This window comes from Uliginosibacterium sp. 31-16 (assembly GCF_030730865.1).
GTDB lineage: Bacteria > Pseudomonadota > Gammaproteobacteria > Burkholderiales > Rhodocyclaceae > Uliginosibacterium.
The window spans coordinates 339945-452887 of record NZ_JAVALZ010000002.1 but is presented as its reverse complement, the minus strand read 5'-3'; the positions used below and the strand labels follow the sequence as shown (position 1 = coordinate 452887).

The following is a 112943-nucleotide window of genomic DNA, read 5'->3' as shown; positions in this document are numbered from 1 at the left end:
CACGCGCATCGCGCCAGCCGGCATAGAACGGCGGCACGTTTGCGCTATCAACCCAATCTAACCCAATCCGAATAGAGAGAGAAAACATGCCAACCGGAACTGTTCAGCTTCACCGCGTGCTGCGTTGCAGCCCGGAGAAGATCTATCGCGCCTTTGTGCACGCAGAGGCCCTCGCCAAGTGGATTCCACCCTACGGCTTTGTCTGCAAGGTGGCCCACATGGATGCGCGTGTCGGCGGTGGTTTCAGGATGTCCTTCGAGAACTTCACGACCGGGCAGACACATTCTTTTGGCGGCGAATATCTGGAGCTGCGGCCCGGTGAGTTGCTGCGCTACACCGACAGATTTGACGATCCGAACCTGCCCGGCGCGATGCTGGTGACGGTGACCCTGAAGCAGGTGGCCTGCGGCACCGAGCTGCAGATCGTGCAGGAGGGGATTCCCGAGGCGATCCCGGTCGAGATGTGTTACCTGGGCTGGCAGGAATCGCTGGCGCAGCTGGCGAATCTTGTAGAGCCCGATATCCAGGGCTGAAACCAGGCAACAGGAGTGCGACATGAAATACACAGGGAGCTGTCACTGCGGGGCAGTGAAATTCGAGGTGGAAGGCGAGCTGACCGGGGCGATGGCCTGCAATTGCTCGATCTGCACGCGCAAGGCGGCGCTGATGTGGTTCGTGCCGCGCGCGAACCTGCACGTGCTGACGCCGGAAGATGCGTTGAGTACTTACACCTTCAACAAGCACGTCATCAAGCACCGCTTCTGCAAGACCTGCGGCATTCATCCGTTTGGCGAAGGCGTGGCGCCCGGTGGCGCAGCGATGGCTGCCATCAACATCCGTTGCCTGGAAGGGGTCGATACCGATGCTTTGCCCGTCAATCATTTCGATGGTCGCTCAAAGTAAGCGCCCACTGCCTTCAACACCCATACAGAGAGAAAAGATCATGACCAAGCTGAATACCTATCTGAACTTTCCCGGCAATGCCGAGGAAGCCTTCAATTTCTACAAGTCCGTTTTCGGTGGCGAATTCTTCATGCTGCAGCGCTACAAGGATGGCCCCGGTTGCCCCGATAGCGGGCCGCTGCCGCCGGAGATGGGCGACAAGATCCTGCACATTTCCCTGCCCATCGGCGCGAACATGCTGATGGCGAGCGATGCCATTCCACCCATGTGCCCGGCCGTAACCATGGGAACCAATGTGTCGCTGTCCCTGCACCCGGACAGCGAGGCCGAGGCGCGTCGCCTGTTCGCCGCGCTGTCTGCCGGCGGGCAGGTGCAGATGCCGTTCCAGCCGATGTTCTGGGGCGCGCTGTTCGGCATGTGCGCGGACAAGTTCGGCATCCTGTGGATGGTGAACTACGAACTGTCGAAGGCCTGACGATGAACATGCCTTTGCCACAGGCGTCGGCAGACAGTCTTTGCGATGCCGTCATCACGCGCGTGCTGGATGCTCCGCGCGAACTGGTGTTCCGCTGCTGGACCGAGCCTGCGCACGTGGCCCGCTGGTGGCTGCCGCCGGGCTTCATCTCGACCGGCTGCGAGATCGACTTGCGCGTGGGCGGGCGCTTCTTTCTCTCCATGCAGAGCCCGCAGGGCGAGGACTTCCCGTGTCAGGGCATCTACGAAGAAATCGTGGTGCCCGAGAGGCTTGTGTTCCAGGGGCTGGGTGAAGAGTGCCACGCTTGCGGCAGCGGCTTGCCGCCGCGTGGCCGGGTGAGCGTGCATTTTGCCGGGCAGGGCGCGCAGACGCGACTGACGATTCACGCCCGCTTCAGCTCGGCTCAGGCACGCGAGGCGGCGATGGTGATGGGCTTTGATACGAGCTGGCAAGGCGCGCTGGAGGGCTTTGCCGCGTATCTGAGCTCGCTATGTTGAAGATCCCGCCCGGCAACAGGCTGAAGAGCCGCTTCTGGCGGGCCTCTTCAGCTGGTATGCCTGAAGAGCATTGATTGGCCGACGTTTTCAACGGTGATGCCTGAAGAAGTCTGCTGGATGCGGCTTTTCAGGCATCAGGGGATTTATCGGGTTTTCCGCGCAGAGCCGTGTACCATCCGCCTTCGCCCAATTCGTAGAAGCCATCCCTGAATGCAAGAAGAAGTGAAAGACAAGCCGCTGCGCGCAGTCGTCGCGGCCGTGCAGTTGCCCACCGTGAGTGATGTGGAGTTCGAGGCTTCGCTGATGGAGCTGCGCGAACTTGCCAAGACCCTGGGCTACGTGGTGGTGAATACCTTCGTGCAGAAGCGCACGGGCTTTGATCGAACAGGCTATCTGGGGATTGGCAAGCGTCAGGAGATCGCTGAATACATCAACGGCCAGGCCGGTTTCGACGAGCTGGATGGCTCGCCGGTGTATGCCGAACCCGAGTTTGGCGAGATCGACGCGGTGCTGGTCGATCACGAGATTTCGCCCTCACAGGCGCGCAATCTGGAGCTCGAAGTGGGTGCGCCGGTGATGGACCGCACCATGGTCATCCTCGAAATTTTCCATCGCAACGCGCGTTCGCGCGCCGCCAAGGCGCAGGTCGAGATCGCACGCCTCGGCTACATGGCGCCGCGCCTGCGCGAGGCGGCCAAACTGGCCGGCCCGCAGGGGCGTCAGCGCAGCGGCGTGGGCGGGCGTGGCGCCGGTGAATCGCATACCGAGCTGGATCGCCGCAAGATCCGCGACCGCATCGCCGAGCTGCAATTGGAAATCGTCGCGATGGAAGCCGAGCGCAAGACGCAACGCGCGCGTCGCCAGGAACGTCAGGGGCTCGCCGGCGTGGCGCTGGTTGGCTACACCAATGCCGGCAAGTCGACGCTGATGCGCGCGCTGACCGGCAGCGAAGTGCTGGTCGCCAACAAGCTTTTCGCGACCCTGGATACGACGGTGCGCACGCTCTATCCGGAGAGCGTGCCGCGTGTACTGGTCAGCGACACGGTGGGCTTCATCAAGAACCTGCCGCACGGGCTGGTGGCTTCGTTCAAATCGACGCTGGACGAGGCACTGGACGCCGAGCTGCTGCTGCATGTGATCGACGCCAGCGATCCGGGCTGGCTGCGTCAGCTGGAAGTCACGGACCACGTGCTGGCTGAGATCGAGGCCGACAACGTGCCGCGCATCCGTGTCTTCAACAAGATCGACTTTGTGGGCGACGAGACGGCGCAGGCCGAGTGCACCGCCATGCTGCGCGCGCAGTACCCGGATTGCGTTGTGATGAGCGCGCGCAACCCGGCGGACGTGGCGCGTTTGCACAAGATCATCGTTGGCTTCTTCCAGCGCGATCTGGTCGAGGCCGAGCTGTTCCTCGGCTGGAGTGCCCAGCAGTTCCGCAGCGAGATCTTCGAGCACTGCGAAGTGCTGGCGGAGAGCGCCAGCGAGGACGGCGCGACCTTCCGCGTGCGCGGCGAGGCGGAGATGATCGAACGCCTGCGCGAGCGCTTTGCGCTGCAGGGCTGACGCGGGTCTTCGGGGCCGGACAATCCAAGGGTGCTGAAGGGATAATGACGCCCATGCCGAACGCCCCGACTATTTCTCCCTCAGCGCCGCGCATCATCCTGTGCACGCTCAACGCCAAATACATCCATGCTTCGCTGGGCCTGCGCTATCTGCTGGCGAACATGGCGCGGCATGGTGGCGAGGATCTGCGCGCACAGACCGTGCTGCGCGAATTCACCATCGCCCGCCCGCCGCAGGAAGTCGCCGACGCGTTGCTGGCGGAGCTGGGGGAGGGCGAAGGGCCGCAGGTCATCGGCTTTGGCGTTTACATCTGGAATATCGCGCAGACCACCGAACTGGTGCGCCTGCTCAAGGTGGCGCGGCCCGGGCTGAAAATCGTGCTGGGCGGGCCGGAAGTGAGCCACGAATGGGAAGGCCGGCCCATCGTGCAGCTGGCCGATCACCTGATCACCGGCTGGGGCGATGTGAGTTTTCCGCGTTTGTGTCGCGCGATCATCCATGGCCCGCGGCCGCTGATGAAGGTCATCACCGGCGAACAGCCGCCGCTCGATGACATCGTGATGCCCTACGCGGAGTACAGCGACGCTGATCTGGCGCATCGCCTGCTGTATGTGGAGGCTTCGCGCGGCTGCCCCTTCAAGTGCGAATTCTGCCTCAGCTCGCTCGACAAGACCGCCTGGGCCTTCGATCTGGATGCCTTCCTTGCCGCGATGGATGGGCTGTACCGGCGCGGCGCGCGCAATTTCAAGTTCGTCGATCGCACCTTCAACCTGAAGATCGATGCCTCGCTGCGCGTGCTGCAGTTCTTCCTCGAGCGCCTGACGGGTGAGGCTAGTGAGGCGCTGTTCCTGCACTTTGAAGTGGTGCCGGACCATCTGCCTGATCGCTTGAAAGAAATGATCGCGCGCTTTCCGCCCGGCGTGCTGCAGTTCGAGGTCGGCATCCAGAGCTTCAATCCGGTCGTGCAGCAAACCATCTCACGGCGTCAGGACAACGCCAGGTCCGAGGCCAATCTGCACTGGCTGGCGAATGAGAGCCACGCTCACCTGCACACTGACCTGATCTTCGGCCTGCCCGGCGAGACGCTGGAGAGCTTTGCCGAGGGCTTTGACCGTCTGTACGCGCTCGGCCCGCACGAAATCCAGCTGGGCATTCTCAAGCGCCTGCCGGGCACGCCGATAGCCCGCCACAGCGCGGCCTTCGGCATGGTGTATGAGGCGGCGGCGCCTTACATCGTGACGCAGACCGATGCGGTGGATGCGGCGACGATGCTGCGCTTCAAGCGTCTGGCGCGTTACTGGGACATGCTCGCCAACTCCGGCCGCTTCCAGCAGGCAATGCAGTGGCTGATGCAGGGCGAATCGGCCTTTGCCGCGTTCTGGGCTTTCTCCGACTGGCTGTGGCAGCGCAGTGGCAAAACCACCGGCCTGACGCCGGAGATGCTGCTCGATGCGCTGTTCGACTATTTTACGGTCGAGTGTGGGCACGAGGCTGATGCCACGCGTCAGCTATTGCTCGCTGATTATCTAGCCAGTGGCGCGCGCTCCAACCCGGCATGTCTGCAAGGCTTGCTCGCGGAGCGGGGGGCACCAGCGCGTCGTGGTGCGTCAGCACTGGCGCAGCGGCAGGCGCGGCATGGTGGATAGCCGCCGGGAATGGACTGAAGGCCCTTGAAAGCCCCTGCTGCACGACGGGGCTGCAGGTCTGGCCTGAAGCAAATTATTTGAAATTGTCGTTTCATCAATTCTTTTGGCATTGCAGGGTGTTTCAGGTTTGAAAAGGGATGGCTGCTGCCATCCCTTTTTTGTATGTGCTGAGCGGGGAAAATCACAAAGCTCATGAAGGGTGGTTGCGGTAACATCGTGCGGTTTCGCAATGTCGGTGTTCTGCCGGCACTGATCGATCACCTGTTCCGGCCTGCCGGATCCAATCGAGGGAGAGAATATGAGCGTGATGCGCAAGAGCATGCTTGCCGCCATTCTGGCGGCAGGCGGTGTGCTCGCCGCCTGTGGCGGCAACAAGGCGACAGCCCCGGAAGCGGCGGCACCGCAGGCGGCCATGCCGCCTGCTGCCAGCTGTGCGCCGGGGATCTGGTTCTGCGAGAACTTCGAGAGCGGCTCGCTGGCACGCTGGGATCTGCTGCCCGCCGGTGGCGCTGCAACCATCGGCGTGGCGGATGGCGTGGCCGGGATCAAGAAAGAGGGGGCGAACAGCTACCTGCAGTACGACGCCGGCAAGAGCAAAGGTGTGGTGGCTGCGCTCAAGGATGAAGCTTTCGCCAGCGTGAAGACGGCGGATTACTTTGTTGAAGCGCGCATCAAGCCGATCAACAACAACACTTCGAACAAGTTCGTCTGTCTGCTTGGTCGTTACCAGAGCGTGAATGACTGGCTCGGGGCCTGTCTCAACGTGCAGAACGGCGCCAGTTCCAAGGTCGAGTTCCACAAGGCCAATGGTGGCAAGTGGCTGCGCGCGCGCCAGTTTGCTACGCGCACCATCGTCAACGAGCAGTGGTACAAGCTGCGTCTGGAAATGCAGGGCGACACCCTGAACTTTTATATTGATGATGACTTCGCCGGTTCCTTCAAGGATGCCAGCATTGCGGCGCGTGGCAAGCTCGGCCTGTGGCTCGACAACCGCTCGTTCGCCATCGACGACATCGTCGTCGGCGACGCCAAGGTCAAGCCCGTGCTGATGGCGCTTGATCAGACTGGCGACTGGAATTCGGAAGTCGGTGGCGCGGATCGCGAGATCACGGTTGCGGCGACCAAGGCCGACACCACGCCGGACAGCTTCAGCGTCGCCTCCAGCGACCCGAAGGTGGTGAGCGTGGCGCAGAAGGGCGACAAGGTTGTGCTGCACGCCGTTGGCGCCGGCTCCGCGACGATCACCTTCACCAGTGGCGCCAATCCGGCGTTGAAGAAGACGGTCAAGGCCAACATCGAGCCGGCGTTCGTGCTCGCGACGGCGAACTACGGCGCGCTTGCCAAGCGCACCCGTCCGGCCGCCGGCATCAAGGGTGCCTACGTCGATGGTGAGCTGGCGCTGAGCTTCGATGCGGCGCCGGTGCTGACCGGCATCGGCTCGCTGCGCATCTTCGAGGCGAAGACCGACAAGCTGGTCGACGTGATCAAGCCCAAGGGCGAGAGCAATATTTATGGCCCGAGCCCGGATGGTTTCTATCGCGGCGTGAACCAGCAGTTGATGCGCGTGGTCGGCAAGCAGCTCATCGTGCGCCCGCACACCGGCAAACTCGAATATGGCAAGGCCTATTACGTGGCGCTCTCCGACAATCTGCTCAAGGACGCGAAGCTGGCTGGCAAGCCCTTTGCCGGTCTGGGCAAGAAGGCAGGCTGGGGCTTCACGACCCGCAAAGCACCGAAGGCGAGCCTGAGCAGCGTCGTTGTCGATGACGACGGCAGCAAGGCCGACTTCCGCAGCGTGCAGGGCGCACTCGATCACGCCATGAAGCTGCCGAAGGAAGCGCCGGTGAAGATCAGCGTGAAGAAGGGCGTCTATGAAGAGATTCTCTTCCTGCGCGGTAAGGACAACGTGACCATTCAGGGCGAGAGCCGTGAGGGCACGGTGATCCAGGGCGAGAACTACGAGTCGCTGAACACCGGCCTCTCGATTGGTGCGAACAAGCCGCTCGCTTCCGGCGGTGGCCGTACCGTGTTCGCCGTGGGTAACGCCGACATGCTGGTGCTCGACCGTCTGACCCTGAAGAACACTCACCTGAAGAAAGTCGGTGTGAACGGTCAGGCCGAGACGATCTACTTCGCAGGTGAAAAAGAGCGTCTGATCGCCAAGAACGCCAACTTCATCAGCCGTCAGGACACGCTGCAGCTCAATGCCTACAGCTGGTTCTACAACACCCTGATCGCAGGTGACGTGGACTTCATCTGGGGCAGCTCCAAGGCCGCGCTGTTCGAGAATAGCGAGATCCGTACCGTGGTTGACTCCACTGATGCGACCAAGGGTGGCTACCTTGTGCAGGCCCGCGTGACCGCTGCGGCTGACAAGGGCTATGTCTTCCTCAACAGTCGTATTACCCGCGAAGAGGGCGTGCCGGATGGCGCCACTGTGCTCGCACGCAGCGCTGGCAGCCCGGCTTATTTTGACAACGTGGTGTACGTGAACAGCAAGATCGACAAGCACGTGTCTGCCGAAGGCTGGTGGACCAGTCCGGTCTCCAATCCGGCCAAGGCCACGGCACTGGCAGGTTGGCGCGAGTTTGGCAGTACTCGCCCTGATGGAACGCCGCTGAGTCTGGCCGGGCGCGTGCCGGCGGCACGCACCATGACGGCAGAGGAAGCCGCGCCTTATCTGTCACGTGAGCAGGTGTTTGCAACGATCGGCTGGAAACCCCAGCCCTGAGCGATCCGGATCGTGGCCCGGGCAGTGCTGTCCGGGCCACGATTTCGCTGTAACAGACCCAGCAGGAAATACGCGTAAAAACAGCAGGCACCCGCTTGCACAGATGCTGGAAAAAGGTATTATGTTTCCGGTAACATGTTTCGATTCTCTGCTTCGGGATTTCTCCCTGAGCGTGAGTCAAACTGTGTTGTTTCCTGGCTGTTCCTGTTCAAGCCCGGCTTCGCGCCGGGCTTTTTTTATCCGGTATCGGTACGTGCCAATGCCTGAAGACCCGCATGTGTTGGGCTTCTTCAGGATGTTAGCGTGCAGATTAAAGCCTGACGCCGGTTTTCGGCCTGCCTGTCTGGAAAGCTAATGTGGATGCGGCTCTTCGAGCATATGTACTTCCTGCTCAATCGTGAAAGCGCGTGAAGTCAGCCGACGGAATCCGTGGCAGTACCAAGGCGTTCTCCGGTGCATCCGGATCGGCGTAGCCCAGCGACATGCCACAGACCACCATCTGCGTGTCCGGAATGTCCAGTTGAGCTTTCACGATCGGATGGTATTCGCAGAAGGCGGCCTGCACGCAGGTGTCCAGACCCTGCGCACGGGCTGCCAGCATCAGGGTCTGCAGAAAGCCGCCATAGTCGATCAGGCTGCCTTGGCCAAGCACCTTGTCGATGCTGAAGATCAACCCGACCGGTGCATCGAAGAAGGTGTAATTGCGCGCCCACTGCTCGCGCATGCGGGTGGTGTCCTTCTTGTCGATACCCAGCAGGGAATACAGGGCCATTCCGGTGTGGCGGCGGCGTGCCAGATAGGGCTCGCCCCAAGCCTCCGGATAGTAGGCGTATTCGCCCTTGTGTTCGAAGCTGGGCGTCGCGCTGGCGTATTCGGCGAGGATGGCGGCGCTGAGTTTTTCCTTGCTGGCGCCACTCAGTACATGTACATGCCAGGGCTGGGTATTCACGCCGCTGGGTGCGCGGGCGGCGAGGTCGAGAATGGCAAGAACGGTTTCGCGCGCTACGGGTGTGGGCAGGAAACGGCGAATTGAGCGGCGGCCGTGGGCGATGTCGCTGAAGGTGGTGAACGCTTGATTCATGAGGCAGGTCCGGCAAGGAGAAACGAAGCCCGGAAGCCTAGCAGTTTTGAACCGGCTCGCGCTTGATCAAGCTGCGCTGTCGAGTTTGATGTGCGCGCGGCTGGCCGTGCGCGAGATCATGCCTTGAGCCATTTCCTCGGCAACGACAGGGTTTTTCATGCGGATCATGTCGAACAGATCGCTGTGTTCCTTGATCGTCAGCGCCATGTGATCCGGCTCGGCGAGATAGGTATGGTCAAAGATCGCGCGCTGCAGGGCGCTGATCGCATCGGCCAGTTGCTGGATCACGAAGTTGTGGGTGGCGGCGACAATCGCACGGTGGAAGGCAATGTCGGCTTCCATGAAGGCCTCGCGCCGGGTGGTGTTGGCCTTCATGCCATTCAGCGCTTCCTCGATGGCGACAAGATCCAGCGCGGTGGCCCGCTCGGCGGCCCAGCGCGAAATGGCCGGCTCGATCAGGCTGCGGACCTCGATCAATGAGGCGATCAGGATCGGGTCGTCGGCGTTCTCCAGTGCCCACTCTAGTACATCCGCATCAAGATAGTTCCATTGCGTGCGCGGCATCACGAACAGACCGCGATAGCGCTGCGCATCAATCAGGCGTTTGGTGGCGAGTACCTTGATGACTTCGCGCATCACATTGCGCGAGGTGTCGTACTTCTGGCACAGGTCTGCTTCGGAGGGCAGGGCACTGCCGGGCGCATGTGCTCCCTGCACGATATCGCGCCCGAAGGCGTGGATCAGGCGCTCTGTCTTCGTCAGTTTTGTGCTCACTGCGGTTTTCCCGGTTTTTTGCGGCAGCCGGTATCCTAGCAGGGAACCGGAGTGCCATCGGGCCGCATGGCGCGGTCCGATGGCAGATCTGGCTTACTTGCGCAGTTTGGCGAGCTCGGCCTGCAGATCCTTCACCACTTCGGCGTGGCCAGGCTGAGCGGCGAACTTGTCGACGGCTGTCGTGGTCGTGGCGCGCATGCGGGTCAGCTCTGCATCACTCAGCGTGGTGATCTGCATGCCCTTTTGCTTGAGCACTTCCATGGCCTTGGTGGAAGCGGCACGGCTGTCCTTGCGTTCAAAATCACGCGAGGCGACGGCTGCCTGCTGCAGGGCCTTCTTTTCGTCGGCGGAGAGGCCGTCGTACCATTTCTTGGAGACGGTCACGATCCAGGGACTGTAGACGTGACGGGTCATGGCGAGGTACTTCTGTACTTCGTAGAACTTGGAAGACTCGATGGTTGTGACCGGGTTTTCCTGACCATCCACGGTACCGGTTTCCAGCGCGGTGAACAGCTCCGAGAAGGCCAGCGGCACGGCGTTTGCCCCGAAGCCCTTGAACATGTCGATGTAGACCGGATTCTGCATCACGCGCAGCTTGATGCCGGCCATGTCTTCCATCTTGTTGATCGGGCGCTTGGAGTTGGTCAGGTTGCGGAAACCATTTTCCCAATACACCAGACCGACCATGCCCTTGGTCTGCAACTTGTCCATCAGCTTCTGGCCGAAGGGGCCGTCAAGCACCGCGTCAGCCTCCTTTTCGTTGGCAAACACGAAGGGCAGGTCATACACGCCAAAGTCGCTGACGATGCCGACCAGCGTTGCGGTGGAGCCGACCATGACTTCCTGGGCGCCGCCGATGAGTGCGTTCTGCATCTGCGGATCGCTGCCCAGACTGGCTGCGCCGAAGCCCTTGACCTTCCATTTTCCGCCGGAGAGCCTGGTCATTTCGTCGGCAAAGTATTTCACGGCCCGGCCCTGATTGCTGTCTTCTGCCAGACCGTAGCCGAAGCGGACGATGCGGGGTTTGAAGTCGGCAGCATGGGCCGAGGCGAGGCTGCCGGCGACAGCCAGACTGATGACAATGGATTTGAAAAGACGTTTCATGATTCCTCCAGCGGATGCAGCGTTGATGGCAAAGCCGGGATGCGGCTTCTTGAAGCGCCCCTCTTCCCGGCGGGAAGAGGAGTGAAGGGAAATGGATGGGTGACGCATTCGAGGCTAATCAGCGGAACCAAGTCACTGGCGCGGTGATGATGCCGGGGAAGGCAACGAACAGCGCGATCAGCACGAGGTAGGCGAGCAGGAACGGCCAGATGCCCTTGGTCGCACTCTCAAGCGAGATCTTCGAGATGCCGCAGACCACGTTCAGTACGGTGCAGACCGGCGGATGGATCAGGCCGAGGGTGCCAACGAGGACGAACATCACGCCGAAGTAGGTCGGATCAATGCCGGCCTTCACGGCGATGGGCATCAGCACCGGAGCCATGACCAGAATGGTCGGGGTCAGATCCATCACCGTGCCTACCGCCAGCAGAAGGAGCATGATCGCCGCCATCAGAAGGCGTGGGTCATGCATCAGCGGGCCGAGGAACTCGGTGACCTGCTGTGGCAGATCGGCCAGGGTCACCATATAGGAGGACACCAGTGCGCCGGCACACAGGAACATCACGGTGCTGGTGGTGCGGGCCGCGTCGACCAGCAGTTTGACCAGCTGGGTGAATTTGACCTCGCGGTAGATGAATATCGCCACGAACATCGAGTAGGCTGCCGCGACCACGGCCGCTTCGGTCGGGGTGAAGAACCCCCCGCGCAGGCCACCGAGAATGATTACCGGCAATATCAGTGCCCAGATGCCCTTGACCACAGCCTGACCACGTTCCTTCCAGCTGCATTTGGGCTGGGGGGTCACGTCCATTTTCTTTGCCAGGCGGGTCCACACGAAGATCAGCGCGAGGCCCATCAGCAGGCCAGGCACGATGCCGGCGAGGAACAGGTTGGTGATCGAGGTGTTGGTGGTGACGCCGAAAATGATGAAGGGCATGGATGGCGGAATGATCGGGGCGATGATGCCGCCGGCGGCGATCAGCCCGGCCGAGCGTGGCACCGAATAGCCGTGGTCACGCATCATCGGGATCAGCAGGGTGGCAAGCGCAGCGGTGTCGGCAATCGCGGAACCGGAAAGGCTCGCGAGCAGTACTGAAGCCGCGATGGTCACGTAGCCGAGCCCACCCTTGATGTGGCCGACCAGTGTGACGGCCAGATCAATGATCCGCCGAGAGATGCCTCCGGCATTCATGAGTTCGCCGGCAAGAATGAAGAAGGGCACTGCCATCAGCGGAAAGCTGTCGGCGCCTGATAGCAGATTCTGGGCGACCAACTGGGCATCGAAGAAGTCCAGATGGAACATCAGTGCCACGCCGGTGAGCACCAGCACGAAAGCTATCGGCATGCCCAGCAGCATCAGGCCGAGCAGGGAGCCGAGAAATACAACGAGCGTCATGATCGGCGTCCTTTATTGGCTGACTTCGGGTTCGGAAACGGGAGCTTGCTTGTGCGCCTGTGGCTCGCCAGGGATGCGGGCGGCCGGGTGGCGGGTCACGATGTGCCACAGGTTGAGGCCGACCATGGGCAGCATTGCCAGCGCGCAGATCAGGCCGCTGCCGGCCATCAGCGCAGTCGGGAAACCCAGTACGGTGGAGTAGGTGTCCAGGCCGATCACGGTCTGCGCCCAACTGCCTTCAAGGAAGAGCCACAGTGCATAGAGCATCAGCAGGTGGCTGACAATTGCGCAGCTGCGCCGCAGGCCGGCGGGCAGATGGGCCTGGAGGATTTCCATACCCAGATGCGAGCCCCGGCGCAGAGCCAGGATCGCGCCAAGGAAGATCATCCACACGAACATCAGGCGGGCGACTTCTTCGGCGGCAGGGATTCCCGTGTTGAAGACATAACGCAGCACCACATTGCTGCCGATGGCCAGAACCATTACGGCCAGTGCCAGTGCCATCAACCACTCAACGGCGGTTTCAAGGCGCGGTATCAATAGTTTCAAGTCAGCTCTCCTCGTGATCATGCCGACACGACAGCGAAAAAACGTTGCGCCCGGGTTCGGCTTGGACTGAAATGTAGGACAAAAAACACTTATGCACCCATAGGTGTTTTCCATGATACGTCAATTGTAGATTTGTTGTACTACAATTACCTCGAACGCAGCATTCCTGAGCACGTTCGCTCTTGCTGCACCGCTGGATGGAAGCACCATGGACAACATTGCTGTCGTGAATCCCGAGTTTGCCGATCTGTATATGGAAGAGGCGTACAACCCCTATCGCAGTTGTATTCAAGGGTTGGCCAACGAGCCGATCACGGTGCGCGGGCTGTTGCGCCGGGCTGATGATTTCCTCTGCAACGAGGCGGGTTTTGCAGGGTTGGGGGATTATTCGCTGGATGCAATCGTGGCGCGTCTGGCCGCCAATCGCCCCCGCGTGGTGATCATTCAGGGCTCGCCGGATCACCCGGCACACATGTTCGATCACGAGCACACCCTGAGAGCCGCTGCGCGTATCTGGCAGAACGGCGGCGTGCCTTTTACCTTCGGTATTCCGGTGATCTGTGACGGCACTGCGCAGAGCAATATCGGTCAGAGCTATTCGCTGGCCTCGCGTAACCATACGGCGATGGCTGTGAACATCAATTTCGAAGGACACAGCTATCACGCGGCCTATGTGTTGTCGGGCTGCGACAAGACTCCGACCGGAATCCTTTCCGGGCTTGCCTCGGCTGACCGGGCCCGGCGCCAGCCCGCGCGGGGCACCGCTCCTGTGTGGGCGATCTTCGTGCCGGCGCATGTGCTGAAGGGTGGTGCGATCCCGAAGCGTACGCGCCAGAAACTGCAGGCTATCCAGGATGCAGCGGTAGCGGCAGGCGACTCCCAGCTCGCCGACGACATCGAGGAAAACTGTCACTACATCCTGCAATGTTCGTCGGACGAGGCTTTCCTTGGCCTTCTCATGCGTGCCGAAGAATATGGCTTGATCAGTCATCCGGAAGCCGAACAGATCCTCAACGAACTGGCCGCCGCCACTTGCGACGACAAGGGCGGTATCTGCGCCTTCAACGGCACCGGCAATTCCTCGCGTACGCTCGTCGCAGCACTGGGATTCGTGCCTGCCGAAGCTGAACTGCTGACCGACGAGGCCAGTACCGATGTGGTACAGCACAACGTCGACCTGCTCTTCCGCATGTTCAACAAGCCCGAATACGCGGTGTGCAACCTGCTCGAGAAAAACTATGCCAACGCGATCCGCATTCACGGGGCGACCGGCAGCTCGTCCAACCTGATGTTGCACATGCCTTGCGTGATGCGTCATGCCGGTTTCGACGTCTCGCTCTTTGATTACGCCCGCGTCCGCGATGCACATGCCGTGCCGGACGTGTTTGCCCACAGCCTTACTGAGGGGCGTGATACGTTTGTGTTGGCCCAGCAGGCGCAACAGGGTCTGCATCACGGCATGACCAGCCTGTTCAAGGTGCTCTCCGATCTGGGCGTACCGATGGATCTGGACGCACCGACCGTGGCCGGCCTGACGTGGCGCCAGCGTGTGGCGGCCATCCCGGCTGCCGTTTCACCACAGCTGCCGCAGGAAAAATCGGTGATTCGCATCCAGCCGATTCGTGCCATTTCCGGCACCGACGTGATGCGCGGCAACTTCTTCTCTTCCTGCACGCTGAAGGTGGCGGGCATGTCGACCGAGTCGTACAACCGCTTCAACGGCCGCGTCTTCCTCGTGCGCTATTACGAGAACGAAATCGACTGCAACGAGGAAATGCGCGCCACTAATTTCATCGAGCGTCTGGCTGCGTTGCCTGCGCTCACGCCGGAACTTCTCGCCGCACTGCGCCGTTTCAATGGCGCACCGGAGGATCAGAGTGTGCACGCGATGATTGAGCAAGGTAGCCTGTCCTTCGCCTTCGTGATTGCCGGTCAGGGGCCCAAGGCATTCGGCATGCCCGAGATGTTCGCCCCGAGCCAGAACCTGCGCCACCACGGCGTGGTCGAGAAGACCTCGATCATGATTACCGACGGCCGCTATTCCGGCGTCACCAAAGGGGCCTGCGTGGGGCACATGGTCCCGGAAGCCTATGAAGGTGGCGGCATTGGTGCGCTGGTAGATGGTGATCTGTTGTGGGTACAGCTCTCGGAGCGCCGCATCGACCTGCTTGACGCCCGGGTTTTCGTGGCAGGTGGTCTGGAGGTGCTGTCCGAGGCTCCGCTCGTGGCTCGCGCCAGTCTGGTCGCACAGCGTCGCGATCGTATCGAACAGCGTCAGCTCCAGGTCGCTGCCTGCAGCATGATGGATAACGTGACCGACGCGGAATACGGTGTCGTGCCACTGGCTGTTCACAAGCGGGCCCGATTGCCCTGGCCAGTACCCGCCAGTGTTTGAGTGACAACCGGATTGAGTGGCAGACCTCAAGAGCATTGAGGTCGCCTCTCCGGAAAGCTGGAAAACAATGTGGCAATTTCATCGCGTCAGGCCAAGGGCTATCGCATTGCCAGATTGTTTTTTTCTTTCGGGAGCAAGCATGATGGCCATCACGAACAGTACGGAGCTCAATGAGTTAGTCAGCAGAGTCAAAACCGCCCAACAGATCTTTGGCCGTTTTACACAGGCGCAGGTCGATCACATCTTTCGCTGTGCGGCCTTGGCCGCCGCCGATGCTCGTATCCCTTTGGCTCGCATGGCCGTTATCGAGACCGGCATGGGCGTGTTCGAGGACAAGGTGGTCAAGAATCACTTCGCCTCTGAATACATCTACAACAAGTACAAGGATGAACGCACCTGCGGCATCCTTTCCGAAGACGACAACTCCGGCACGATCACGATTGCTGAGCCGGTTGGAATCTTGTGTGGCATCGTGCCCACGACCAATCCGACATCGACGGCCATCTTCAAATCCCTGATTGCATTGAAGACCCGCAACGGCATCATCTTCAGTCCACATCCACGCGCCAGGCAGTCGACCTGCGCTGCCGCCAGGCTGGTGCTCGAAGCCGCCGTAGCCGCCGGCGCTCCTGCCGACATCATTGGCTGGATCGATGAACCCAGCGTCGAGTTGTCCAACCTCCTCATGTGCCACCCCGACATCAACCTGATCCTCGCCACCGGTGGGCCTGCCATGGTGCGCGCAGCCTACTCATCAGGGAAACCGGCAATCGGTGTGGGCGCTGGCAATACTCCAGTGGTGATCGACGAGACGGCGGATATCAAGCGGGCAGTGGCCTCCATCCTGATGTCCAAGACATTCGATAACGGGGTGGTCTGCGCCTCCGAGCAATCGGTGATTGTCGTCGACGCAGTCTATGAAGCAGTCAAGGAGCGGTTTGCCAAGACTGGTGGCCATCTTCTTGGCAAGAAGGAGGTGGAGGCTGTTCGCAAGGTGATTCTCGTCGAAGGTCATCTGAATGCCGATATCGTGGGTCAGTCCGCCAGCCGAATTGCTGACATGGCCGGTATCAAGATTGTATCCAGTGCCAAGGTGCTGATCGGCGAAGTCAGCTCCGTGGGGAAGGAGGAAGCTTTTGCTCACGAGAAGCTTTCACCCACATTGGCAATGTATCGCGCCCGCGACTTCCTGGATGCCGTGAGCAAGGCGGAAGCCCTGGTGGCGCTGGGCGGCATTGGTCATACATCGGTGCTCTATACCGACCAGGATCAGCAGGTCGAGCGCATCCGCCATTTCGGAGACCGCATGAAGACGGCCCGCATCCTGATCAATACTCCTTCTTCTCAGGGAGGGATAGGCGATCTCTACAATTTCCAGCTCGCGCCCTCGCTGACGCTGGGTTGTGGGTCGTGGGGCGGCAATTCGATCTCCGAGAACGTTGGCCCGAAGCACCTGATCAACAAGAAGACCGTTGCCAAGAGAGCCGAGAACATGCTGTGGCACAAGCTTCCCAGGTCCATCTATTTTCGTCGTGGTTCGCTTTCTTTTGCTCTGGAGGACCTGGCTGGACGGAAGCGCGCGGTGATCGTCACCGACACCTATCTGTTCAACACCGGCTGCTGCGATGAAGCGATCCGCATTCTCAAGCAGCTGGGCATGACCGTGGAAGTATTTTATGAAGTGCAGGCCGATCCCACCCTGGAGGTTGTGCGTCGAGGCGTGCATATTCTGGAGGCCTTCAAGCCCGATGTGATCATCGCGATCGGTGGAGGCTCCCCCATGGATGCGGCCAAGATCATGTGGGTGATGTATGAGCACCCTGACGTGCATTTCGAGGATCTGGCCTTGCGTTTCATGGACATCCGCAAGCGGATCTACAAGTTCCCGCGCATGGGTGACAAGGCTGTGCTGGTCGCGGTGCCGACTACCTCGGGCACAGGTTCGGAGGTAACGCCGTTTGCTGTGGTCACCGACGAGAAGACCGGCATCAAATACCCTATTGCGGATTATGAGCTGACACCGCACATGGCCATCATTGATGCCAATCTGGTCATGAACCTGCCCAAGAGCCTGACGGCCTTTGGTGGCATCGATGCGGTTACGCATGCACTGGAGGCCTATGTGTCGGTGATGGCCAATGAGTTCTCGGATGCCCAGGCCCTGCAGGCTTTACATCTGCTCAAGGAGTATCTGCCGGCTGCCTACGGTGAAGGTGCGCGCAACCAGAAGGCTCGCGAGCAGGTGCATAACGCTGCCACGCTGGCCGGCATGGCCTTCGCCAATGCCTTTTTGGGTGTTTGTCATTCGATGGCACACAAGTTGGGAGCCCGGTTTCATCTGGCCCATGGGTTGGCCAACGCTTTGCTGATCAGCAATGTGGTGCGCTACAACGCCGTGGATATCCCGACCAAGCAGACCGCTTTCAGTCAGTACGACCGGCCGCAGGCCAAGTGTCGCTACGCCCACATTGCCAATCATCTGGAGTTGGGGGGGCATAGCGATGATGAACGGGTGACACGTTTGATTGCCTGGCTGGATGAGTTCAAGGCGGCACTGGATATTCCGCTCTCCATTCAGGCCGCAGGCGTTCCGGAAACGGATTTCCTGGCTGCTGTTGATCATCTGGCCGAGCAGGCCTTTGATGATCAGTGTACCGGGGCCAATCCACGTTTCCCCCTGGTTGCCGAACTACGCCAGCTCCTCCTCGACAGTTATTACGGTCGCGCTTATCAGGCGCTTTGAGTGGCATGACGGCCAGATCCGCAGGGCATTGATGCGACAGGCAGGCCAATGACAAAGCCACGCCCCGGACTCCGGTGCGTGGCTTGCGCGTGAAACTGTCCGGGCCAGAGATCGCTGCGCATTTTGCGCAGGATCCTGTGTCTCATTGCAGAGTAGATTTTTTGATCTGCTGAACCACTGCGACGACCTTGCTTGCGTCATCGTGGATTTTCTTGATTGTGTCGCCCGCTTCGGAAACCATCTTTACTCCGCTTTCAACTCCTTTGAGGCTCGTATCCATGTTGCCGATAACGAGCATGGTTTCGTCCTGGATTTCCGCGATCATTCTCGAAATATCTGCTGTCGACAGGGTTGTCCGTTCGGCCAGCTTGCGAACTTCGTCCGCCACGACGGCGAATCCACGGCCGGACTCTCCAGCACGCGCGGCTTCGATAGCCGCATTCAGGGCCAGCAGATTCGTCTGGTCTGCGATTTCCTTGATGGTGTTGACGATGGAGGTGATCTGACTGGTCTTTTGCCCCAGCCCGGAAACCTGCAGGGAAGAGGCTCCCATTTGAGAAGACAGTTGATCCATCTGGCTGATCGTGTCGCGGATGATGATCTCCCCCTGAGCAGAGAGAGCTTCTGCTGCCTGTGAAACTTCACTGGCGGTTTCGGCACTCTTGCGCTCAGCCTGGGCACGAAGCACACGAGCGGTCACGTCACTGGCCATCTTCACCACCCGGCAGGGTTTGCCCTGTGCGTCAAAAATCGGGTTGTAGCTTGCTTCGAGCCAGAGCGGTGCATGTTGCTTGGTGACCCGCTCAATCAGTCCGGACACGAATTGACCGTCATTGAGCTTGCGCCAGAGGTCCGTGTAACCGGTGCTTGCGGCGAAAGCCGGAGGGCACAGGATCCGGTGGTGCTGTCCGACCAGCTCTTCGCTGCGATAGCCGGTCGCGCCGAGGAATATCGTATTCGCCTCGATGATCGTGCCATCCATGTCGAACTCGATGACCGCAGTGGAACGGTTGATGGCCTCGATCAGGCCGCGGCTACGATCTGCTTCCTCGATGCGCTTGGTGATGTCGTTGGCAATCTTGATCACATGGCTGATGCGGCCTTGGGCATCGCGCACCGGAAAGTAGGTGGCCTCCAGCCAGGCAAGCTGACCGTTCTTGCGCCGGCGCCGGAACTTGCCGCTGAATGTTTCGCCCTGGCCCAGACGGCGCCAGAAATCCTGATATTCCGCGCTGCTCGCGAACGCCGGATCGCAGAACATGCGGTGGCGCTGGCCGACGACCTCCTGTTCGGCATAGCCCATGGTACGGCAGAAGATCGGATTGGCGCGCAAGATGCAGCCTTCCAGATCGAACTCGATTTCGGCCACGGCCTGATCCAGCGCCTGCGTAACGCTTTGCAGACGCTGCAACTCTGCACGCGTGGAAGCGAGCTCAAGCTCGCATTGCCGTTTGCCAAAAAACATCTGCGTTCCCCTTTTTGCCTGAATCATGCCGGAGCTTCGATCTGGCGTTCGGCCTGACCGTTCTGCCGCTGAGGTTATCTACGGCATCTGACAGTTAGGCTCTGAGCGCTTTTTACAGATGCTTGCACACCCATAAAGGCGGGCGGGCCCGGGGAGGCCGGCCCGTCGCTCGCGGCCGGTTCAGCTTCCGCTCGCCAGGGCATGCCTGAGCGATTCGACCAACGGCGTGGTGGGGCGGCCGATCAGTTGCGACAAGCTGCGGCTGGTGTCGAACAGGCCGCCTTTCGAGGCGCCCACGTCCGAGCTGGCCAGCAGCCCTGCCAGCCAGTCGGGCAGGCCTGCGGCGATCAAGGCGCCGGTGTAGTCGGCTTCTGGCAGATCGGTGTAAACCACCGATTTGCCCGCCTGACGGCCGATTTCGGCGGCTAGCTCGGCCAGCGTGTAGCTGCCGTCGCCCGCCAGTTCATACACCTTGCCGGCCTGATCCGAGGTCAGCAATACGGCTGCTGCCGCTTCCGCATAGTCGGCACGGCTGGCCGAGGAGATGCGGCCTTCGCCGGCGCTGCCGAAGACTGCGCCATGCTGCAGGGCCACCGGCACGCTGGCGAGATAGTTTTCGGTGTACCAGCCGTTGCGCAGCAGCACGTGGGGCAGGCCGGATTCGGCCAGCAGCGCCTCGGTGGCCTTGTGCTCGGCGGCCAGCGGCAGCGGCGAAGTGTCGGCATGCAGGATGCTGGTGTAGGCCACCAGCCCCACGCCGGCGGCTTTGGCGGCTTCGATCACGGCGCGGTGCTGGGGCAGGCGGCGGCCCACTTCGCTGGCCGAGATCAGCAGCAGCTTGGCCGCACCCGCAAAGGCGCTGGCCAGCGTTTCGGGGCGATCGTAGTCGGCGATGCGCACCTGCACGCCGCGTGCGGCGAAATCGGCCACTGACTCTGGCTTGCGCACGGTGGCGACGATTTCGCTGGCGGGAATCTTCTTGAGCAAGGCTTCGATGACCAGACGGCCAAGCTGGCCGGAGGCGCCGGTGATGACGATCATGATGTTTTCCTTTGCTTGGGGATTTGAGGAAAACGCAGGATAATATTTATACTTACTAAAAGTAAGTACATACAAAAAGGTAAGTGTCGTGTCTCCTGATCAAACCGCGCCGCCTTCACTCGGCGAATTCCTGCGCAGCCCTTATCCCAAGGGCAATGTGTTCGCCGAGCAATGCCCTTCGCGCGAAGTGCTCAACCATGTCACCAGCCGCTGGGGCGTGTTGCTGTTGCTGGGGCTGCGCGGCGGCACTTTTCGCTTCAGCGAGTTGCGCCGCAAGGTGGGCGGCATCAGCGAGAAGATGCTGGCGCAAACCCTGCAGACGCTCGAATCGGACGGCTTCGTCGAGCGCATCGCCTATCCGGTGGTGCCGCCACATGTGGAATATCGCCTCAGCGCCAGCGGTGAGGAAGTGGCGCTGCGGGTCGAGGCGCTGACCGACTGGATCGAGCAGAATCTGGCGACGATCCTGGGCGCGCGCTCCGCCCGCGAAGCCGCCTGAGCGTTCTTGCCGATTCGTATCAGCGCTGGATGCCGCGCATGGCACGCGGGGTGAGTAGCGCCACCAGTACGGTGAAGAAGGCGACGACCAGCAAGCCGCTGGTGAGGCTGCTGTGCTCGGCGATAGCGCCGATCAGCGGCGGGCCGCACATGAAGCCCAGATAGCCGATGCCGGAAACGCCGGCGATGCCACTGGCCGGTGATACGCCGGGTACGCGCGCGGCGGCCGAGAACAGCACCGGGATCACGTTCGAAAGCCCTAGCCCAACCAATGCAAAGCCGCCAATGGCGGCCCAGCGCTCACCGATCAGCAGGGTCAGCAGCATCGCCGCGCCGGCCATCCAGGCCGAACATTGCAAGGTGAGGCTGGCGCCGAGGCGGCCGCGTAGCCAGTCGCCACCGAAGCGGCCGGCCGCCATCGCGCCGGAGAAGGCGGCGTAGCCCAGCGCAGCAATGCTGGCCGGGCTGGCCAGCTCCTGGCTCATGTAGAGCGTGCTCCAGTCGTACATCGCCCCTTCGCTGACCAGTGCCAGTGCGGCCAGCAGGCCCAGAAGCAGCAGCACGCCATGCGGCAGGCGGAAGCCTTGATGCTGTTCATCTGGCGAATGGGTGGCGTGGGTGGGCAACATGGCGCGCGCGGCAAACCACACCAGGGCGAAGCCGGCAGTGCAGGTGAGTACTACGTGCAGCACCGGGCGAGCTCCGGCCCCGGCCACGAGGCTACCGATCAGGGCGCCGGCGAGTCCGCCCAGGCTGAAGAAGCCGTGGAAGGACGACATGATCGGCTTGCCCATCTCGCGCTCCACGGCCACAGCCTCGGCATTCATGGCCACATCGAAGGCGCCGCTGCCCAGCCCGAAGGCGAACAGCAGGAGCATGAGCACCACATAGCCGGGCGCGAAGAGCAGGGCCGCGAGGCTGGCACTGACCACGCAGGCGCCACACAGCACCACCGGACGCGCACCGTGGCGCGCGACCCAGCCTCCGACGCGGGTAAGCGTGATCAGCGAGCCGATGCCGGCGGCCAGCATCAGCCAGGCCAGCTGGGCCTCACTGAGGCCGAACTGCGCCTTCACGGTGGGCACATGCACGCCCCAGGTGGCAAAGAGCAGACCACAGATGAAGAAGTGGGCCTTGGTGGCGATACGCGCGTGCAGCAACCGGCGCGCTGGCATGCGCGGGGGCTCTGTGGGCGTCACTGTCACAGAGCTTTGCGCAGCGCGTAAAGCGCTTCCATGGCTTCGCGTGGGGTCATGCTGTCCGGGTCCAGCTCGGCCAATGCCGACAGTGCCGGATGGCTGACCTGCGCTGGTTCCGGCTCGGGCAGGGAGGCGAAGAGATCATCCTGCGGGCCGCTCGCCACTTCGCGGTTTTCCAGCGCCCGCAAGCGGCGCTTGGCGTCGCGCACCACGGCCGGCGGAATGCCCGCCAGCGCAGCGACTTCGATACCGTAGCTCTGCGAGGCAGGGCCGTCCTGCACCGCATGCAGGAAGACGATGCTGTGGCCATGCTCCACCGCGCCCAGATGCACGTTGGCGCACTCCGGGTAGTCCTGGCCCAGGCGCGTGAGTTCGAAGTAGTGGGTCGAGAAGAGCGCGTAGCTCTGGTTCTTGTCGAGCAGGTGTTTGGCGATCGAGTAGGCCAGCGCCATGCCGTCGAAGGTCGAGGTGCCGCGGCCGATTTCGTCCATCAGCACCAAGCTCTTGTCGGTGGCGCCATTCAGGATCGCCGCCGCTTCGGTCATCTCGACCATGAAGGTCGAGCGGCCGGAGGCCAGATCGTCTGATGCGCCGATGCGGGTGAAGATCGCATCGACCGGGCCGATCCGACAGGCGCTGGCGGGCACGAAGCTACCGCAGTGGGCGAGCAGCACGATCAGCGCGACCTGCCGCATATAGGTCGATTTACCGCCCATGTTCGGGCCGGTCACGAGCAGCATGCGGCGCGTCGGCGCCAGGCGCGTGTCATTGCTGATGAAGGCGTCGACCTGCCGTTCGACTACCGGGTGGCGGCCGGCCGTGATCTCGATGCCGGGCTCGTCCGAGAGCTCGGGCGCGCGGTAGTCGAAGCGCGCGGCGGCCTGGGCGAAGGCGTTCAACCCGTCGAGCAGGGCGACGGCGTGGGCGATCTGCTGCAGGCGCGGCACCTGCGGCGCGAGCTGGGCCACCAGCGCCTCGTAGAGCATCTTCTCGCGCGCCAGCGAGCGGTCCTGCGCCGACAAGGCCTTGTCCTCGAAAGCCTTCAGCTCGGGCGTGATGTAGCGCTCGGCGTTCTTCATGGTCTGGCGCCGGCGGTAGTCCTCCGGCACCTTGTCGGTGTTGGCGTGGGTGACTTCGATGTAGAAGCCATGCACGCGGTTGAACTCGACCTTCAGCGTGGCGATGCCGGTGCGCTCGCGCTCGCGGGCTTCCAGCGCAATCAGGAATTCGCCGCAGTTGTTCTGGATGTCGCGCAGCTCGTCCAGCTCCGCGTCATAGCCGCGCGCGATCACACCGCCATCGCGCACCTGGGTGGCGGGCTCTTCGGCAATCGCGGTACGCAGAAGCATCAGCGTGTCGAGCGGCGTCTCCAGATCCAGGTGGATATCGCGCAGCAGGCTGGAATCGGCCTGCGGCAGTGGGGCGCGCACCGAATCGAGCGCGCCAAGGCTCTCGCGCAGGGCGGCGAGCTCGCGCGGACGCACGCTGGTCAGCGCAATGCGGGTGGCAATGCGCTCGATGTCGGCGATCGGGCGCAGGGCCGCAGCCACCGCATTCAGCGGGCCATCGCCGGCGTCGCCGAGCAGGGCGCCGACCACGGCATGGCGCTCGCGGCAGGCATTGCGCGAAGCGAGCGGGTGATGCAGGGCATGGCGCAGCCAGCGCGAGCCCATGCTGGTCTCGGTGAGGTCCAGCAAGGAGAGCAGGGTGGGTGCGGGTTCGCCACGCAGGGTCTCCGATATTTCGAGGTTGCGCCGGGTCTGCGCGTCCATGCGCAGGTAATCGCCCTCGCTCTCCACTTTCAGCGTGGTGATGTGGGCCAGGGTCTGGCGCTGGGTGCTGCGCGCGTAATCGAAGAGCGCGCCGGCTGCGGCCAACGCCACATTCAGGCCCTCGGCGCCGAAGCCGGCGAGATCGCGGGTGCCGAAATGGGTAGTCAGGAGTTCCTGCGCGGTCTTGGCATCGAACTGCCAGTCGGCCAGACGGCGAATCGCCGGCACGCGCGCTTCGAGCGCAGGCAGCTTGAGCGATTCGGGAATCAGCGCTTCGGCCGGGCGCAGGCGCTCCAGATGGCTGATCAGGTTCTCGGGTTCGGTCTCGACTAGGCGGAAGTCGCCATTGGCGAGGTTCAGCCACACCAGGCCGAGCACGCCGCGATTGAGCTGCACCGCGAGCAGCGGCGCTTCGGCACGCTCGTCGAGCAGGGCCGCGTCGGTGAGCGTGCCGGGGGTGACGATGCGGCTCACGGCACGCTCCATCGGCCCCTTGGTCGCGCCGGGTTCGCCTACCTGCTCGGCGATCACGGCGGATTCGCCCAGCTTCACGATCTTCGCCAGATAAGGCTCCAGCGCGTGATGCGGTACGCCCGCCATCTTGATCGGCATACCGCCCGAGGCGCCGCGCGTGGTGAGGGTGATGTCCAGAATTCGCGCGGCCTTCTCGGCGTCGTCGAAAAACAGCTCGTAGAAGTCGCCCATGCGGTAGAACAGCAGGGTGTCCGGATGCTCGACTTTGATGCGCAGGTACTGCTGCATCATGGGTGTGTGTTTTTCGATTTCGGCGGCAGTGAACATCGGGCTGTGAGGGGCTGGCTTTATGCGAAGGCGTATTGTCGCCGAGAGCGGGCATGCTGTGTGGCGTGCCGCAACAACACGGTGATTTCAATTTTCCGGGAGTGGTTTCTCGATGTTCCTGAGAGCCGCTTGCAGCCGGCGTCTTCAGCATGCATGCCTGAAAGATCGCATGAATAAACATTCTGCAGCATGTCTGCTTGAAGAAGCCCGATGCAAGCGGTTCTCCGGCAGGTCATGAAAAAGCCCGGTCACTTGCGTGACCGGGCTTTTTGCCGTGCCAGGAGTGCTTACTTCAGCTGCGCAGCCAGGGGCAGCTTGGCTTCCCTGATGCCGGCTGCGACCAGCCCGCCAATGGCTTCGGCGCCTTTTTCCTGCAGGTGGGTGTTGTCCGGCTTGGTGCGGCTGCCGGTGTTGGTGGCGTAGTACGGGTACTTGGCCGGATCCACCGCGAGGTAGTAATCCAGCGAGGCCTGTTCACCCATCTTGTTGAAGAACTCCATGCTCTTCACGTCCAGATCGACGAGTGCCACGTTGTTGGCCTTGGCTGTGTCGCGGATGGTCTGCGAGTAGTCGCCCGGCACCTTGCCCTTGCCCCAGGTATGGGTGGTCGCGCCGATCTTGCCGTCCTTGAAGGAGCGGCGGGTCAGCGGAGTGACCAGTACCGGTGTGGCACCGACGCTCTTGGCAATCGCGATGTACTTTTCCAGGGTCTTCTGGAAGGACATGTCTGCCGGTACGCCGGCTGCGGCACCCGGATAGGTGCACAGATTGGCGATGTCGATCACGTCGCGGGCCGGAGCCGGGCGGGCAGGCTCTTCGCCGCACTTTTCGTCGTTGTGGCCGAACTGGACCAGCAGGTAATCACCCTTGCGGATGTCGGCCTGGATCATGTCAAACCAGCCCTCGGTGATGAAGCTGCGCGAGGAGCGGCCAGACTGGGCGACGTTAACCACCTGTACCTGCTTGGCATCCTTGAACTGGCGGTCAAAGATCTGGCCCCAGCCCATGCGCGGAAGAACGTCTACGTCATAGTTGCTGGCGGTGGAGTCGCCGGCAACGAACACACGAGTGACCCCCGGCGCTGCGATTGCAGCAGCTTCAGTGCGGGCGTGGGCCAGCGAGAGCGGCGAAAGCTGGGTGATTTCGTGGTAATTGCTGTCGAACAGGCTGGTGGTGCCGAGCACGCCTTGTGAAGACAGGTAGCCGCGATTGTGGCGGATGTACTTGACCAGCTCGCCGGCATTGCCGCTGGCTGGATCAAAGCTGGCGGCGTCGATACCGGCATCCTTCAGGGCGCTGCCCAGCAAGGGTTGCAGGCCGGCTGCCTTGGCCTTGAGCGCGTCGGCGCTGACCGCTGGAGCCTTGCCGGACTGGACCATGCCGACCGGGCCCTGGAACTTGGCGTCCTTGGCAACGCCGGAGGCGACGAAATCGGTCAGGGCATTGATGTGAGCGGTGACCTTGCCGGCGGGGGCGGCCACGAGGCTGACGAACTGGATGCGCCCGGCTTCGGCGACCAGCATCAACGGGGCGACCAGACCATCGGCGGAGAGTGTGTAGGCGCCTTTGTCATCGGTGGCGACGGACTTGCGGTTGCCCTGGGCGTCATACACCGTCACGTTGGCCTTGAGGTTGGCCGCAACGATGCCACTCAGCGTGACTCCTGTCAGCGGTTTGACGGCGGAAGCCGCAGCGACCGGTGCAGCAGCGGGGGCGGAGCTCTTCGGCGCATTGCTGGCACAGCCGGCAACGGTGACACCAATTACGGCAAGAACGGACAAGCGCAAGGCAAAGGTTTTCATGCTGTCTCCTGATTGATGCGGTGGGAGTGGGTAAAAGCGAGTCGTGATTGCGCGCCGGAACCTGCGTGCAGCACACGGCCAACGGGTGATTTTGCCCGGTCAGGTGAGCGTGGGTCTTGATCGGAATTGCGGAATCGGGTGCTCATTCCCAGGTGGCGTACATTCAGCGGGTGACAGGAACGTACAGATCAAATTGCCGTTCGAAGCTCGCCGGCAGATAGCTGGAATTGTGGAAGCAGCGCAGCAGCGGCGCGTCGCGCCGCATCTGCCAGCCGGTTTCCGCAGCGATGCGTTGGGCGAGCGTGTCCTGCTCCGGTATTGAAAAGCCGCCGGCCACTCGCAACACGGCGTAATGTCCGTCGGGCAGGGCGCCTTGCTGCAGACCGGGAATGCACTGACCAAGCCTGTCAGACTGCAGGGCCGCCTGCAATTCGACTTCGCTGTCTGCATCACTCATGTCGCCCGCCAGTTGCACACACCAGCCCTTGCGCCGTTCGCGCGGGATGCCGGCCAGCAAGGCATGGGCGCGCAATTCGTCAAACGGGGTGATGCCGTTGCCGAGCTCGCCACGGAAGGGGATGTACTGGATTGCCTGACCCTGCAGCAACTCGATGCGCATCGGTCTGGATTCGCTTGCCTGCACATGCACACCGGATGGCGAAACGCCATGCGCCGTGCGGAAGGCGCGCGAGAAGGCTTCCGCCGAGCTGTAACCACTTTCAAGCGCCAGATCGAGGATCGAAGCAACTTCCCCGGCGGCAATGCGCCGGCGCGCCAGTTCCAGTCGCAGCCGGCGCACGCGGGCGACCGGTGTCTCGCCGGAATACTCGTTGAACACCCGCTCGAAGTGGAAACGCGAGAGGTGGGCAATGTCTGCCAGTTCATCGAGGCTTATGGGCTGGCCCAGATGTGCGTCGACATGGCTAGCCACCCGCCGCAGGCGAGTGAGTTTGCGCGTGTAGGTGTCGACTTTCATGGGCTGGCGACAGGCATCTCGGAAAATTTTTCGAGAGTGTGCCACCAATTGCCATGGCTTAGATAGAACTCTGTTTGCGGTAACAATGGTTTCGTCTGCACATCCCCGGTCAGGTTTGCGGTGTGTGCCTGATTCAAGCGCTGCGGACGAATAGCCTGGGGAATGTCGAGAGTTCCGGAACCCGAACCAGCTGTTGTGGTACTGCAACACTCCGGTTCTCCAGTCTCGTTCACAACTTGTTTTCCGGTTGCGCATTCACCCTGCGACCCGTCTGGGAAAAAGGGTTTCTCAGAATTGCAGCCGGTCCGCCGGGCCGGATGTTCCGGCCTGTTCGATCCTCTTCACGGTCGGGCGCAGATCAAGTCCGGTGCTGGCCTTGAGTTGCACGGCGCGCTCGCGCAATCCGGCGAGCGTCAGGCTGATTTCCTCGCCTCGCGTGGCCAGCGCCACGACATTGCCGCTCGCACATTGGGGCAGCGCGAAAGTGCGTCCCCCGAAGGCTTCGGACAGGCGCTTGAGCGGTGCGGCGTAGCTGCGTGAACGACCGAAGAGATTGGTGGCGAGCATTCCATTTTCATTCAGTCGCGCCCAGCAGGCCTGATAGAAAGGCAGGCTGTCGAGAAGCCCGACCTTGGCGTCTTCGTCGTAGCCGTCGATGAGGATGTAGTCGAATTTGGGGCCGGGGCGGGTCATGTAGTCCACGCCATCGTCAATCACGATGGACAGGCGCTGATCTTCGGCTGGCAGCTTGAAGTGGAAGCTGGCTGCTGCCCACACTGATTCGTCGATTTCCACCGTGGTGACGCGCGCCTGCGGCAGCTTCCAGTAGCAGAACTTGGTCAGCGAACCGGCCCCCAGGCCGACCAGCAGGATGCGCTTGGGCCACTTTGCCGTATCGGTGAAGCCGTCACGCAGGAGAAGCCCGGTCATCATCTCGCGGGTGTACTCGAGTTGCAGGTCAACCGGGCGACGGATGCGCATCGCACCTTGCACCCATTCCGATCCGAAATGCAGGTAGCGGATGCCGTCTTCTTCACTGATGTCGATGGAGCTGTGGTGCATGGCGTGGAACACTGGAAACTGGATTGTTGGCGAGCCTACCTGTGGACAAGCGCTTCGCCAAGTCTGTGGGAAGAAGCCTATCCACACAAAACGTGGAGAAGTCTGTGGATGAGTGCCGGATAAGCGGCCTAAGTGCCTGAGCGCAGGGCAAAAGATGCTGCCGTTCAAAAAGTGAGCATCGTGGAGATCGGCCATGGGCGCGGGTCTTCGCGGCATGCACGGGGCTCTCTGTCAAGACGGAGAACAAGGTTTATTTGGTCTTGCAGAGGGATGTCGTGAGCGCAATTCACAGAATGCGTGGAGAAGCCTGTGGATGAGTTTGGGGAAAGTGGGCTAAGTGGCTGATGCGTTGACGAAAGCCATCGCTGCGCAGAAATGAAGCAAAATGCTGATGGCGTGCGATTGTCTGGCGTTCGGCATTTCAGGGCAAAACTGTCAAGGAAACAAAGCGGTTTTACGCAGAAAATTTTCGGTGCTGGCGCGAAGCCTTGCGCGCTGTCCACAGAAAATGGGGAGAAGCCTGTGGATGAAACTCCGCAAACCTGCTCAAGTGATTGAGCTGAAAGCAGAATTCCGTGTTGCGCAAAAATTGCACGCGGATTGCAATTGAATGCCGCCTGCGTGACACAGTGCACACTGTTTACGTGCCGTACATGTGGGCCAAATTACGACTCCGGAGTGTGTCATGCGTCTGTTATGTGTACTGGGCCTGTTGCTGTGTTCGGTTTGCGCTCTGGCGCAAGAAAGCGTGCCGCGCTGGCAGCCGGCGGAGGACGATCTGGTGCGTTTGCGCACTGCGGTCGATGCGCGCTATCAGCGCTTGTTCGTCGCTGGGAAGTTGCGTGAGCGCATGAGTTCCATCGATGCGGCTGCTCTGGCACTGGATGCGGTGGCGGCGGATTACGACGCTACACGCATCGTGCAGATGCTGGCGGCCTTGCCGCCGCTGCTGGATGGCGACCCGGCCAGCAAGACCTTCAGCAATATCCACTGGTATCAGGGCGACACCAAGCTGGTGGATCGCAACGGTATCGAATTCGTGACCCGCAAGGCAGTGCTGATCTGGCTGCTGTATGCCGATCGGCTGACGCCGGCGCAGCGCGAGCCGCTGCTGACCTTGCTGACCCGGGCGAAAACCGGCGTCAGCCGGCATGCTGTGGCGATCAGCTATACCAACATCTGGCTGATGAAAACCTGGAACCTGATTGCGCTGGGTGAGAGCCTGCAGGATGAGGCCCTGGCCGCTTCCGGCTGCCGGATGCTGGCCGACTGGCTGAGCTACACACGGCGCACGGGGATCAACGAATATCTCAGCCCGAGCTACTACGACGTGGATCTGGAAAGCCTGGCCCTGATCCGCAATCTGAGTCGCGATCCCTCTGCGCGTCAGATGGCAGGCGAAGCGCTGGACATCTTCTGGCACGACATCGCACTCAACTGGTATGCCCCGGCCGAGCGTCTGGGCGGCACGCACAGCCGGGATTACAACCGCCTATTCAATGTTGGTGGCGTCAATCACTGGGTGGCGCGGGCCGGCTGGACAGGTGTCCCGGAGAGCCGCATGCAGCAAGGCTCTGCAGACAGGAGTCCCTACGAGGCCGTCGCATGGGCGTCTCCGCCAGTGCAGGCTGGAGAATGGCTTCAGGGGCCGTTTCCCAGATGGGTCTCGGCGCGCTGGGGCGAAGCGCCCGAGAAACGCCATACGCATTACATGGGTCGCAATTTCAGCATTGCGTCAGCAGAGTCCGGCTACTACGCCGGGCATGACAATTCGCCGCTGGTGATCAATCTTGGCGCCGGGCAGGATGTGCCGATCATCAATTTCTTCATGGATGGCCGGCGCGACCATTACGGTCAGAACAAGACCCTGGAGGCCGGCTCCGGGCACATGAAGGCACTGCATCTGCGGCCTTTCCTTGCCAGCGTCCAGCGCGACAATGAAGTGCTGTTTCTGGCCTCGGTGCGTGAAGACAAGCCTGAATACACGGCGCTGGAATCTGTTGTGACCCTGCCGGCCGACGCCGAATACTGGCTGGATGAAACGAAGCTTGAGCTGTTCACCGCGCACAGCCGCTGGAGTGCGGATTTCGCACCCAATGGCCAGAGCACTTTCATCGACATCACGGCGCGCAATGGCCGCGACGAGCTGGTGCTGACGGATCGTGATGACAAGCTCGGCGTTGGCGTGTCGCGCATCTTCCCGGTGCAGGCCGGCAGTACCTACCGGCTGGCGGCCAGCCTGCAGGGCGGCGAGGTTTTTCTGTACCTGAATTATCTGGATGCCTCCCGCCGCCTGATCGGCAGCGAACATGCCAGCAAGGTAGCCGGCGGGCAGGGCGGGTTTGCCGAGCGAGAGTCCAGTTTCACAGCCCCCGCTGGCGCGGTGTGGTGCAAGGCCTGGCTGTATTCCACCAGCACGCTTCGCACCGAATTACGGGTGGCGGATCTGCGCTTTGAAGAACTCACGGAAACCGGGCCCCGCTTGCTGGGAGGCTTCGATTTTCGTCCCTACGTTGCGCAGAAAATTGACGTTCCGGCCGGCGCCACGCTTTACGTGCGCCGGGGGGACGCGGTGGCCGCATTGCGCCTGCTGGGGGCATGGGATGTGCAGGGCGCGCCAACCGGATTCAGCCTGTACAACGACGGTCTGGCGCAGGGCGCCCTGCGCCTGACTGCCACCCATGCAGCCACGCACAGCGATCAGCGCGCCTCGCTGGCCATGTGGGCGGTGGCGACCGAGGGCATTGCCGATGACGCCGCGTTTGCCCGGCTGCGCCGGCAGCTGGGTGCCGTGAAAGGCGTCGCGACGCTGGACGGGGCCGTGCTTGATGCGGCGGTTCAGCGTACGCAGGGCGCGCTGCGTCTGCAGGCGGATGTAGTTGCTGGTCGGCGGCTCGTGCGTGCAGGCCAGAGTCCCGAGCCGGCGGATGCCGCCCTGTCGGTGAACGGGCAGGCATTCGACCCGCAAACTCCCAAGTTGCGGTCAGGGCAGTGATGCTCAGCCCTTGAGAATCCGTCTGAGCACCGCGGTATTCGCCGGACGTGCCTCGGCTTCACCGGCCAGCGCCCGGGCACGCAGCTGACCGCAACCGCCGTCGATATCCTGCCCGGCAGAGTTGCGCAGCTTGGTGAGCACGCCGCGCTGATGCAGCGTGCGGGCAATGCGGGTGGCGTGTTCCCAAGAGGGGCGCTGGAAGTCCAGCCCTTCGTTGGTGTTGTACGGAATCATGTTCATGATCGCGTACTTGCCCTTGAGCAGGCGCACGATGCCATCGAGTTCGGCTTCGCTGTCGTTGATGCCGGCGAGCAGGGTCCATTGATACTGGATGGGATAGCCGGTATCGCGGGCATAGTGTTCGCCGAGCTCCACCAGTTCGTCCGGCGACATGCGCGGCGCCCTGGGCAGCAGGCGGGCACGTAGGTCCGCATCGGTGGTGTGCAGCGAGAGTGCCAGCGCCGGTTTGACCGGACCTTGCGGCAGGCGCTCGAAGACCCGGTGATCACCGACGCTGGAGAAGACCAGATTCTTGTGACCGATGTTGCCGACCGTGCCCAGCAACTGGATCGCTTCCAGCACGTTGTCCATGTTGTGAGCCGGCTCGCCCATGCCCATGAACACGACTTTTTTCACCAGCCGGCGGGCGCGCCCGAGCACCACCTGGGCGACGATTTCGGCGCTACCGAGCTGGCGCAGGAGGCCGTCGCGCCCGGTCATGCAGAACACGCAGCCGACCGCGCAACCGACCTGGGTTGATACGCACAGGCCGTCGCGCGGCAGCAGCACGCTCTCCACGGTCTGACCATCGGCCAGGCGCACGAGCAGGCGCTCCGAGCCGTCTTCGCCCTGATGCGCCGCACTCAGGCTGGCCAGTGTTTGCAGGTCTGCACTCAGCGCCGGCAGATCATTGCGCACGGCCAGCGGCAGCACGTTTTCTGCAAGACGCCGGCCGCTTTCCAGCGGCTGCGCCAGCACCCAGGCACGCAGCACGCGCTGGATGTGGGCGGGCTTGGCGCCGTGACCGGCCAGACGCTGGCGGAGATCTTCAATCAGCATGGCTCAGCCTTCGCTGGCGAGGGGCTGCCCCGCTTTTGCCCTGGCTTCGCGGTGCATGCGCCAGATGGTGTGGCCGTTGACGGCAAGGATGACGATTTCCAGCGCGCTGCCACCGATCGAGCCGGCGATCAGGTTGTTGGCGATCCACAGCAGGGTGCCGAAGAGCATCACCACGCGCATGCGGATGCCATGAAGCAGGAACAGGGCAAGTGTGCCGATGCACGAGGCGATCAGCGGGAACCAGTTCCACCAGTGCTCGACCAGCCCGATGCCGAGCCCCAGATTGACCAGCACCACGGCGATGGCAATCCATACCGAGCGGGTGTACAGCGAAAGCACCGAGCGGGTGGTGGAGACCAGCGAGCTGGCCATGGCCGTCGGGTTGCCGAGCAGCCAGAAGTGGAGGACGTAGGCGATGCACTCGCCAGTCATGTAAAGCTTGAAGTGGCGATCGTTCTTCTGCAGGAAGGAGCCCACGCCGAGGACGAAGGCGACGTAGCCGAAAAGCTGGGCGGGGGAGAAAGCGTCGGAAAACATGGGTGCTGCGATGGCGGGCCGGGGGCGCCACTTTAGCGGGGATTGGGCAGGGCGTCGATGCCTGCGGAGCCGGTCCGGAAAGGGGCGTGCAGTGGACTTCTGCAGCATGCCTGCTTGCACAGCCATGCAGAACGGACGTTTCCCGGCCAGGTGGCTGCAGAGCAAGGCTGGGGGCGGCTCTTCAGAGGTCTGTAGCACAGCGCAAAACGGCTTTGGTGTGCTGAAAGCTGGTCTACTGGTTGACTGAAAGAGATGAGAGTTGCTGGATCGCTAAAGTTGATTTATGTGATCAGTTTTATTGATCAAGCGAGCCGTGCTGATGCCTGAGCTTCAGGAAAATCATCGCGGCCAGCAGCGCGTCATTGACCGGGTCGTGGCGTGGCAGCAGGGGCAGGGCGAGTTCGGTGAGGATGGTGTCCAGACGCAGATCGACTTCGGGCCGGTAGGCAGTGACCTTGCGATCGTAATAAAGCCCGGAAACCTCGATGGCCGGGTTGGGCAGATGGATGCCCAGCCAGGATTTGAGCTGACGGTTGATGACGGCAAGATCGAATTCCAGGTAGTAACCGATCAGGGGGCGTGCGCCGATGAACGTGAGCAGCTGGCTCAGCGCGTCTTCCACCGCCAGGCCGTTGGCCACATCCTGCTGGCGCAACTGGTGGATCGGGATGCTTTGTGCGGCAATCGCGTGGCGGGGCTTGAGGATCAGGCGCAAGGCCTGCGAAGTGAGGATGCGATCGCCGCGCACCGGCACGGCGGCAATACTGAGGATTTCGGCGGATTGCGGATCGAGGCTGCTGGTTTCGCAGTCGATGCTGATCCATTCTTCTGCGGGGGGCTGGTCGAACAGGAAACCGAAGCGTTCATCCTGCAGTGCACGACGCGCCTGCCAGCGCCGGAGGTTCTGCCACAGGCTCATGAGATGCGCGCGAGCTGGAAGTGATGCTCGATCAGCTGGCGGAAACGCTTGACCACGCCGAGCGCATCCTTGAGCAGATCGCGTTCCAGTGTGGACAGCGCCGCTGGGTCGATCAGGTTGTCGGGAACGCGGCCCTGCGCCAGCGTGTTCAGACCGTGCTGCAGGCGCAGGCCGTGCAGGAAGACCAAGGTTTCGCGCAGGTCCTGCGCCAGTTCGGCGGGCAGCAGTTGCCGGGCGAGCAGTTCGTCAACGCGCCGGTAGGTATTGCTGGTGCGGATGCCGGCTTTCACGGCCATGCTGCGGATGCCGTGTACCAGCGGAAAGATGCCGCCTTTCTTGATGTCCAGCCGGTCACGCTGGGCGCCCGCATCGAGCACCAGACGCGAGAACAGACTGAGCGGCACGTCGAACTGCATCACCGGCAAGGCGAAGCGCGACAGGAAGGCACCGTCCAGCTCCGGCAGGCTTTGCAGCTGCACCGATTCAAGCAGCGCCGCCTTGCCGGCGACGGGGCGTGCATCGGCCCAGATGGCCAGGCGCATCACGTTCTCGGCGTTGGCGCTGCGAACCCAGCCGAGCAGGCGGCTGCGCATGGCGCTGAGCTCGCAACACCAGTCCGGCTGATTGAGCATGATGCCGCCGGGGCAGGGCGGGTAGCCGAAGCTGAGCAGAGTCTGACTGAAGCGTTCGCAGATGGCCTGCAATTCTGGGTGCATATAGCCATCCTCGATCAGCAGGGCATTGTCCTGATCGGTCTTGAGGATCTGTTCGCCACGACCTTCCGAACCCAGCACCAGCAGACACACATGCTCGAGCATTTCGGCCGGAGCCAGCAGCGTGAAGGCTCGGCCCAGCAGGTGACGGCGCAGTTCGCAGAGCAGATCGGCAATCAGCGTGACCTTGACGCCATTGCCGTGCAGCAGCTTGATCAGTTCGTCCATGCTGCGGTTGGCCGCCATCAGCTCGACGATGCTCTCGGCGCGCTCGATCTGGGCCAACACGATATGCGACTGATTGCTCAGGAAGGACAGCAGTTCGACCTGTTCGAGAATGCCGATGACTTCTGCATCGCGCGTGACGACGACTCGCTGGATGGTGTGCTGCGCCATCAGCAACTGGGCGTGGTAGAGGTAGGCGTCCGCCGCGATCGTGATCAGCGGCGTGCGTGCCAGCGGGCCGACAGCCGTGCTGGCGGCGGAGGCTTCGCTGATGACGAAATCGCGCAGCTCGCTGCGCGTGAAGATGCCATCGCCGTTTTGTGTGTGCACCAGCACGCAGGTGGCATGATGCTTTTTCATCAGCCGGGCGGCATCCAGTACCGAATCTTCCGCATTCAGCCACAGGGCACGCGACAGATAGGCGGACTCCACCCGGCTCATCAGCATGGCCTGCAACTGGCCTTGCAGCGGGCGATTGGCGAGTACGGCGAAACGGGCAGCGACATCCTGATAGAAGAAGGCGCCGAAAACCGGATTGCGCTGGGTGAGATCCAGCACCAGTTCGCGCGGCAGGCAGAACACCAGCGTGTCCTCTACGGCGAGCAGACGGTGCTGGGCGCGGCCACCGAGCATGGCCCGCGAATCGAAACTGTCCTGCGGGCCGTAGTAAGCGAGGGTTTCGCCCTCGTTATGCTCGGACACCATGCCCTTGATCACCACGTACAACGTGTCGACCGGGCTGTTGGCCTCGTGCAGGCAGGCGTTTTTCGGGAAATAGGCTACATCCACACGCTCGGCCAGACGCTGGCGCTCGGCGGGATCAAGGCAATCAAACGGAGCGTGGCTGAAATCGAACGGGGTCACAAGCGGGACCTTGCGTAAAAAACCCCGGACCGTGGTCCGGGGCAATTGCTACGGGGGAAAATCAGTGTTTGCTGTTGACGCCTTCGGCTCCCACGCCGGTCATCGAGCGGATGAACTGGGGCAGGAAGGCCGCACGTTCCTTGTTGGCCGATTCGCTGTTGTCCATGATCGAGAACAGCCAGGTGAAGAAGAAGGCTGCGGTCATCGAGAACAGGGCCGGATTCTTGTAAGCGAAGATCGCTTCCTTGTTCTTGAGCACATCCACCCACACGGTCGGGCCCAGCACGATCAGGGTGACGGCCGTGATCAGGCCGATCAGCCCGCCGAGTACTGCGCCACGTGTCGTCAGTCCTTTCCAGAACATGGACAGGAACAGCACCGGGAAGTTGGCCGAAGCCGCAATCGAGAAGGCCAGACCGACCATGTAGGCGATGTTCTGCTTCTCGAAGGCGATGCCCAGCAGGATGGCGACGATGCCGAGGAATACCGTAGCTATCTTCGAGACCCTGATTTCATCCGCTTCGGTTGTGCGACCATGCCGCCAGACGCTGGCATACAGGTCATGCGATACGGCGGAGGCGCCCGAGAGCGTCAGGCCGGACACTACGGCGAGGATGGTGGCGAAGGCAACGGCCGAGATGAAGCCGAGGAACAGGTCACCGCCCACGGCATTGGCCAGATGGATGGCCGCCATGTTGGCTCCGCCGATCAGTCCCTTGGCGTCGGTGTATTGCGGCTGGTTGAGCACCAGCATGATGGCGCCGAAGCCGATGATGAAGGTCAGGATGTAGAAGTAGCCGATGAAGCCGGTGGCGAAGAACACCGATTTGCGGGCTTCCTTGGCGTCAGACACGGTAAAGAAGCGCATCAGGATGTGCGGCAGGCCGGCCGTGCCGAACATCAGGCCGATGCCCAGCGAGATGGCATCGATCGGGTTCGATACCAGCCCCCCCGGCGACATGATGGCAGCGCCCTTGGGGTGCAGTTCGATGGCTTTGCTGAACATGTTCTCCAGGCTGAAACCGGAGATTTTCAACACCATGAAGGCCATGAAGGTGGCGCCGGAGAGCAGCAGCACCGCCTTGATGATCTGTACCCAGGTGGTGGCCAGCATGCCGCCGAACATCACGTAGAGCACCATCAGGATGCCAACCATCACCACCGCCGAGCTGTAATCCATGCCGAAAAGCAGCTGGATCAGCTTGCCCGCACCCACCATCTGGGCGATCAGGTAGAGCGCCACGGTGACCAGCGTGCCGACTGCGGCGAAGGAGCGTACGGGGCCTTGCTGCAAGCGATAGGACGCCACATCGGCGAAGGTGTATTTGCCGAGGTTGCGCAGGCGCTCTGCGACGAGGAAGGTGATCAGCGGCCAGCCGACGAGAAAGCCGATGGAATAGATCAGCCCGTCGTAGCCGCTGCCGTACACCAGCGCGGAAATGCCGAGGAAGGAGGCGGCCGACATGTAGTCGCCCGCAATGGCCAGCCCGTTCTGGAAGCCGGTGATGCCACCGCCTGCGGCGTAAAAGTCCTTGGCCGAGCGGGTGCGCTTGGCGGCCCAGTAGGTGATGAACAGCGTCGCGGCGACGAAGATGAAGAACATCACGATGGCGTGCATGTTCAGACTGCGCTTGGCGACTTCACCGCCAATGGCATCGGCCGCCCATGCCGGCAAGCTGAGCAGCAGGCCGGTGAGGATGAGGGAAAGACGCTTCATTGCTGTGCCTCCTCGACCACTTCGCGGGTCAGTTGGTCAAACTCGGTGTTGGCCCGGCGCACATAGATGCCCGTGAGGACGAAGGCTGACAGGATGACTCCGACACCGACCGGAATCCCCCAGGTGATGACGGTATCCGGCCCGAGCGGCGTGCCGAACAGTTCCTTCTTGAAGCCGATGATCAGGATGAAGCCACAATAGATGGCGAGCATGATGATCGAGAGCGTCCATGAGAACACGCGCTTGGTTTCGATCAGCGCAGCAAATTTCGGATTATTTTGTATCCGTTCAATGGTGGGTGAAGTCATATCTCTCCTCCAGGGCAAGACCCGACTAGTTGTCGGGTTGCGGCGACTGTATTGGAACTGGCTGGCTTGAAGCCAATGACAATTCCTGATGGCCGGCATCAGGCCTGGTTATGCTGTATGCTCAGTCCTTGCACATCAAGGCCCGGCGGGCGATTGCGGCCATTCGGGCAATGCCGCGGAGTGGGTGTTTACCCTTAGTGAATCGTCATGGAAATCTATCAGCTGCGCACCTTTCTGGCTGTTGCCCAGCAGGGTCATCTGACCCAGGCGGCCGAACAGCTGCACTTGTCCCAACCGGCTGTCACCGCACAGATCAAGGCGCTGGAAGAAGAGCTGGGCGTCAGTCTGTTCGATCGCGTTTCCAGTGGTGTGCAGCTCACCGATGCGGGCAAGCGCCTTGTGCCGGATGCGGAAAAAGTGCTGGGGAGCGCGCGTGGCCTGATTGATCATGCCCGCAGCCTGCAAGGTGAATTGCGGGGCCGTATCCGCATCGGCACCCTGGTCGTCCCGGCGCGGCTGCGTCTGGGCCAGTGGCTGCGTGATGTGCAGCGGCGTCACCCCTTGCTGGAAGCGCAGACCCGGCTGGGCTTGTCCAGAGACATCCTCGCCGAGATCCGTCGCAACAATCTGGATTGCGGCTTCTTTCTCGGCCGCGACAGCTTTGCCAACGTGACGGCCATCACCCTGACTGAAATCGGCTTTTGCGTGGCGGTGCCGGCCGAACTGGCTGATGCCCTGAATCATGCAGACTGGCAGCAGATGAATGGCACACCCTGGCTGGGCGTGTCGCCGCGCTCGACGATTGCGACGATGACGCAGGAATTGTGGCGGACCCATAACATCGCGCCGCGCATCGTGGGCGAATTCGATGACGAAGCAACGCTGGCAGAGCTGATCAAGGCCGGATTGGGCATGGCCCTGCTGGCCGAACGAACCGCCAAACGCTTCGCTGCCGACGGCGCTTTCGTGCTGTGGCGGGGCGGCGAGGTGGTGATCCGCGCGCCGCTGCAATTCATCTATCCTGCCGAGCGCGAGGGCGATCCCCTGCTGATGGCCTTGCGTGAATCGCTCAAGACCATCTGGGATCTGCCGTGACGGACGCCGCACAGCCGACCGCCAAACCACGCCTGTGGGTGGATGCAGATGCCTGCCCGGTGGTGATCAAGGAAATCATCTTTCGCGCTGCCACGCGCAAGCAGATGGCGACCGTGCTGGTCGCCAACCAGATGCTGCGCGTGCCGCCGTCGCCCTTCATCCGTGCGGTGCAGGTGCCGTCCGGTTTCGATGTGGCCGACAATTACATCGCCGCCCAGGTGCAGAAGGGCGATCTGGTGGTCACCGCCGACATCCCGCTGGCGGCACAGGTGATCGAGCGCGGCGCGAGTGCCATCAACCCGCGTGGCGAGTTGTACACCGCCGCGAATATCCGCGAGAGTTTGTCGATGCGTGATTTCATGGAAAGCCTGCGCTCCAGCGGCGTGCAGACTGGCGGCCCGGCCGCGTTCAGCCAGGCAGACCGGCAGGCTTTTGCCAATCAGCTCGACCGCCTGCTGGCACGCCTGCCCGGATAGCCTCATGGGGCGGGTCTGTGCAGGCAAGCCTGCTGAAGAAGTCCAGCCGGCGCGGCTAATCAGGTATGCAGGCTGAAGAAGCCCGCCAGATGCGGCTTTTCAGGCATTCAACTTACAACGCACTCCAGATCAGCTTCGCGCCAGTGAGCAGCAGGAAGATGTAGCTCAGCCGGTAGAACAGTTTCTCGTCGATGCGCTTGTGCAGCCAGATGCCCAGATACACGCCGATGGGCGCCAGCGGCGCCAGCACCAGCGCCGTGCCGAGGTTGCGTGCATCCAGCAGGCCCAGCTCGGCGAAGGGCATGAGCTTCAGGTAATTCACCATCGCGAAGTACAGCGTCAGGTTCGCCACCAGCACCGTCTTGTCCAGCTGCTTGGGCAGCAGGTAGATCATCATCGGCGGCCCGCCCGCGTGTGCCAGCGTGCTCGTGAAACCGGAGAGGCTGGTCCACCAGCCCGCGCGCAGCCATTCCGGCAGGCGCGAGGTGTCGCGTAGCTGCAGGCCCGTCAAGCGCTGCAGCGCGAAGAGGATCGCAATGCTGCCGATGATCAGGTTCAGCGCCGTGGGTGAGATATGGCGGAACAGCAGCCAGCCCACGCCAATGCCCAGCAACGCGCCCGGCATCAGGCGGCGCAGCAGCTTGTAATCCCAGTGCGGGTGATACGACCAGCTCCCCACCAGATCCATCAGGCACAGGATCGGCAGCATCACGCTCGCCGCCTGAGGCGCCGGAATCGCCAGCGCCATCAGCGGCACCGCCAGCACGCCCAGCCCACCGGCGAAGCCACCCTTCGAGATGCCCGCGAGCAGCACCGCCGGCACGGCGGCGAGGTAGAAATACGGATTGGTGATGAATTCCATGGGGGCGAGCGGTGTGGCGGGCGGGGAGGGGATTATCCCGCGAATTGGTGAAAATGCAGGGTGCGCATTGCACACCAATATGCCTGATTGAGCGCGGCGTGCAATATCCGTGGCTTGCTTAAAAAAGTCTATTTCGACGGATCTGAGAAAGACGCAAACGCAGTTTCTTGCTCGCATCCATTGCCAAATCCGGCTCCTGCTTACCGAATAAGTCGTCTAGTTTGTCAGGATTGTCGACACACTGTTCAATGAATTTGGCCAGTCTGTGTCCGCTGACATTAAGCCAATACGTGTCTACGATAAAACTGCGGCCAAGCCAATGATTAACCAGAACGCCATTTATGTGGGAAGTATTTTGTAGTGATGCTGGAAGAGCGTCCGCATCATAAAGTGTGATCACTACCTCGCGTATATTAGCGTAGCGTGAATTGGAGATGCGATATTTAGCGTTGCTAATTAACTTCCAAGGAATTCTTCCGGTGCTCACTCTGAAGTCAATTATTCCGTCTCGATTTATATCGACCATGTTGGATCTGTCAAAAATTCGTGAAACAGAAATTTGAATGCAAATTAGTCCAAGCACTGTTCCAAAAATCCAAACCAAAAAAAGGAAAGATCCTCCATGTGTGGCCAGAAAGAAAACTTTGGCTATTGAAATTATGAGCACACCCCCAACTCCTAAAAGAAACAATCCTTGAGGTATTGAATTTCTGAAAATTATTGAATTTTGCATGAGGTTAAAGGCTCTGTCTGATATTCAACAATCACACACCCATGATAAGCCCATACCGTTGAGTGCGGTATGCCGCCATCTTGCGGTGCAGGTGGTGTGCAGGTGGTGTGCAGGAGCGGCATCTGGTGCCCGAAGAACAAGGTTGAGCCCGGCTCTTTGGATGGCTCTCATGCTCCCGCGCGGGAACCCGGTCTGAGACGCTCCGCGTCGACTTCTACTGTCATTCCAACCAAGGGACGCACCGCGTACGGCGCAATAAAGTAGGGCGCACTGAGCGCAGCGAACTGCGCCGAATGTATGGGCGCAAAATCCGGCGCAATTCCGCTTTGCTCCATTGTTCCTGCTGCGCCCTACGTTTCGGTGCTTCGCCGCAGCTAAATTGGTTGCCCGAAGAACAAGGCTGGACGAGGCTCTTCAGGCAGGTTGCAGCATCACGAGCTTGATGTGCTCCTGCTCGACCGGGCGCAGGGTGACCTGGCGGTAGTTGAGCGGGCCACGCTGCGGGTGGAGGAAGCCGCGCTCGCCGCCCTGGCGCTCCAGTACGTCGTGCTGCTTCCAGAAGGCGGCAAAGTCGGCGCTGCCGGTTTCGAGTTCGTCAACGAGGCGGAGCAGGGCGGGTTCGTCGAGGCGGGTGCGGCAGTCGGCGCGGAATTCGGCGCTGATGCGGCGCGCGCGTACTTCCCAGTCGACGAGAAAGCTTTTGGTTTCCGGGCGCAGGAAGACGAAGCGCAGCATGTTGGGCGGCGGGGCATTGGCGTCCTGCGGCTGATCGAGCCAGCCGGTGAAGAGCTCGGCGGCCGGGGCGTTCCAGCCGAGAATGTCCCAGTAGCGGCCCATCAGGTAGGCGGGCACGCGGATGTCTTCGAGCAGGGTGCTGAAGAGCGGCGCTGCGTCATCGTCTTCAGGCAGGCTGGCCTGCGGGTCGCGCCGGTCGGCCATCTCGAAGAGGTAGGCGCGCTCGCTGCGGGTGAGTTTGAGGCTGCGAGCCATGCGGTCCAGCACCTCGGCGGAGACATTCACCTCGCGTCCTTGCTCGATCCAGGTGTACCAGGTGGGGCTGATGCCGACAAGCTGGGCCATCTCTTCGCGGCGCAGGCCGGCGGTGCGGCGCCGGCTGCCGCTGGCAAAGCCGAAGTCGGCGGGCTGGCTGCGGGCGCGCAGCACCTGCATGAATTCACCTAGTTCCTTGCGGCGGGTGTCCATCGGCCTATCCTGAGTGATCGATCCTGTTAGTGTTGGTACTAGTATAAGTGCTTGCCTTGTGCGGGTATAGAACCCAGCCTAGTATCCGCGTCACAAACCGGGCTGTGCGCCCGGAACCCAGATCCGCGCTGAGTTTTCAGCGCCCAGGCAAGGAGTGATTTGAATGGCCAAGACTCTCTACGACAAGCTGTGGGATTCCCACGTTGTCCGTCAGGAAGAAGACGGTACCTGTCTTCTCTATATCGACCGTCACCTGATGCACGAAGTGACCAGCCCGCAAGCCTTCGAGGGCCTGCGTCTGGCCGGCCGCAAGGCCTGGCGTAACACCTCCATCGTGGCAGTGCCGGATCACAACACGCCGACCAATCACTGGGATCGCGACATCGAAGACCCGATCTCCAAGACCCAGGTGGATACGCTGGACGCGAACATCAAGGAATTCGGTTCGCTGATCTACTTCCCGTTCAAGCACAAGAACCAAGGCATCATCCACGTGATCGCCCCGGAAAACGGCGCGACCCTGCCGGGCATGACGGTGGTGTGCGGCGACAGCCACACCGCGACCCACGGCGCGTTTGGCGCGCTGGCTCACGGCATCGGCACCTCGGAAGTCGAGCACGTGCTGGCGACGCAAACCCTGGTGCAGAAAAAGAGCAAGTCCATGCTGGTCAAGGTCGAAGGCGCGCTTGGCGCTGGCGTGACCGCCAAGGACATCGCGCTCGCCATCATCGGCAAGATCGGCACCGCCGGCGGCACGGGCTACTGCATCGAGTTCGCCGGTTCGGCGATCCGTGGCCTGTCCATGGAAGGCCGCATGACCGTGTGCAACCTCGCCATCGAAGCCGGTGCGCGCGCCGGCATCATTGGCGTGGATGACACCACCATCAATTACCTCGAAGGCCGCGAGCATGCGCCCAAGGGTGAGCAGTGGAACAAGGCCGTCGAAGTCTGGAAGACCCTGCACACCGAAGACGGTGCGAAGTTCGACGCCGTGGTCGAGATGAATGCTGCCGACATCGAGCCGCAAGTGACCTGGGGCACTTCGCCCGAGCAGGTGCTGGCAGTGGGCGGCAATGTGCCGAACCCGGCCAACGAAGCCGATCCGGTGAAGCGTGCCGGCATCGAGCGCGCCCTGCAGTACATGGGCCTGCAAGCCGACATGCCGATCACCGACATCCAGATCGACAAGGTGTTCATCGGCTCCTGCACCAACAGCCGCATCGAAGACATGCGCGCTGCCGCTGCCGTGGCCAAGGGCAAGAAGGTCGCGGGCAATGTGAAGCTGGCGCTGGTGGTGCCGGGCTCCGGCATCGTCAAGCGCCAGGCTGAAGCCGAAGGGCTGGACAAGATCTTCATCGAAGCCGGTTTCGAATGGCGTGAGCCGGGTTGCTCGATGTGTCTGGCGATGAACGCTGACCGTCTGAGCCCGGGCGAGCGTTGCGCTTCGACCTCCAACCGCAACTTCGAAGGCCGTCAAGGCCCCGGTGGCCGTACCCACCTGGTGAGCCCGGCCATGGCCGCTGCTGCCGCGATCGCCGGTCACTTCGTCGATATCCGAGATTCACGCAACTGAGGCCTGAGGAGATAAACCATGAAAGCTTTTACCCGTCTCAATGGCCTCGTGTGCCCGATCGATCGCGCTAACGTCGATACCGACGCGATCATCCCGAAGCAGTTTCTGAAGTCCATTAAGCGCAGTGGCTTCGGCCCCTACCTGTTCGACGAATGGCGCTACGCCGATTTCGGCGAGCCGGGCATGGACTGCACGAACCGCCCGAAGCGTCCGGAATTCGCGCTGAACCAGGCCCGCTATCAGGGCGCGCAAGTGCTGCTGGCGCGTGACAACTTCGGCTGCGGCTCCTCGCGCGAACATGCGCCCTGGGCCATCGAGGATTACGGTTTCCGCGTGATGATCGCCCCGTCTTTCGCCGACATCTTCTTCAGCAACAGCTACAAGAACGCGATCCTGCCGATCGTGGCTTCCGCTGAAATCGTCGACCGCCTGTTCAAGGAATGCGAAGCGACTGAAGGCTACAAGCTGGATGTGGATCTGGAATCGCAGACCGTGACCACGCCGGGCGGCTTCTCCTTCAAGTTCGAGATCACCGAGCACCGCAAGCACTGCCTGCTCAATGGCCTCGACGACATCGGCCTGACCCTGCAGCACGCAGGCGAGATCAAGGCCTTTGAAGAGAAGCACAAAGCCGCGCAACCTTGGCTGTTCGGCGCTTAATTTTTCAAGCCGTCATCCCGGCGAAGGCCGGGATCCAGCCGCCGCAACGCTCTGGATTCCGGCCTTCGCCGGAATGACGCCAAACAAAGAGAATTGGATCAATCATGAAAATCTGTGTTCTGCCGGGTGACGGCATTGGTGTCGAAATCATTGCCGAAGCGGTGCGCGTGCTGGATGCGCTAAAGAGCGACGGCCTGAAGATGGAAATGGAATACGCTGAGCTGGGCGGCTGCGCTGTGGATTCCACCGGTTCGCCCTATCCGGAAGCCACCCAGAAGCTGGCACGCGCGGCTGACGCCGTGCTGCTCGGCGCCGTGGGCGGCCCGAAGTGGGACGTGTTGCCGCGTCCGCAGCGCCCCGAGCGTGGCTTGCTGGGCATCCGCAAGGATCTGAACCTGTTCGCCAACCTGCGTCCGGCCGTGCTGTATCCCGAACTGGCCAACGCTTCCTCGCTGAAGCCTGAAGTGGTGTCTGGCCTGGATATCCTGATCGTGCGCGAACTGACCGGTGACATCTACTTCGGCGAGCCGCGTGGTATTAGCGTGGAAGATGGCAAGCGCGTCGGCCGCAACACCATGATCTACAACGAAGACGAAATCCGCCGCATTGGCCATGTCGCGTTCAAATCTGCTCAGAAGCGCAACAAGAAGCTGTGCTCGGTCGACAAGATGAACGTGCTGGAAACCACCCAGCTGTGGCGCGATGTGATGATCGAGATCTCGTCCGAGTACCCGGATGTGGAGCTCTCCCACATGCTGGTCGACAATGCGGCCATGCAGCTGGTGCGCGCACCGAAACAGTTCGACGTGGTGGTTACCGGCAATATTTTTGGCGACATTCTGTCCGACGAAGCCTCGATGCTGACCGGTTCGATCGGCATGCTGCCGTCTGCCTCGCTGGATCAGAACAACAAGGGTATGTACGAGCCGTGTCACGGTTCTGCACCGGACATCGCCGGCAAGGGCGTGGCCAATCCGCTGGCAACGATCTTGTCCGCGGCCATGATGCTGCGTTACAGTGGCAATAACGAAGCGGCTGCTGTCCGCATCGAAGCTGCTGTGAAGAAGGTGCTGGCCGCTGGCCTGCGCACCGGCGACATCTGGGAAGAAGGCACCAAGCGCGTCGGTACGCGCGAAATGGGCGACGCGGTGATCGCAGCCCTGTAAGAACGGAAACGTGATGCAACGGACACAAAATACATTCGGGCTTGAAGCATTCTGCGTTGCAGAGGCTTCCGCTCGCGTGTCCGTTGCCGTCACGACCACCACTACGACCAAAAAAACCACCACGGTTTAGCCCTGTCACGCCGCTTGATGTCTCCGCGGTGGCGGAGACAGGCTAAAGTGAGCGGAGGCAGTTCAGGCAAAAGGTAATCACGATGAAGAAAGTTGGTATTGTCGGCTGGCGCGGCATGGTCGGCTCGGTGCTCATGCAACGCATGCGCGAGGAAAACGATTTCGCACTGATCGAGCCGGTGTTTTTCACCACCTCGAATGCGGGTGGTGCTGGTCCCGCCGAGAGTGGTGGTGCACCGCTCAAGGATGCCAAGTCCATCGCCGATCTGGCGAAGATGGACGTGATCATCACCTGTCAGGGCGGCGACTATACCAACGAAGTCTTCCCGCAACTGCGCGCTGCCGGCTGGAATGGTTACTGGATTGACGCGGCTTCAAGCCTGCGCATGAAGGGCGACGCGATCATCATCCTCGATCCGGTCAACAAGAACGTGATCCAGGACGGCCTCGCCAAGGGCGTCAAGAACTACATCGGTGGCAACTGTACCGTTAGCCTGATGCTGATGGGCTTGGGTGGTTTGTTCCAGAACGACATGATCGAGTGGGCGACCTCGATGACCTATCAGGCTGCGTCCGGTGCGGGGGCACAGAACATGCGCGAACTGATCGCGCAGATGGGCAAGATTCACGCGTCCGTGGCCGATCTGCTGGCTGATCCGGCTTCCGCGATTCTTGAAATCGATCGGAAGGTCGCCGAAACCATGCGTTCGAGCGATATGCCTGTGCAGAACTTCCGTGGCGTGCCGCTGGCTGGCAGCCTGATTCCCTGGATCGACGTGCCGTATGAGCACGGCCAGAGCAAGGAAGAGTGGAAGGGCGGCGCCGAGTGCAACAAGATTCTCGGCAAGCCGGCTTTCCGTACGGCGGGCTCGGTGCCCATCGATGGCCTGTGTGTGCGTATCGGTGCGATGCGCTGCCACAGTCAGGCGCTGACCATCAAGCTGCGTCAGGATGTGCCGCTCGATGAGATTTACGAGATTCTTGCAGGCGCCAATGACTGGGTGCGGGTAATCCCGAATGAGCGTGAGCGTAGCGAGCGCGAGTTGGCGCCGAATGCCGTGACAGGCCATTTGCATGTGCCCGTTGGTCGCCTGCACAAGATGGCGATGGGCGGCGAATACCTCGCCGCCTTTACCGTTGGCGACCAGTTGCTGTGGGGCGCAGCCGAGCCGCTGCGGCGTATGCTGCGTATCCTGCTTGAGGCTTGATAAGCATTTTATGCATGCGTGACAAACGTCCTTGCATGCTAAGAAATTGATCTGCAAGGGAAATGGTGTCGGCGGTGTTGCGTGAAGCAACCCGCCGAAGTTTTATCCGGGATTTGTGATGCATGCTTGGCGGGCTTGTAGTGAAATGCCCGTCCGTCCGGCTTGGCGCGGGTTTGCGCAGTGTTGTATTGCTGATACTCAGGTAATAGGTTAGCTTGCGGCGATAACTCATTGATGTTATTTTGAACTTACATCTCTAACCCTAAGAGACGGTGGCTTCCTTCATGCACCGCGCGTAACCGATATGAAAACTCCGATGCTTCGTACCACCCTCGTTGCAGCGATGATGTTGGCTTTTTGCGGAAGTGCCGGCGCCGCCGGTCTTGGCCGCATCAATGTGCTTAGCACGTTGGGCCAGCCATTGCGCGCCGAGGTCGAACTGACCGCCGCAACTGATGAACTGGATAATATGGTGGCGCGCATGGCTTCGCCTGAGGCCTATAAGCGCGCCAATATCGAATATCTTGGCGTCATGAGTGGCGTGAAGATGTCGATTGAACGGCGTGGCGGCGGTGCGGTGGTCAAAATCGTGTCTGACAAGCCGTTTGGCGAGCCCTTTGTTGATCTGCTGATCGATTTGAACTGGGCTGGCGGCCGTTTGCTGCGTGAATATACCTTCCTGCTCGATCCGGCTGAAGTTTCCGGTCCCCGCCCTGTTGCTGCCGCGACGCAGCCGGTGTCCCGTCCGATTGAGTCCCGGCTCGAATCCAAACCAGTAAGCCCGAGTGCTCCGGCGACAGCGAGCAAACCGGAGTCTGCTCCTGTTTCCGCTCCGGCTGAACGGGAGAGGCCGCAGCAAGCTGCTGCGGGTGATTACACCGTTCAGCGAGGGGACAACCTGTCCAAGATTGCCTCTGAGCTGAATTCTGGTGAGGTGACTCAGGAGCAGATGGTTGCTGCTTTGTATCGTGCCAATTCAGATGCCTTTGTCGGCGGGAATATCAATCGCTTGCGTGCAGGCCGGATTCTTAAGGTTCCAGAGGCTGGCGAAGTGGTTCAGATTCCGAAGTCCGAAGCGCGCCGGATTATTTTGAAAGCCTCGAATTTCGAGCAATACCGTCAGACCGTCGCTTCTGCAGCAGCAGAGGCTCCCGCCAAGGAAGCCAGTGCCGGGCAGACCGCTTCGGGCAAGATTGCTCCGAAGGTGGAAGACAAGATTGCTCCTGCGCAGCAGAGTCGCGACAAGGTGAAGGTCACTGCAGCCGAGACGGGCAAGTCCGGGGCTCCGGCGGCGACTGATGCTGCGAGCAAGGCTCGCATGCAGGCTTTGCAGGACGATATTGCGTCGCGTGAGAAGGCTCTGAAAGAAGCCAATTCCCGCGTTTCTGATCTCGAAAAGAACGTCAAGGAACTGCAGAAACTTATTGATCTGAAGAACAAGGGGCTTGCTGATGCCCAGGCTGCCGCAAAGGCTGCTGAGTCCCGTGCGGACAAGGCCGAGAAAGATAAGGCGGGAGCTGCGCTGAGCAAGGCTGAAAAAGCCAAGGCTGAAAAGGAACAGCTCGAAAAAGACCGGCTTGAAAAAGAGCGCCTGGAGCAGGAGCGTCTCGAGCAGGAAAAAGCCGCTGCAGCCGCAAAGGCTGCCGAGGCCGCAGCAGCTGCGGCCAGCTCGCCGGTTGAAACGCAGGTTCCGGTGACGGAGGCCTCGCCTGTGGCTGAGCAGTCGCCTGTAACGGCTCCGGTTGCTGAAGCGAGCGCGGTGATCGAGCCGCCAAAACCGGTTGTTGCTCCGCCTCCACCGCCTGTGGAAGAAGAGGGGTTGTTCAGTAATATCTGGGCCCTGCTGGGGCTTGGAGTTGTGGCTGCCGGGGTTGGATATGTCGTAGTCAAGCAGCGTCGCAAGCAGGCGGCTGCCGGGACAGGCAATACACAGATGACTGAGTCTTCGACAGTGAGCCCAAACTCGGTTTTTGGTAACGCCGGTGGCCAGACAGTGGACACCGGCGGAACCAGCTTGCTGCACACAGATTTCAGCCAGTCCGGCATGTCCGCGATCGATGCTGACGAAGGGGTTGATCCGGTAGCTGAAGCCGATGTCTACATGGCATACGGCCGCGATGCCCAGGCAGAAGAAATTCTGCTGGATGCTCTGAAAAACGATCCGTCGCGCACGGCCGTATATGTCAAGTTGCTGGAGATCTATTCGCAGCGCCGTGCCTTGAAACAGTTCGAAAATATTGCGACTGATCTGTATACCCAGACCGGTGGTGTTGGTGACGACTGGAGCAAGGCTGCTGCGCTGGGCATGAAGCTGGATCCGAACAATCCGCTCTACAAATCAGCCCGTGCTGGTGAAGAGAGTGCTCCGGTCATCGCCGTGCCTGTTGAAGCTCCTGCTGCAGTGCCGGAAATTCCGGTGGTACAGGAAGCGCCTGCCGTGAGTTTTGGCACCAACAACATCTCACAGGTTCGTTCTACCTGGACGGTGCCGGGTGAAATCAATCAATTTACGTCCGGTGAAGGTGCTGTCCCCGTTCTGGTTGAATCTGCTCCGGCGCCTGTTACGCCGGTGCCGGAAGCATTGAATCTGGATTTCAATCTGGATCTGGATACTCCGTCCATCGAGGATCAGCCGACCCAGATCGAATCGCGTGAAGAAGATGATCTGCTGGCGTCGATGGAAGAAGCGGTGGCAACCCAGCCTGGTGGTGATGGAGCTCCGCTGGAGTTTGATATCGGCCTTGATGACGATGTCGCCTCTGTGACCACGGCAGGTGTGGATACTCCTCAGCGCGTGCACTCCGCAGAGTCCGACTTTGATATCGGCATCGAGGCTGATGGTGGCCATGATGCCTTGTCGGAAGTGGATCTGGAGAAGACCAACTTCGAAGGCAGCCTGCTGGACTTTGACTTTGAGCTGGGTGATGAAGCAGAGAAGCCCGCGCTGGATCTGTCCAATGTGAATCTGCGCACCGTCGGATCTGTCGAGCCTGTTACTGCCGTCGTGCGTGCGCCGGTAGCTGCTGAGCCCATCCAGGACAATATCGACGTGAATGATGAAGTCAGCACCAAGCTCGAATTGGCCAAGGCCTATGAGGAAATGGGCGACATGGAAGGTGCACGCGAGTTGCTTGAAGAAGTGATCTCGGATGGTGCCGACTTCCAGAAGGAACAAGCCAAGACCATGCTCGGCCGGATCGGCTGAAAAACTTCCGGCAGCGTTTCGTTGCCTGAGGAAAGCAGATGCTGAAAGTGATCCACCCGGTCGTCCATGTGACGGCCGGTTTTTTTTTGATAATCCTGCTGCAAACAGCGGGATTCCATGTCTTGCTCGCCGGGGCAGTGGCGACCGTGTCGTGCGCTCTGTGCGCGGCGACCGGAGACTGGCTGCGCATTGTGCGGCGGTTACGCTATATCTTTCTGGTGCTGCTGATCCTGTTTGCTTGGCAGACGCCCGGAACCCTGATGTTGCCGCTAATCGGTGTCTTCAGTCCGACCTGGGATGGCCTGAGCGCGGTACGCGAGCCCGCCTTGCGATTGCTGGCTGTGGTTTCAGTGGTGGCTCTGATGCTCAAATATCTGTCGACAGACGACTGGGTGAGCAGCTTGTATGTGCTGGTATCTCCCTTGCGGGTGGCAGGGGTCAGGCCGGAACGGTTTGCCGTTCGTTTGCGCCTGGTTCTTGATTACGCCGGACAGCGCGATTTGAACTGGCGTCATTGCCTCGATGTTGCGGAACAGGATTGGTCCGATCCGCAAGATGAGGCGTGGCCGGTACGGGCTGTGCAAATTCATGATGTTCTGGCGTTGTTGGGCTTGATTGCGGTTGCAGGCGGGTACTGGCTGTGGTGAGAATCGCTTTGGGGGTCGAGTATTGCGGTGCCGGCTTTGAGGGGTGGCAGAGTCAGACGCATGGTCGTACGGTGCAGGATGTACTGGAAACAGCGATCGGCAGCATCGCGAACGAGAAAGTTGGCGTGGTGTGTGCCGGACGTACCGATACCGGAGTGCATGCCGCGGTGCAGGTGGCGCATTTTGACACCCGGGCTGAGCGCCCCGTGACGGCTTGGGTGCGCGGTGTCAACGCACACTTGCCGGATGGAATAGCGGTGACCTGGGCGCGTGAGACTGATGAGCGTTTTCATGCCCGCTTCTCGGCGCTGTCGCGACGCTATCGGTATGTGCTGCTGAATCGGCCTGTACGCAGCGCGTTGCTGAACGGCAGGGTCGGCTGGTTTCATGCTCCCCTGGATATCGCTGTGATGCAGCAGGCTGCACGCCTGCTGGTTGGCAGGCATGATTTCTCGGCGTTCCGCGCCGCACAGTGCCAGGCCAACTCACCGGTGCGTGATCTGCGTGTGGCTTCCGTGCTGCAGCATGGTGAGTGGTTTGTTTTTGATTTCGAGGCGAATGCTTTTCTTCACCACATGATCCGCAATCTGGTCGGAGCCCTGATCCATGTTGGCAAGGGGGCGCAGCCGCCTGGATGGATGGGAGAGCTGCTGGAGCAGCGGAATAGGCGCCTGTCACCCCCGACGTTCATGCCTGACGGGCTGTATCTGGCCGGTGTCGAGTATCCTGACGGCTTGGGATTGCCGGATGGAGGGCGCATTGCAGCCCCCTTGTTTCTGCCTGCGGGGATGTAGGGCGAGTGTCCATGGCTTGTAGAGCCGCTCCTGAAAAGGGTTTTCGGCATGCCGTGCTGGAGATCCGCGCGCGGTGGATATTTGCGGGCAGATGGTCTGGAGAGTAAGGCCGGGAGCGGGTCTCCGGACGTGCATTGGAGAGGGCGCTTAGGCTGATGCGCAGGGCAGGGCAGGGCAGGGAGAGTAACCCTTCCTGCTGAAGATGCGGACGTGCCTGTCTGCATCGTTCTTCTGCATGAAAAGGTTTTGATCATGAAACGTACCCGAATCAAGATGTGCGGTCTGACGCGGCCGCAGGATGTACTGGCCGCGGTGGCGGCCGGCGCCGATGCCATCGGTTTCGTGTTTTATCCGCCCAGCCCGCGCGCTGTGAGCATTGCACAGGCACGTGAGCTGTGTGCGCTGCTACCGCCCTTCGTTACCAGCGTGGGGCTGTTTGTAAACGAATCCGCCGAGCAGGTGCGTGAAGTGCTTGCGGCCGTACCTTTGGGGCTGTTGCAGTTTCATGGCGAGGAAGATGCAGCGTATTGCGCCAGCTTCGGGCGCCCCTGGATGAAGGCCGCGCGGGTCCGGGCGGGCTTCGATCTGGTAAACTACGCGGCCCGCTTTCCGGGAACGGCCGGTTTGCTGGTGGATGCTTGGGTTGAGGGCTATGGTGGGGGGGGCGAAGTCTTTGACTGGAGCCTGCTGCCAGAGCACTTTCCGGTGCCGCTGGTGTTGGCGGGCGGGCTGACTCCGGAAAATGTGGCCGGTGCCGTGCGTACGGTAAAGCCGTGGGCGGTGGATGTAAGCAGTGGTGTCGAAGCGGCCAAGGGAATCAAGGACCGCACCCTGATGGAAGCTTTTGTTGCTGGAGTACGTGAAGCAGATGGCTGAAAACATGTCGTACAACTTCCCTGATCAATCGGGCCACTACGGCCAGTTCGGCGGTATCTATGTAGCCGAAACCCTGATTCCTGCTCTGGACGAACTGCGTCTCGAGTACGAAAAAGCGATGCAGGATCCTGATTTTCTTGCCGAATTCCACCATGAATTGAAGCATTACGTCGGACGGCCGAGCCCTCTCTATCATGCCAGGCGCTGGTCGGAGCTTCTGGGCGGAGCGCAGATCTACCTGAAGCGTGAAGACCTCAATCACACCGGCGCGCACAAGGTTAACAACACTATCGGACAGGCCCTGCTGGCTCGCCGCATGGGCAAGAAACGCGTAATTGCCGAAACCGGAGCCGGCCAGCATGGCGTGGCCTCGGCAACCGTTGCCGCGCGTTACGGTCTGGAGTGCGTGGTGTACATGGGCTCCGAAGACGTTGCCCGTCAGGCGCCCAATGTTTTCCGCATGAAGCTGCTCGGCGCAACCGTGGTGCCGGTTTCCAGCGGCTCGAAGACCCTCAAGGACGCCATGAACGAAGCCATGCGCGACTGGGTCACGAATGTCGATTCCACCTATTACATCATCGGCACCTGTGCCGGGCCGCACCCTTACCCGCAGTTAGTACGCGACTTCCAGTCGGTAATCGGTGAAGAGTGCAAAGTTCAGTGTGCCGAGCAGCTTGGCCGTCAGCCGGATGCTGTCGTTGCCTGTGTGGGCGGCGGTTCTAACGCAATCGGCATTTTCTACCCGTACATCGACGTTCCTGGTGTGCGCCTGATCGGCGTGGAAGCGGGTGGTGATGGAGTGGAGACCGGCAGGCACGCTGCGCCCCTGACGACCCATGCCCGCCCTGGCGTGCTGCATGGCCAGCGCGTCAATCTGATGCAGGACGAAAACGGCCAGATCATCGATACCCACTCGATCTCTGCCGGGCTGGATTACCCCGGCGTCGGTCCCGAGCATTGCTACCTCAATGAAATCAAGCGCGCAGAGTATGTTGCCGCGAATGATGATGAGGCGCTTGCCGCATTCCATGATCTCTGTCGCTATGAAGGAATCATTCCTGCACTGGAGTCCAGTCATGCCCTGGCACATGCCTGCAAAATGGCTCCGACCATGAGCCGCGATCAGATCATCGTGGTCAATCTGTCCGGCCGTGGCGACAAGGACATTCCGACCATTGCTCGTCTCGACGGCATCGAGTTGTAACCTTATTTACCGACCGGATTCCGTCGCAATCATGTCTCGCATCCAGAACGCATTTTCCCGCCTCAAGGCCGAAGGCCGTCAGGCCCTGATTCCCTACATCACTGCTGGCGACCCGACGCCGGCAGCTACGGTTGGCCTGATGCACGCATTGGTGCAAGGCGGCGCTGACATCATCGAACTTGGCGTACCGTTTACCGATCCGTCGGCTGATGGCCCTGTCATTCAGCGCGCTGCCGAGCGCGCACTGGCGCATGGCACCAGTCTGCGCAAGGTAATCGCAATGGTGGCGGAATTCCGCCAGACCAATGTCGAAACCCCAGTGGTCCTGATGGGCTATGCCAATCCGGTCGAGGCGATGGGTTACGAAGCGTTTGCTGCTGCAGCACAGGCTGCAGGCATTGATGGTCTGCTGACTGTCGATTTGCCGCCCGAAGAAGCGTCGGAGCGCGTGGCCGTGCTCAAGCGTTTCGGCATTGCCCCGATTTTCCTGCTGGCGCCGACGACGCCGGCTTCGCGCGCTCAGGCCGTGGCAAAACTTGCGGATGGTTATGTGTATTACGTGTCGCTCAAGGGGGTCACGGGTGCAGCCAATCTGGATGTGGCGAATGTCGCGGCCAAGCTGACCGAGTTGCGTCAGCATATCCAGCTGCCGATCGGTGTCGGCTTCGGCATTCGCGATGCCGAATCGGCCCGGGCCGTTGCCGCTGTGGCTGACGCTGTGGTGATCGGTTCGCGCATCGTGCAGGAAGTTGAAAACGGCGAAACGGGGCTGGCCGAGCGCCTGACGAATTTCCTTTCCGGCGTACGCGCCGCCATGGACACGGCTCGCGCCTGACCGAATCTGAATACGAGGACTATCTCATGAGTTGGCTCACCAAACTTCTGCCGCCCAAGATCAAACGCGACCAGCCTGCACGCAAATCGATTCCCGAAGGTCTGTGGATCAAATGTGATGCTTGTGAGGCCGTGCTGTACCGTTCCGATCTCGAGGCCAGTGAGCATGTGTGCCCCAAGTGCGGGCATCATAAACGCGTCAGCTCGCGCCAGCGCCTGGACTTGCTGCTGGACCCGGAAGGGCGTTTCGAAATCGGTGCAGAAGTGCTGCCGGTGGATCCGCTCAAGTTCCGTGACAGCAAGAAGTATGTCGATCGTCTCGCAGCGGCCAACGAAGACACCGGGGAGTCCGATGCGCTGGTAGTCATGCAGGGCTCTATCAAGACCGTTCCTGCTGTCGTGGCTGTGTTCGAGTTTGAATTCCAGGGCGGCTCAATGGGCTCGGTGGTGGGCGAGCGCTTTGTGCGGGGCGTAAATGCTGCCGTGGAGCAGGGGCTTCCCTTCATCTGCTTCACTGCTACGGGCGGTGCCCGCATGCAGGAAGGCCTGTTCTCGCTGATGCAGATGGCCAAGACTACGGCGGCCATTACGCGCCTGTCGAGCAAGAAACTGCCCTTCATTACCGTGTTAACGGATCCGACCATGGGCGGCGTTTCTGCCAGCTTCGCCTTCATGGGCGATGTGGTGATGGCCGAACCTGGCGCCCTGATCGGGTTCGCCGGGCCGCGTGTGATCGAGCAAACCGTGCGCGAGAAGTTGCCGGAAGGTTTCCAGCGCTCCGAGTTCCTGCTGGAAAAGGGAGCCATCGACATGGTCGTTGATCGGCGTGAATTGCGTGATCGTCTGTCGCAAGTCATTACCCTGCTGTCCCGCCAGCCGGCGGTTGCCAACGCCTGACCCATGCGCGTCGAGTTTGCCTCGCTGGAGGCCTGGCTGACCCATATAGAGGGTCAGCACTCACGCCCGATCGATCTCGGGCTGACCCGGGTGCAGGACGTACTTGTCGCGCTGGCGGCACAGACCAGCGCGGTAGTCATTACGGTTGGCGGCACCAATGGCAAGGGTTCCACCTGCGCCATGCTGGAAGCGATTGTGCGTGCCGCCGGCTATTCGGTTGGCCTGTACACCTCGCCGCATCTGTTGCGCTACAACGAGCGGGTGCGCATCAATCTGGCGGAGGCCAGCGATGCGCAGCTTTGTGCCGCTTTTGCTGCAGTAGAGGCGGCACGGGGCGCAACATCCCTGACCTATTTCGAGTTCGGAACGCTGGCCGCCTGGTGGCTGTTCTGCCAGCAATCGCTGGACGTGATCATTCTGGAAGTGGGGCTGGGCGGGCGTCTGGATGCGGTCAACGTGATCGAGCCGGATTGTGCGATTGTCACGGGTGTAGCCATGGATCACATGGATTACCTGGGCGATACCCGTGAGAAGATCGGTTTCGAGAAAGCCGGCATTTATCGTGCCGGGAAACCCGCCATCTGCGGCGATCCGCAGCCTCCCCTTACGCTGATCGAGCATGCACGCGCGATTGGCGCCGACCTGCTCGTACAGGGCCGTGATTACGGCTTCTCCGGCGACAAGCAGCAATGGAAATTCGTCGGCCGCCGTACCAGTCGTAACAGTCTTGCGTATCCAGCCTTGCGTGGAGCTAATCAGTTGCTGAATGCTTCGAGCGTTCTGGCTGCGCTGGAAGCCCTCGAGGAACGCTTGCCGGTGCCGATGCAGGCCGTGCGTCAGGGACTTATGCAGGTTGAACTGCCGGGGCGTTTCCAGGTCTTGCCAGGGCGCCCGAGTGTCGTGCTGGATGTAGCCCATAACCCGCAGGCCGCTGCCGTGCTGGCTGACAATCTGGCCAACATGGGCTTCTTTCCGGATACCTGGGCGGTGTGCGGCATGCTGGCCGACAAGGATATCGAAGGCACGCTCAAAGCCATGCTGCCACGTGTCGATCACTGGCTGCTGTGTGATCTGCCGGGGCCGCGTGGCGCCCGTGCCGCCGAATTGAAAGCGACCCTGCAGACATTGGGAGCCAAGGGGCACATCGAGCTGTTTGCCGATCCGCACAGCGCCTTCGCATCGGCACGAAGCCGGGTTGGCGAGGGTGATAGAATCGTGACCTTCGGATCCTTCCTGACCGTGGCAGATGTGATGCAGGTCGTCACCAGAGCCACGTAATCCCGGTAAGCACTCATGGCCGACAACGACGTTCAGCTCGATCTCAAGAAACGCGCCCGCCGCCGTCTGGTGGGGGCTATTGCCCTGGCTTTGCTGGCCGCCATCATCCTGCCGATGATCATGGATAGCGAGCCCAGGCCTGGCAGCAATGAACTCCAGATCCGGATTCCCAGTCAGGAGGGCAGCAATTACGCGTCCCGGCTGATCACGGGAACGGCGCCGCCTCCTGCCAGCCCTGTCCTGCCTGTGCAATCGGCGCCTGTTATGCGCGCCCCCGCACAAAGCGCTCCGCTGCCGGTGGCGTCAGCCCCGGCTGGAGTCCAGTCAGCGCCGAGGTTGGCTGAGAAGCCGGTCGCTACGGCGCAAAGTGCGGCTCCTGCTGTACCTGAAGTTGCCGCATCAAAGCCTGTCATTGCACCCAAATCCGTCAGTGAAGCGCAGCGCGCGCGTGAAATCCTCGAAGGCAAGCCGGCTGCTGCGCGCGAGCCTGCGGGTCAGAAATTCTATGTCCAGCTTGGCGTCTTCCGTGACGAAGCGAATGCCCGCGAAGTGCTCAATCGGGCAGGCGCAGGCGGAGTGAAGGCCGGGACCCAGAAAGTTGAGGACAAGACACGTGTGCGTGCGGGGCCATTCAGTGATCGCGCGGCGGCGGATGTCGTGGTGGCCAAGCTCAAGAAGGCCGGTTTGAACGGGATCGTGACGAGCAAGTGAGCGGGTTTGACTATGTGTTTCTGGGTTTCCTCCTGCTGAGCGTACTGCTTGGTTTGTGGCGGGGGCTGATCAGTGAAATATTCGCTCTGCTGGGCTGGGTTGTGGCGATTGCCGTGGCCTGGCAGGCGGCAAAGCCACTGGCGCCGTTTCTTGACGGAATCATCCAGACTCCGTGGCTGCGCTGGCCGCTGGCGTTTCTGCTGGTTTTCATCGCCTTGCTGATCGTGCTGGCGGTATTGCGCTGGATTTTGCGCAGTTTGCTGGCGGCTTCGGGGCTGAGCCCGGTGGATCGTTTTCTTGGCGGCTGTTTCGGAGCTGTGCGTGCTCTGGTCGTGGCCGTGCTGCTTGTTGCCGCGGCGGGCATGAGCAGCCTGCCCAAGGAATCCTGGTGGCGCGAAGCGGTTTTCGCGCCGCCGCTGGAAACGGCAGTAATCGCTGCCAAACCCTGGCTTCCCAAGGAGCTGGGGCAACGTATCAAGTATCGAGACAGGTGAGAAGGTATGTGTGGAATTATCGGTGTAGTGGCAAAAACCCCTGTCAATCAACTGCTGTATGACGGTCTGCAGGTTCTGCAGCACCGTGGTCAGGATGCGGCAGGGATTGCTACGGCAGAAGGTGGGCGCTTCCACATGCACAAGGGCTCCGGCCTGGCGAGCGAGGTGTTCCGCACCCGCAACATGCGCAATCTGGCCGGCAACTGGGGCATCGGCCACTGCCGCTACCCGACTGCAGGCTCGGCTTTCAATGCCGCCGAAGCACAGCCTTTCTACGTGAATTCGCCCTTCGGCCTGATGCTGGCGCACAACGGCAACCTGACCAATTCGGACGAACTCAAGCGCGAGATGTATCTGGGCGACCTGCGCCACATGAACACCAATTCCGATTCGGAAGTGTTGCTCAACGTGCTGGCGCACGAACTGCAGGTGGCTTCAAACGGGGCTTTCCGTCTTGATGAGGAAACCATCTTTGCGGCGGTTGCGGGCACCCACAAACGTGCCAAGGGCGCCTACGCTGCCGTGGTGATGATTGCCGGCTACGGCCTGCTGGCCTTCCGCGATCCGCATGGCATCCGTCCGTTGATCCTTGGCAAGCATGAAACGCCGGAAGGCACCGAGTACATGGTGGCGTCCGAATCTGTGGCGATCGACGTGCTTGGCTTCAAACCGGTGCGTGACATTGCTCCTGGCGAAGCCGTGCTGATCGATACGCAAGGCAATCTGGCGGTGCGTCAGTGTGCCGCTGCACGTCCCTACGCGCCATGCATGTTCGAGTACGTCTATCTGGCGCGCCCGGATTCGATCATCGACGGCATCTCCGTTTATGAGAGCCGCGTCAAGATGGGTGTCTATCTGGCCGAGAAGATCAAGCGCGAGTACTCACACCTGAAGATCGACGTGGTGATCCCGATTCCGGATTCGAGCCGTTCCGCAGCGATGGAGTTGGCCAGCCATCTGGGCGTGGCCTATCGCGAGGGCTTCGTGAAGAACCGCTATATCGGCCGTACCTTCATCATGCCGGGGCAGGCAGTGCGGCGTAAGTCGGTGCGCCAGAAACTCAATGCGATGCACCAGGAATTTGCCGGCAAGAACGTGCTGCTGGTGGATGATTCCATCGTGCGTGGCACGACCAGTCGCGAGATCATCAACATGGCCCGCGAAGCCGGCGCCACCCAGGTGTTCATGGCCTCGGCCGCGCCGCCTGTGCGCCACGCCAACGTGTACGGTATCGACATGCCCAGCCGCACCGAGCTGATCGCGGCCTTCCGTGACGCCGATCAGGTGGGGGCCGAGATTGGGGCTGATGCGATGATCTATCAGGATCTGGAAGACCTGAAGAAAGCGGTCGGCGATCTCAATCCGGCGGTCGAGCAGTTCGAGTGCTCGTGTTTCGACGGTATCTATGTGACGGGCGATGTGACGCCGGAGTATCTGGACGCTGTTGAAGGTGGCCGTGGTGCGGCCAGCAAGGCGGCTGATGAAGACGGCGAACAACTGGATCTGAACCTGATGGCTGGTTCCTGAGCTGAAGCCTGGTTCGGCATGAAAAAAGCCTCCATAGCCTGGAGGCTTTTTTTATTCAAGGGTGCTTGAAGAGCGGCTTCCCGCCTTGATCTTCGGGCTTTCTGCCGGGACAGGCAGCCGTCATGAGGATCTTCGGATGGGGGATCTGGAGAGGCCCGTCAGTAGCGGGTCTTCAGACAGGCGTTAGAAAGAGGCTGCAGCCACTTTCATTCACTCAAGGCAATGATGCCGTCCGGCCCTGCTTGCAGCCAGGTGGCCTGGTCGTGCCAGTCGGCCAAGACCCAGCGCTGGCGTTCACGACCATCGACATTGAGGGTATGGAGTGCCGGGCGGTGGGTGTGGCCGTGAATCATCCAGTCGGCATGGGTCGTCCGGAAAAGTGTTTCGACAACCTGCGGGTTCAGATCGAAAAAAATCCCTGCCTGATAGTCGCGCGAGTTTTCGCTGTTGCGCCGGATGCGTTCGGCCAGTACACGACGGAATCTGAGTGGCAGGCGGCGCAGCAGGGCGAGACTCAAGGGCGAGCGGATGCGGCGACGGAAACGCTGATAGGCGACGTCATCGGTGCATTGCGCGTCGCCGTGCATGAGCACGACGCGATGCCCGTTTAGCTCGATAAGGGCGGGCTCCGTGACGATGTGCGCGCCACAACGAGCCGCAAAGATGCTGCCGAGCAGGAAGTCGCGATTGCCGACAATGATCCGGATGTCGACGCCGCTGTGGCTCAGTGCCGCCAGTGCTTGGGCTATACGGGCGTGGAAAGGATCGCCGAGATCATCGTCGCCGACCCAGAATTCGAACAGATCGCCAAGAATCCACAGGGTTTTCGCCTGACGCGCCGGGCCATCAATGAAGCGCAGGAAGGCTGCGGTGGTTTCCGGCCGCCTGGCGCAAAGATGAAGGTCCGAGATGAAGAGAATCAAGACAGGGCGTCCAGCGGATTTAAGAACGCCGGCGCGGGGCCGGCGTCATTGATGGCAGTCAGTCTGGCAATCAGACGATTTCAGCCTTGTCGATGACCACGGCCTCGACCGGTACGTCGGAGTGATAGCCGCTCTTGCTGGTCTTGACTGCGCGGATCTGATCCACCACGTCCAGACCTTCGACAACCTTGCCGAACACGGCGTAGCCCCAGCCTTGGGTGGTTTCGGCGCGGAAGTTCAGGAAGTCGTTATCCACGGTGTTGATGAAGAACTGGGCAGTCGCCGAATGCGGGTCCGAGGTGCGGGCCATGGCGATGGTGCCGCGGTCGTTCTTCAGGCCGTTGTTGGCTTCGTTCTTGATCGGAGCGTTGCAGGACTTCTGGCTCATGTCCGGCAGCATGCCGCCACCCTGGATCATGAAGTCCTTGATGACGCGATGGAAGATGGTGCCGTTGTAGTGGCCGGCCTCGACATAGGCGAGGAAATTCTTGACCGATTCGGGGGCCTTTTCGGCATCCAGTTCGAGGGTGATGACGCCGAAGCGGGTGTGCAGCTTGACCATGGATAGGCTCCGTAAAATGCGGGCCACAGCGTGCGGCCCGGCTGAAAACTAAAAAAGGGAGGGGTTACTTCTTTGCGGCGGGCAACAGTTGCACGCTCTTGATGATGATCGCCTGGGCCGGAACGTTCTGATAGGGCCCTGCGTTGGTAGTGGCAACGGCGCGGATCTTGTCGACCACATCCATGCCGGCAATCACTTTGCCGAACACGCAGTAGCCCCAGCCATCCTGGCCGGGATAGTCCAGAAAACTGTTGTTGACCGTGTTGATGAAGAACTGGGCGGTGGCCGAATGCGGGTCGCCGGTGCGTGCCATGGCGATGCTGCCGCGCTCATTCTTCAGGCCATTGCTGGCTTCGTTCTTCACCGGAGGCTGGGTAGGTTTCTGCTCCATCTGCTGAGTGAAACCACCGCCCTGGATCATGAAGTCCTTGATGACGCGGTGAAAGATCGTGCCGTCGTAATGCTTGTCTTCCACGTATTTGAGGAAGTTGGCAACTGTCTGGGGGGCCTTGTCGGCATTCAGTTCCAGTGTGATGTCGCCCATCGAGGTGACGATCTTGACCTGCGGTGCGGCCTGGGCTGCCGCATTCAGCGTCACCAGCAGCAGGGCTGCACCAGCCAGTTGCATGAGGCGGCGGAGCGGATTTTGCATCGAGAGTTTCATGTTCAGAGGGTTCCTTCGTAAATGATTTTCCAGCGCCCGCCTTCCTTGGCCCAGTACTGGCGCTTCTTGGCGACGTTGCTCAGGTTGCTGCTGCGGTAATCCTGTTCAAAGCTGACCATGACCAGATCTTCCTTGCCGGGGTTGCGCAGCACGCTGAGGTTGCGCACATCCACCTTGATCCAGCTCTTGCCCGTTGCAACGTCCCGCTTCTGTTTGCCCCAGGCTTCCCGATTCTGGTTGCCGGAGCGGAAACGGTCCGAGTAGTGATCGAGATATTTGTTGATGTCACGGCTTTCCCAGTCGGCGCGCCAGCTCTCGATCTCCTTGTTGAGGGCTGTGCGTTCGTTCTGCCAGTCGTCCAGCGACAGCCATTCGACACCGTTGCTGATGATGACCGGCGTCACCCCGATCTGCAGATAGCTCGACAGGGCGTCCAGATCCTGATTGGCCAGCACGACACAGCCCTCGGAAGCCTTGGGCGGGCGGGCGAAAGTGTCTTTGGGGACACCATGCAGCCAGATGCCGTGACCATTACGACCCTGCATCTTGTCCCACTCGTTTGGATAGTTCAGCGGGAAAGCGCGTTTGCCATAAAAGTCGCCGATTTTTTCCGGTGGCATCACGCCGGTGACCTGATAGACCCCGACCGGGGTCTTGTTGTCACCTTCGCGCTGTTTCTCCGCGCCCGCCTTGCCCTGGCTGATGTACCAGTCTGCCACGAAGATCGGGCGACCCTTGTCGTTGCGGTACAGGTACAGACGCGACTGCTGGGTGTCGACAACGATCGCGTGGTTCTGATCTTCGCGCATCTGCAGCAGGTAACGTGGTACCGCATCTTTCGCCGGCCGGTTCTTGTAACCACGCAGGCGCATGACAGCTTCATCGCGCAGATCAGCCAGGCGGTCTGCCGGAGCATTGGATGCATTGCCGAAGGTTGTCAGTGCTTGCGTGCGGGCGAGCAGCAGGTCGCCACGGATCAGGTGAGCCAGACGGAAATTGGGATACAGACGCAGCAGGTTTTCGGTGCGGGTCAGCGCAACGTCCAGCTTGTTCTGATCGATATCCCGCATGATCAGGCTGATGGTTGCATCCGGGCCGGCGTCGGAGACACCAGCCATGATTCCCACAGGAGCGCCTGCTTTTGCGGATGCCGCAAGTGCTGCGCAAGCAATGACGCGGTGCAGCCTGCTGCTGAACAGTTGTATCAGAAGCTTCTTCAACGGCCGATCCGCTCTTGCTGGATTTGCCAACGACCATTGCGTTGCACCATCGCCAGGGTCTTGCCGCTGGCCGAATTGAAGGTGGACGAGTCGTAATGCTGCTTGAAGCGCACCGTGGCTTCGCTGCCTTTCACTGCTATGTCGATGTCTGACAGGGAAACCTTGATTTCCCCGGGTTTGGTGACGCGCTGGGTGCGTTCCTCTTCCCAGGCCTTGCGGGCCTTCTTGTCAGGAACCTGAAAGTCCTTGGCGTAATAGGACAGATATTCCTTGGCATTCTTGTTTGACCAGGCTGCGGCCCAGGCCTGGATGGCCGTGCGGATCGCTTTCTTGTCGTCTTCTGCAGGCGCTGCTGTCGTTGTTGCGGGTTTGCTGGCCGGCTGTGCTGCGGCTGGCGTGACAGGCGTGACGGGTGCTGTTGCAACCACGGTGACAGGCGGTTTGGCGACCGGGGCGTTTGCTGCCGGCGGCTGGGATGCCGGTTGCGGATTCAGTGCAGGGGCCGGCGCTTTCGTGGCAGGCGTTGCCGCGGCCACGATGACCGGTTTGCTGGCTGCCGGGGGAGTGCTTGCCGTAGTGAGGTCACGCAGCAGGTTCAGTTTCGCCTGGGCGTTGGTGTTTTTCGAGTCGATCTGCAGCGCCCGGTCGTAGGCCTGACGCGCCATCTTGGCATACAGGTCGCCCAGATTCTCATGCGCGACAGCATAGGACGGGTGAGTGCGGATGGCCATTTCGAGCGCGGCCTTGGCCTTGTCGAATTGTTTCTGCTGGGCGTAGATCACGGCCAGGTTGTTGTAGGGCTCGGGCAGTTCCGGAGCTTCTTCGGTGAGTTTGACGAATACGGCGGCCGCATCGTCGAGCTTGTTCATTTCGGCGAGAATCACGCCCTTGAGGAAGCGGGCCTGGCGATCTTTGGGATTGGCCGCCAAGGCGCGTTCGACTTTGTCCAGGGCCTGGCTCTGCTGACCTTGTTGCAGCAGGGTCTGAGCTTCAGCCAGTGGATTGGGTGACTGGGCCTGTGCCGTGGTGGCGAGGATCGAAGTGGACAGAGCCAGCAGCGCGGCGACACAGATGCGGAAGCAAGGGGAGTTCGAGCGGCGCATTATGGTAGAGTCGTTCCAGTGCGTTGATCGGCAGAATCCTGCGGATTTTACTGTACATCTGCCTGTAATCCCAATGCCTTGAATAATCTTGCCCATCTGCACACCGACGGATGAGCACGAGACCTTACTTGCCCGAAGTTTGACACCATGATCCGGATCCATAATTCGCTGGCCCGCGAGAAGCAGGCTTTCAACCCCATCGAACCCGGCAAGGTGCGCATGTATGTGTGCGGCCTGACCGTGTATGACTACTTCCACATCGGCAATGCACGCACCCTGACGGTTTTCGACATGGTGTATCGCTGGCTGAAGGTTGCCGGCTATGACGTGAAATACGTGCGTAACATCACCGACGTGGACGACAAGATCATTGATCGTGCGAACAAGAACGGTGAGCCGATCGAGGCGCTGACCACCCGCATGGTCGCGGCCATGCATGAAGACTGTGACCGCCTGCTGCTGTTGCGTCCGGATGCCGAGCCGCGTGCTACGCAACATATCGATAACATGCTGGGTCTGATCGGCGATCTGGTCACCAACGGCAAGGCCTATCCGGCCAGCAATGGCGACGTGTATTACGCCGTGCGCGAGTTCCCCGGCTACGGCAAACTTTCTGGCAAGTCCATCGACGATCTGCGTGCCGGCGAGCGTGTGGCGGTGGATGGCCACAAGCGTGACCCGCTCGACTTCGTGCTGTGGAAGGCGGCCAAGCCGCAGGAGCCGCACTGGTGCTCATGCTACGGCGAGGGGCGCCCCGGCTGGCATATCGAGTGCTCAGCGATGAGCAAGGCCGAGCTCGGTGAAACCATCGATATTCACGGTGGCGGCTGGGATCTGCAGTTCCCGCACCACGAGAACGAGATCGCCCAGAGCGAGGGCGCATCGAACAAGCCTTTCGTGAACTACTGGATGCACGCGGCCTTCCTCAACATGGACAACGAGAAGATGTCCAAGTCGCTGGGCAACGTGTTCACCACTCGCGAAGTGCTCAACAAACTTGATGCAGTGCAGGGCGGCGAGGCTGTGCGTTTCTTCCTGCTGCGCGGGCATTACCGCTCCGAGATCAACTACACCTGGGACATCCTGCAGGACGCCCGCGGCGCGCTGGTCTCGCTCTATACCGCCTTGCGCGACGTGCCACCCGAGGTGCCGCCGGCCGAGGTGGCGCTGGACTGGAACGAGTCGTGGGCAAAGCGTTTCTTTGACGCCATGTGCGACGACTTCAACACGCCGATGGCTTTTGCCGTGTTGTTCGAGCTGCGCAACGAGATCAACCGCACGCGTGACGCGAAGCTCTCGGGTTTGTTGCGTGCGCTGGGTGGCACACTGGGCTTCCTGCAGGCCGATCCGGCAGCATTCGTGCAGGGGACGGTGAGTGACGATGCGGCAGAGATTGATGCCTTGATCGTCGCGCGCAATGAAGCCAAGAAAGCGAAAAATTTTGCCGAGGCTGATCGCATTCGCGACGAAATCAAGGCGCGTGGCATCATTCTCGAAGACGGTGCCGGAGGTACGACCTGGCGTCGCGCCTGATGTAAATCTGCTGTGTGGGGTAATCTCGAAATTCAGGTACTCAGCGTACGCCTCTGTACGCTTCGGCGCTTCATTCCGGCCTTGCCCCGCTTGTGACGATTTCCATCCAGGCGCGGATCGGCTGCGTTTCAAGTCTGGAGACATGTCATGCAGGTCTTTCTGATTGCCAACCCCAAGGGGGGCGTGGGCAAAAGCACACTGGCGACCAACCTTGCCGGTCTGCTGGCGCAACGCGGGCGGAGTGGGGACAACATCCGGGTGATGCTGGGTGACGTAGACCGCCAGCAGTCTTCGCGTTTGTGGCTGGATCGACGCCCGGCCGTTTTGCCGCGGATCGGCTCCTGGGAGCTGCATCCTGGCAAACCGGCCAAGCCACCACGTGGCACTACGCATGTGGTGCTGGACACGCCGGCCGCCATGCATGGCGACAAACTCAAGGAGTGCCTGAAGCTGGCGCATCGGGTGCTGGTGCCGGTGCAGCCTTCGATGTTCGACATCCTGGCGACGCAGGCGTTTTTTGCCGAACTGGCCGAGATGAAGGCCGCACGCGGTCTGCCGGTCGTGCTGGTCGGCATGCGGGTGCATGAGCGCACGCGTTCGGCCGAAGAGTTCCTGCGTTTCATCGAAACCATCGGCCTGCCGCTGATTACCTGCCTGCGTGACACACAGAACTACGTGCAGCTCGCGGCGCATGGCATGACGCTCTTCGACGTGGCGCCCTCGCGCGTTGGCAAGGATCTGGCGCAGTGGAGCGCGATTGAAGACTGGCTCGGCCTGCGTTTGCCGCCGACGCTGGATTAGCCACTGCCTGTACCCTGAAGAGCCGCACGTAGCGAGGATCTTCAGGTGCTCGCCTCGCTAATCAAGGCTGCGTGCTGGTCTACGGGCAGGTATGCTGCAGAGCAAGGCCCACGCGGCTCTGCGGGCAACCATAAAAAAGCCCCGCACGCGGCGGGGCTTGGTCATGCAATCCGGGAAGGGATTCAGAACTTGAAGTAGGCTTCGGCGTTCTTGTAGCAGATGCCTTCGATGATCTTCTGCAGCTGTGCCCAGTCCTGCGGGTATTCGCCGTTTTCGACCCAGCCGCCGATCATGTTGCACAGGATGCGGCGGAAATATTCGTGACGGGTGTAGGACAGGAAGCTGCGCGAATCCGTCAGCATGCCGATGAAGGCGCCGAGGTTGCCCAGTTGCGACAGCGCGGTGAGCTGACGCTTCATGCCGTCCTTCTGATCAAGGAACCACCAGCCCGAGCCGAACTGCATCTTGCCGACGACCTTGCCGTCCTGGAAGTTGCCGATCATGGTGGCCAGCACTTCGTTGTGGATCGGGTTCAGGTTGTACAGGATGGTCTTGGGCAGCTGATCGTCGCCATCCAGCGTGTCGAGGAAGTGGGCGATCTTGGCCGAGATCAGGTCGTCGCCGATCGAATCGAAGCCGGTGTCCGGGCCCAGATTGCGGAACATGCGCGCGCTGTTGTTGCGCTGCGCGCCAATGTGCAGCTGCATCGCCCAGCCACGCTGCGCGTACTGACGACCCAGATGCAGCATGATGCCGGTCTTGTAGGCATCGGCCTCGTCCTTGCTCACCGGCTCGTTGTTCATGGCCTTGGCGAGAATGCCTGACAGTGTGGCGTCCGAGGCTTCGGTGAAGAAGGCTACATCGATGGCATGGTCCGACACCTTGCAGCCATGCGCTGCGAAATAGTCCAGACGCAGATCCAGTGCCTTGAGCGCGTCGCCGAACGTGTTGATCGACACGCCCGACACGACGGAAAGCTTGCGGATGTAATCTTGGAAGCCTGCGCGGTCGATGTTGAAGGCCTTGTCAGGACGGAAGGTGGGCAGCACCTTGACTTGGAAACCGTCGGCGGCGATCGCCTTGTGATGCGCCAGATCATCGACCGGATCGTCGGTGGTGCAGACCGCGCGCACGTTGGAGCGCACCATCAGGCCACGGGCGGACAGTTCCGGCGTGCCGATCAGGCTGTTGCAGTGTTCCCACAGTTCGCCCGCCGTTGCGCCGGACACCAGCGTCTTGGTGCCGAAATAGCGTTGCAGCTCCAGATGGCTCCAGTGGAACAGCGGATTGCCCACGCCCATTGGCAGCACTTCGCAGAATTTGCGGAACTTGGCTTCATCCGGCTGATTGCCGGTCATGAAATCCTCGGTCACGCCGGAGGAGCGCATGAAGCGCCACTTGTAGTGGTCGCCACCGAGCCAGATTTCGGTGATGTTCTTGAACTGCTTGTTGCCGGAGATCTGTTCGGGTGGCAAGTGACAGTGATAATCGATGATCGGTTGCGGCGCGGCGAACTCGTGGTACAGCTTTTGCGCGGTGGCGGACTCGAGCAGGAAGTTCTCGTCCATGAAGGTCTTGGCCATGCTGTGATCTCCTGAAGTACATAAGGGCGGCTCAGGATTGTCTGAGTGCCACAAGCAAAAAGCTGATTATGTTGTCAGACCAATTATGCCATAAACAGGGATTTACCCTAAGTTGTCAGACGAAGTGGCTTGACACTGGGCTGGCATCCTTGCAGAAACGGCCTGTCAATCCACTTCTGGCGTGCCCCTTCAGGCTGGCTGTCCGGAGAGCCAATCCGCAAGCGGCTCTCTGGGCATATATGTTTCAAACCCCGGCGTATGCGGAAAAACCGCCGTCGACCGCAATGATTGAACCGGTGACAAAACCGGATGCCTTCGGCTCGACCAGCCAGAGCAGGGCGCCGATCAGCTCATCGGCTTCGCCAAAGCGGCGCATCGGGGTCTGGGCGATCACTTTTTGGGCGCGCGGCGTGTAGTTGCCGTCCTCCTGCAGCATCAGCTTGTGGTTCTGCTCGGTGATGAAGAAGCCCGGCGCAATCGCATTCACACGCACACCGCTCTGGCCCAGATGCACGGCCAGCCACTGGGTGAAATTGCTGACCGCAGCCTTGGCGCCGCTGTAGGCGGCAACTTTGGTCAGGGGCTTCATCGCCGACATCGACGAGATGTTGATGATCGAGCAGCCTGGACGGCCAAGCATCTGTTTGGCAAAGACCTGACTGGGGAGCAGGGTGCCCATCAGGTTCAGGTCGAACACGAACTTGAAGCCTTCCATGTCCAGGTCAAAGAAGTTGCTGCCGCTGTCCGCGCTATCCAGATATTCCTGATCAGTGATGCCTTTTGGGTGATTGCCACCGGCACCGTTGATGAGAATGTCGCAGGGACCGAAGGTGCTGGCGATGTGGGCGGCAGCGTTTTCCAGCGCGGTGCGGTCCAGCACGTTGCAGGACATGCCCTGGGCGATGCCGCCTGTTGCTTCGATTTCGCTGGCCAGCGCTGTGGCCTTGGCCAGATCGCGGCCGATGATCACCACCTTGGCGCCGCAAGCTGCCAGAGCGCGACACATGGCCGCACCGAGGATGCCGGCACCGCCCGTGACGACGGCAACCTTGTTGTTCAGATCAATCGAAAAGGGAAGCATGGTGGTCATTCCTGAAAAGTTTTACCGCAAGGACGCGGAAGAAAAAAGCGGGGTTTCAAGATCCTTTGTAATGCGCATGCGACAGGGATACCCCTTGTAAGCGGGACAGGCTCTGCTGCGTTTGCGCCGAAGGATTCTGCGACCGCGGTCTGGCTGTATTCGCGGTATTGCCCTGTGTGGCGCCGCGCCATCTGTGCAGGCGAGGCCGGGCAATGCCTGGGATTAAGCTTGGCCGCTAAATCCAATCGGTACTTGTATGGTAGTATAGAAGAAAGGTTTCTGTCAAAATGAATCCAGGCAAGATAAGGTGACAAGCATGGAAACGATTCCTCTCAGAGCGGCGTCCATCGGCGCGCAGGTGCATCAGCAACTGCGTGACGCGATCGTGCGCACCGAGCTGAAGCCCGGTACTGCCTTGTCAGAGGCCGAAATTGCAGCACGCTACGAGATCAGCCGCCAACCGGTGCGCGAGGCTTTCATTCGTCTGGCGCAGGAATATCTGGTCGAAATCCGTCCGCAGCGCGGCACCTTTGTACGGCGTATCGTGGTGTCCGAGGTGCTGGATGCCCGTTTCGTACGTGAGGCCATCGAGGTGGCGGTGGCACGCGAGGCGGCGAGCCGGGCAGACGCAGCAGGCATTGCACGTTTGCAGTCTGCCGTGGCAGCGCAGGGGCTTGCCCGGAACAATGCGGAGTTTCTCGCCGCCGATGAGGCCATGCATCGCGAGATCGCGGTGATCGCCGGGCGGGAGGCCGCCTGGCGGGTGGTGGATCAGGTCAAGGCACAGATGGACCGGATGCGCTATCTGAGCTATCAGGATGTGAGCCCGACGGACCGCCTGATCAGCCAGCATCGCAGCATCGTGGAGGCCATTGCTGCGCACGATGCGGAGCGTGCCGAGGCCGCCGTACGTGAGCACATGGCCGACATCCTGCAGCAGCTGCCGCAGCTGGCACAGCGTTATCCGGAGATGTTCGAGGGCGCGTGAGTACGCATGCTGTACACCCGCATGCAGCAAGGTTCTACACGCAGGGTGGCTGAAGAAGCCCTGTGGGTCTAGCTCTCCAGCCGGGCCTCGCGGGTCATCAGTTGCTCGACGGCATCGCGCGGATTGAGGCGACCACAGAGCACTTCCTGTACGGCCCAGGTGATCGGCATGTCGACCCCGAGTTCGGTCGCGCGCTTGACCACGGTTTCAGTCGTCAGCACGCCTTCGGCAACGTGGCCGAGTTCCTTGAGGATTTGCGGCAGCTGCTTGCCTTCGGCCAGTGCCAGACCGACACGGCGATTGCGCGAGAGGTCACCGGTGGCGGTAAGAATCAGGTCACCCATGCCAGCGAGTCCCATCAGGGTGTCGCGGCGGCCGCCGAGTGCAGCGGAGAGACGGGCGATTTCTGCCAGCCCGCGGGTGAGCAGGGCGGCGCGGGCGTTGAAGCCGAAGCCCAGTCCGTCGGAAATGCCGGCAGCAATCGCCAGCACGTTCTTGACGGCACCCCCGATCTCGGCGCCGACGATGTCGTCATTGGCGTAGAGGCGCAGGCGTGGATGCATCAGCTGGCCGGCCCAGTAACGGGCGAATTCGATATCGGCCGAAGCCAGGGTGATCGCACAAGGCAGACCGGCTGCGACTTCCTGGGCGAAGCTCGGGCCGGTCAGGGCGCCACGGCCCACGGCGGGAGCCAGGAATTCGGCGGCTACTTCATGCGGCAGCTTGCCGGTACCGGCTTCAAAGCCTTTGCACACCCACAGCGCGGGCAGGGCCGGGAATTCGGCGGCAACGCGTTTCAAGGTGGGGCGCAGGCCGGCGACCGGAGTGGCAATCAGAACCAGCTCGGCGTCACGGCAGGCGTCAGCGAATTCGTGGGCGATTACCAGGCCGGCTTCCAGCGGAAAGTCCGGCAGATAGCGCCGGTTGCTGCGTTCAGCGCGCATTTCCTCGGCGTGATCGGTTTCGATGGTCCACAGGGCGATCTGGTGCCCGTTGGCGGCATAGGTGTTGGCCAGCGCGGTACCCCAGGCACCGGCGCCGATCACGGCGATACGAGACACGTCAGATTCCCCAGACGGATTTGAGCGGAACGTAGCCGGTCTGGCCGTCCCGATGTTTGACTTTTAGCCAGGCGCCAGCGGGCTTTTCGATCACTTCGAGCAGCACGTCCTTGCTGGCGGAGAACACTACAGGCGCGGCCTCTTCGGCACGCTGGCGTACATCAGCACCAGATGCTGCCGTGACGATGACCTGACGGGTGTCGCTGAGCGCACCGCGCTCCACCCAGCCCAGCCCGCCGGACTGTTCGCGCACCTTGGCCCATCGATCGACAATGACAATGATCTCTACCGGCGTGCCCTTGAGCAGGATGAACTGCGGTTGAGCCTTGGTGGAGCCTGCGTCATAGACGATGGCGTTGTCGGCGAGCGACTTGTAATCGAGCGCACTGGCAAGCCCTGGAGCTGCCAGTGCGATCAGTACGGAAACGCGCAGGAAAAAACAGCGAATCATCGCATTCCGGCCTGTGGTCAGTTACTGGATGGGAACTTCAATCTTCGGCTGCTGGGCGGCCAGCTCTTGCTGACGTGCCTCGTACATGCCTTCAAAGTTCACCGGGGCGAGCAGCACAGGCTGGAAGCCGGCGCGGGTGATGGCGTCGGAAATGGTCTCGCGGGCGTACGGGAACAGGATGTTGGCACAACCGATCATCAGGATCGGCTCCAGTTCTTCAGCCGGAATGTTGCGAATCTGGAAGATGCCGCCTTGTGCCGCTTCGACCAGGAACACGACCTTGTCGCCTTCTTCCAGCTTGGCGGTCACGGTCACCGTGATGGTCACTTCAAAGAAGCCTTCGCCCACGGCGGCGGCTTGGGTGGCGAGTTCGACATTGACGGCCGGCGAAGCGGGTTCAAGGAAGATCGCCGGTGCGTTGGGCACCTCCAGCGACAGGTCCTTGACGTAGAGTTTTTCGATCTTGAAAACGGGTTGCTGGTTCTGGTCCATGTTGCTTTGATCCGGTTGGATTGAAAAAGAACTCACTCGCCTGCCAGCAGGGCGTCGAGCTTGCCTGCGTGGTCCAGCGCATACAGGTCGTCGCAGCCCCCGACATGGGTGCTGCCAATGAAAATCTGGGGAACGGTGCGGCGACCAGTGATTTCCATCATGTGATCGCGCTGGGCTGCGTCAAGGTCGATGCGGATCTTTTCGATCTCGGCAACACCCTTGCGGCGCAGCAAGGCTTCGGCGCGAACGCAGTAAGGGCAGACTGCGGTCGCATACATCACGACCTTGTTCATGCTTTCTTGCCGCTTACAACAGGTTGTCCAGCGTCTTTCCAGCCCTTGATGCCGCCGTCCAGATTGAAAACCTGCTCGAAACCGGCCTTGCGCAGGACTTCCACTCCTTTGCCGGAGCGTGCGCCGCTGGCGCAGACCAGCACGACCGGGCGGGACTTGTTCTTGCCCAGTTCGGTCGCGCGATCAGCCAGCTCGGCCAGCGGAATGTGCCGGGCCTCGGCAATCCGGCCTGACTCCAGCTCGGCGGCATCGCGTACATCAACGATTTGTGCGTTCTGACGATTGATCAGCATGACCGCCTGACCAGGCGTGACCGCATTGGCGGCACGTGCATCGCGCAGCACCGGCAGCAGCAAGGCAGCACCACTGATGAGAGCAATGGTGATCAAAAAGAGATTCTGTGCAACAAATTCCATGGTTTCGCTTCAACAAATCGGTTTAGAGGATGAACCGTATCAAAAAGGCCGCCGAAAGGGCGTAGTGAGCGCACGAGCAGCGTAACTGATCCGATACAATAACACTTTTGCCGCGACACGCGCTTTGCGCCGGTCGAAGCAATTTCCCTGAATCCGTTTTCTCCTCCTCTTGATAGGCTTACGTCATGTACAAGATTGTGTTGATGCGCCATGGTGAATCCACCTGGAACCTTGAAAACCGCTTTACCGGCTGGACCGATGTGGATCTGACTCCGCGCGGTGTCGAAGAAGCGGTCACTGCCGGCAAGCTGCTGAAAGAAAAAGGCTTTGAATTCGATCTGGCCTACACGTCGATGCTCAAGCGCGCCAACAAGACCCTGAATGTAGTGCTCGAAGAGCTGGATCAGCTGTGGATTCCGGTTGAGCACAGCTGGCGTTTGAACGAGCGTCACTATGGTGCGCTCCAGGGGCTGAACAAGTCCGAAACCGCCGCCAAGTTCGGTGAAGATCAGGTTCTGGTATGGCGTCGTTCCTACGATGTGCCGCCGCCCGCACTGGATCTGGATGATCCGCGCATGGAAGACAAGGCGCCGCGCTACGCAGAGATGAAGCCGGGCGAGTTCCCGCGCACCGAGTGCCTCAAGGACACAGTGGATCGCTTCGTGCCCTACTGGCTGGAAACCATCGCTCCGGTCGTGAAGAGTGGCAAGCGCGTGGTCATCGCTGCTCACGGCAACAGCCTGCGTGCGCTGGTCAAGTATCTTGACAACATGAGCGAGGAAAACATCCTCAAGCTCAACATTCCGACGGCCCAGCCGCTGGTGTATGAACTGGATGCTGATCTGAAGCCGATCAAGAGCTACTACCTGGCTGATCCGGAAGTCATCGCCGCCGCCATGAATGCGGTGGCCAATCAGGGTAAGGCCAAGGCCTGATGGTGAAACGGGCGGCTCTTGCACTGTTTCTTGCAGGAGCCTGCCTGCTCTCCATTGGTGCGCATGCGGCACCAGCCGACAGCAAGCGCGGCGAATTGTCTGCTCTGCGTGAAAAAATCCGCAGTCTGCAGGACGAGGTAGCGCGCAGTGAAGAAAATCATGTCGAGGCGGCTGATGAACTCGCGGCGTCAGACAAGAGCATCTCCGGTGCTCAGCGCCGTTTGCGTGAAATCAGTCGCTTGCGTGATGAAGCAGAGGCTGACGTCGAGCGCCTGACCGAGCAGCGCTTGGCGCTGGAAAACGAAATCGCCATCTTGCGCAAGCAGCTGGGTGATGCCGTATTCCGCACTTATGTAGAAGGTGGACAGGCGGGAACCCGACGTTTCCTGAGTGGGGACAATCCGAACCAGCTGTCGCGCGACGCCTATTATCTGGAGCAGATCGCGCGTCAGCGCATCGCTTCCATTGAGCAGGCACGCGTGGCGATGCAGGCCTTGCAGGACGTACTGCGCGCTGCCGAGCAGCGGCGTGCCGAGCTTGTCGATCTGGAGAAGCAGCGTCGCCGGGAGCAGGAGAATCTGCTTGGCGAGCGCAAGAAACAACGCGAAGTGCTGGCCCAGATATCCAGCCAGTTGCGCAGCCAGCGCAGGCAGATGGCCAACCTGCAGCGTGACGAAGCACGCATGGAAAAGATCATCAAGGGACTGGAGCGGATTACGCGCAGTCTGCCCCCCAAGCCTTCCCGGAACGTAAGTCTACCAGCGCTTTCTTCGGCGCCGGTTTCGCCTGGCAGGACTGAGCCTGGCATTGGCCGGGCTGACAATGTGGCCGGAGCCGAATCGGTGGAGCTTGCTTTCGGTGAGCGCAAGGGGCGTCTGCGCTGGCCGGTGAAAGGTGAACTGACAGGGCGCTTTGGCACTCAAAGAGCAGAGGGTGCAAGCGCCTGGCGCGGGGTTTTCATTCGCGCCGGTAACGGCGCCGAGGTGCGCGCCGTGGCTGGTGGCAAGGTGGTTTTCGCAGATTGGTTGCGTGGTTTTGGCAACGTCGTCATCATTGATCATGGCGACAGCTACATGACTGTCTATGGCAACAACGAAGCCATCTTCAAAAACCCCGGCGATGACGCGAAGACAGGCGAGGTGATTGCCAGCGTGGGCGTCAGCGGTGGGCTGGATGAATCAGGTTTATACTTTGAAATACGTCATCGCGGCCAGGTGCAGGACCCGGTCCGCTGGGTCGCCGCAAAATAGTGGAATCTCTGGAGAAGTAATGAGCAGACTGAAGCAGGTTGGATTGGTTCTGAGCGGAGTGTGTCTGGGCATTCTGGTCAGTCTGCATTATGCGGCTAACGCCAATCGGGACAGTACGGCCGGACAATTGCCGGTCGAGGAAGTACGCAACCTGGCCGACGTATTCAATGCGGTCAAGCAGTACTACGTTGAACCGGTTGACGACAAGAAGCTCATCAACGATGCCATCAGTGGCATGGTGGCAGGGCTGGACCCTCATTCCACCTACCTTGATGAAGAAGCGTTCAAGGACCTGCAGGTTTCAATCAAGGGTGAATTTGGCGGTCTGGGCATCGAAGTGACGATGGAGGACGGCCTCGTCAAGGTCGTCAGCCCGATTGAGGACACTCCTGCGTTCCGTGCCGGAGTGAAGTCTGGTGATCTGATCTTCAAGATTGACGATACTTCGGTCAAGGGCCTGTCCATTTCCGAAGCCGTCAAACTGATGCGTGGTGCCCCCAAGACCGCTGTGACCCTCAATATCTTCCGCAAGGGTGAGAGCAGGCCTGTCGTGGTCAAGCTCACGCGCGAAATCATCAAGGTGCGCAGTGTCAAGTCCAAGATGATCGAGCCGGGTCTGGGCTATGTGCGGATCACTCAGTTCCAGGAGCAGACCACCGCCGATCTGGCACGTCATCTTGAACAGCTCAACAAGGAAAGCCCGCTCAAGGGGCTGGTGCTTGATCTGCGCAACAATCCCGGCGGCCTGATTGATTCGGCGGTTGGCGTTTCGGCGGCTTTCCTGCCGCAGAAGAGCCTGGTCGTCTATTCCGAAGGGCGTACGCCGGACACCAAGCGCAAATATCTGGCCATTCCGGATGATTACTCGCGTGATGCCGGCGATCAGCTCAAGAATCTGCCGAAGAACATCAAGACCATCCCGATGGTGGTCATTCTCAACGGCGGCTCTGCCTCGGCGTCTGAAATCGTTGCGGGGGCCCTGCAGGATTACAAGCGCGCCAAGCTGCTGGGCATCCGCAGCTTCGGCAAGGGTTCCGTGCAGTCGGTAATCCCCATCGTGCCCGGCAAATCGGGCGTTAAGATTACGGTGGCCAAGTATTTCACGCCTAACGGGCGCTCGATCCAGGCCAAGGGTATCGATCCGGATTACGTGGTGGATGAAACGGCGAATGGCTCTTCCGAACCCTTCATGCGCGAAGCCGACCTGAATCGCCATCTGGCCAATCCGAATGAGCAATCGGCCCCCGCCGCTGCCGTTTCAGCTCCCGCGCCCAAACCCGTGAAGCCGCGTGCCACGGATGATGAAGGCAGCGAGTTGCCGCGTTTCGAGCTGGCAGGCAAGGGCGATCTGCAATACGAGCAGGCTATCAATCTGCTCAAAGGTTTGCCGGTTGCTGTACGCAAACAGGTTGAGCAGAGTGCGCCAGGTGCTGCTGCTTCGGCGCCGTGATCTAGAATCAATCAAGAGCGTGCTGGCCCCCACCGGGGGCGGCACGCTGCAGCGCAAGAGGGGGTCACATGATGCGTCGTGAAACTGCCTACAAACTGGCCGGCCGCAAGCACCAGCATGGTAATGCGCTGGATGAAGCCCATTGCCACCATGAAATGCGCTTTGCCGCCGAGCCCGCCGACCAGGCCGGGCGTGCGCTGACCGTGTTGCAGCAACTGGCCTGGTTGCGTGTCGAGCACAGCCGTCAGGCTGATACCCTGAGTGTTCGCTACGATCTGTCTCACCACAGTCTGCGTGAGCTGGAAGCGTATCTGGAAGAGCAGGGCTTCACGCTCGACAATTCCTGGGTCTCGCGCATCCGTCGTTCGCTGGCGCATTTCTGCGAAGACACCCAGACGCGCAATGCCGCATCGCCGCAGCGCCTGATCAAGCAATCCAATCAGGTCTACGTGAAAGCCTACGAGCAGCACCCACACGGTGATCATGACGATACGCCGGTGGAGCTGCGCGAGATCAAGTAACGCGGAGCCGGCACAGCGCTGGTCGCTCCGCCTTTGCTCTCACATTCTCAATGCACCGTAGGCCCGTCCGGGCCAAACAGCGCTCGCGCCTCCTCGGCGCTGAAGTGGTATTCGTGATTGGACAGGTCGTCGCGGATCAGCACTTCACCGTGTTCGGCAAGGATGTGTTCGATCTCCGTGGTGCCGAGACCGCGCAACATGGTGGCGATCTTGTCGCGGTCGGGTGGAAAATCGTGATTGACCTTGCGCGGCTCGAAAACCCGCACGGTTTCTTCGGCGAACAGACGCCCCAGTACTGCATGAGCATCCAGCCCGAACAGTTCCTCCGGTTTCACGGTTGAAGCCAGATGTGCGGCGCGGTTCCAGCCGTCAGAATCCTTCAGTTCGGCGCCGGGCAGCTTCTGGAGGAACAGCCCCGCTGCCTGCTTACCGTTGGCGAACAGATGCAGTACTGCGGGTTGCTGTTCGGATTGCGCCAGATAGTGTTCAAAAACGGCGGCAATCGATTCGCCTTCTACCGGCACGTAGCTCTGATAGGGCTGGCGCGCATCGGCCATGTCCAGCGACATGAGCAATTGTCCGTCGCCCAGCAGGCTGGCGAGCGGCACCGGGTCTTGCCCTTCAAGGGTGTGCCGGGCGTAGCCACGCAGATTCAGGTTCTCCGGGCAATCAATGACCAGCAGCGAGAGTGCTCCCTTGCCACTGAGCTGGAAGGTCAGGCGTGCCGGCTGCTTCAGGTTGGTGGCAATGATGGTGGTGACTGCACACATCTGACCGAGCACGGACTGTACTGCCGGCGGGTAGCTGCGACCGGCGCACACGGCCTGCCATACCGTATCAAGCTGAACAATGGCGCCGCGGATGTCGAGATTTTCAAGCAGGAAACGGGTGACCTGATCAGACATTGCGGGCTCCAAGCACCTGGGCATAGCGAGCGGCGTCGAAACCCAGCAGGGGTTCGTTGCCGCCAAGAATCAGCGGGCGTTTGATCAGGCTCGGGTTGGCGACCATCAGGCGGATGGCCCTGGCCTGATCGAGATTGCTGCGATCCGCTTCCGGCAACTTGCGCCAGGTGGTGCCGCGCGTGTTGACCAGTGCCTCCCAGCCCAGGTCTGCGCACCAGACGGCAAGTGTTCCGGCGTCGATGCCGAGTTTCTTGTAGTCGTGAAATTCGTAGGGAAGGTGCTGTGCATCGAGCCAGGCGAATGCCTTGGCCATGGTGCTGCACTGCTTGATGCCGAATATCTTGATCATTATGTGGGCTCTGGAACTTTCTGAGACCGGGATTTTCTCATTACCAACTGCATCGTGCACCTGATTGCGTGCCCGTGGGGGCCGAAGAGTGCGAAAATGATCCCGATCCGGTCTTTGCAAAACGAAACGATTCGCCGATGAAAAAACTGATGCGTTGTCTGGGGGCTCTTGGGCTGGGGGTTGCCGTCCTGATGGCGGTGCCCGCACAGGGCGCTACCAAGAAGAAAGCCGTCAAGAGCACCGAAGCCACCACCAAACCTGCCAAGAAGGCCACCAAGGCGCCGGCCCGCAAGGCAGCCGCTTCCCGCAAATCCACGGCCAGCACGGGTCAGCAGTGTCGGGTGCAGAAACTCAAGGGCGGCAAGACCCGCCGGGTCTGCAAGGGTGCCGCTGCGGATCCCTTGCTGACCAGCCCGATCCAGGGCAATGCCCTGAACAAGCCGGCTCCTGCCGACAGAAGCCCGGAGATCAAGGCACGCTCGGCGCCTGATCGCGCCTATGCGGTCGATGGTGAAACCTTCTTCTTCCAGGGGCGCAAATACCGCGTGGCAGGCCTGGAGGGGGCTGATAACAGTGACATGGCCACGCAGCGGCTGCAGAAGGCGCTGGAGAGTGGGAGTCTGTCGATCGACCCGCAGAGTACCGATGATGCCGGTGTTTCGAGTGCGCTGGTGCGGATCAACGGACGCAATCTGGCGGATCAGCTGCACTGAGTGCAGGCGTTCCTGCGGACATAAAAAAGCCCGTCGCCTGACGGGCTTTTTGCTGTGCGACCGGATCAGTGCAGGTGCTTCGGGACCTGCTCGGCCTTGTCTTCGGGCAGTTCAGCATGCACCGCTTCGCCTTCCGGCGAGGGGTACATCGGCGCGCCGCAGTCGTCACAGAATTCCAGCGGAAAGCGGTTGTCGAGATGCTCGATGCGGGTGATGCCGCTGTCTTTGAGCGTGGCGTCGATCTGGGCGGGGACGTCGCCGGCATCATCTTCTGGTCCGAGCATCGGCCAGACCACGCCGTGTACGACGGCAGAGCTGTCCGCCGTGGTGAAGCCGATCCGGTATTCCTCGATCTGGCGCTCGTAGAAGGGAGCGACGATGGCGCGCAGGTCGCTCGGCGCGATGTCCAGCGTTGTGCTCAGGAAGGCGGTGGAGGCGCGGATTGAATACGGGCGCGAGGCACGGTCGGCCTGACGGCAAGCGGCGAAATAGGCGTCCGGCAATTCCAGCTCCATGGCACAACCGGCCAGCATGGGCTGCAGGCAGGCGCCGCCCTGGGCGCGCCATTGCTCCAGCGCCTGTTCGCGTGAGCAGCCGTTTTCCTGCCAGCGGAAAATCGGTGCGCCGGGCTGGACGTGCACGGCGGCCAGCACGTAGCGCAGATCAGAGAGAAAGCGCGAGGTCTCCGGCAGGGTTTCCGCATCAAACATGACGGTACCTTCGGCGAGTGTCGCCTCGGTCATCTGGGCGGTGAAGCGCGCCGTGTCGCAGTAGCCCTGCGGCAACTGGTCCGGGCTGAACAGCACATTCGCGATACCCAGTTTCACATCCCTGGCCAGCACATGCGCCTGCAGATGCACGCGCAGATTGTTCAGGGTCTTGGCCGGGATCGTACCGGCGGGAATCGTGAAACGCGACCAAGCCAGCACCGGTGCGGCGATCAGCAGGATCTCGCCATGTTCGTTGGCGCTTTGCTCGGCGCGCGTCTCGATGGTGTCGGCGAGTACATCGTAGGCGCGCTGATTGGAGGCCTGCAGCTGATCCAGCAGAGTGATCAGCGTGTCTTCGTTTTCCGAGTGCAGCAACTCATCCACCGCGCTGGCCAGACGCAGTTCCCAGAACGCATCCTCGGCGCGACTGCCCGATTCGGCCAGGCCATTGACCAGCCACAGGATATCGTCGGCATCGTGGGGAAGGCCGCTGCGGCGGCTGAAACGGGAACGCTTCATGGTGTCGGATCAGGGTTTTCGGAAGGCGTGAAGTCTAGCACCGCCGGACCGGGGCCGGCCGTTTCAGGTCAACACCCACGACCTTCCCGAAGAGCCTCTTCTGGCATGGCTTTGCGCGAGGCATGGTCTGGGAGTCGCAATCGACCTTGTTCTTCAGGCAGGGGGCGTGCAGATCCTTGCTGCATGCGGCTCTTCAGGATGGGCTTGTCGGGTGCTCAGATCCGGTGCTGCAGGGCTTCCCACAAACCCACTACGTCATCCGTGCCGAGCAGGAAGCTTTTGCCACTTTTCTGGGTAATCAGTATCGCGTCGCGCCCGGATACGTTGTAGAGCCAGCCGCGCCGGGTGTAGTGGATGCCCCAGCCCTCCAGCCAGGTGGAGCGGGTCATTTCGGCGCTGGCGATTTCGTTCAGGGGCAGTTGCTTGCGGATCAGGCCGGGGCCGAAGCGCCAGTGCAGGGTGTCCGCCGTGACCGAGATGCTCAGCGAGGCAAACAGGTAGGCCCCGATGATCATCAGCACGCAGAGGGATATCAGGCTGCCGCGATAATCCGCGTGGTTCCAGGCGGAAAGTGCGCAGACCAGCAGGGGAATGCCGATCAGGCTCAGCAGGGCGTTTGCCGGCTGCTTGTGCTGATAATCCGCAAGACTCTGCGGACGTGAAGCCAGCTTCTGGCGGGAGGGGCGTTTGCTCGGTTTGCTCATGGGTATCGGCAGTGGTTCAGGAAGTGGTGAGAATGGCCCCGGCCAGGCTATCAACGCCGGCTTCCGACAGATCGTCTGTCGTGAAACGTGCGGCACTGCCAAAGCGGGTGAAGTTGCGGTTCTGCGAGCGGGCGTAGAGCGGATCGTAATGCCGCTCGATCAGCTCGGCATACAGTGCGGGCAGGGCCCGGGCGCGCGCCCAGTCCTGCCAGCGCGCCAGGGTTTCATTATCGAGGTGACCCTTGAGGTAGCCCAGCTTTTCGGCCAGCCGCGCGGGCTCATCCCCCAGCCAGGCATAGTCGCGCAGCAGGTAGGCGATTCGGGCCTCGCGCGTGGCGCTGATTTCGATGCAGGTTGCCGCACGCATCGCAGCGACCAGCGCTTCAGGCACGAACAGTGCGCCGATCTTGCGGCTTTCGGCTTCGACGAAGACCGGGCGGGCCGGGTCGAATTCCTTGAGGGTCTGCTGGATCGTGGTTTCAAACCATTTCTGCGCCGGCTGGGGCTGCTCGGGCAGACCGCCGAGCACCGAGCCCTTGTGTGCGGCGAGCCCTTCCAGATCCAGCACCTGCGCGCCCTGGCGGGCCAGCGCCAGCAGCACGGCGGTCTTGGCGCTGCCGGTGGCGCCGCACAGCACACGCAGATCCAGCCTCGCGGGAATCGCGGCGAGATCGTCGATGACGTGCTGACGCCAGGTCTTGTAACCGTTTTCGAGCTGGCAGGCCTGCCAGCCGACCAGTCGCATCCAGGTCACGAAGGAGCCACTGCGCATGCCGCCGCGCCAGCAGTAAAGCAGCGGGCGCCAGTTTTTCGGGCGGTCGGCGAGGGTGGTTTTCAGGTGACGGGCGATGTTCTCGGCGACCAGCGCACCGCCCAGGCGGCGTGCCTCGAAAGGCGAGTGCTGCTTGTACAGGGTGCCGATCAGGGCGCGCTGTTCGTTGTCGAGCACAGGGCAGTTGATTGCGCCGGGGATACGATCTTCGGAATATTCGGCCGGCGAACGGACGTCGATGATCTCGTCGAAGGCCGAGATATCTGCTAGGGTCACCACGGCTTTGGACATTAGGGTTTGACGATGCAAGAAATCAGATTGACGCAATTCTCCCACGGCGGTGGCTGTGGCTGCAAAATCGCGCCCGGCGTGCTCGCCGATATTCTCGCGCGGGCGCCGCAGGGGATCATTCCGCCCGAATTGATGGTGGGAATCGAAACCTCGGACGACGCGGCGGTGTATCGCCTCAACGACGGTCAGGCGCTGATCGCCACCACCGACTTTTTCACTCCCATCGTCGATGATCCGTATGACTTCGGGCGCATCGCCGCGACCAATGCGATCTCCGACGTGTACGCCATGGGCGGCACGCCGATCATGGCCCTGGCGATTGTCGGCATGCCGCTGGACAAGCTGCCGCCCGAGGTGATCGGCAAAGTGCTAGAAGGCGGCGCCAGCGTGTGTCGCGAAGCGGGCATTCCGATTGCCGGCGGACACTCCATCGATGTGCTCGAACCTATCTACGGTCTGGTTGGGCTGGGGCTGGTGCACCCGGACAAGGTGCGGCGCAATGCCGATGCACGTGCCGGTGACGTACTCATTCTGGGCAAGCCGCTGGGTGTCGGGATCCTTTCCGGCGCGCTGAAGAAGGGCGTGCTGGATGCGGCCGGGTATGCCGAAATGATCCGCCACACGACCCAGCTCAATCGCGTCGGCCCGGCGCTGGCAGCACTGGATGCCGTGCATGCCATCACCGATGTGACGGGCTTCGGCCTTGCCGGTCATTTGCTGGAAATCTGCCGCGGCTCGAAGCTGGCGGCGCGGATCGAGTTCAATGCGGTGCCGCGGATTGCATTGGCCGAGGGCTTTGCCCGTGAGGGCACCCGCACCGGTGCCAGCCCGCGCAACTGGAAGGCGTATGGCCCGGAAGTGACGCTGCCATCAGGCTTTGCCGACTGGCAGCAGACTCTGCTGACGGACCCGCAAACCAGTGGTGGGCTGCTGGTGAGCTGCACGCCGTCCGTCGCCGGGGACGTTTTGCGCCTGTTCCGTGACAACGGATTCGGGGCCGCAAGCGTTATCGGAGAACTGATGCCGGGGACTCCCGGAATAACCGTGGTTTGAGTGCATCATTGTTGTAGCCAAATGAATCGAGCGCCCGCAGATGGCGCCAATCCTGGGAGCTGTCCATGAAACGCAGTCTGTTGCTGATTGTCCTGTGTGCCTGCGCACTCAGCGCGCAAGCCGAGATCTACAAGTGGGTCGATGCCGATGGCAAGATCCAGTACGGCGATGTGCCACCCAAAGGGACTCAAACCAAGAAAGTGTCGGGGGGTGTGACGGTGGTGCCGGCCATCGTGGTGCCGCCGCCGGCTCCGGCCGAACCTGCGGCACCCCGCAAGAGTGTGGCGAAGGATGAGGCTGGCGAGGTGCGCGGTGGCGGCATCAGTCCGTCAGCCGAGGCGTCTGAACCGGCCGATACCCGGGTCAGTGATCCGCGCGCCGAGCGCCGCAAGCAGCTCATTGAGCAGTGTCAGCGGGAGCGGCGCGGCAATTGCGAGAACGAGGCCGACAACCAGCTCAACAATCCGCCGGTCGTGATCCCCGGCTGGAACCAGCCACCGATCCGCCCTGCGCATCGGCCGGTGCCGCCGCCGCGGCCGCAGCCAGCGCCTCAGCAATCGGAACCGGCGGCCAGCGTCAGCAGCGACAGCCCGAAAGCCGGCAAATCCGCCTTCAAGCCGATCGGCAAGTAGCTCCCCGCACAGCCGCATGGGGCGGGCATCTTCAGGATGCCTGCCGTCAGAGGCTTGTGCAGAGGGGGTGAGCGAGCAGGGCGGCTGGAGAGGCCCGCCAGACGCGGCTCTTCAGGCCTCGACCTGACGTCCCCAGAGGCGTAGCGAACCCGCCGCCGGATCGGCAAAGGTCCAGTAGATCGTTTCGTGGTTCCACACCGGCGCCACGGTATAGGCCTCCAGGCAGCCCGCTTCAACGGCAGCGGCACTGGCTCCGACCAGCGGCTGCAGGGCGGTCATCAGGTCATCACGGCGGCGGCGCGAATTGCGCAGCAGGTTGCTGTGCTCCCAGCCCTCCGGCGGCTCCGTTTCATACGGCGGGCTGTTTTCACTGGCAAACGGCCCGGCCGGATCGAAGTGGTTGGTCTGCACCAGCAGGCCATCCTGCGCGTAGCGCACGTTCTGGCGCCCGTCGTGGGCAATCTCGACGACGGCGGCATTGTCCGAGGTGTCGCTGGCGAGGCTGATGAATACCGGGCTGGATACGCGCTGCCGGCTGATGAAGGCAATTGCGGCTTCCAGCGTGTCGATGCGGGTGTCCTCCACCAGATCGCGCAGCACGAACAGCGGATCGCTCTGGAAACGCGCGGGCGCAAAGCTGCGTTGCTTGGGCGCGAAATTGATGGCTCCGCACAGGCCGGGGCGCGCGAACGTCAGCACCCCCACCATGCCCTGTACGCCGGCCGTATGCGTCACCTTGCCCTGGGCATCAACCAGATCGTAAGCGCGCACGGCGGGTGCCATCACCGGCACATTGCCCCAGTCCAGGCTGCGCATCATGCGCCAGCCCTCACTGCTGCGCACGCAACTGGTAGTGCAGCCGGGGATGAAGTTGTAGGCCACATGCGCCCAGGTGTACTGACGCTGCATGATCGCCATCTGCGCCCGCGAAATCACTCCGGTGGTGTCCGCCAGGTAATCGCTGCAGCTGATGTAGCGGCCCGAGTGGCCATACACCAGTCGATACACCAGCCAGCACAGCAGGCGCGCCGTGAAGGTGCCGAAATAAGCCTTGCGCAGCGCCAGACACATGGTTTTGAAGGCGGCCCAGTCGTCCGGCGAATTCACCAGCGCGACCCAGCGACTGGCGGCGTCAGCGTGCTGACAGGGGATGCGCAGGGGGCTGCGGTGGTCTTCGAGCATCATGCCAGGCGTCCTTGTTCTGGGTGGTGTTCAGCGGGTGGCGTCACGGAAAATCCGCTCGCCAGTTCGGCCAGCTCCGGCAGCAGCGCCTCGATCAGCGCCAGCTGGCGCAGCACGCGCCGGGTGGTTTCGCTCACGTCGGTGGAGAGCGTTTCCGGGCGGGGTTCTGCAGCAGGCATGTCGTGTATGACAGGGCTGCGTGCGGCCAGCGCCGCAGCAATGGCTTGGAGTCCTTGCTGGACGCGGCTTTCCAGGAGCCGGACCGGTTCGGACTGGATTTCGCTGTCGCGTTCGCGGTGAGCCCCCAGCGCCGAGACATAGCCGAGCAGGGTGTGGCTGGCGCACAGGAAACGGTAGGCCGCATCGGGCGGCAGGCTGTAGCGTTCCGGCTCCGTCAGCATGCTGGCCAGGGTGCTGGAGAGTTCGGCGTCGGCGTTGTGGGCGTCGCGCCGGGCGATGCGGTAGGGCAGATCGTCGCGCGGGCCGCTGCGGTATTGGTCAAGAATTTCGGCCAGATAGAGGGCGCTCAGGCTCAGGCTGCGGGCCATGGCGTGGTGCACGCGCTTGCCATGCCATTCGGGCAGGATGAAGGCGACTGCCCCCATCGCCAGCGCGCAGCCCAGCATTGTGTCGAACAGGCGCGGGCCGATCAGCGCATAGCTGCTGCCGAACTGGTTGAAACACAGCATCACCAGCACGGTGATGAAGGTGGTGGCCAGCGTGTAGCGTTCGTGGCGGAAGGCAAAGAATGCCACACCGGCGGCGACGATCAGGGCCAGCTGTGCCAGCGGATGCGGAAAGGCCGAGATGAACAGCGTCGCCCCCAGCAGGCCGGCCAGCGTGCCGACCATGCGCTGGCCCAGGCGCAGCCAGGTGCTGCTGAAGTTGGGCTGACAGACGAAAACGGTGGTGAGCATCACCCAGTAGCCCTGTGGCAGATCGAACAGGGAGAGCAGGGCGTAGCCGGCCGTCAGCGCGGCAGACAGGCGAAGGCCGTGGCGAAAGCGGCGGGAGGAGGGGGTGAATTGCTGGCGCAGGCTGCGCCACATTTCGCCCAGGGTTTGCGGATCGCTGTCGCGCAGCGTGCTGTCGTCCAGTGCCGCCAGTTCGCTGGGGCGGGCAGCGCGGGCCAGACGCAACTCGATGGTGCTGATGTTGCGGCACAGATCGGCCAGCGCACCGATCAGGGCCTTGTCCTGCATGCCAGCGGCCTGCACGTGACCCAGCGCACCGCCGAGTTCTTCCAGTGCCAGCGCGCCCTCGCTACCGTAGTCGAACATCTCGCCCTGGGCGATGGCATCGCCCAGCCGGGCACAGGCTGCCGCCTGCAGGCTCATCAGGCGCTGGCAGCGGAACAGCACATCACTGCGCGCAAAGGCCTCGCTCAGCGCTTCATAGGGATGGTGGGCAGAGCTGGCACGCTCATGTACCTCCTGCGCCAGAAAATACCACTGCAGATAGCTGCGACTGCCCTTGGCAGGGTCCGCCGATTTCGTCCACAGCAACAGGATCTGGCGTGCCCGGTTCATGTCGCCGACGACCCGGCCGTTCTGTGCGGCCAGCGCCAGGCGCAGGGCTTTCACATCGCGTCCGCGCACCGGTTCGAGCAGCGCAGCCTTGATCTCCAGATAGTGCGCCAGACCATGAAAAACCTGCGCCACCACCTGGCGGGCCGGGCGGCTGGCGAAGAATCCGGCGGCCAGCAGGGAAATGGCGCCATACCAGCTCGCCCCCGCCAGCAGCAGCGCCGGCTCCTGCCAGAAACTGCCTGCCGCCGTGCCATGCTGATCAACGCCCAGCATCGCGTAGATCGCCAGAATGACCGATGCGGTGGCGATGGTGGCATAGCGCTCTCCCACCGCGCCGAGCATCACGAAGCCGAAGGTCGAGCAGGCCAGACCGACAGCGAACAGCCAGGGATAGGGAAAGAGCAGGCGCACGGAAACCGACGCCACCCCGAAGCAAAGCAGGGTGACCAGCAAGGCCTTGAGGCGACCGGCGAAGCGGTCTGGCGTTTCAGCCAGTGCCGCGGCAATCACGCCGAGGATCAGGCCGATCAGCCAGTTTTCGTGATCGTTGCCGAAGCAGAACAACAGGATGCCCCCGAAGGCCAGCGCGACTTTCAGGCTGTCGAGAGTCTTGTCGTGGGACCAGAAGCGGCGCAGGGCGGCAGAATCGAATTGCATGAGGATCAGGGGGCCAGGTGGATGCGTTCTTTGACGTGCTTGAGTGAGCAGATGATGGCAAAGCTCATCATCGCCAGCATGGTCCAGGAGGACCATTTGCCCAGCGATACCGTGGCCCAGGCGCCGAGCTGGTTGGGGTAGCGCCAGATGCCGAAAAAGGTGCCCATGTTTTCGGCCAGCCAGATGAAGAAACCGACCAGGATGAAGCCGAGCAGGAAAGGCATGCGCCGTTCGCGATCCAGGGGCCGGAAGGCGAGATTGCAGCGGGCGTAGATGCCGAGCGCCAGGGCGGCCAGATACCAGCGGAAATCGCCGATGTAGTGGTGGGTGAACAGGTTGGCGTAGAGCAGCACGGCCAGCGTGCTGGTCATCCAGTAGGGCGGGTGATGCAATACCCGCAGATCAAGAATGCGCCATGCCTGCATGATGTAGCTGCCCACCGCGGCATACATGAAGCCGGAGAACAAGGGCACGCCGAACACCTTGGTGAGCGCCGGATCGGGATAGGTCCAGGACGGGTTGGCTCCCGAGACCTTGAATACCTCAAGCGCGAAACCGGCAAGGTGGAAAATCAGGATAGTGCGGGCTTCATCCGGCGTTTCGATCTTGCGCCAGATCAGCCAGGCCTGCAGGAGCAGGGCGATGATCAGCAGCAGATCGTAACGGGCAATCCCCGCCAGGCCGGCGCGGGGCACGAGGAATACAGCGAGGAAGAACAGGCCCGCAAATAGGCAGGCGCGTGCTTCCTTCAGACCGAAGAACCAGAATTCGTGCAGGAAACGGCGCAGCCCCGACAGGGTTTCGCGGGGCGAATCGTCAGCCAGATGCTGGTCAAGGCGCAGGATCAGTGAGTGAACAGGCATGCGCCGATTATACGGGCATCATCCCGTACAGCGCCGCCCCGGGCGGTCCCGCGCGATGGGTGTCTGTAGAGCCGCGCCAGACGCGGCTGTACAGACTGGCACTGAAGCAAATATCAGGGCTGTGCCGCTTGCGGCTTCACGTAACCGGCCAGCTCCGGCACGGTGCGGGCCATTGCTTCCGCCACCATGCGGCCAAGCACATAGGAGCCCTTCTGGTTGAAGTGAGTCTTGTCCGGCACGATCGTGCCGTTCGGGCCGGCCTTGGTCGCGCCGAGCTTGTGTGCTTCGGTTTCGCCGAGCGACTCGAAGTAATCCTGGCTGATCTGGTGCAGGTCGATCAGCGGCACCTTCATCTCGGCAGCCACCACCTTCATCGCCGCGACATGGCCCGGCAGGTCATCAATGATCTTGCCATCGGGCTGGAAGTAGCGGCGCGCGATCGGCGTCACCAGAATTGGCTTGATCCCGGCTGCACGGGCTTCCGTCACATAGCGGCGCAGGTTGGCCGGGTATTCGGTGGCAAGGTCGGTTTCACGGTCGCCGTGCGAAGCAGTCTGCACGTCGTTGTGGCCGAACTGGATCAGCATGTAGTTCGGTTTGGGCCATTGTGCCGTGTCCCACAGACCATCGCGGCGATAGGTCTTGGTGCTCGCCCCGCCCTTGGCGCGGTTGATGCAGTCCGCCATCGCGGTCAGGTTGGCGCAGAAACCGGTGCCGTAGCCTTGCTTCTCGGTCTGGGTCGAATCGCCCACCAGCGTGATGCGCACGCCTTCTTTGGGCGGGGACGAGGCACAAGCGGCAAGGATCAGGCCCAAGGCGGCCGAAGCGATGATTCTGGAAATCTGCATGATGGAATCCGATGGTTGGGCGAAAACAGGCGGCAGTCTAGCCTGCCTGTGTGGCAAGCCGGATGATAGTGATTGCGAATTTTTCCGGCGCAGGCGCGGGAGCAGAAACTGGCCGACTTGATCAGCGTGCTGGAGGTATTGATGCGCTTCGCTGAAATGCTGCGTAACAGCTTTCGACCCAGAGGGGATGGTCAGACTTTTGGAAAGCCGACGTTCAAAGCCCTAGTTAACCGGCGCCGGTGTCCTCCGCGTTGAACGACCAGTTAGGCTGGGGAGCGAAGGAATGGTGCTCCAAATGGAAAATTCTCGGTTGTGCTTCCATGTTCAGATTCCCTGCGCTGCATCAATGCCGTTCTCTGCCAAAAAACCTTTCAATGCCAGATATTTCTCCCTATAAGCTAGGCTCTTAACTTCCTTCGGACTGAACCACAAACTTATTTCGTGGACCTTTTCAGACCCCTCACGCCAGAACAGAGGAGCGAGTTGAGCGAGGATGTTTTTCGCGGTTTGCATGTGCTGCTCGTTTTTTTGAGTGAACGCATTAATGGCAAATCGTAGTGACCCGAGCATGACGTCGACTATGCTGCAGAAGTGAGATTGACCTATGGCAGTCAAGTGATAGCCGACGATGTGCTCAATTTTTAGTTCTCCGCCGTACGGCAGCTTGCCAGTCAGTCCAATTGCGAGCTTCTCCTTGAGTTGTCCATCAATTTGCTTGTCATCAAATCTGTCGATGAGAACAAGGCCAGCGACTTTGGGGCGATTCAAGAAGCAATCAAAGTGGTAGCAAAGCGTGTTGACGCCAAACCTGCGGGCATCCTCGGATGAGGTCGCAATGTCATGGAGCAGTAAGTTGATCAGCAGCTTGCAGTCGTGTTCTGCCACCACTTTGATTATTGAGCTCTTTAGTTCGATGAACTGCTCATGAGAGAAGTTCTTTGGCCCGGGGTTGAACTTGAAGGTGTAATCGCGAGGAACTCCGAGCTCTTTGCGAATTTTTTCGACCGCATGGGAAAGACTTGCTGCGTTGCTGGCATCAATGACAATGCCGCCGTAAACGAAGAAGTCGTTGGCGTTCTTGCCAAAATTGGTTTCATCGCAGTAGAGCAGCTTCATCGCTTCCTCGCGTGTTTGTTTTGATGAGGCCTAACGTCCAGCTAACCGGCGTTGCGCGGCTTCATCGCGCAGCGTCCAGAGAGCAAAGCGAACGGGGTTCAGCGCCGGGTTAGGGGCGTAACGTTTGGTATGCATCACTTAACTCTTGAAAGAATAGTTCTCTTGCTGATAGCAGGCGGCTACGCCAAAGCTGAAGCTCCTCCTCCGACGCGAGCGGACCACCAATAAATAGTGCCTTGCGAAGTTCAGTGATGACTTCGCCATATGCACGAAGCGCTTGCTGTGGCTTTTTTAACCCAAGTAGCAGTAGCTTTGCTTCTCCGCTTGTTACTTCCTTAAATGAGTCGAAGAGAGCGTCTCTGGTTCGTTCGAGATCCTTGCTTCGATTTTCTGACATTGAGCGACTGTCACGTTTTGAGCGAATCCAGTCACCGATGAATGCCCAGTATCGAAGCGAGAGATGCGTAAAACCCTCGACTTGTTCAGCCACTGACTCAAGCAACTCGCGTTTCCGGCGTATGTGATCCTTTTCGAGGTCTCGCGAATGATTGTGCTTAGCCAATAGGTAGGAAGAAAAAGCAGCGATCAGCGCGCCAAGTCCGATCTTTACTGCTGAATCGATAATTTCGAGATAGCTAACCATTTTTCCGTATGAGGCCCCTAACTATAAATTTGGGCAGCAATTTTTCTGTATAACTCCGGGCGCCGCTGGATAACATCCCGGCAAGGAATTCACGTAAAGCCGCTCCTTGCCTGTTTTTCCGTCAAGTAAGAACGGTTTCCTACCAAAGTAAACGCCGACGAAAAGCAACAGCTGACCTGAATGGTACAAAAGATCTGAGTGACTGCTTTGCGTTCGGTAGTTGTCTGTCTGCTCCTGGCCGATATCGGCCAAATGATCATAACGATCCGCAAGCCGACATGCCAGCCACCGTGTCGTGATCAGGCTGGTCCTGCATGCAGGATCAAGTCCGCCGGGTTGCGCGACGGGCTCAGTGGCGCTTGAACCAGAACCACCACAAGCCGAGCATGAAGAGTCCGCCAAACATCCATGGTGCGCCGAGGAATGTTTTCGTGAAGCTTGTCTCGGCCATGCCGGACCAGATTTCCACGCTGACCGATTCGACTTCCATGTTGTCGATGCGGTTCAGGGTGAGCACCGGCGTCATGCGGCGGTTCTCGGCGACGCTGACCGGTTTGGCGCTGGAGACCAGGGTGAAGCTCTCGCCGCCGCGTGCATCGGGCTGGCTCAGGCCGGTGACCGGATTGAGAACGCTTTTTTCTTCTCCCTTGCCGTCAACAAAGGCGAAGCCGCCCAGCCACATGCTGGCGGCGTTGCCATCGCGACGGGCCTTGCCGCTCAGGCGAACGACCAGCGTGTAGGGGTTGTCGATCATCATGAAGTACTGCTCGGTGCCGGCCCATTCAAGCACTTCATTACCGAAAGCGGATTCCAGCGCAGAGGTGTTCGGTGCCCGGCGGCTGGTCTTGGCCTGCCGGATGGCGTCGATCTCGTCGGCGGGGATTTCGAAGCTGGCGACCAGCCTCTTGCCGAATTGGCCCGGTTTGCTTGCGGCCTGGAGCAGGGGGGATGTTGCGAGCAAGGTGCTCAGGAGGATGGCGTGGAGGATCGAACGCATGGGGCCGCTTTCTGTAAATGTCGCGGGCATTCTAGTCGGAGTTGCCCGATCCGTGGCCTTAGTCCGATGGCGTGCGCATGCTCACTCGAAGAGCGGCAGCCCGCCTTGCTCGCCGGGCCGATGCCCCGCAGAGTCAGGGTGGGCGGGGCTTTCCAGATGCCCTACGCGCACCCCCAGCAGGCGGATCTTGCGTTGCAGCGGCACGCGCTTGAGGCATTCGCCGGCGGCACGGCGGATCACGCTGGCATCGCAGGTGGCGTCCGGCAGGGTGAGGTCGCGGGTGACAGTGGAGAAATCATCAAAGCGCAGCTTGATGCCGATGGTCTTGCCGAGCACGCCCTTGCGCACCAGGTCTTCGGCCACGCGCACGCACAGCCGGGTGAAGATTTCGGTGAGCTGGCTGCGGTCCTGCCGGGCGTGCAGATCGCGCTCGAAGGTGGTTTCGCGGCTGACGGATTTCGGCTCGGAATAGGTCACCACGGGGCGTTCGTCACGCCCATGTGCCACCTCGTGCAGCCAGGCGCCGTAATTGCGGCCGAACTGCTCCTGCAGCCACAGCGGTTCCGCCGCTGCCAGTTCGCCGATGGTGTGGATGCCCAGCGCGGCGAGCTTTTCGTTGGCCTTCGGGCCGATGCCGTTGATCTTGCGGGCGGCCAGTGGCCAGATGCGGCTGGGGATTTCCTCCATGTTCAGGATCGTCAGGCCATCGGGCTTGTCCAGGTCCGAGCAGATCTTGGCCAGCAGCTTGTTGGGCGTGACGCCGATCGAGCACGACAGGCCGGTGGCGGCGCGCACCGCATCTTTGATGCGCTGCGCCAGTTCGCGCGTCTCGCCGGGCACCTCGCTCAGATCCAGGTAGATCTCGTCGATGCCACGATCCTCCAGCGCCGGCGCGATTGCGCGCACGGCGGCCTTGAAGAGCCGCGAGTAATGCCGGTAGGCATCGAAATCTACCGGCAGCAGCACCGCATCCGGCGCCAGCTGCGCAGCCTTCATGATCCCCATCGCCGAGCCGATGCCCAGCGCGCGCGCTTCGTAGGTGGCGGTGGTGATTACGCCGCGCCCCACGTAGTCGCGCAGCCGCGCATAGCGCCAGCTGCCGTCAGCCGATTGCACCGGCGCATCGACGCTGCGCCCGCCGATCACCACCGGCTGCCCGCGAAATTGCGGGTAGCGCAGCAGTTCGACCGAGGCGTAGAAGGCGTCCATGTCGAGGTGGGCGATGCGGCGGGGTGAAGACACGGAGCAGGCGCGAGCAGGAAAGACGAGTGCAGAGTGTAGCCCGGACGCAGGAGACTGGAACGATGGATTCGACCGTCTGTAGAGCCGCATGGGGCGGCCATCTTCAGCCGGCCTGTCGGCAAAGCCTCGTCAATCATGGCTGGGAGGGTATGGTGCTTGAAAACCCTTGCTGCAAGCGGCTTGGCGGGGGGCTCAGGACAAACTCTGCAAGGCGCTTCTCAGCTCCGGATGGCGGAATGCGTAGCCTGTGGCGAGCAGACGATCCGGCAGCACGCGCTGGCTGTCCAGCAGGAGGCCGGCGCGCTGGCCGAGCAGGAGGCGCAGGACGCTGGCCGGGGCGGCGAGGTGTACGCGCCGCCCGAAGCAATTGGCCAGCGCGGCGCTGAAGTCGGCGTTGCGAACGGGCTGTGGCGCGGTGAGGTTGCAGGCGCCGTGGGCATCGGGCTGCGCCAGCAGATGCAGGACGGCGGCGACCCAGTCATCCAGATGAATCCAGCTCATCCATTGCTGGCCGTCACCGAGACGGGCACCGAGGCCGAGTCTGAACGGCAGACGCATGCGGGCGAGCAGGCCGCCGTGCGGGGCCAGCACGAGGCCGGTGCGCAGCAGGCTGACGCGCGTGTCCGGGGTGGAAGCCTGGCGGGCGGCAGTTTCCCAGGCGGCGCAGAGCTGTGCGGCGAAGTCCGCGGGCGCCGGATTCGGTACGGCGGCGCTGTCGCTGCACGGCGCCTCGGCACAATCGCCATAGATGCCGATTGCCGAGCCGGAGAGGAGCACCGCCGGCTTGCGTTCGGCGCGCTGCAGGGCCGTGACGAGCTGTTCGGTCAGCGTGATGCGGCTGGCCCACAGGGTCTGCTTGCGCGCGGTCGTCCAGGGCAGATCGATGATGGGTGCGCCGGCGAGGTTGATGACGGCATCGAAATGCATGTCGGGCAGCCAGTCATCCAGGCTGACCAGTGCCTGCACGCCGGGGCCGCACAGGGCGGCGACCTTGTGCGGGCGACGGCTGAGGACGCTGAGCTGATGACCGTCAGCGAGCAGGGCGGCGCACAGGGCGCGGCCGAGCAAGCCGGTTCCGCCGGTGAGCAGGATGTGCATGATCGGTCTCTCCTTGAGGCGCTGACGCTGCATTCAAACAGAAAAGCACGACTGTCGGGGTGGTGCCTGCAGAGCCGCATCCGGCGGACCTGACAGGGTACCCATTCTGCACACCGGCTGTGCTCGCCGCTCTCCGCGATGCCATGCCGGAGAGCGCCGCTGCGTGCGGCTCTTCGGGTGGCGATATTTCTCAGGCGGGCAGGTCAGCCAGATACAGCGCCGGTTTGCCGTCGCGGTCGCTGGAGAAGAGCACGCGCTTTTCGTCCGGCGTGAAGGAGGGGTGCGGATGCGTGGCCTGGGTGTTGCCCTTGTACTCGGCCCACGAACTGTCATGGCGGCAGACCTTGCGATGCGTGCGCCGGGTGATGTCGAAGAGGTGAATGTACGGGTCCGCCTCGAAGGCGTGGCCGTCCTTATCAGCCACGTCGCCCAGCTGACCGGCACCGTCACCGACCACCAGGGAGCCGTTGAAATTGCTCATCAGGTGCGCGCAGGGCGGCATGGCCATGATGTTCTCGTTGGCGAGCGTCACCGGGTCGGCCGCCCAGATGAAGCGGTCCTGATCGCCCTTGGTGTAGCTCACGTACATGAGTTTCGAGCCATCCGGCACCCAGAATTCGTGCATGCAGGATTCGTGCGGGGCGTGTTCCTTCACGCGGCGCAGAGCCGTGCCGTCGGCGTTGATGAACCACATGCGGGCATCCACCAGATCGTGCGGGCCTTCGTGACAGAAGCCCATGATGCTGTCGTCAAACGGGCGGAACATCGGATGCCCCATGTAGCGCTGCTGATCAAGCACCACCCGCGCCTGGCCGGTCGCGATGTCGATGTCGATCAGGCGTTCGCGTGGGTTGGCTTCGAACTGCTTGCGGAAGCGTTCCCAGCCGCTGCTGGCGGTGACCTGGTCGGCCGCCAGCATCTCCATGCCAGCGATGCGCGTGCAGTCCGAGTTGGGCACCCAGGTGCCGGCACCTTTCCAGCCCTCCGGCACGGTGTAGATGACGGACTCAGCGAGCGTGGCCAGATCCACGCGGCGATGTTCGCGCCCCCCCTTGGTGTAGAAGATGGATTTTTCGTCGGGCGAAAGGTAGGCGCCGTGGTAGTTGTCGCCCTTGCCTTCAGTGATCTGGCGGGCGACGCCGCTGGGCAGGTCGAGCAGCCAGATGTTGAACACGTCTTCGAACTCGCCGCCGAACAGCAGTTTGCTGCCGTCGTCCGTGAAGCACTTCTGGTAGAAGTAATTGCGCGGGCAGGCAACATCCGGGGGCGACAGGCGCGTGACGCGTACGCCGGTGTCAGGGTCGGTGGTCTCGAGATACTCGAACTGGATCGTACTGCCTTTGGCCATGGCTCATCCTTTGTCAGACAAGTCCCGATTTTACGCGCAGCACAGGTCGCAAAAGCCTGATCCCGCTAATGATTTTTGCGCAAGGGATGCTGCCGGGCCGCATGTGGCGTGGTTCTGCAGACGGGGTGGGTGGACAGGCCCGGAGCACGGCGCTGAGCGCGTGGGTATCGCCCGGAGTGCCGCTGGGCGCGGCTCTCCGGGGAGGGACTTGATTCAGTGCATGCCCAGCAGGTTGGGCAGCCAGAGGGTCAATGGCGGCCAGTAGGTGACGACCAGCAGGAAGCCGAGCATGGTCAGCAGCCAGGGCCACACGGCCTTGGTCAGTTCGGTGATGCCCATCTCGGTGATGCCGGAGGCCACGTAGAGATTCAACCCCACCGGTGGATGGCACATGCCGACCTCCATGTTCACCACGATCAGGATGCCGAAGTGGATCGGGTTGATGCCCAGCTGCACCGCCACCGGGAACAGGATCGGCGCCATGATCAGCACGATGGAGGAGGGCTCCATCACGTTGCCGGCGATCAGCAGCAGGATGTTGACCGCGAGCAGGAAGGCCACCGGGCCGAGCCCCTGGTTCAGCAGCCAGTCCGCAAGCTGCTGCGGGATCTGCTGGTCGGTCATGATGAAGCTGAACATCACCGCATTGGTGATGATGTAGAGCAGCATCGCGCTCATGTTGGCCGAGCTCAGCAGCACCTTGGGCACGTCACTCAGCTTCATGTCCTTGTACACGAATACGGCGACGAAGAAGGCATACACCGCGCTCATGGCGGCGGCTTCGGTCGGCGTGAAGATGCCGGTGTAGATGCCGCCCATCACCACCACGATCAGCAGCAGGCCCCAGATGCTTTTCCAGTAGGCGCGCCAGACTTCCAGTGACTCCCACATCAGCTCGAATCTGAAGGTCGGGGCGATCTTCGTGTAGCTGCCGCAAGCCTGGATCAGGCTCAGCCAGGCCAGCATGACGATGACCGGCACGAAGCTCGCATACAGCGGCGAGAGTGCCGCAAAAGGCTCGATGAGCAGGAAGCTCACTCCCATCGGCACGCCGATGACGATCAGGCCGACGTAGACGAAACGGGTGATCCATTTGCTCTTGGTCGTCCACGGTGCCAGCCCCAGCCAGAACGCGCCGGCGAGGAAATAGGCAAAGCCGGCGTTCGGCAGCCAGGTGGCGAGTGCTGCGCCCAGCAGCCAGGGTGGCACGGCGGTGAACACCAGCGCGTAGAACGCGCCGAACAGACAGCCGATGGTCGCCTGCAGGCTGCTCCGGTCCGCAAACAGCATGACGCGAGGGTAGTTGTTCTTGCGTGCCCGCCACCAGGTGGTGAGCCCCAGCAGGGTTGCCAGCGCGAGGCCCGGAATCACCCCGGCCATGAACAGGGTGCCGACCGAGGCATTGGTTGCTACCGAGTACATCACCATCACGATGCTGGGCGGAATCAGGATGCCCAGCGCGCCCGAGGTGGTGATCACGCCCGCACCAAAGCGTTTCGGGAAGCCTGCTTTTTCCATCGCCGGCAGCAGGATGGCGCCGATGGCTACGACTGTTGCCGGGCTGGAACCTGACACCGCCGCGAACAGCGCACAGGCCATCACCCCCGCCAGACCCAGCCCGCCGTGCCAGTGGCCGACCAGCGAAGTGGCGAAGTTGATCATGCGTTTGGCTACCCCGCCGTGGGTCAGGAAGTTGCCGGCGAGAATGAAGAAGGGAATCGCCATGATCTCGAACTTCTCGATGCCGGTGAACAGCTTCATGGCCACTGACTCGATGGGCACTGTGGTCATGGTGTACAGGAAGGTCAGCACGGTGAGGCCGAGCGCGATCGAGATCGGCATGCCGGTGAGCATCAGGGCAATCAGCAGCCCGAAGATGATGAGTGCGTTCATTTGGCAGCCTCCGCAACTTCTTCATCCAGCCCGTCGACGTGTGCCTGGTTGTGGCGGGGCAGTTCGCCGGTCTTGTGGAAATTCCAGGCCACCTGCAGGAAGCGGAAGCACATCAGGCTGGAGCCCAGTGGCACAACCATGAAGACCATCCAGGTCGGCCATTCCAGATCCGGCGTGACCGGGCCTTCCGGCACGAACTCGGGGCTGCCGATCCACTGGTTGAAAACATGATGAAAGCCGTTGCCCCACACCAGGATGCCGCCCAGACAGGCGACGATGGCGGTGAAGAAGGCGCCCGCGAGCAGGCCGAAGATCACGAAGCGTGCGCGGTTCTTCGGCGCCAGCTGGTTGATCACGACATCGACCCCGACGTGGATGCCGGTGCGCACGCCGTAGGCCGCGCCGAATTTGGCCATCCACACGAAGAGGATGATGGTCAGCTCCTGCGCCCAGCCCATGTTGAGGGTCAGCAGCCAGTCCTGCACGCCGGGGATGGACAGGCCGGCGAGGTAACGATGTACAACGGCGACGAAGATGATGGTGGTCGCCACACCCATCAGGGTTGCGATCAGCCATTCTTCCAGATGGTCGAGAATTTTCATGCGCGGCTCCAGCAGGCAACTGCAGTCAGCAAAGCTCATGTGCAAAGGGGGCTTGCGCCCCCTTTGTGGTCAGGATTACAGCTTGTTCGGATCGAAGCCGGTTTCCTTGTACACGCGTTTGATCAGGTCGGCACCGATGCGTCCTTCCTGTTCCTTGTGCACCTTGATCAGGACCTTTTTCAGCTCGCTGCGCTCCGCCGGGGTCAGAGGCACGACCTGAGTCTTGCCGGAGGCTTTCACCGCATCGGTGGAGTCGGCATTTTCCTTCTGGGCGATTGCGTTGGCATAGCGGGTGGATTCTTCCATGGCGGTCACCACGATCTGGCGCAGATCCGGCGGCAGACCATCCCAGAATTTCTTGTTCACGATCACCGCGTAGCCCAGATAGCCGTGGTGCGACTGCACCATGTACTTCTGCACCTCGTGCATCTTCTGCGTGTAGAAGTTCGACGGCGGGTTTTCCGTGCCATCCACCACGCCCGTCTGCAGCGCCTGATAGACCTCGGAGAAAGCCATCACTTGGGGGATCACGCCCAGCGCGCGCATTTCGGATTCCAGTACCTTGGAGGACTGGATGCGCATCTTCAGACCCTTGAAGTCGGCCGGTGTCTTGGTAAGCTTGTTGGCGGAGAAGTCCTTGAAACCGTTGTCCCAGTAGGCCAGTCCGGTGATGCCCTTGGGTTCGAGTTTCTTGAACAGCTCGGCGCCTAGCGGGCCGTTGGTCACGCGGTGCAGGGCGGCATAGTCGTCAAAGATGAAGGGCAGGTCGAAGAGTTCGAACTCCTTCACCCCCAGTGGCCCGAATTTCGCCAGCGAGGGTGCGAGCATCTGCACGGCGCCCATCTGGATGGCGTTCATTTCCTCGCCATCCTTGTAGAGCTGGCTGTTCGGGTAGACCTCGACCTTGATCTTGCCGGCGCCACGCTCATTCACCAGTCTGGCGAACTGATCTGCAGCCTTGCCTTTAGGGGTGTCCTTGGCCACCACGTGGCTGAACTTGATGATGACCGGGGCTTGCTGGGCTTGGGCCTGCGTCTGGACCAGCGAGCTGAAGCTCAGACAGATCAGGCCGAGCAGGATGTTGCGGCGGGTGTTCATGATGAAGTCTCCTCTGTGGGTATGGTGTCAGGGGCGCCTGTATTTGTTATATGCCATGCTCGCGACAGGGCCAAACGCGAATGCAGCATGGGTGGGTCTGATTCTGGTACCGATTGTATTTTTGGGAATGGTCTTGAGACAAATGCGGTTTACCTCAGGGTCTGTAGCCATGTGTGTCAACGCGACCTCTCGAATATCTGTCGACAGGGCTCGCACAGCGCTTTCCGCAGATCATCTTTCTTCGGGCGTGATAGCCGTTTTGCACCTGTCATCCAGACGGAAGGCGGCTGGGTTGAGTCTGGCTTGCCCCGAAGATTGAATGACAGCAGTGTTCTGGCGACACGGAATACGAGAGGTCGCGGCTGTGCTGTGCGATGGGGCGTGTGTTGCCGTTCATGCCCGTTTATGGCGCGCTGGTCGTGCGTGGAGCATCTTGTAATGCCATGTTGGTGGCTCGCAGTGACCTGATATAAAAGGATTTTTCCTCGTTTTTCAGAGCTGGTTCAGTTTTTGCGTAGGAAATCTTCGTGCGGGGGCACACCTACGGAGACTGACATGAACAAGACCGAAACGCCGGGGTTGCAGCCCGGCAAGTACCGCGAGATCGTGCTGGCTGTGGCCTGCTTCCTGATCTTCGATCTGGCGGTGTTGATGCTGAATTTCTACACGTCCTACCAGATCTCGGCGGATGCCGTGGCCATCAATCTCGGCGGGCGCCAGCGCATGCTCAGTCAGCGCATGGCCAAGGCGGCGCTGATGCTGGAAACCGCTCAGCGCAACGGTCAGCCCGAAGCGGCCGTGCTTGAAGAACTGGATGCGGCGGTGACGCTGTTTGATGCGAGCCTGACTGCTTTCATCGCCGGCGGGCCGGTCAAAGGTGCTGATGGCCGCATGGCCAGGCTCGACAAGGTTCAGGATGCCGGCGGGCGCGAAATTCTCGGCAAGGCCAGCGAGTTGTGGCAGTCCTACCGAGAGTCGCTGCGCGCTGCCGTGAAGCAGCCGGGTGACGAGGCGCTGGTGGCCGCTGCTGCTGTGGCCGCGCGAACCTACAACATCCGCCTGCTGGGCATGATGAACGATCTGACCGTGCGTCTCGAAAGCGTGGCCTCAGCCAAGGCCGAGCGCCTGCGTCAGGTGCAGACCGCCGGCATCGTGCTGGCCTTGCTCAACTTCGGCTTCATCCTGCTCAAATTCATCCGTCGTCTGCGCGAGAGCGACGAACGCTCGGCGGCGGCGCAGCGTGAAACCTCGGAAATTCTCGGCACGGTGCGCGAAGGCCTGTTCCTGATCGACCGCCATTTCCGCCTGGGCTCGCAGTACTCCGCCTCGCTCTCCGGCCTGCTCGGGCGGCAGATCGCGGCGGGCGATGATTTCAGGCCCATCCTGCGCGAACTTATGGGGCCGGACGATTACGAGCAGGCCGTGCAATATGCCAGTCTGTTGCTGGGTGAGCGGGTCAAGGAAGTGCTGGTGCGCGAGCTCAATCCGATGCGGGAGGTCGGCGTGATCACCGACAAGGGAGCCAAGTATCTGAGTTTTGAATTCAACCGTGTGCTGGTCGACGGCAAGCTCACACACCTGCTGGTCACGGTGGGTGATGTCTCCGAGCAGGTGGCCCTGCGTAATGCACTGGATTCGGCGAAGAGCCGTGCCGACGAGCAGATGAACGTGATGCTGCGGCTGTTGCAGATGCAGCCCGCTACCCTGCAGGAGTTCATCAACGAGGCCAGTGCCGGTCTGTTCGAAATCAATGATCGCCTGAAAGCCGTCACGGGCAGGCCCGGCGAGTACCGCGCGATGATCGGCCATGTGTTCCGCGTGGTGCATTCGATCAAGGGCAATGCGGCCATGCTCGGGCTGGATTTCATGGTCACTGACGCGCATGTCTTTGAAGACCAGCTGGAGAAGATGCGTGGGCGTGATCAGCTCAGCGGCGAGGAACTGATCAGTCTGTCCGTGTCGCTGCAGAAGCTCTTCGAGCGTCTGGGCTGGTTGCGCAGCGTGGTGGCAAAGTATGCCGAGCAACCCGAGCCGGTGCCGGTGCGGGCCGACTTTCAGCAATCCATCGTCGATCTGACGCGCCGGGTTGCCGATGACCAGGACAAGCGTGTGCTGACCCACGTGAGTCTCGATCCGTTGGAGATGCTGCCACCCGCTGCGGCCAGCACGCTACGCGTGATTGCCGCGCAACTGGTGCGTAATGCCGTGGTGCATGGCATCGAGAGTCCGTCCGAGCGGGTCGGCTCGGGCAAGCCGGTCGAAGGGCTGGTGCAGGTCGAGCTTTCCAGCAGCGGACCGGACCAGTTCATCCTTAGCGTGCGTGACGATGGCCGCGGCCTGTGCGCCAAGCGTCTGCGCGAGGTGCTGCGCGAAACCGGGCGCATGGATGAAACCATGCTGGCACAACTGTCTGACCGGCAGATCATCATGGAAATTTTCAAGCGCGGGTTCTCCACGGCCGGAAAGGTCGACGATCACGCCGGTCGTGGCGTCGGCCTGGATGTGGTCAGTCACGCCGTCAAGCGCATCGGTGGGCGCGTGCGCCTGCTCAGCCAGCCTGGCCGCTACACCGAATTCCGCGTGGAGTTTGCCGCATGAAAATGCTCGTCGTTGATGACTCTTCGGTGATCCGCAACCGCATCGTGCAGGTCGCACGTCACCCCGATCTGCCGGACCTGGAGGTGGTCGCCACTGCGCGCCATGGCGGCGAGGCCCTGCTGATGGCGAAGGAATACCTGCCGGATGTGGTGACCATGGATCTGACCATGCCCAACGTGGATGGCGTGGCCTGCATCAAGGGGCTGATGAAGATTTCGCCGGACATGCGCATCCTCGTCGTCTCCGCCCTGGGTGACCGCAGGACCGCACTGAACGCGATGAGCTGCGGCGCCCACGGTTTTCTGCACAAACCCTTCACCAGCGAGGAGTTGGTTGAAGGCCTCAAGGAACTGCTCAAGGATTGATATGCGCGCACTGCAGGAACAGGAACTCGGCGCTTTCGTCGCATCGGTGAATCACTTCTTCAAGCACGCCACGGGCGATGCGGCCGAGGTACGCTCGGCCTACCTCGCTGAAACCGGCGAATACCTGCCATTTTTTGACTTCTCCGGCATCGTCGATGTGAGTGGTGAGTGGCGCGGTTCGCTGTACTTCTCCGCCCCACGCGGCATGCTCTCGCATCTGTTGCTCAGCTACGGTTCGGAGAGTTATACCGATGCCGACCACCTTGATCTCATCGGAGAGATCGCCAACATGTTTTCCGGTCAGGCCCGCCGCGAGCTTGGCGAGGGGCTGGAAATCTCCGTTCCGCGCCGCTGCACCAGCATCGCCATCAAGCCCGGCAGCGAGCCCCGCCCGTACGTCGTGCCGCTGGCCTGGCGCGGCTTCGAAGCCATCGTAGTGGTGGATCTGAAGACTTCGCGCAGCCCGGTGAGCTGACTTCAATAGCCTGCCTGAAGAGCCGCTTGTGGCGGACCTCTCCGGGCAGGGTGGCAGAAGAGTAAGGTGGCGCGCGGGTCTTCGGGCTGCTCTCTGACGCTTTTCATGTTCTTTCGCCGGTCAGCAAACCTCTCTTCATCCTTCACCTTGTCAGGGCCGGGCGCCCCGGCGTCTGGTGATGGAGTCCTCCTTCGCTGATCAGGGAAGCTCGGGCAGGCTTGCAAAACCGTAGTCCGGATGCCGGCCGAAGACGAGAGCCCGGCGGCTCTGCAACGCATCTCCGGATTCCGCTGCGCTGCATCCGGGCTACAATTCGCCCCCTGATTCACGCTTCCTCCCCGCCGCAATGAGCCTTCCCGTCGATCCGGAAAACGATCTGTTTGGTGATGAACCTGTGCAGGAAACCCTGCCGGCGAATTTGTCTGAAACGCCTGCCGAGCCCGTCGCTCCCTCCCCCCCGCCGGCGGAGCCGACGCTGACCGAGCTTCCGGACGACCATCTGCCCATCGCCGCCTTTGCCGAACGTGCCTATCTGGCCTACGCCATGAGCGTGGTGCGTGGCCGCGCGCTGCCGCAGGTGGAAGATGGCCTGAAGCCGGTGCAGCGCCGCATCCTGTACACCATGCATTCGATGCGCCTGGCGCCGGGCGCCAAACCGGTGAAGTCCGCCCGAGTGGTCGGTGATGTGATGGGTAAGCTGCACCCGCACGGCGACTCGTCGATCTACGACGCTTCGGTGCGTCTGGCTCAGGATTTCTCGCTGCGCTACCCGCTGATCGATGGGCAGGGTAACTTCGGCTCGCGCGATGGCGACGGCGCCGCCGCGATGCGTTACACCGAAATGCGCATGACGCCGATTGCCGAGCTGCTGCTCGCCGAGATCGACATGGGCACGGTGGATTTCGGCCCGAACTACGATGGCAGCTTCGAGGAGCCCAAGCTCCTGCCGGCGCGCCTGCCGATGTTGCTGCTAAATGGCTCCTCCGGCATCGCCGTGGGCATGGCCACAGAATGCCCGCCGCACAATCTGCGTGAAGTCGCCGCTGCCGCCCAGCTTCTGATCAAGAAGCCGGAGGCTACGCTGGAAGAAGTTCGCGCCGTGCTGCCTGCGCCGGATTTTCCTGGTGGCGGCCAGATCATTTCGCCGGATTCGGCGATCCGCGATGCCTACGAATCCGGCCGTGGCTCGATCCGCATGCGTGCGCGCTGGCGTGTCGAGACGCTGGCGCGTGGCGCCTGGCGCGTGATTGTCGACGAGCTGCCGCATGGCGTGTCGAGCTCCAAGGTGCTTTCTGAAATCGAAGCGGTCACCAACCCGCAGCCCAAGACCGGCAAGAAGGAAATCACTCAGGACGAAAAGAACAACAAGGCGCTGGTGCTCGGCGTGCTGGATGCCGCGCGTGATGAATCGTCTGATCTTGCCGCCGTGCGTCTGGTGCTGGAGCCGAAGAGCCGCACCCAGACACCGGAAGAGCTGATGCGCGTGCTGCTGGCGCACACCAGTCTGGAGGCTTCGGTATCGATGAACTTCACGGTGATCGGCCTCGACGGTCGTCCGGCGCAGAAGGGCATCCGCGCGCTGATCCGCGAGTGGATCGACTTCCGCTTCACCACGGTTGAGCGCCGCACGCGCCATCGTCTGGGTCAGGTCGAGCGGCGCATCCACATCCTCGAAGGCCGCCAGATTGCCTGGCTGCACATCGACGAAGTGATCAAGGTGATTCGCGAGGCGGACGAGCCCAAGGCCGAGCTGATTGCGCGCTTTGGCCTGAGCGAAATGCAGGCCGAGGACATCCTCGAAATCCGTCTGCGTCAGCTCGCCAAGCTCGAATACATCGCCATCGAGAAGGAACTCGCTGGCCTGCGCGAAGAGCGCGCCGGTCTGCTGGAACTGCTCGAAAACCGCAACGCGATGACCAAGCTGATCCTCAAGGAAATCAGCGAGGACGCGAAGAAACACGGCGACGATCGCCGTACCCTGGTGGAAGCGGCCGTGCCGGTCGCAGCCGTCGAAGCGCCTGTGCTGGACGAGCCGGTGACGGTGCTGCTGTCGAAAAACGGCTGGGTGCGCGCGCGGCAGGGCCACGGCGTCGATCCGCAGTCGGTGAGCTGGAAGAGCGGGGACTCGGCCATGCTGGTAGCCGAGGCGCGCACGCCCTGGCCGCTGATCCTGATTGATACCACTGGCCGGGCGTATTCGATCCGCATCAGCGATCTGCCGGGCGGGCGTGGCGATGGCGCTCCGATCACGTCCTTCATCGAACTGCAACCCGGTGCGCGCATTGCGCAGGCGCTGGTCGACGAGCCGAGCCGTGATTATTTCTTCGCCAACTCCGGCAGCTACGGCTTCATCACGAAGCTCGAAGAACTGGTCACCCGTCAGCGCGCCGGCAAGGCCTTCATGACGCTGGAAGACAAGGAAACCGTGCTGACGCCGGCGCTGGTGCAGGGCGAGTGGCTGGCAGCGGCTTCGGGCAACGGTCGCTTGCTCTACTTTCCGCGCGCCGAGATGAAGGTGATGCCGCGCGGCCGCGGCATGATCGTGATGGGGCTGGATGAGAAGGAAGAACTCTGCGCGATTGCTTGTCCGCCGACGGATGCGGTGGTCGTCGTCGGTTCTGGCCGGGGCGGCAAGGAAGTCGAGTTGCTGGTCAAGGGTGTGGCGCTGGAAGCCTGTCGGGGCAAGCGCGCGCGCAAGGGCGGCACGCTCACGCCGCGCGTCAAGCCGGTGGCGGTGAAACCGCAAGCGGCCTGAGTAATCTGTGTGCCATTTTCAATGACAGAAGATTTAATTCCATGGCATTCATCTGCGGTCTAAAGTCGTTGATTGTCATTGCGCTGATTGCGATAACGCCGTTCGCCTGGGGGGCGAATGAAGATCCTGCTGTATTGGATGCCAGGCTTCGGTTAGCGGATGCTTTCGCCGCCAAAGACAAAGAGGCTGTGCATGCCCTGATCAGCGATCCATTGAGCGGCTTTCGGTTTTATGAATCTCAGGCCGACGAGTGGTGGGTGGCGGCCGGCAGGGCTATCCGTGAAGCCAGGCTGATCTCAGAGGACGAGGCCGAGAATATTTCGCGCTCTCTGATGCCTCATGACAGGGATCGGGTTATTTACTCCATTCTCTGGCATGGACAGATACGCCCGATTGCTTTTGTCTTAAGGCGTTCTGTCTGGGCACTTGATCTGAACTCGTTTCTTGGGCCATTTCCCACTGGTTTGCGTTAGCCTGATTTGGGGCGTTCCCACGCTCCGCGTGGGTGCGCCGCTTTCGGCGCTCTGCGCCAGATTTTCACCGTTCGCTGCACCCGAAAAAACCGGACGCAGGAGCGTCCAATACGGCATTCCCACGCAGAGCGTGGGAATAATCGAAGACGTGGAAAGACCGCCGTGTTTCCACAAGGTGCCGCAGCGCTGCTGCGGTGTATCGAGGGCAGGGCGGCAAGTCCGCGTGCCCCGGTCTCGATACCCCGGCATCACCGGCTACTCGCCCCGAATGGGTACGCGTTTGCGTCAAATCCACAGCTTCGTTCCTGATCGCACCCATGCTCCGCGTAGGACGCCGCTTTCGGGCGTCTGTATCCGCGCATAGCGTCACAAACGTGCTTCCACGCGAGGTCGCGGGAAGGACCAAACAAGCTCCGGAACTTGCGGCGGATTCCGTCATGTGCATTGACGCCGGATGAATGCGGGCGGAATATCCGGGTTCGTTTAGTTGTTTGCTTTTGGCAGGGTGCTTTGCGGTACGGCGGGGTGGCTAGATGACGACGCTTTACATAGTTGGAAATGGTTTTGACCTTTGGCACGGATTGCCCACCAGATACTGCCAGTTCAATGAATTCGCAGAAGAAACCTTGAGTGAAGTTGCAAATTTTTATTCGGTCGATCTCGCGAATGCCGGACCATGGTGCGATTTTGAGAACTCTCTCGGTCGCTTCAATTGGAGGGCGTTTTACAACGCCCATAACTACATAGATGTTGAAGCCGAGAGCTTCAGGTGTAGTTCCGTTTACTCATTAGAAGATGATCTTGTTGAACAGGCGGATCAACATGTCAGTGAGATTAGGGATTGCTTTCAAGCATGGGTGACTGAGATCGACATTTCTATGGTTGAAAGGAAATTGGTTCTAGTAGAGAACGCGAAATTCCTGACTTTTAACTACACGTCGACGCTCGAATCCGTATACGGCATAGCGGATGAGCAGGTGCTGCATATTCACGGGAAGGCAGAAGCGTTTGATGAGCTGATCTTTGGTCATGGAGACTCCATGGAAGAAGAGCCTGAACTGGACGGAAATGGTGATAGCAACCGGACGATATTCTCGGATGCCGAGGGCTCGGCCAAATACCCCTTCTATGCGTTGCAAAAGCCCGTGGAAAAGGTATTGAAAACACACACAAGCTTCTTCGACTCTCTTGGGGACACGAGCGAAATTGTTGTAGTTGGCCATTCGCTTAATAAAATTGATCTGCCGTACTTCAAAAAGGTGGTTCAGCGGGCTCCGGCTGCTCAGTGGAAAGTCTGCTGCTTCACCGAAAAGGAGAAGTCTCATTACGTTCAGACGCTGGTCGAGTGTGGTGTTCCGCAGAGACAAATTCATGTCTGCGGATATTCAGATCTTGAGTCCGTGCTGCATCAAGGACTCACCTGACAATGCCTCTAGTTGGATACCAAACCCGCGCTGTGGCTTCGTCGCCCTTGATCGTAGGCGCTGGGCTGCTACTTCCAATGACTTGACGGTCAGGCATGGTCGAAAACCGCTGCTCATCAAACCAACAATGCTGAAAAAACTCCTCCCCATCCTCCTCTGCCTGCTCTTCACCAGTCCCGTGCTGGCGCGCGACTGGCTGGGCTGCTGGCATGAGGACAAGGCCGAGGGGCTGACGGGGCTTGAGCGCTGCGCCTGGCGCGAGGGTGAGCGTTTGCGGCTGGCGCCGGCTTTCATGCGGCGGACGCGCTTTGGCCGCGACGGGCTGGGGGCGCTGGTGATAGCGGGGCAGTGGTATTACGTGAAGCGTGATGGTCGCCTGTTGCCGGTGGTGACTTTCGATAACGGGCCGGATTACTTCGAGGAGGGGCTGACGCGCTCGCTGCAGTCGGGCGGCATTGCCTGGTATGACCGGAGTTTCCGCCAGGTGATTGCGCCGCGTTACGACTGGGGGGCGCCTTTCTACAAGGGCCGTGCGGAGGTGTGCCGGGGCTGCGTGGAGAGTGCGCCGGATGGTGACGGACACCGGAGCATGGTGGGCGGTGAGTGGGGTGTGATCGATCGGCATGGGCGGGCAGTCGAGCCGCTCAAGGCGCTCAAGGCCTCGTCGCCCGGCGCCGCATCGTCCGGGAATCCGTTCCAGCTGCCGGCTGCCCGCTGAGGCGCAGGGGGCGGGGCTTGCCGGGTAGGCGGTCTGCGCAGCCGCATCCCGCCTTGTTCTGCAGGCTACCTGCCTGGAGAGTCCCGCTGTGCGCTGATTCCGTTTGGTTCGGTCTTTTTCATCCTGTTTTGCAAGCCCCGGACATAGATTGGCGAGTACATGCATCCATTGATGTCGTCATCCCGGCGCAGGCCGGGATCCAGAAGGATGCGAGGGACGGCGGACTCCATATCGATGCCGTGGCGCCGTTTTGCGGCCCCTGGTCTTTTGCGCTTGAAGGCCGCATTCAGGCGCGGCAGGCCGACTCTGGATCCCGGCCTGCGCCGGGATGACGCCAAGTGGAGGGTGCGTTGGCGTTTAACTAAACCGCATTACCCGCCGTGCGCTGCTCTTCAGGAGGGTATCAGGGCGTGTGCGGGGTAATTTCCAGCTTGCGGATGTCGAAACCTTTGTTCTTCAGGCGTTCGAGCAGGGCGGCATAGGCTTGCGGGGCGGGCTGCGGGCTGCGCGAGAGAATCCACAGGTATTCGCGACCGGGTTCGCTCACGGCGGCGAGCTGGTAGTCTGCATCCAGATCGATGACCCAGTAGTTACCCCACACGGCGGGAATGAACGACAGCCAAGCCGGCGCGAAGCGGACCTTGAGTTTCGGCGAGCTGGCGTCACCGATCTGGCGGGCGGCGCCCAGGGCTTCGGTGATTTCGCCATCGATCTGCCTGCAGCGGTTGAGCACCTGCAGCGTGCCGTCAGGCTTGAGGCTGTAATCCGCGCGGGTATCGCTGGCGCACTTGCGCTGGAACCAGTTCGGGAATTTGGCGATCTCGTACCAGGTGCCCAGGTAGCGCGGCACGTCCAGCGTGGCGATGGGGATCAGGGGCTCTTCTGTTGTCGGGGCACTGGCAAAAGTGCTGAACGAGCAGAGGTTCAGGGTGCCGAAGATCAGGGCGCTGAGGATCAGGCGGATTTTCATGTTGGCGGGCTCAGGTGATGGATCATGGTTTGAGCGCAATGCTGGCAAGCGGAACGAGCGGGATCACTGCTGGAGGTGCATCCAGATGGGCGCGCTCCTCGCGGCAGGCGAGCCCGCCCATGTCGTATTCGCGGCACACGCCCGGGCGACGTTCGTAAATGGTGCACAGCAGGGTGTCGCGGTCGAGCGCGACACACCAGCCGTCTTCGAGCCGCCGCATGACTTCACCGCCCCATTCGTCTTCCAGCGTCAGGTGGCGTGGCACGCTGTCGTCACCCATCAGGATGACTTCGAGCTGACAGCAACAGGCGCGGCAGGTGCTGCAGGTGACCTGAGGGTCGATGAAAGCGTCGTCTGAGGGGCTGGATGTGCTCATGGCGGGCATTGTCCCATGTCGGCGGCGATGCGGCAGAAGCCCTGACAGGGATCAAGCGTCTGGAACGCCTTGCGTGACATCATCTTGCGGCTTTTGGTCGTGCGTTTTTCTGCGGTTTCGCTGGCGAATCTGAGGCTTTGCCTTGATAGTTGGCCGCTATTGCGGGAAAATCACGGGCTTGCTGGACCTCGTGTCGCACCCCCTGCGGCGCAATTCAATACTTATCAGGAGATTTGCAATGGCTGCAAAAGACCGTATGGCCGTACTGGCTGCGATGATGGACCAGGCCGTGATTCCGGTGTTCTACGATCCGGACGTCGAAGTTTGCAAGAGCGTGATCCAGGCTTGTGCCAACGGCGGCGCCAAGTGCATCGAGTTCACCAACCGCGGCGATTTCGCTTCGCACGTGTTCTTCGAAGTCACCAAATACTTCGCCAAGGCTGACCCGTCCGTGATCATGGGCGTGGGCTCCATCGTTGAAGCTCCGACCGCCGGCATCTATATCGCCAACGGCGCCAAGTTCATCGTCGGCCCGCTGCTGAACGCTGATGTGGCCAAGGTTTGTAACCGTCGCGGCATCCCCTACAGCCCTGGCTGTGGCTCCGCTACCGAAATCGGTGACGCACAAGAGCTGGGCTGCGAAATCGTCAAGGTGTTCCCGGGTTCCTCCGTTGGCGGCCCCGAGTTCGTCAAGAGCGTCATGGGCCCGATGCCCTGGACGCGCATCATGCCCACCGGCGGTGTCGAGCCGACCGAAGAGTCCCTGCGCAAGTGGTACGGCGCCGGCATCGTGGCTTGCGGTATCGGTAGCAACCTGATCACCAAGAAGCTGCTCGACGCCAAGGATTACAAGGGCATCGAAGAAAATGTTCGCAAGACCGTTCAGCTGGTCAAGACCATCAAGGCCGAACTGGCTGCGAAGTAATCTGTTTTGAATCCTGTCGGGCCGCTCAGCGCAAGCTGTGCGGCCCGCAGTTCAAGAAAATCGACTCCATCCACATCCACAGGATTAGAAAATGTCTGAACTGATCATCAAATCCGTTGCTGAAACCAAGTGGGACTGCGTGTCCTTCGGTGAAGTCATGCTGCGTTTCGACCCGGGCTTCGGTCGCGTGCGCAATTCCCGTTCCTTCCAGGTGTGGGAAGGCGGCGGCGAGTACAACGTCGCTCGCGCCATGCGCAAGTGCTGGGGCAAGCGCGCTGCTGTCGTCACGGCTCTGCCGAAGAACGATCTGGGCTGGCTGGTTGAAGACTTCATCATGCAAGGCGGCGTGGACATGTCCCACGTCATCTGGCGCGATTTCGACGGTCTGGGCAAGAACACCCGCGTCGGCCTGAACTTCACGGAAAAAGGCTTCGGCATCCGTCCGGCACTGGGCTGTTCCGACCGTGGCCACTCGGCTGCCTCGCAAATCCGCCCGGGTGAAGTGAACTGGGAAAAGCTGTTCGGCGAAGAAGGTGTGCGTTGGTTCCAGACCGGTGGCATCTTCGCCGCACTGGCCTCGAACACCGCTGAAGCCGTGATCGAAGCCGTTGAAGTTGCCAAGAAGTACGGCACCGTTGTGGCCTATGACCTGAACTACCGCGCTTCCTTGTGGAAGAGCCAGGGTGGCAAGGAAGGCGCACAGAAGATCAACCGCAACATCGCCAAGTACTGCGATGTGATGATCGGCAACGAAGAAGACTTCACCGCCTGCCTGGGCTTCGAAGTGGAAGGAGCCGACGAGCACCTGACCAACATCGAAACCGACAGCTTCAAGAAGATGATTCAAGCTGCCGTCGCTGAATTCCCGAACTTCAAGGTCGCTGCCACCACGCTGCGCAAGGCCACCACGGCCACCCTGAACGACTGGTCCGCACTGTGCTACTACCAAGGCGAGCTGTATCAGTCCATGAAGCGCGAAAACCTGGAAATCTACGACCGCGTCGGCGGTGGTGACGGTTTCGCTTCCGGTCTGGCCTATGGCTTCCTTGAAGGCAAGGGCCCGCAAGCTGCCGTCGAATACGGCGCAGCCCACGGCGCACTGGCCATGTCCACCCCGGGCGACACCTCCATGGTTCGCGTGGAAGAAGTTGAAGCAGCCATGAAGGGCAAGGGCGCTCGCGTCATTCGCTAAATTTACGCATAAGGCTACTGCGCGGGCGGATCTCGAAACTCCGGTGCTCAACGTACTATCCGTACGTATCCGCTCCTCGTTTCGACCTCCACCCGCTCGCTACGCCTTCTGCGCAAATCTGACGGTTTGCTTGAAAAGCAAAAACCCGGAGACGCAAGTCTTCGGGTTTTTTGTTGGAGCGGCCAATGGCCGCGAAGTCTTTCCGGATTTTTGAAACCGTTCGACCCGAGTGCCGCGCGCAGCGCGGTGTATCGAGGGTGGGGCGGCAAGGATCGGGCTTTTGCCTCGATACAGAGCTTCGCGCCACTCGGCACGAACGGATGTGGGGCGCATGAAAACGTAGAACACGCATTCAAGGACTACCTCGCATGACCTGGCAAGAATTCAAACAGAACTATCTGGTGCGCTTCTGGGCGCCGCTGCCGGCGGTGCTGGCCGCCGGGGTGCTCTCGGCGTATTACTTCGGCATCACCGGCACCTTCTGGGCGGTGACCGGCGAATTCACCCGCTGGGGTGGTCATCTGCTGCAGTTCGCCGGCTTGCATCCGGAGAACTGGGGCTACTTCAAGACGATCGGGCTGGCTGGCACGCCGCTGGATCGGATCGACGGCATGATGATCCTCGGCATGTTCGCGGGTTGCCTCTCCGCCGCGCTGTGGGCCAACAACGTCAAGCTGCGCCTGCCGCAGCACCGCATCCGCATCGTGCAGGCGGTGGCGGGCGGGATGATTGCGGGTTTCGGTGCGCGTCTGGCGATGGGCTGCAATCTCGCGGCTTTCTTCACCGGCATTCCACAGTTCTCGCTGCACGCCTGGTTCTTCGCGCTGGCCACGGCGGCAGGTTCCTGGTTCGGCGCACGCTTCACCATGCTGCCGGTGTTCCGCATTCCGGTGAAGCTGCAGAAAGTGTCCGCCGCGCAGCCGCTGACCCAGTATCCGGATCACGCCGCGCGGCGCTTCCGTTATGGCATGTGGGTTTTCGTGGCCTTCGCGCTATGGGCGCTGGCCCAGACTTTCAACGCACCCAAACTCGGCCTGGCGGCGCTGTTCGGCCTGGCTTTCGGTCTGATCATCGAGCGTGCGCAGGTGTGTTTCACCTCGGCCTTCCGCGATCTGTGGCTGACCGGCCGCACCCAGATGGCCAAGGCCATCATCATCGGCATGGCGGTGAGCACCATCGGCGTGTACAGCTATGTGCAACTGGGCGTGCCGGCCAAGATCATGTGGATGGGGCCGAATGCCGCCATCGGCGGGCTGCTCTTCGGTTTCGGCATCGTGCTGGCCGGGGGCTGTGAAACCGGCTGGATGTACCGTGCCGTGGAAGGGCAGGTGCATTACTGGTGGGTGGGCTTCGGCAACATCATCGGCGCCACCGTGCTGGCGGCTGTGTGGGACGACATTGCCCCGGCACTCGCCACCAGCTATCCGAAGACCAATCTGCTCGAAGTATTCGGTCCGCAAGGCGGCCTGATCGTCACCTACCTGCTGCTTGCCGCAGCCATGCTCGCCGTGCTGGCCTGGGAGAAACGTTTCTTCGCCCGCAAGGCTGCCCGTGATAACGCCGCCCAGGAGGCCGCATGAACAAGCCTGCTACCCCCGTTTTCGTTCCGGATTATCGCCTCGACATGGTCGGTGAACCCTGTCCGTATCCCGCCGTTGCCACGCTCGAAGCCATGCCGCAGTTGAAGCCTGGCGAGATTCTGGAAGTGGTGAGCGACTGCCCGCAGTCGATCAACAACATCCCGCTGGATGCGAAGAACCATGGCTACGAAGTGCTGGAAATCCAGCAGGATGGCCCGACCATCCGTTACCTGATCCGGCGCTGAGGCTTCTGCCATGACCCGAATCCTCCTGCGCGGCCTGCTTGGTTTGCTGGTTCTGTCGACGTCTGCGGTTTTTGCTGCGGACGTTCCGGCCTTGTCCCGGCAGACCGGTCTGAGCGTTGCGGTGATCGAAACCGCGGCATCCTTCGGCCGGAATCCGCGTCGCCTGATCGGCATGAACGACAAGGGCGATGAAGCGCCGGCCAAAGGCGTGATGATCGATGTGCCGGCCAAAGATGCTTTTCCGGCGGTAGAGAAGATCCGGGCGGCGCTGGGCAAGGGCTACGTGGTGTTCGTCTCGGAGCAGAACTTCAACATCAACAACAAGCCGGACCAGGTTGCGGTGATCCGTTCTGACGATCAGCTCGATGCCTTGC

At 61.4% G+C, this 112943-nt stretch carries 105 protein-coding genes (2 of these 105 cut by a window edge); 52 read left to right on the top strand and 53 right to left on the bottom strand.

The window, feature by feature from the left end; translation table 11 throughout:
- The 8 genes from Q9Q94_RS09865 to Q9Q94_RS09830 form a co-directional block, all read left to right on the top strand.
- On the top strand, positions 1-26 hold the end of the coding sequence (locus tag Q9Q94_RS09865; protein ID WP_305979894.1) for an SRPBCC family protein. 475 nt of this gene lie to the left of the window's left edge; the window shows 26 of its 501 coding nt (coding positions 476-501); the start codon falls outside the window, past its left edge; the stop codon is at positions 24-26.
- A 60-nt stretch (positions 27-86) separates the two neighbouring features.
- Complete coding sequence (locus Q9Q94_RS09860; protein WP_305979893.1) at positions 87-533, top strand: SRPBCC family protein; 447 nt, start codon at positions 87-89, stop codon at positions 531-533.
- Between the two features lie 22 nt (positions 534-555).
- Positions 556-903 carry a GFA family protein gene (locus Q9Q94_RS09855; protein WP_305979892.1) on the top strand — a complete coding sequence of 116 codons (348 nt, stop codon included), beginning with the start codon at positions 556-558 and terminating at the stop codon, positions 901-903.
- Positions 904-943: 40 nt separating this feature from the next.
- Positions 944-1378: a VOC family protein gene (locus Q9Q94_RS09850; protein WP_305979891.1), complete on the top strand. Its 435-nt coding sequence runs from the start codon at positions 944-946 to the stop codon at positions 1376-1378.
- Between the two features lie 8 nt (positions 1379-1386).
- The gene (locus Q9Q94_RS09845) at positions 1387-1875 is read left to right on the top strand and encodes an SRPBCC domain-containing protein (RefSeq protein WP_305979890.1); all 489 of its coding nucleotides are present in this window, start codon (positions 1387-1389) and stop codon (positions 1873-1875) included.
- A 210-nt stretch (positions 1876-2085) separates the two neighbouring features.
- Complete coding sequence (gene hflX, locus Q9Q94_RS09840; RefSeq protein WP_305979889.1) at positions 2086-3438, top strand: GTPase HflX; 1353 nt, start codon at positions 2086-2088, stop codon at positions 3436-3438.
- A gap of 53 nt (positions 3439-3491) precedes the next feature.
- Complete coding sequence (locus Q9Q94_RS09835; protein ID WP_305979888.1) at positions 3492-5084, top strand: B12-binding domain-containing radical SAM protein; 1593 nt, start codon at positions 3492-3494, stop codon at positions 5082-5084.
- 298 nt (positions 5085-5382) lie between these two features.
- The gene (locus Q9Q94_RS09830; protein ID WP_305979887.1) at positions 5383-7815 is read left to right on the top strand and encodes a pectinesterase family protein; all 2433 of its coding nucleotides are present in this window, start codon (positions 5383-5385) and stop codon (positions 7813-7815) included.
- 391 nt (positions 7816-8206) lie between these two features.
- Here Q9Q94_RS09830 and Q9Q94_RS09825 read toward each other — a convergent pair whose 3' ends face one another.
- The 5 genes from Q9Q94_RS09825 to Q9Q94_RS09805 form a co-directional block, all read right to left on the bottom strand.
- Entirely contained in the window at positions 8207-8896 is a 690-nt protein-coding gene (locus tag Q9Q94_RS09825; RefSeq protein ID WP_305979886.1) for a nitroreductase, read from the bottom strand.
- Between the two features lie 66 nt (positions 8897-8962).
- Positions 8963-9670, bottom strand: coding sequence for a FadR/GntR family transcriptional regulator (locus Q9Q94_RS09820; protein WP_305979885.1), 708 nt, complete (start codon positions 9668-9670; stop codon positions 8963-8965).
- Between the two features lie 93 nt (positions 9671-9763).
- Positions 9764-10774, bottom strand: coding sequence for a TRAP transporter substrate-binding protein (locus Q9Q94_RS09815; protein WP_305979884.1), 1011 nt, complete (start codon positions 10772-10774; stop codon positions 9764-9766).
- 118 nt (positions 10775-10892) lie between these two features.
- Positions 10893-12170: a TRAP transporter large permease gene (locus Q9Q94_RS09810; protein ID WP_305979883.1), complete on the bottom strand. Its 1278-nt coding sequence runs from the start codon at positions 12168-12170 to the stop codon at positions 10893-10895.
- A 12-nt stretch (positions 12171-12182) separates the two neighbouring features.
- Complete coding sequence (locus Q9Q94_RS09805; protein WP_305979882.1) at positions 12183-12719, bottom strand: TRAP transporter small permease; 537 nt, start codon at positions 12717-12719, stop codon at positions 12183-12185.
- Positions 12720-12927: 208 nt separating this feature from the next.
- Here Q9Q94_RS09805 and Q9Q94_RS09800 point away from each other — a divergent pair, with 208 nt between their 5' ends.
- Together Q9Q94_RS09800 and adhE are read left to right on the top strand one after the other, a co-directional pair.
- Positions 12928-15114, top strand: coding sequence for a dihydroxy-acid dehydratase (locus tag Q9Q94_RS09800; protein WP_305979881.1), 2187 nt, complete (start codon positions 12928-12930; stop codon positions 15112-15114).
- Positions 15115-15253: 139 nt separating this feature from the next.
- A complete protein-coding gene (gene adhE, locus Q9Q94_RS09795; protein WP_305979880.1) occupies positions 15254-17857 on the top strand; it encodes a bifunctional acetaldehyde-CoA/alcohol dehydrogenase in 2604 nt (867 codons plus the stop codon).
- A gap of 142 nt (positions 17858-17999) precedes the next feature.
- On the opposite strand, the gene Q9Q94_RS09790 is transcribed toward adhE, so the two are convergent.
- Both Q9Q94_RS09790 and Q9Q94_RS09785 read right to left on the bottom strand, forming a co-directional pair.
- The gene (locus Q9Q94_RS09790) at positions 18000-19322 is read right to left on the bottom strand and encodes a methyl-accepting chemotaxis protein (protein WP_305979879.1); all 1323 of its coding nucleotides are present in this window, start codon (positions 19320-19322) and stop codon (positions 18000-18002) included.
- A 180-nt stretch (positions 19323-19502) separates the two neighbouring features.
- Positions 19503-20363 (bottom strand): SDR family oxidoreductase, encoded by an 861-nt coding sequence (locus Q9Q94_RS09785; protein WP_305979878.1) that lies wholly within the window; start codon positions 20361-20363, stop codon positions 19503-19505.
- Positions 20364-20451: 88 nt separating this feature from the next.
- On the opposite strand from Q9Q94_RS09785, the gene Q9Q94_RS09780 reads away from it, so the two are divergent.
- The gene (locus tag Q9Q94_RS09780; protein WP_305979877.1) at positions 20452-20862 is read left to right on the top strand and encodes a helix-turn-helix domain-containing protein; all 411 of its coding nucleotides are present in this window, start codon (positions 20452-20454) and stop codon (positions 20860-20862) included.
- Positions 20863-20881: 19 nt separating this feature from the next.
- On the opposite strand, the gene Q9Q94_RS09775 is transcribed toward Q9Q94_RS09780, so the two are convergent.
- The 5 genes from Q9Q94_RS09775 to Q9Q94_RS09755 all read right to left on the bottom strand — a co-directional run bounded on the left by Q9Q94_RS09775 (position 20882) and on the right by Q9Q94_RS09755 (position 28473).
- Positions 20882-22036 carry an MFS transporter gene (locus Q9Q94_RS09775; RefSeq protein ID WP_305979876.1) on the bottom strand — a complete coding sequence of 385 codons (1155 nt, stop codon included), beginning with the start codon at positions 22034-22036 and terminating at the stop codon, positions 20882-20884.
- Positions 22037-22062: 26 nt separating this feature from the next.
- Positions 22063-24597 carry a DNA mismatch repair protein MutS gene (gene mutS / locus Q9Q94_RS09770; RefSeq protein ID WP_305979875.1) on the bottom strand — a complete coding sequence of 845 codons (2535 nt, stop codon included), beginning with the start codon at positions 24595-24597 and terminating at the stop codon, positions 22063-22065.
- A gap of 323 nt (positions 24598-24920) precedes the next feature.
- The gene (locus Q9Q94_RS09765; protein WP_305979874.1) at positions 24921-26435 is read right to left on the bottom strand and encodes a rhamnogalacturonan acetylesterase; all 1515 of its coding nucleotides are present in this window, start codon (positions 26433-26435) and stop codon (positions 24921-24923) included.
- Between the two features lie 163 nt (positions 26436-26598).
- A complete protein-coding gene (locus Q9Q94_RS09760) occupies positions 26599-27411 on the bottom strand; it encodes an AraC family transcriptional regulator (RefSeq protein WP_305979873.1) in 813 nt (270 codons plus the stop codon).
- Between the two features lie 288 nt (positions 27412-27699).
- On the bottom strand, positions 27700-28473 hold the full coding sequence (locus Q9Q94_RS09755; RefSeq protein WP_305979872.1) for a spermidine synthase: 774 nt from the start codon (positions 28471-28473) through the stop codon (positions 27700-27702).
- A gap of 385 nt (positions 28474-28858) precedes the next feature.
- On the opposite strand from Q9Q94_RS09755, the gene Q9Q94_RS09750 reads away from it, so the two are divergent.
- Positions 28859-29083, top strand: coding sequence for a hypothetical protein (locus tag Q9Q94_RS09750; protein ID WP_305979871.1), 225 nt, complete (start codon positions 28859-28861; stop codon positions 29081-29083).
- 75 nt (positions 29084-29158) lie between these two features.
- Positions 29159-31468, top strand: coding sequence for a hypothetical protein (locus Q9Q94_RS09745; protein WP_305979870.1), 2310 nt, complete (start codon positions 29159-29161; stop codon positions 31466-31468).
- Between the two features lie 3 nt (positions 31469-31471).
- Here Q9Q94_RS09745 and Q9Q94_RS09740 read toward each other — a convergent pair whose 3' ends face one another.
- From Q9Q94_RS09740 to Q9Q94_RS09715, 6 genes are all read right to left on the bottom strand, one after another.
- The gene (locus Q9Q94_RS09740; protein WP_305979869.1) at positions 31472-32527 is read right to left on the bottom strand and encodes an RNA methyltransferase; all 1056 of its coding nucleotides are present in this window, start codon (positions 32525-32527) and stop codon (positions 31472-31474) included.
- 3 nt (positions 32528-32530) lie between these two features.
- Positions 32531-33064, bottom strand: coding sequence for a YgjV family protein (locus Q9Q94_RS09735; protein WP_305979868.1), 534 nt, complete (start codon positions 33062-33064; stop codon positions 32531-32533).
- Between the two features lie 295 nt (positions 33065-33359).
- Positions 33360-33983, bottom strand: a complete 624-nt coding sequence (locus Q9Q94_RS09730; protein ID WP_305979867.1) for a 3'-5' exonuclease — start codon at positions 33981-33983, stop codon at positions 33360-33362.
- Positions 33980-35785 carry a putative nucleotidyltransferase substrate binding domain-containing protein gene (locus Q9Q94_RS09725; RefSeq protein ID WP_305979866.1) on the bottom strand — a complete coding sequence of 602 codons (1806 nt, stop codon included), beginning with the start codon at positions 35783-35785 and terminating at the stop codon, positions 33980-33982. The genes Q9Q94_RS09730 and Q9Q94_RS09725 overlap by 4 nt, the downstream gene beginning before the upstream one ends.
- Positions 35786-35846: 61 nt before the next feature.
- Complete coding sequence (locus Q9Q94_RS09720) at positions 35847-37502, bottom strand: cation acetate symporter (protein ID WP_305979865.1); 1656 nt, start codon at positions 37500-37502, stop codon at positions 35847-35849.
- Positions 37499-37810 carry a DUF485 domain-containing protein gene (locus Q9Q94_RS09715; protein WP_305979864.1) on the bottom strand — a complete coding sequence of 104 codons (312 nt, stop codon included), beginning with the start codon at positions 37808-37810 and terminating at the stop codon, positions 37499-37501. The genes Q9Q94_RS09720 and Q9Q94_RS09715 overlap by 4 nt, the downstream gene beginning before the upstream one ends.
- Before the next feature lie 207 nt (positions 37811-38017).
- On the opposite strand from Q9Q94_RS09715, the gene Q9Q94_RS09710 reads away from it, so the two are divergent.
- Positions 38018-38905: a LysR family transcriptional regulator gene (locus Q9Q94_RS09710; RefSeq protein ID WP_305979863.1), complete on the top strand. Its 888-nt coding sequence runs from the start codon at positions 38018-38020 to the stop codon at positions 38903-38905.
- Positions 38902-39381, top strand: a complete 480-nt coding sequence (locus tag Q9Q94_RS09705; protein WP_305979862.1) for a YaiI/YqxD family protein — start codon at positions 38902-38904, stop codon at positions 39379-39381. The genes Q9Q94_RS09710 and Q9Q94_RS09705 overlap by 4 nt, the downstream gene beginning before the upstream one ends.
- 112 nt (positions 39382-39493) lie before the next feature.
- On the opposite strand, the gene Q9Q94_RS09700 is transcribed toward Q9Q94_RS09705, so the two are convergent.
- From Q9Q94_RS09700 to Q9Q94_RS09690, 3 genes are all read right to left on the bottom strand, one after another.
- Positions 39494-40243: a sulfite exporter TauE/SafE family protein gene (locus tag Q9Q94_RS09700; RefSeq protein WP_305979861.1), complete on the bottom strand. Its 750-nt coding sequence runs from the start codon at positions 40241-40243 to the stop codon at positions 39494-39496.
- Between the two features lie 118 nt (positions 40244-40361).
- Positions 40362-40976: a hypothetical protein gene (locus Q9Q94_RS09695; RefSeq protein WP_305979860.1), complete on the bottom strand. Its 615-nt coding sequence runs from the start codon at positions 40974-40976 to the stop codon at positions 40362-40364.
- 414 nt (positions 40977-41390) lie between these two features.
- Positions 41391-42179 (bottom strand): helix-turn-helix transcriptional regulator, encoded by a 789-nt coding sequence (locus Q9Q94_RS09690; protein WP_305979859.1) that lies wholly within the window; start codon positions 42177-42179, stop codon positions 41391-41393.
- A gap of 163 nt (positions 42180-42342) precedes the next feature.
- Between Q9Q94_RS09690 and leuC the strand changes: the two genes are divergently transcribed.
- The 15 genes from leuC to purF all read left to right on the top strand — a co-directional run bounded on the left by leuC (position 42343) and on the right by purF (position 59382).
- Positions 42343-43752 carry a 3-isopropylmalate dehydratase large subunit gene (gene leuC, locus Q9Q94_RS09685; protein WP_305979858.1) on the top strand — a complete coding sequence of 470 codons (1410 nt, stop codon included), beginning with the start codon at positions 42343-42345 and terminating at the stop codon, positions 43750-43752.
- 18 nt (positions 43753-43770) lie between these two features.
- Positions 43771-44412, top strand: a complete 642-nt coding sequence (leuD, locus tag Q9Q94_RS09680; RefSeq protein WP_305979857.1) for a 3-isopropylmalate dehydratase small subunit — start codon at positions 43771-43773, stop codon at positions 44410-44412.
- Between the two features lie 104 nt (positions 44413-44516).
- Positions 44517-45578 carry a 3-isopropylmalate dehydrogenase gene (leuB, locus tag Q9Q94_RS09675; protein WP_305979856.1) on the top strand — a complete coding sequence of 354 codons (1062 nt, stop codon included), beginning with the start codon at positions 44517-44519 and terminating at the stop codon, positions 45576-45578.
- A 212-nt stretch (positions 45579-45790) separates the two neighbouring features.
- Positions 45791-46915 carry an aspartate-semialdehyde dehydrogenase gene (gene asd, locus Q9Q94_RS09670; RefSeq protein WP_305979855.1) on the top strand — a complete coding sequence of 375 codons (1125 nt, stop codon included), beginning with the start codon at positions 45791-45793 and terminating at the stop codon, positions 46913-46915.
- Between the two features lie 316 nt (positions 46916-47231).
- Complete coding sequence (locus Q9Q94_RS09665; protein WP_305979854.1) at positions 47232-50120, top strand: FimV/HubP family polar landmark protein; 2889 nt, start codon at positions 47232-47234, stop codon at positions 50118-50120.
- A 38-nt stretch (positions 50121-50158) separates the two neighbouring features.
- Complete coding sequence (locus tag Q9Q94_RS09660) at positions 50159-50767, top strand: hypothetical protein (RefSeq protein WP_305979853.1); 609 nt, start codon at positions 50159-50161, stop codon at positions 50765-50767.
- Complete coding sequence (gene truA / locus Q9Q94_RS09655) at positions 50761-51561, top strand: tRNA pseudouridine(38-40) synthase TruA (RefSeq protein ID WP_305979852.1); 801 nt, start codon at positions 50761-50763, stop codon at positions 51559-51561. The genes Q9Q94_RS09660 and truA overlap by 7 nt, the downstream gene beginning before the upstream one ends.
- 252 nt (positions 51562-51813) lie before the next feature.
- Complete coding sequence (locus Q9Q94_RS09650) at positions 51814-52437, top strand: phosphoribosylanthranilate isomerase (RefSeq protein WP_305979851.1); 624 nt, start codon at positions 51814-51816, stop codon at positions 52435-52437.
- Positions 52430-53641, top strand: coding sequence for a tryptophan synthase subunit beta (trpB, locus tag Q9Q94_RS09645; protein WP_305979850.1), 1212 nt, complete (start codon positions 52430-52432; stop codon positions 53639-53641). The genes Q9Q94_RS09650 and trpB overlap by 8 nt, the downstream gene beginning before the upstream one ends.
- Positions 53642-53672: 31 nt before the next feature.
- Positions 53673-54476, top strand: a complete 804-nt coding sequence (trpA, locus tag Q9Q94_RS09640; protein ID WP_305979849.1) for a tryptophan synthase subunit alpha — start codon at positions 53673-53675, stop codon at positions 54474-54476.
- A 26-nt stretch (positions 54477-54502) separates the two neighbouring features.
- A complete protein-coding gene (accD, locus tag Q9Q94_RS09635) occupies positions 54503-55372 on the top strand; it encodes an acetyl-CoA carboxylase, carboxyltransferase subunit beta (protein WP_305979848.1) in 870 nt (289 codons plus the stop codon).
- A 3-nt stretch (positions 55373-55375) separates the two neighbouring features.
- The gene (gene folC, locus Q9Q94_RS09630; RefSeq protein WP_305979847.1) at positions 55376-56650 is read left to right on the top strand and encodes a bifunctional tetrahydrofolate synthase/dihydrofolate synthase; all 1275 of its coding nucleotides are present in this window, start codon (positions 55376-55378) and stop codon (positions 56648-56650) included.
- A 15-nt stretch (positions 56651-56665) separates the two neighbouring features.
- A complete protein-coding gene (locus tag Q9Q94_RS09625) occupies positions 56666-57361 on the top strand; it encodes an SPOR domain-containing protein (RefSeq protein WP_305979846.1) in 696 nt (231 codons plus the stop codon).
- The gene (locus Q9Q94_RS09620) at positions 57358-57855 is read left to right on the top strand and encodes a CvpA family protein (protein WP_305979845.1); all 498 of its coding nucleotides are present in this window, start codon (positions 57358-57360) and stop codon (positions 57853-57855) included. The genes Q9Q94_RS09625 and Q9Q94_RS09620 overlap by 4 nt, the downstream gene beginning before the upstream one ends.
- Before the next feature lie 6 nt (positions 57856-57861).
- A complete protein-coding gene (gene purF, locus Q9Q94_RS09615; RefSeq protein ID WP_305979844.1) occupies positions 57862-59382 on the top strand; it encodes an amidophosphoribosyltransferase in 1521 nt (506 codons plus the stop codon).
- Between the two features lie 206 nt (positions 59383-59588).
- Here purF and Q9Q94_RS09610 read toward each other — a convergent pair whose 3' ends face one another.
- The 5 genes from Q9Q94_RS09610 to Q9Q94_RS09590 form a co-directional block, all read right to left on the bottom strand.
- Entirely contained in the window at positions 59589-60305 is a 717-nt protein-coding gene (locus Q9Q94_RS09610) for a UDP-2,3-diacylglucosamine diphosphatase (RefSeq protein WP_305979843.1), read from the bottom strand.
- Between the two features lie 70 nt (positions 60306-60375).
- Entirely contained in the window at positions 60376-60867 is a 492-nt protein-coding gene (locus Q9Q94_RS09605) for a peptidylprolyl isomerase (protein ID WP_305979842.1), read from the bottom strand.
- Between the two features lie 64 nt (positions 60868-60931).
- Positions 60932-61519: a peptidylprolyl isomerase gene (locus Q9Q94_RS09600; RefSeq protein ID WP_371929838.1), complete on the bottom strand. Its 588-nt coding sequence runs from the start codon at positions 61517-61519 to the stop codon at positions 60932-60934.
- A 14-nt stretch (positions 61520-61533) separates the two neighbouring features.
- Positions 61534-62649, bottom strand: coding sequence for a murein L,D-transpeptidase family protein (locus Q9Q94_RS09595; RefSeq protein WP_305979841.1), 1116 nt, complete (start codon positions 62647-62649; stop codon positions 61534-61536).
- A 98-nt stretch (positions 62650-62747) separates the two neighbouring features.
- Positions 62748-63854, bottom strand: a complete 1107-nt coding sequence (locus Q9Q94_RS09590) for a tetratricopeptide repeat protein (RefSeq protein WP_305979840.1) — start codon at positions 63852-63854, stop codon at positions 62748-62750.
- 147 nt (positions 63855-64001) lie between these two features.
- Between Q9Q94_RS09590 and cysS the strand changes: the two genes are divergently transcribed.
- Positions 64002-65387: a cysteine--tRNA ligase gene (gene cysS, locus Q9Q94_RS09585; RefSeq protein ID WP_305979839.1), complete on the top strand. Its 1386-nt coding sequence runs from the start codon at positions 64002-64004 to the stop codon at positions 65385-65387.
- 147 nt (positions 65388-65534) lie between these two features.
- Positions 65535-66188 (top strand): ParA family protein, encoded by a 654-nt coding sequence (locus Q9Q94_RS09580; protein ID WP_305979838.1) that lies wholly within the window; start codon positions 65535-65537, stop codon positions 66186-66188.
- A 182-nt stretch (positions 66189-66370) separates the two neighbouring features.
- Here the strand turns inward: Q9Q94_RS09580 and uxaC are convergent, their stop codons facing one another.
- Together uxaC and Q9Q94_RS09570 are read right to left on the bottom strand one after the other, a co-directional pair.
- Positions 66371-67771, bottom strand: coding sequence for a glucuronate isomerase (gene uxaC / locus Q9Q94_RS09575; RefSeq protein WP_305979837.1), 1401 nt, complete (start codon positions 67769-67771; stop codon positions 66371-66373).
- 244 nt (positions 67772-68015) lie between these two features.
- Positions 68016-68852 carry an SDR family oxidoreductase gene (locus tag Q9Q94_RS09570; protein WP_305979836.1) on the bottom strand — a complete coding sequence of 279 codons (837 nt, stop codon included), beginning with the start codon at positions 68850-68852 and terminating at the stop codon, positions 68016-68018.
- Between the two features lie 316 nt (positions 68853-69168).
- Here Q9Q94_RS09570 and Q9Q94_RS09565 point away from each other — a divergent pair, with 316 nt between their 5' ends.
- Positions 69169-69840: a GntR family transcriptional regulator gene (locus Q9Q94_RS09565; protein ID WP_305979835.1), complete on the top strand. Its 672-nt coding sequence runs from the start codon at positions 69169-69171 to the stop codon at positions 69838-69840.
- A gap of 68 nt (positions 69841-69908) precedes the next feature.
- Here the strand turns inward: Q9Q94_RS09565 and Q9Q94_RS09560 are convergent, their stop codons facing one another.
- From Q9Q94_RS09560 to Q9Q94_RS09540, 5 genes are read right to left on the bottom strand one after another with little or no spacing between them, the layout of a single operon-like run.
- On the bottom strand, positions 69909-70901 hold the full coding sequence (locus Q9Q94_RS09560) for an NAD(P)H-dependent glycerol-3-phosphate dehydrogenase (protein WP_305979834.1): 993 nt from the start codon (positions 70899-70901) through the stop codon (positions 69909-69911).
- A gap of 1 nt (position 70902) precedes the next feature.
- Positions 70903-71352, bottom strand: a complete 450-nt coding sequence (locus Q9Q94_RS09555) for an SH3 domain-containing protein (RefSeq protein ID WP_305979833.1) — start codon at positions 71350-71352, stop codon at positions 70903-70905.
- A 21-nt stretch (positions 71353-71373) separates the two neighbouring features.
- Positions 71374-71844 (bottom strand): protein-export chaperone SecB, encoded by a 471-nt coding sequence (gene secB, locus Q9Q94_RS09550; protein WP_305979832.1) that lies wholly within the window; start codon positions 71842-71844, stop codon positions 71374-71376.
- A 32-nt stretch (positions 71845-71876) separates the two neighbouring features.
- On the bottom strand, positions 71877-72137 hold the full coding sequence (grxC, locus tag Q9Q94_RS09545; protein WP_305979831.1) for a glutaredoxin 3: 261 nt from the start codon (positions 72135-72137) through the stop codon (positions 71877-71879).
- Positions 72134-72526, bottom strand: coding sequence for a rhodanese-like domain-containing protein (locus tag Q9Q94_RS09540; protein ID WP_305979830.1), 393 nt, complete (start codon positions 72524-72526; stop codon positions 72134-72136). The genes grxC and Q9Q94_RS09540 overlap by 4 nt, the downstream gene beginning before the upstream one ends.
- Before the next feature lie 212 nt (positions 72527-72738).
- Between Q9Q94_RS09540 and gpmA the strand changes: the two genes are divergently transcribed.
- The 4 genes from gpmA to Q9Q94_RS09520 all read left to right on the top strand — a co-directional run bounded on the left by gpmA (position 72739) and on the right by Q9Q94_RS09520 (position 76709).
- Positions 72739-73488: a 2,3-diphosphoglycerate-dependent phosphoglycerate mutase gene (gene gpmA / locus Q9Q94_RS09535; protein ID WP_305979829.1), complete on the top strand. Its 750-nt coding sequence runs from the start codon at positions 72739-72741 to the stop codon at positions 73486-73488.
- Complete coding sequence (locus tag Q9Q94_RS09530) at positions 73488-74738, top strand: murein hydrolase activator EnvC (RefSeq protein ID WP_305979828.1); 1251 nt, start codon at positions 73488-73490, stop codon at positions 74736-74738. Before gpmA ends, Q9Q94_RS09530 begins: the two co-directional genes overlap by 1 nt.
- A 19-nt stretch (positions 74739-74757) precedes the next feature.
- Entirely contained in the window at positions 74758-76188 is a 1431-nt protein-coding gene (locus Q9Q94_RS09525) for a S41 family peptidase (protein ID WP_305979827.1), read from the top strand.
- 68 nt (positions 76189-76256) lie between these two features.
- Positions 76257-76709 carry a hypothetical protein gene (locus tag Q9Q94_RS09520; protein ID WP_305979826.1) on the top strand — a complete coding sequence of 151 codons (453 nt, stop codon included), beginning with the start codon at positions 76257-76259 and terminating at the stop codon, positions 76707-76709.
- A gap of 47 nt (positions 76710-76756) precedes the next feature.
- Here Q9Q94_RS09520 and Q9Q94_RS09515 read toward each other — a convergent pair whose 3' ends face one another.
- Positions 76757-77614 (bottom strand): Hsp33 family molecular chaperone HslO, encoded by an 858-nt coding sequence (locus tag Q9Q94_RS09515; protein WP_305979825.1) that lies wholly within the window; start codon positions 77612-77614, stop codon positions 76757-76759.
- On the bottom strand, positions 77607-77963 hold the full coding sequence (locus tag Q9Q94_RS09510; protein ID WP_305979824.1) for an ArsC family reductase: 357 nt from the start codon (positions 77961-77963) through the stop codon (positions 77607-77609). The genes Q9Q94_RS09515 and Q9Q94_RS09510 overlap by 8 nt, the downstream gene beginning before the upstream one ends.
- 137 nt (positions 77964-78100) lie before the next feature.
- Here Q9Q94_RS09510 and Q9Q94_RS09505 point away from each other — a divergent pair, with 137 nt between their 5' ends.
- Complete coding sequence (locus tag Q9Q94_RS09505; RefSeq protein WP_305979823.1) at positions 78101-78676, top strand: hypothetical protein; 576 nt, start codon at positions 78101-78103, stop codon at positions 78674-78676.
- Positions 78677-78741: 65 nt separating this feature from the next.
- On the opposite strand, the gene Q9Q94_RS09500 is transcribed toward Q9Q94_RS09505, so the two are convergent.
- The 3 genes from Q9Q94_RS09500 to mnmH all read right to left on the bottom strand — a co-directional run bounded on the left by Q9Q94_RS09500 (position 78742) and on the right by mnmH (position 81672).
- Positions 78742-79905 carry a DUF2863 family protein gene (locus tag Q9Q94_RS09500; RefSeq protein ID WP_305979822.1) on the bottom strand — a complete coding sequence of 388 codons (1164 nt, stop codon included), beginning with the start codon at positions 79903-79905 and terminating at the stop codon, positions 78742-78744.
- Between the two features lie 215 nt (positions 79906-80120).
- The gene (locus Q9Q94_RS09495; protein WP_305979821.1) at positions 80121-80609 is read right to left on the bottom strand and encodes a hypothetical protein; all 489 of its coding nucleotides are present in this window, start codon (positions 80607-80609) and stop codon (positions 80121-80123) included.
- Positions 80610-80625: 16 nt separating this feature from the next.
- Positions 80626-81672 (bottom strand): tRNA 2-selenouridine(34) synthase MnmH, encoded by a 1047-nt coding sequence (gene mnmH, locus Q9Q94_RS09490; protein WP_305979820.1) that lies wholly within the window; start codon positions 81670-81672, stop codon positions 80626-80628.
- Between the two features lie 12 nt (positions 81673-81684).
- Between mnmH and selD the strand changes: the two genes are divergently transcribed.
- Both selD and Q9Q94_RS09480 read left to right on the top strand, forming a co-directional pair.
- The gene (gene selD, locus Q9Q94_RS09485; protein WP_305979819.1) at positions 81685-82725 is read left to right on the top strand and encodes a selenide, water dikinase SelD; all 1041 of its coding nucleotides are present in this window, start codon (positions 81685-81687) and stop codon (positions 82723-82725) included.
- A 65-nt stretch (positions 82726-82790) separates the two neighbouring features.
- Positions 82791-83357, top strand: coding sequence for a DUF4124 domain-containing protein (locus tag Q9Q94_RS09480; protein ID WP_305979818.1), 567 nt, complete (start codon positions 82791-82793; stop codon positions 83355-83357).
- Between the two features lie 111 nt (positions 83358-83468).
- Here Q9Q94_RS09480 and Q9Q94_RS09475 read toward each other — a convergent pair whose 3' ends face one another.
- The 13 genes from Q9Q94_RS09475 to Q9Q94_RS09415 form a co-directional block, all read right to left on the bottom strand.
- On the bottom strand, positions 83469-84542 hold the full coding sequence (locus Q9Q94_RS09475; RefSeq protein ID WP_305979817.1) for a hypothetical protein: 1074 nt from the start codon (positions 84540-84542) through the stop codon (positions 83469-83471).
- Positions 84539-86725 carry a YccS family putative transporter gene (gene yccS / locus Q9Q94_RS09470; RefSeq protein WP_305979816.1) on the bottom strand — a complete coding sequence of 729 codons (2187 nt, stop codon included), beginning with the start codon at positions 86723-86725 and terminating at the stop codon, positions 84539-84541. The genes Q9Q94_RS09475 and yccS overlap by 4 nt, the downstream gene beginning before the upstream one ends.
- Positions 86726-86730: 5 nt before the next feature.
- Positions 86731-87588: a DUF817 domain-containing protein gene (locus Q9Q94_RS09465; RefSeq protein WP_305979815.1), complete on the bottom strand. Its 858-nt coding sequence runs from the start codon at positions 87586-87588 to the stop codon at positions 86731-86733.
- Positions 87589-87701: 113 nt separating this feature from the next.
- Positions 87702-88436, bottom strand: coding sequence for a rhamnogalacturonan acetylesterase (locus Q9Q94_RS09460; protein WP_305979814.1), 735 nt, complete (start codon positions 88434-88436; stop codon positions 87702-87704).
- A 324-nt stretch (positions 88437-88760) separates the two neighbouring features.
- On the bottom strand, positions 88761-89552 hold the full coding sequence (locus tag Q9Q94_RS09455) for a DUF3800 domain-containing protein (RefSeq protein ID WP_305979813.1): 792 nt from the start codon (positions 89550-89552) through the stop codon (positions 88761-88763).
- Positions 89553-89661: 109 nt separating this feature from the next.
- A complete protein-coding gene (locus tag Q9Q94_RS09450) occupies positions 89662-90195 on the bottom strand; it encodes a hypothetical protein (protein ID WP_305979812.1) in 534 nt (177 codons plus the stop codon).
- A 349-nt stretch (positions 90196-90544) separates the two neighbouring features.
- The gene (locus Q9Q94_RS09445; protein ID WP_305979811.1) at positions 90545-91192 is read right to left on the bottom strand and encodes a hypothetical protein; all 648 of its coding nucleotides are present in this window, start codon (positions 91190-91192) and stop codon (positions 90545-90547) included.
- A gap of 81 nt (positions 91193-91273) precedes the next feature.
- Positions 91274-92434, bottom strand: coding sequence for a DNA polymerase IV (dinB, locus tag Q9Q94_RS09440; protein ID WP_305979810.1), 1161 nt, complete (start codon positions 92432-92434; stop codon positions 91274-91276).
- A gap of 192 nt (positions 92435-92626) precedes the next feature.
- Positions 92627-93532, bottom strand: a complete 906-nt coding sequence (locus Q9Q94_RS09435; protein ID WP_305979809.1) for a TIGR01777 family oxidoreductase — start codon at positions 93530-93532, stop codon at positions 92627-92629.
- Positions 93533-93722: 190 nt separating this feature from the next.
- Positions 93723-94880, bottom strand: a complete 1158-nt coding sequence (locus tag Q9Q94_RS09430) for an oligogalacturonate lyase family protein (RefSeq protein WP_305979808.1) — start codon at positions 94878-94880, stop codon at positions 93723-93725.
- 213 nt (positions 94881-95093) lie between these two features.
- On the bottom strand, positions 95094-96773 hold the full coding sequence (locus Q9Q94_RS09425; RefSeq protein WP_305979807.1) for a TRAP transporter large permease: 1680 nt from the start codon (positions 96771-96773) through the stop codon (positions 95094-95096).
- Entirely contained in the window at positions 96770-97375 is a 606-nt protein-coding gene (locus Q9Q94_RS09420) for a TRAP transporter small permease (protein ID WP_305979806.1), read from the bottom strand. The genes Q9Q94_RS09425 and Q9Q94_RS09420 overlap by 4 nt, the downstream gene beginning before the upstream one ends.
- A gap of 75 nt (positions 97376-97450) precedes the next feature.
- Positions 97451-98473, bottom strand: a complete 1023-nt coding sequence (locus Q9Q94_RS09415) for a TRAP transporter substrate-binding protein (RefSeq protein ID WP_305979805.1) — start codon at positions 98471-98473, stop codon at positions 97451-97453.
- 555 nt (positions 98474-99028) lie between these two features.
- Between Q9Q94_RS09415 and Q9Q94_RS09410 the strand changes: the two genes are divergently transcribed.
- The 7 genes from Q9Q94_RS09410 (at position 99029) to Q9Q94_RS09380 (ending at position 107281) form a co-directional block, all read left to right on the top strand.
- Positions 99029-101071, top strand: a complete 2043-nt coding sequence (locus Q9Q94_RS09410) for a type IV pili methyl-accepting chemotaxis transducer N-terminal domain-containing protein (protein WP_305979804.1) — start codon at positions 99029-99031, stop codon at positions 101069-101071.
- Positions 101068-101436: a response regulator gene (locus tag Q9Q94_RS09405; RefSeq protein ID WP_305979803.1), complete on the top strand. Its 369-nt coding sequence runs from the start codon at positions 101068-101070 to the stop codon at positions 101434-101436. Before Q9Q94_RS09410 ends, Q9Q94_RS09405 begins: the two co-directional genes overlap by 4 nt.
- Position 101437: 1 nt before the next feature.
- A complete protein-coding gene (locus Q9Q94_RS09400) occupies positions 101438-101911 on the top strand; it encodes a chemotaxis protein CheX (protein WP_305979802.1) in 474 nt (157 codons plus the stop codon).
- 346 nt (positions 101912-102257) lie between these two features.
- Positions 102258-104666 carry a DNA topoisomerase IV subunit A gene (parC, locus tag Q9Q94_RS09395; protein WP_305979801.1) on the top strand — a complete coding sequence of 803 codons (2409 nt, stop codon included), beginning with the start codon at positions 102258-102260 and terminating at the stop codon, positions 104664-104666.
- A gap of 41 nt (positions 104667-104707) precedes the next feature.
- Positions 104708-105139, top strand: coding sequence for a hypothetical protein (locus tag Q9Q94_RS09390; RefSeq protein ID WP_305979800.1), 432 nt, complete (start codon positions 104708-104710; stop codon positions 105137-105139).
- A 533-nt stretch (positions 105140-105672) separates the two neighbouring features.
- A complete protein-coding gene (locus tag Q9Q94_RS09385) occupies positions 105673-106563 on the top strand; it encodes a bacteriophage abortive infection AbiH family protein (protein ID WP_305979799.1) in 891 nt (296 codons plus the stop codon).
- 127 nt (positions 106564-106690) lie between these two features.
- Positions 106691-107281 (top strand): WG repeat-containing protein, encoded by a 591-nt coding sequence (locus Q9Q94_RS09380; protein ID WP_305979798.1) that lies wholly within the window; start codon positions 106691-106693, stop codon positions 107279-107281.
- Between the two features lie 403 nt (positions 107282-107684).
- Here the strand turns inward: Q9Q94_RS09380 and Q9Q94_RS09375 are convergent, their stop codons facing one another.
- Positions 107685-108251 (bottom strand): lipocalin family protein, encoded by a 567-nt coding sequence (locus Q9Q94_RS09375; RefSeq protein WP_305979797.1) that lies wholly within the window; start codon positions 108249-108251, stop codon positions 107685-107687.
- Between the two features lie 22 nt (positions 108252-108273).
- Complete coding sequence (locus tag Q9Q94_RS09370) at positions 108274-108627, bottom strand: YkgJ family cysteine cluster protein (protein WP_305979796.1); 354 nt, start codon at positions 108625-108627, stop codon at positions 108274-108276.
- Positions 108628-108865: 238 nt separating this feature from the next.
- Between Q9Q94_RS09370 and Q9Q94_RS09365 the strand changes: the two genes are divergently transcribed.
- The 5 genes from Q9Q94_RS09365 to Q9Q94_RS09345 all read left to right on the top strand — a co-directional run.
- Positions 108866-109552, top strand: coding sequence for a bifunctional 4-hydroxy-2-oxoglutarate aldolase/2-dehydro-3-deoxy-phosphogluconate aldolase (locus Q9Q94_RS09365; RefSeq protein WP_101942368.1), 687 nt, complete (start codon positions 108866-108868; stop codon positions 109550-109552).
- Between the two features lie 91 nt (positions 109553-109643).
- Positions 109644-110744, top strand: coding sequence for a sugar kinase (locus Q9Q94_RS09360; protein ID WP_305979795.1), 1101 nt, complete (start codon positions 109644-109646; stop codon positions 110742-110744).
- Between the two features lie 350 nt (positions 110745-111094).
- Complete coding sequence (gene yedE / locus Q9Q94_RS09355; RefSeq protein WP_305980278.1) at positions 111095-112324, top strand: selenium metabolism membrane protein YedE/FdhT; 1230 nt, start codon at positions 111095-111097, stop codon at positions 112322-112324.
- Positions 112321-112569, top strand: coding sequence for a sulfurtransferase-like selenium metabolism protein YedF (yedF, locus tag Q9Q94_RS09350; RefSeq protein WP_305979794.1), 249 nt, complete (start codon positions 112321-112323; stop codon positions 112567-112569). Before yedE ends, yedF begins: the two co-directional genes overlap by 4 nt.
- Before the next feature lie 10 nt (positions 112570-112579).
- Positions 112580-112943 carry the 5' portion of a DUF4253 domain-containing protein gene (locus tag Q9Q94_RS09345; protein ID WP_305979793.1) on the top strand. It continues 275 nt past the right edge of the window, so only the first 364 of its 639 coding nucleotides appear in the window; it begins with the start codon at positions 112580-112582; its stop codon lies beyond the right edge, outside the window.

What these genes read in the sequence shown, in the direction of transcription:
- Q9Q94_RS09435 (WP_305979809.1), bottom strand. Translation starts at nt 93,532, where the DNA reads ATGCACATCCTGCTCACCGGCGGAACCGGCTTGCTCGGCCGCGCCCTG.
- Q9Q94_RS09425 (WP_305979807.1), bottom strand. Translation starts at nt 96,773, where the DNA reads ATGAACGCACTCATCATCTTCGGGCTGCTGATTGCCCTGATGCTCACC.
- asd (WP_305979855.1), top strand. Translation starts at nt 45,791, where the DNA reads ATGAAGAAAGTTGGTATTGTCGGCTGGCGCGGCATGGTCGGCTCGGTG.
- trpB (WP_305979850.1), top strand. Translation starts at nt 52,430, where the DNA reads ATGGCTGAAAACATGTCGTACAACTTCCCTGATCAATCGGGCCACTAC.
- adhE (WP_305979880.1), top strand. Translation starts at nt 15,254, where the DNA reads ATGATGGCCATCACGAACAGTACGGAGCTCAATGAGTTAGTCAGCAGA.
- Q9Q94_RS09815 (WP_305979884.1), bottom strand. Translation starts at nt 10,774, where the DNA reads ATGAAACGTCTTTTCAAATCCATTGTCATCAGTCTGGCTGTCGCCGGC.
- Q9Q94_RS09775 (WP_305979876.1), bottom strand. Translation starts at nt 22,036, where the DNA reads ATGCCAGCGCGCCGGTTGCTGCACGCGCGTATCGCCACCAAGGCCCAC.
- uxaC (WP_305979837.1), bottom strand. Translation starts at nt 67,771, where the DNA reads ATGGCCAAGACCTTCATGGACGAGAACTTCCTGCTCGAGTCCGCCACC.
- Q9Q94_RS09745 (WP_305979870.1), top strand. Translation starts at nt 29,159, where the DNA reads ATGCGTCTGTTATGTGTACTGGGCCTGTTGCTGTGTTCGGTTTGCGCT.
- trpA (WP_305979849.1), top strand. Translation starts at nt 53,673, where the DNA reads ATGTCTCGCATCCAGAACGCATTTTCCCGCCTCAAGGCCGAAGGCCGT.
- folC (WP_305979847.1), top strand. Translation starts at nt 55,376, where the DNA reads ATGCGCGTCGAGTTTGCCTCGCTGGAGGCCTGGCTGACCCATATAGAG.
- leuB (WP_305979856.1), top strand. Translation starts at nt 44,517, where the DNA reads ATGAAAATCTGTGTTCTGCCGGGTGACGGCATTGGTGTCGAAATCATT.
- Q9Q94_RS09480 (WP_305979818.1), top strand. Translation starts at nt 82,791, where the DNA reads ATGAAACGCAGTCTGTTGCTGATTGTCCTGTGTGCCTGCGCACTCAGC.
- Q9Q94_RS09380 (WP_305979798.1), top strand. Translation starts at nt 106,691, where the DNA reads ATGCTGAAAAAACTCCTCCCCATCCTCCTCTGCCTGCTCTTCACCAGT.
- Q9Q94_RS09455 (WP_305979813.1), bottom strand. Translation starts at nt 89,552, where the DNA reads ATGAAGCTGCTCTACTGCGATGAAACCAATTTTGGCAAGAACGCCAAC.
- Q9Q94_RS09450 (WP_305979812.1), bottom strand. Translation starts at nt 90,195, where the DNA reads ATGGTTAGCTATCTCGAAATTATCGATTCAGCAGTAAAGATCGGACTT.
- purF (WP_305979844.1), top strand. Translation starts at nt 57,862, where the DNA reads ATGTGTGGAATTATCGGTGTAGTGGCAAAAACCCCTGTCAATCAACTG.
- Q9Q94_RS09730 (WP_305979867.1), bottom strand. Translation starts at nt 33,983, where the DNA reads ATGAGCCTGTGGCAGAACCTCCGGCGCTGGCAGGCGCGTCGTGCACTG.
- hflX (WP_305979889.1), top strand. Translation starts at nt 2,086, where the DNA reads ATGCAAGAAGAAGTGAAAGACAAGCCGCTGCGCGCAGTCGTCGCGGCC.
- Q9Q94_RS09365 (WP_101942368.1), top strand. Translation starts at nt 108,866, where the DNA reads ATGGCTGCAAAAGACCGTATGGCCGTACTGGCTGCGATGATGGACCAG.
- Q9Q94_RS09600 (WP_371929838.1), bottom strand. Translation starts at nt 61,519, where the DNA reads ATGCAAAATCCGCTCCGCCGCCTCATGCAACTGGCTGGTGCAGCCCTG.
- Q9Q94_RS09400 (WP_305979802.1), top strand. Translation starts at nt 101,438, where the DNA reads ATGCGCGCACTGCAGGAACAGGAACTCGGCGCTTTCGTCGCATCGGTG.
- Q9Q94_RS09430 (WP_305979808.1), bottom strand. Translation starts at nt 94,880, where the DNA reads ATGGCCAAAGGCAGTACGATCCAGTTCGAGTATCTCGAGACCACCGAC.
- Q9Q94_RS09520 (WP_305979826.1), top strand. Translation starts at nt 76,257, where the DNA reads ATGATGCGTCGTGAAACTGCCTACAAACTGGCCGGCCGCAAGCACCAG.
- Q9Q94_RS09660 (WP_305979853.1), top strand. Translation starts at nt 50,159, where the DNA reads ATGCTGAAAGTGATCCACCCGGTCGTCCATGTGACGGCCGGTTTTTTT.
- Q9Q94_RS09750 (WP_305979871.1), top strand. Translation starts at nt 28,859, where the DNA reads ATGCTGATGGCGTGCGATTGTCTGGCGTTCGGCATTTCAGGGCAAAAC.
- Q9Q94_RS09740 (WP_305979869.1), bottom strand. Translation starts at nt 32,527, where the DNA reads ATGCTGATTGAAGATCTCCGCCAGCGTCTGGCCGGTCACGGCGCCAAG.
- Q9Q94_RS09760 (WP_305979873.1), bottom strand. Translation starts at nt 27,411, where the DNA reads ATGAAAGTCGACACCTACACGCGCAAACTCACTCGCCTGCGGCGGGTG.
- yedF (WP_305979794.1), top strand. Translation starts at nt 112,321, where the DNA reads ATGAACAAGCCTGCTACCCCCGTTTTCGTTCCGGATTATCGCCTCGAC.
- parC (WP_305979801.1), top strand. Translation starts at nt 102,258, where the DNA reads ATGAGCCTTCCCGTCGATCCGGAAAACGATCTGTTTGGTGATGAACCT.
- Q9Q94_RS09785 (WP_305979878.1), bottom strand. Translation starts at nt 20,363, where the DNA reads ATGATCGTCATCACCGGCGCCTCCGGCCAGCTTGGCCGTCTGGTCATC.
- Q9Q94_RS09580 (WP_305979838.1), top strand. Translation starts at nt 65,535, where the DNA reads ATGCAGGTCTTTCTGATTGCCAACCCCAAGGGGGGCGTGGGCAAAAGC.
- Q9Q94_RS09720 (WP_305979865.1), bottom strand. Translation starts at nt 37,502, where the DNA reads ATGAAGCGTCTTTCCCTCATCCTCACCGGCCTGCTGCTCAGCTTGCCG.
- Q9Q94_RS09465 (WP_305979815.1), bottom strand. Translation starts at nt 87,588, where the DNA reads ATGCCTGTTCACTCACTGATCCTGCGCCTTGACCAGCATCTGGCTGAC.
- Q9Q94_RS09790 (WP_305979879.1), bottom strand. Translation starts at nt 19,322, where the DNA reads ATGTTTTTTGGCAAACGGCAATGCGAGCTTGAGCTCGCTTCCACGCGT.
- Q9Q94_RS09755 (WP_305979872.1), bottom strand. Translation starts at nt 28,473, where the DNA reads ATGCACCACAGCTCCATCGACATCAGTGAAGAAGACGGCATCCGCTAC.
- Q9Q94_RS09830 (WP_305979887.1), top strand. Translation starts at nt 5,383, where the DNA reads ATGAGCGTGATGCGCAAGAGCATGCTTGCCGCCATTCTGGCGGCAGGC.
- Q9Q94_RS09735 (WP_305979868.1), bottom strand. Translation starts at nt 33,064, where the DNA reads ATGTTTTCCGACGCTTTCTCCCCCGCCCAGCTTTTCGGCTACGTCGCC.
- Q9Q94_RS09510 (WP_305979824.1), bottom strand. Translation starts at nt 77,963, where the DNA reads ATGATCAAGATATTCGGCATCAAGCAGTGCAGCACCATGGCCAAGGCA.
- Q9Q94_RS09715 (WP_305979864.1), bottom strand. Translation starts at nt 37,810, where the DNA reads ATGACTTCACCCACCATTGAACGGATACAAAATAATCCGAAATTTGCT.
- Q9Q94_RS09810 (WP_305979883.1), bottom strand. Translation starts at nt 12,170, where the DNA reads ATGACGCTCGTTGTATTTCTCGGCTCCCTGCTCGGCCTGATGCTGCTG.
- Q9Q94_RS09525 (WP_305979827.1), top strand. Translation starts at nt 74,758, where the DNA reads ATGAGCAGACTGAAGCAGGTTGGATTGGTTCTGAGCGGAGTGTGTCTG.
- Q9Q94_RS09595 (WP_305979841.1), bottom strand. Translation starts at nt 62,649, where the DNA reads ATGGCTGGTGTCTCCGACGCCGGCCCGGATGCAACCATCAGCCTGATC.
- Q9Q94_RS09690 (WP_305979859.1), bottom strand. Translation starts at nt 42,179, where the DNA reads ATGGACACCCGCCGCAAGGAACTAGGTGAATTCATGCAGGTGCTGCGC.
- secB (WP_305979832.1), bottom strand. Translation starts at nt 71,844, where the DNA reads ATGGACCAGAACCAGCAACCCGTTTTCAAGATCGAAAAACTCTACGTC.
- Q9Q94_RS09460 (WP_305979814.1), bottom strand. Translation starts at nt 88,436, where the DNA reads ATGCAGATTTCCAGAATCATCGCTTCGGCCGCCTTGGGCCTGATCCTT.
- Q9Q94_RS09530 (WP_305979828.1), top strand. Translation starts at nt 73,488, where the DNA reads ATGGTGAAACGGGCGGCTCTTGCACTGTTTCTTGCAGGAGCCTGCCTG.
- Q9Q94_RS09605 (WP_305979842.1), bottom strand. Translation starts at nt 60,867, where the DNA reads ATGGTCAAGCTGCACACCCGCTTCGGCGTCATCACCCTCGAACTGGAT.
- Q9Q94_RS09385 (WP_305979799.1), top strand. Translation starts at nt 105,673, where the DNA reads ATGACGACGCTTTACATAGTTGGAAATGGTTTTGACCTTTGGCACGGA.
- Q9Q94_RS09665 (WP_305979854.1), top strand. Translation starts at nt 47,232, where the DNA reads ATGCTTCGTACCACCCTCGTTGCAGCGATGATGTTGGCTTTTTGCGGA.
- Q9Q94_RS09845 (WP_305979890.1), top strand. Translation starts at nt 1,387, where the DNA reads ATGCCTTTGCCACAGGCGTCGGCAGACAGTCTTTGCGATGCCGTCATC.
- Q9Q94_RS09420 (WP_305979806.1), bottom strand. Translation starts at nt 97,375, where the DNA reads ATGAAAATTCTCGACCATCTGGAAGAATGGCTGATCGCAACCCTGATG.
- Q9Q94_RS09710 (WP_305979863.1), top strand. Translation starts at nt 38,018, where the DNA reads ATGGAAATCTATCAGCTGCGCACCTTTCTGGCTGTTGCCCAGCAGGGT.
- leuC (WP_305979858.1), top strand. Translation starts at nt 42,343, where the DNA reads ATGGCCAAGACTCTCTACGACAAGCTGTGGGATTCCCACGTTGTCCGT.
- Q9Q94_RS09800 (WP_305979881.1), top strand. Translation starts at nt 12,928, where the DNA reads ATGGACAACATTGCTGTCGTGAATCCCGAGTTTGCCGATCTGTATATG.
- Q9Q94_RS09765 (WP_305979874.1), bottom strand. Translation starts at nt 26,435, where the DNA reads ATGAAAACCTTTGCCTTGCGCTTGTCCGTTCTTGCCGTAATTGGTGTC.
- gpmA (WP_305979829.1), top strand. Translation starts at nt 72,739, where the DNA reads ATGTACAAGATTGTGTTGATGCGCCATGGTGAATCCACCTGGAACCTT.
- Q9Q94_RS09650 (WP_305979851.1), top strand. Translation starts at nt 51,814, where the DNA reads ATGAAACGTACCCGAATCAAGATGTGCGGTCTGACGCGGCCGCAGGAT.
- Q9Q94_RS09565 (WP_305979835.1), top strand. Translation starts at nt 69,169, where the DNA reads ATGGAAACGATTCCTCTCAGAGCGGCGTCCATCGGCGCGCAGGTGCAT.
- cysS (WP_305979839.1), top strand. Translation starts at nt 64,002, where the DNA reads ATGATCCGGATCCATAATTCGCTGGCCCGCGAGAAGCAGGCTTTCAAC.
- grxC (WP_305979831.1), bottom strand. Translation starts at nt 72,137, where the DNA reads ATGAACAAGGTCGTGATGTATGCGACCGCAGTCTGCCCTTACTGCGTT.
- Q9Q94_RS09360 (WP_305979795.1), top strand. Translation starts at nt 109,644, where the DNA reads ATGTCTGAACTGATCATCAAATCCGTTGCTGAAACCAAGTGGGACTGC.
- Q9Q94_RS09695 (WP_305979860.1), bottom strand. Translation starts at nt 40,976, where the DNA reads ATGCAAAATTCAATAATTTTCAGAAATTCAATACCTCAAGGATTGTTT.
- Q9Q94_RS09405 (WP_305979803.1), top strand. Translation starts at nt 101,068, where the DNA reads ATGAAAATGCTCGTCGTTGATGACTCTTCGGTGATCCGCAACCGCATC.
- selD (WP_305979819.1), top strand. Translation starts at nt 81,685, where the DNA reads ATGCAAGAAATCAGATTGACGCAATTCTCCCACGGCGGTGGCTGTGGC.
- yccS (WP_305979816.1), bottom strand. Translation starts at nt 86,725, where the DNA reads ATGCAATTCGATTCTGCCGCCCTGCGCCGCTTCTGGTCCCACGACAAG.
- Q9Q94_RS09415 (WP_305979805.1), bottom strand. Translation starts at nt 98,473, where the DNA reads ATGAACACCCGCCGCAACATCCTGCTCGGCCTGATCTGTCTGAGCTTC.
- Q9Q94_RS09700 (WP_305979861.1), bottom strand. Translation starts at nt 40,243, where the DNA reads ATGGAATTCATCACCAATCCGTATTTCTACCTCGCCGCCGTGCCGGCG.
- leuD (WP_305979857.1), top strand. Translation starts at nt 43,771, where the DNA reads ATGAAAGCTTTTACCCGTCTCAATGGCCTCGTGTGCCCGATCGATCGC.
- Q9Q94_RS09445 (WP_305979811.1), bottom strand. Translation starts at nt 91,192, where the DNA reads ATGCGTTCGATCCTCCACGCCATCCTCCTGAGCACCTTGCTCGCAACA.
- Q9Q94_RS09475 (WP_305979817.1), bottom strand. Translation starts at nt 84,542, where the DNA reads ATGATGCTCGAAGACCACCGCAGCCCCCTGCGCATCCCCTGTCAGCAC.
- Q9Q94_RS09825 (WP_305979886.1), bottom strand. Translation starts at nt 8,896, where the DNA reads ATGAATCAAGCGTTCACCACCTTCAGCGACATCGCCCACGGCCGCCGC.
- Q9Q94_RS09370 (WP_305979796.1), bottom strand. Translation starts at nt 108,627, where the DNA reads ATGAGCACATCCAGCCCCTCAGACGACGCTTTCATCGACCCTCAGGTC.
- mutS (WP_305979875.1), bottom strand. Translation starts at nt 24,597, where the DNA reads ATGATGCAGCAGTACCTGCGCATCAAAGTCGAGCATCCGGACACCCTG.
- Q9Q94_RS09495 (WP_305979821.1), bottom strand. Translation starts at nt 80,609, where the DNA reads ATGAGCAAACCGAGCAAACGCCCCTCCCGCCAGAAGCTGGCTTCACGT.
- Q9Q94_RS09835 (WP_305979888.1), top strand. Translation starts at nt 3,492, where the DNA reads ATGCCGAACGCCCCGACTATTTCTCCCTCAGCGCCGCGCATCATCCTG.
- Q9Q94_RS09500 (WP_305979822.1), bottom strand. Translation starts at nt 79,905, where the DNA reads ATGAAGCGTTCCCGTTTCAGCCGCCGCAGCGGCCTTCCCCACGATGCC.
- Q9Q94_RS09855 (WP_305979892.1), top strand. Translation starts at nt 556, where the DNA reads ATGAAATACACAGGGAGCTGTCACTGCGGGGCAGTGAAATTCGAGGTG.
- Q9Q94_RS09515 (WP_305979825.1), bottom strand. Translation starts at nt 77,614, where the DNA reads ATGTCTGATCAGGTCACCCGTTTCCTGCTTGAAAATCTCGACATCCGC.
- Q9Q94_RS09860 (WP_305979893.1), top strand. Translation starts at nt 87, where the DNA reads ATGCCAACCGGAACTGTTCAGCTTCACCGCGTGCTGCGTTGCAGCCCG.
- accD (WP_305979848.1), top strand. Translation starts at nt 54,503, where the DNA reads ATGAGTTGGCTCACCAAACTTCTGCCGCCCAAGATCAAACGCGACCAG.
- Q9Q94_RS09570 (WP_305979836.1), bottom strand. Translation starts at nt 68,852, where the DNA reads ATGCTTCCCTTTTCGATTGATCTGAACAACAAGGTTGCCGTCGTCACG.
- Q9Q94_RS09410 (WP_305979804.1), top strand. Translation starts at nt 99,029, where the DNA reads ATGAACAAGACCGAAACGCCGGGGTTGCAGCCCGGCAAGTACCGCGAG.
- Q9Q94_RS09590 (WP_305979840.1), bottom strand. Translation starts at nt 63,854, where the DNA reads ATGCGCCGCTCGAACTCCCCTTGCTTCCGCATCTGTGTCGCCGCGCTG.
- Q9Q94_RS09625 (WP_305979846.1), top strand. Translation starts at nt 56,666, where the DNA reads ATGGCCGACAACGACGTTCAGCTCGATCTCAAGAAACGCGCCCGCCGC.
- mnmH (WP_305979820.1), bottom strand. Translation starts at nt 81,672, where the DNA reads ATGTCCAAAGCCGTGGTGACCCTAGCAGATATCTCGGCCTTCGACGAG.
- Q9Q94_RS09555 (WP_305979833.1), bottom strand. Translation starts at nt 71,352, where the DNA reads ATGATTCGCTGTTTTTTCCTGCGCGTTTCCGTACTGATCGCACTGGCA.
- Q9Q94_RS09375 (WP_305979797.1), bottom strand. Translation starts at nt 108,251, where the DNA reads ATGAAAATCCGCCTGATCCTCAGCGCCCTGATCTTCGGCACCCTGAAC.
- Q9Q94_RS09850 (WP_305979891.1), top strand. Translation starts at nt 944, where the DNA reads ATGACCAAGCTGAATACCTATCTGAACTTTCCCGGCAATGCCGAGGAA.
- Q9Q94_RS09505 (WP_305979823.1), top strand. Translation starts at nt 78,101, where the DNA reads ATGAAAAAACTGATGCGTTGTCTGGGGGCTCTTGGGCTGGGGGTTGCC.
- Q9Q94_RS09390 (WP_305979800.1), top strand. Translation starts at nt 104,708, where the DNA reads ATGGCATTCATCTGCGGTCTAAAGTCGTTGATTGTCATTGCGCTGATT.